This is a genomic window from Sphingomonas sp. ABOLH (genome assembly GCF_003951715.1).
Lineage (GTDB): Bacteria > Pseudomonadota > Alphaproteobacteria > Sphingomonadales > Sphingomonadaceae > Sphingomonas > Sphingomonas hankookensis_A.
In genome coordinates this window covers 1-113361 of sequence record NZ_QQWV01000001.1, presented here as the reverse complement: position 1 = coordinate 113361, position 113361 = coordinate 1, and the positions used below count along the sequence as shown (strand labels likewise).

Below are 113361 nucleotides of genomic sequence, written 5' to 3'. Positions count from 1 at the left end.
CAGCGTGCCCGACAGCGGCTTCCATTCGGTGATCGACAGGCCGGATTCGGTCAGCCGCGTGATCCCGCCGACGACGACCATCGCCACCACCAGTGCGGCGACCCACCACAGCCAGCGGGCGACAGCGCCGGGGCGGGCGCGCGAGGGAAGGGGAGGAGCGAGCATCGTAGGTGTCTAGCCGCTGCCGCAGGGCCAAGAAAGAGGGGCGTGGCGCTTTACCCCCGGTCGCGGGCCTGTACGATGGTGCGATGCGGGAGCAAGGTTCGTGACGATCGAGGCATTGATCGCCCGCTACGGGCTGGGCGCGCTGCTGCTCGGCGCCGGGATGGAGGGCGAGACCGTCGTGATCCTCGGCGGGATCATGGTGCAGCGGGGCACGCTGCCCTTTGCCGGCGCGATCCTCGCCGCCGCGATCGGATCGTTCATCGCCGATCAGCTGTTCTTCGCGGCGGGGCGTCGGTTCCGCGACCATCCCCGCGTGCGGCGATGGAGCGCCAAGCCCGCCTTTGCCCGCGCGCTGACAGCGTTCGAACGGCATCCGACGTTGTTCGTGTTCGCCTTTCGCTTTCTCTACGGACTGCGCACGGTCAGCCCGGTCGCGATCGGAACCACGCGCCTGCCGCTGGCGCGCTTCATGCTGCTCAACGGCTCGGCGGCGCTGCTATGGGCGACGATCTTCGTGTCGATCGGCTATTGGTTCGGGCACGGACTGAGCGAACTGATCGGCCGCTGGCTGCCATCGTGGCAGGTGCTGGCGGGCGGAGGTGTCGCCATCCCGCTGCTCGGCGGTCTGACCTGGTGGTGGCGACGGCGGGGTTAATCGCCCTTGCGGCCCAGCTTCTCCACCCGCGCGATCACTTCCTCGCATACCGCCGGGGACACGAACCTGGCGATCGACCCGCCATACATCGCGATTTCCTTGACCAGCCGCGACGCGATGGGTTGCAGCGAGACGTCGGCCATCAGGAAGACCGTTTCGATCCGGTCGTTCAGCTGCTGGTTCATGCCCGCCATCTGATATTCATATTCGAAGTCGGCGACGGCGCGCAGGCCCCGCACGATCACGCTCGCTCCCTGCCGTTCGGCAAAGGTCATGAGCAGCGCGTCGAACGCGACGACCCGGATATCGCCACTGACCCCGGCCACTTCGCGTTCGACCATCGCCAGCCGTTCGTCGAGCGTGAACATCGGTGACTTGGACGGATTGGTCGTGACGCCGATCACCAGCCGGTCGACCAGCTTCGCGCCCCGCCGGATGATGTCCATGTGCCCACGGGTGATCGGATCGAACGTGCCGGGATAGACGCCGATCCTCACCGGTCGCGCTCCAGAACATAGCGGGCGATGGCGCGCAGCAGATCGGCTTCGGGGCCGAAGTCGCGCAGATGCTCGATCGACTGGTCGACCAGCCGCCGCGCCTGTTCGCGCGCGCGGTCGAGTCCGAGCAGCGAGAGGAAGGTTTCCTTGCCCGCCTCGCCATCCTTGCGCAGCGCCTTGCCGACCGCCGCCTCGTCGCCTTCGACGTCGAGAATGTCGTCGGCGATCTGGAAGGCGAGGCCGATGTCGCGGGCATAGCCGCGCAGCGAGGTGCGCTGCGCATCGGTCACCCGCCCCAGGATCGCGCCAGCCTCGACCGAACAGGCGATCAATGCACCGGTCTTCATCGCCTGCAACCGGGTGACGGTGTTCAGGTCGAAGCTGGTGTCCTCCGCCTCCAGGTCCATGGCCTGTCCGCCTGCCATGCCCGACGGGCCGGAGGCGTGCGCCAGGTCGGCGATCAGTTCGATGCGGACATGCGGATCCGGATGGGTCAGCTCGTGTGACAGGATTTCGAAGGCGAGCGCGTGCAGACAATCGCCCGCCAGGATCGCGGTCGCTTCGTCATAGGCCTTGTGCACCGTCGGCTTGCCGCGGCGCATATCGTCATCGTCCATGGCGGGCAGGTCGTCATGGATCAGGCTGTAGACATGGATGCATTCGATCGCGAGCGAGGCGCGGGCGGCGCGGATACGCTCGACATTGAACAGGCGCGCGGTGGCGAACACCAGGAGCGGCCGCAGCCTTTTGCCTCCGCCGATCGCGGCATGGCGCATCGCGCGGTACAGGTTCGCGCGGGGATCGTCGGGAACGGGCAGCAGCGCATCGAACTGGCGATCCATCTCTGCCGAGATTTCGCGGAGGGCGGCGTTCAGCGACACCGGCGGCGCGACGGTCGCCATTATTGCGCGTCGAACGGCTGGGTGGAGGCACGCCCTTCGGCATCGACCCGGATCGCCTCGATCCGCGCCTGCGCCGCATCGAGCCGCGCGGCGCATTGTGCGCGCAGCAGGTCACCACGGGCATAGAGGTCGATCGCAGTCTGCAAATCTTCTTGCCCCGTTTCCAACCGGCTGACGATGGTTTCGAGCTCGCGCAGCGCGTCTTCGAAGGACAGGGTGGAAACATCGCGTTCGTCGGACATGGCGATGCTATGCGGCAGGGGGTGACAGGATTGCAACCGGGCATCGCGGACCGGTAATGAATTAGTCCGCTGTCGCTTCGTCCGCGACGCAACCCACTCGAATCTGCTCAGAGCATGCCGTTCAGCGACATTCGGGCGGCAGACAGAGCATCCTCGATCGTGCCGAACAACCTTGTCCTCGGCCGGGTGTCGATCGTCCAGTAGGGCTGCCATTCCGCGCCAGTCGGAAAGGGGATCACGTCCGGGTTTTCGCTATTGCCCCGATCGTGGGACAGGATGCGCTCTTCCACGATGACGAACGATGGTCCGGTCGATAGAAGATAGCCAGACGGCAGTGCCGTTCGTCGGACAGCATCTCACCGATACGATGGTGCATGGTCACCGTCAGCAGGTCGCCGTGGGACGAGCGGGTCGATCCGACAGATAGGCGCCGATTGCATCCCACGCCGGCTTTTTCGCGGCCACGCCGACCGTATGCAATGGGCTGCTCGACGGCAGCGCCAGTGTCTCGACCCCGCGCACCAGCGCCCGCCCGGCCTTGGCTGCCGTTCCGCCGTTGAACGCCACCAGACGCAGTTCCGGCAAGGTCGCGATAAGCGCCGCCACGTCGTTGGCGGTGGCGTCGCGAATCGCGGCGTCGCTGCTGCCCGGCCGGGTTGCACTCGCCACTACGTCCCACAGGCCGATGCCGGCCGCCCTGAGAGTTGCCAGCCGTTCGTCATAGGCGAGTGCGGGGAGGTCGACCCCGATCGCCGGCGACAACAACCGCCAGAACTGGTTCTGCGGATGCGCATAATAGTGCCCGGCGGCCAGCGACGCGTCGCCCGGCAGGCTGCCGAGGATCAGTACCCGTGTCGACATGTCGACGATAGGTGGAAATGACGCCTTGCGAATCACACCGCCTGCCCCGCCGCCCAGCCGCTCGACCACGCCCATTGGAAATTATAGCCGCCGAGCCAGCCGGTCACGTCGACCGCTTCACCGATGACGTGCAGCCCGGGCAGATGCTTCGCCGCCATCGTCTTCTGGTTGAGCCCGTCCGTCGCCACTCCGCCGACCGTGACCTCCGCCTTGGCGAAGCCCTCGGTGCCGTTCGGATGGAACTGCCACCCGGCGAGCCTCTGCTCGATCCGGGTCAGCGTCGCGTCGCGCTGGTTGCCGAGTTCGCCGGGACAGTCGAGCTTCGCCGCCAGCGCTTCGGCAAGCCGGTCGGGCAGCGCCGAGCCGAGCGCCGAGCGCAGGCCGATGCGGGGCCGCGCGCGCTTCAGTTCGGTCAGCCAGCCGCTCGACCGGTCGGGTACGAAGTCGATCGTCACCGGCTCGCGGTGCCGCCAATAGGACGATGCCTGCAGGATCGCCGGCCCTGACAGCCCGCGATGGGTGAACAGCGCCGCCTCGCGGAACTTCGCCTTGCCGGCGCTCGCGACGACCTCGGTCGCGACGCCCGACAATTCGCGGAACAGCGCGTCGTCGGGCGGCAGGGTCAGCGGCACCAATGCCGGGCGCGGCTCGACCAGCTTCAACCCGAACCGCTTGGCCAGGTCATAGGCGAAGCCGGTCGCGCCGAGCTTGGGGATCGACGGACCGCCGGTCGCGATCACCAGCGAGGGGGCGGTCAGGGTCCGTTCGCCATGGACGACGGTGAGCATCCCATCGGCATGTCCCACATCGCGGATCGGCTGGCCCAGCGCGATCTCCGCGCCATCGGCCTCGGCCAGCAGCATCGCCACGATCTGCCGCGCAGATCCGTCGCAGAACAGCTGCCCCAGCGTCTTTTCATGCCACGCAATGCCATGGCGCTCGACCAGCGCGACAAAGTCCTGCGCGGCGTAGCGACCCAGCGCCGAGCGCGCGAATTTCGGGTTGGCCGAGACATAGCGGTCCCAGCTCGCGCCGACATTGGTGAAGTTGCACCGCCCACCGCCCGAAATGACGATCTTGCGCCCTGGCTCCGGGGCATGGTCGAGCACGGCCACGCGTCGCCCACGCTGCGCGGCGATGCCGGCGCAGAACAGCCCCGCGCCGCCGGCGCCCAATATGATGACGTCATGATGGGTCATGCGCCGCCCTTCGCATGGCGAACGGGCGGCGCAAAGGGGTTAGCCGCGCACGACCAGCTTCACCAGTTGTCCCGGTACCAGCTGGGCGTCGTCCTCCAGCCCGTTGAGCGTCAGGAACCGATTCCGCTGGAAATCGGGATAGGCCATCTGCCGGCTGAGCGAATCGATCGTGTCGCCCGCCCGGACCGTGGCGATGCGGATGCGCTTGCCGACGATCGCGTTCGCTTCGGCCTGGGTCAGCGTGCCGAAGCTGTCGAGCAGCGATTCGAACGGACCGATTCCGCGGCCGGCGGGGGTGACGATCTGGAAATAATAGGTGGCCGAAGGGTAGCGATAGGCGACGATAGTCAGGTCGACCGCCTGGTTGTTGGCATTGGCGCGCACCGTCGCGATCGCCGCATCGGTGCCGTTGATCCGCGTGGTCTGCGGCTCGGCCGCGGTCCGCGCGCCGAGCGACGCCAGCCGCTGCCGCACGAAGCTGGCCGGGTCATCCGCCGGCCCCATCCGGAATTCGGCCTGGCCGCCCTGTCCGGCGATCGTCACCGCATCGGTCCCGTTCTGCAGCGCATAGCCGCTGGGCGCGGTGAAGCGGATGCGCAGGGCCGGGTGGCGGAAGGTCGTGCCGTCGATCACCCCCTGCGCCGGATCGTCGTCATAGCGCAGGCCGTCGAGCATCCGCAGATAGGTGGTGTCCTGCCCCGGCTGGGTCGCGGCGCCACCTGCCTGCTGCGCCAGCGCGCGGGCGCGGCGGACGCGCTCGGCTCCGTTGGGATGGGTGCTCATCCACGTCGGCACGGCATTGCCGCCGCGTCCGCTGGTCTGCGCCGCCAGTGCCTGCGCTTCGTTCAGCTGGACCAGCGCATCGGCCATGCCCGAGGGTGCATAGCCGGCGGCGGTGGCATAGCGCACGCCGAACTGGTCCGCCTGATACTCTTGGTTGCGACTGTACGACAGGGTGTAGAGCTGCGATCCGACCCCGGCGATCCGGCTGACCAGATCGCTGCCGGTCACCGCGCCCAGCAACGTCGCGCCCAGATTGCCTAGCGTCGAGCGCGTGTTGCGCGAATTGCTGTGCCGCGCGGCGACATGGCCGACTTCATGGCCCATCACCGCCGCCAGCTCCGCCTCGCTGTTCATCAGCGCCAGCAGCTGCCGCGTGATGTAGACATAGCCGCCGGGGATGGCGAAGGCGTTTTCGACCGGCGAATTGAGCAGGGTGACGGTGAAGTCGCCGCTGGCATTGGACAGGCCGGACTGCACCGCCACCTTCTTACCGACCCGCTCGACATAGGCGGCCTGCGGCCCCGAATATCTGCCGCCATATTGCGCCAGCAGCTGCGGATTGGCCTGCGCGCCCTGCGCCCGGTCGCTCTGCGAGATCGAGCGCGTCTGCGCCATCACCGGAGCGGAAACGGTCGCGGCGGTCAGCATCGCGGCGGTCAGGAAACGTATCGTCATCATCTGGTCCCCGTTTGTCGTCGTCTCGAATACGTTGCGATACGACAACGGTTCCGTCGCTCAGCTGAACAACTCGCCCTGCGCGCCGGCGGGCGGGCGGAACAGGTCGCAGCGCAGTCGGGGATGACCGCCGGTCAGCCCGTGGCGGCGGCACGCGATGGCGAAGCGGGTGGCGAGCAGCTGCCCCCAAACGCCTTGCCCGCGCATCCGCGAATGGAACGCCGGATCATTGTCGCGCCCGCCGCGCAGCGACTGGACGATCGCCATCACCTTGCCCGCCCGGTCGGGAAAATGCGTTTCCAGCCATGCTCGGAACAGCGGCGCGACTTCGTGCGGCAGGCGGACCGGCAGGAAATAGGCGCCCTTTGCCCCTGCTTGCGCGGCACGCTCGATCAGATGCTCGACCTCATGATCGGTGATCGCGGGAATGACCGGAGAGATCGACACGAACACCGGCACTCCCGCCGCCGCCAGAGCAGCGACCGCCGACAACCGCTTCTCGGGATGCGGCGCGCGCGGTTCCAGCGTGCGGGCAATCTTCGGGTCGAGCGACGTCACCGACAGGGTGACGCTCACCAGCCCCTTGGCCGCCATCGGCACCAGCAGGTCGATATCGCGTACCACCCGGTCGGATTTGGTCGTGATGGTCAGCGGATGGTTCGTTTCCGCCAGCACGGCAATGCACGCGCGGGTAATTCCCCAGTCGCGCTCGATCGGTTGATAAGGGTCGGTATTGGTGCCCATCGCGATCGGCTTCACGACATAGCCGCGCTTGGCCAGCGCGGCCCGGAGCAGCGTCGCCCCATCGGGCTTGGCGAACAGCTTCGTTTCGAAATCCAGCCCCGGCGACAGGTCGTGATAGGCATGGGTCGGCCGCGCGAAACAATAGATGCAGCCATGTTCGCAGCCACGATAGGGGTTGATGCTCCGGTCGAATGGAATGTCGGGCGATGCGTTGCGCGACAGGATCGTACGCGGCCGTTCGATCGCCACGCTGGTGCGCAGCGTCGGCTCCGCGCCGTCGACCGTCTCCCGCCAGTCCAGCCAGTCGCCGTCGGCCTCCTGCGCGGGCAGGGCGATGCGGCTGCTCGTGACGTTGGTCGTCGCTCCTCTGGCCGGACGATTCCGCATTGCCCGACGCTATCGAATCGTTCAGAACGAAGCAAGAACATGCAGGAGGTTCTCATGGCGCGGTTGAACTATCTGGAACTGCCGGTCGCGGCGACGGAACCGGCGAAGACGTTCTACGCCACGGTGATGGGGTGGACGTTCACCGACTATGGTCCGGACTATGCCGCAACGACCAGCGGCGATACCGACATGGGACTGGACGCCGACACGATGTTGACCACGCTGCTGCCGGTGATTCAGGTCGACGATCTCGAAGCGACGCTGTCGGCGGTCGAGGCGGGCGGCGGGGTGATCGTCCAGCCGATCTTCGCCTTTCCCGGCGGGCGCCGGTTCCATTTCCGTGATCCGGACGGCCATGTGCTGGCGGCGATGGTCGCCGAATAGGCTTGTCGGTCACACGCGCCGGGCGATAGGCTCCCGCTGGAAATCCGGGGGGTTTGTCGATGATCGGAATGATGATGGGGGTGGCGGCGGCGATCGCCGCGCCCGATGCGGCGCTGCTCGACCTGCGGCAACCGGGCAATGTCGTCACCGCGTTGCAGGCGGCGGGCTACAAGGCCGAAATGAAGATCAACAAGGACGGCGAACCCTATGTCCTGAGCGCGACCAACGGGGAATCCTTCTCCGTCGAATTCTATGGATGTGACGGGTTGAAGGACTGCAAATCGTTCCAGCTCACCTCATGGTACAAGAAGGAACCGCTCTACACGCCCGCGTTGACCAACGAATGGAATGCCCGGAATCGCTTCCTCAAGATCGCGGTCGATTCGGACGGCGACCTGCGCGAATTTCTGGATGCGACGGCGGTGGGCGGGATGACCCAGGCGCAGTTCACCGATCTGGTCGAATGGTATTCCGCCATGGACGGGCAATTGGCGCAGTTCCTGAGCACGAAGCGCGACGCGGCCGGAGCGAAACCGGCGAAGTGACCGGCGGCGTCACCGCTCCAGCAGGCGCGGCATCAGCTCGACGAAGTTGCAGGGGCGGTGGCGAATATCGAGCTGTTCCTTGAGGATGCCGTCCCACCCGTCCTTCACCGCGCCGGTCGATCCGGGCAGCGCGAAGATGTAGGTGCCGCGCGCGACGCAGGCGGTGGCGCGCGACTGGATGGTGGAGGTGCCGATCTTGGCATAGCTTTGCCAGCGGAACAGTTCACCGAAGCCGGGGATCAGCTTGGTCGCCACCCGCTCGACCGCTTCGGGCGTCACATCGCGGCCGGTTACGCCGGTGCCGCCGGTCGTGATGACGCAATCGATGCTGTCGTCATCGATCCAGCCGTGCAGCCGGGCGACGATCGTGTCGATGTCGTCGCGTACGATCGCCCGGTCGGCGAGGATATGGCCGGCGTCTTCAAGTCGGCCGACCAGCGTGTCGCCGGAGCGATCCTCGGCCAACCCGCGCGTGTCCGATACCGTCAGTACCGCGATCCGCACCGGCACGAACGGCCGGCTCTCGTCAATTGGCATCGGCCACCCGCGTCCGCCCATTGGCGCTGACCCGCACCGCCGCAGCGCCGGGCAGTCCGGGGAATTTCGGCCACATGCCCTGCGCCAGCGCGGCCCGGCTGGCCGACGCCTTGCCCGCCTGTTTTTCGTACATCCAGTAATTACGCAGCACGGTCATCACATAGCCACGCGTTTCCCAATACGGGATCGATTCGATGTAGAGCAGCGGATCGCCGCCGTCCTTCAGCTGCACGTTCCATGCCTCGACCGGGGTTGGCCCCGCATTATACGCGGCGATGACCTTGGGCAGCAGCCCGCCGGTGAACGGCCGGTCGCGCAGCTGTTCCAGATAGCTTTGTCCGACCGCCATATTGACCTGCGGCTTCGACAGCGCCGATTTTTCGAGGTTCAGGCCGTGCGCGCGGGCATAATCGGTGAGCGCACCTGGCCGGATCTGCATCAGGCCGGTCGCCCCCGCCGGACTGACGACTGCAGCATCGAAGCGCGATTCCTGCAGCGTGTGGGCGAACACCAACGCCTTGTCGACGCGCCAGCCACCCTCGGGCGTCCAGTCGGGGGCAGGATAGCGTGCCTCGGCCAGCGGACGCGCGCCCTGCGGCCCGTTGTGCGACAACCACAGCTGGGTCGCGGGCAGGTTCAGCGATCCGCACAGCCGGGTCAGCGCGGCATAGTCCCCGGCGCCGCCGATCCGCGCCTGATGGCGCAGCAGCTTGTCGGCCAACGCCCCTTCGCCGATTTCGGTAAGCGCGGCGGCGACCTTCACGTTCGATCGCCGCTCCAACGCGCGCCAGTCCTCGGTCGCCGGCGCCCGGCCAGTGCCGTCGGCACCCTCGATTAGTCCCAGCGCCTGCCGGGCGAGCAGCCCATAATAGGTTTCGCCATATTGCGCGGCGGTCTGGAGCCGCGCCTGTACGAGGTCGGGCCGCCCACAGGCGATGTCGGCGCGCGTCGCCCAGTACAGCCCGGCCGAGCGCAATTCGGTATCACCGGCCCGCTGCGCGACGCTGGCGAACGCCGCCTGCGCCGCGGCGCAATCCTGCTGCCGCCACGCCGCCAGCCCCTGCGTCCAGTCGGCCTGCGCGGTCCATTCGCCTTCGCCCTGCTGCGCGACCGCGGCGAGGCGGCGGGCATTGGCGTCGTCGCCGGCCACGAAATAGATCCATGCGACCCGGCCACGCATCTCGGTCAGCGCCTCGGGCGTCAGGTCGCCGGCGCGGGTCGTGATCAGCGCTTCGGCCGCGGCGCCGTCATCGGCCTTCACATAGGGCTTCATCGCGTCGAGCAGCTGCGCGGCGGCGGCATCGCTGCGCGCGGCCTTGGCACGGACGCGGACCGGGGCGGCATCGAACCACACCAGCCGCTGCGGTGTCGGCAGTTCGGGCAGCGCGGACGCCCCGCGCAGTTTGGCGAGGCGGGCGAGGTCGGGCGCCTGTGGCAGATCGGGCGCTTCGTTCAGCACCGCCAGCAACTGCGGCAGTTCGACCTTGGGCGATCCCTTGGCGGTATAGAGTTCGGCGCGGGCGACGGCATGGAGCGGTCCCGGCTTCATCGCGTCGAGCCTGAGCTGCGCATCGGCCCAGCGGCCGCCACGGATCGCGGCGAAGACCTGGGTATAGGCGTCGCGATCCTCGGGCGACAATTGCGGGGGCACGCGGGCTTCGGCGACGGAAACGGCGGTACTGCGGCTGGGCGATTCGTCGGCAAGCGCGGCGGTGGGAAGGGCGGGCAGCATCAGCGCCGCGAACACGAGTGGGTTGAGCTTCACGCGGTCGGTTCCCTGATAAGCAACTGCAGGTGCCGCCATGTTTCCGCCTTGGCCAGCGGCCGCTCCAACAGGAAGCGTGGGTGGAACGTGGCGATCGTGGGACAGGCTAGGCCGTCATGGTTAAGGGTGCGTAAACCACCGCGCTGGCCATCGGGGCCGAGCAGCGCGCGGCACGGTTCGGCGCCGAACAGCAGCAAGCGCTGCGGCGCGACGAGGGTGACGAGGCGGCGGGCAAGCTCTTCCAGCGTGCCCAGCGCATCCGCGGGCATCCGTCCGGTCAGCGGCCGGGCATGGGCGATGCCGGCGATGACGACCTGCTCGCGCACCTCGCCGATCGCGGCCAGCATCCGGTCGAGCAGGACGCCGACCGGACCGGTCATCCATCCGGCTTCGTCCGAATCATCCGGCTCGGGCAGGTCGGTCAGGATCATCAGCGACGGATTTTTTTGTGCCTGCACCGGCACCGGCTGGGCATTCCACGACGCCTCCGGCACCGCATCGCCCATCCGCCACGCCATGAACGCGTCGAGCGTATCGGGCGGCAGGTCCGCGGCGGGCGCAGACGTTACGGCAAGCGGGCGAGCCGGCGGGGCAGGGGTGGCGAACCAGTCGCGCAGCTCGTCCTCAACCAGCGTGTCGACACCGGCGTCGGCCCACCATTCGAGCGCGCTCGCCGCCGCGTCTTGCCACTGAATATGCTGTTCCGCCCCCATGGCGCCTTTAAGGCACTGGGTTGACCTCCCCGTCAATCTGCCCAAATCGTTGGCAAGGACAGGGCGTTGCCCTCACGCGACGACATGGGGGGCGGCTGGCCCCAAGAGGATGATGCAATGAGCGAACGGGAATCGATGCCCTATGACGTCGTGATCGTCGGCGCGGGGCCTGCCGGCCTGTCCGCGGCGATCCGGCTGAAGCAGATGGCGGCCGACAGCGGCGAGGAACTGGCCGTGTGCGTGCTGGAAAAGGGGTCGGAGGTCGGCGCCCATATCCTGTCGGGCGCGGTGTTCGATCCGCGCGCGATGGACGAATTGCTGCCCGAATGGCGGACGATGGGCTGTCCGATGGCCGAAGTGCCGGTGACCGAAAACCACCACTGGCTGCTGTCGGAGACCGGCAGCAGCGAGGTATCGCACCGCATCCTGCCGCCCTTCATGCAGAACAAGGGCACCTATACCGGGTCGCTGGGCAATATGTGCCGCTGGCTGGCCGAACAGGCCGAAGGGCTGGGCGTCGAAATCTTCCCCGGTTTCGCGGCGGCGGAAATCCTCTACCATGACGACGGTTCGGTGAAGGGCGTCGCGACCGGTGACATGGGTGTCGCCCGCGACGGTACGCGTAAGCCCGACTGGCAGCCCGGCCTCGAACTCCACGCCAAATACACCTTCTTCGCAGAGGGCGTGCGGGGCCATCTGTCGAAGCAGATCATCCGCACCTTCGACCTCACCCGCGACAGCCAGCCGCAGGTCTATGGCCTCGGCATCAAGGAATTGTGGGACATTCCCGCCGAGAACCACGTTCCCGGTCGCGTGATCCATACCCAGGGCTGGCCGCTCAGCGAGACGCGCGGGTCGAACGGCGGCGGGTTCCTGTATCATCAGGCGAACGGGCAGGTGGCGCTGGGCTTCGTCACCTGGCTCAACTATTCGAACCCCTATCTCTCGCCCTTCCACGAGATGCAGCGGTGGAAGACGCATCCGGCGATCGCCGCGATCCTGAAGGGCGGCAAGCGCGTGTCGTACGGCGCACGCGCGATCAACGATGGCGGATGGCAGTCGGTGCCCAAGCTGACCTTCCCCGGCGGGGTGCTGGTCGGCTGTTCGGCAGGGTTCCTGAACGTGCCGCGGATCAAGGGCATCCATACCGCGATGAAGTCGGGCATGATGGCCGCCGAAGCTGCCTTCGCGGCGGTGCGCGACGGGCGGGCCGGTGACGAACTCACCGCCTACACCGCTGCCTATGAATCGAGCTGGGTGTATGAGGAGCTGCGTACCGTCCGCAACGTCGTGCCGCTGGTCAAGAAATATGGCGATTTCGTCGGGTCGGGCATCGCCAACGCGACGATGTGGGCCGAACATTGGGGGCTGCGCATGCCCTTCACGCTCGGCCATCATCCCGATCACGAAAGCCTGTGGCGCAAGGATCAGGTGAAGCCGATCGCCTATCCCAAGCCCGATGGCGTGTTGAGCTTCGACCGGCTGTCGTCGGTGTTCCTGTCGAACACCAATCATGAAGAGGATCAGCCGGTCCATCTGACGCTCAAGGACCCCGATATCCCGGTCACCTACGACCTGCCGCTCTATGACGAACCCGCGCAACGTTATTGCCCGGCGGGCGTATATGAGATTGTGGGGGCGGAAACGGACAATCCGAAGTTCGTGATCAACGCGCAGAACTGCGTCCACTGCAAGACGTGCGACATCAAGGACCCGACGCAGAACATCAACTGGGTCGTGCCGGAAGGCGGCGGAGGACCGAATTATCCGAACATGTAGTCTGGGGATGATCGTGGCGGCGCTCGTGGTGACACCGGCGTCGGCGGTGCCCACCGTGCCTGTCACCTCGCTGACTGCTTATGTGAAGGCCCGAGCCGCCGATGCGGAGGGCCATGTTACCGTTGCCGCACAGGGCTATGCGATGGCGCTCGCCGCGCAGCCCTCCGATCCGGTCATCGCGGTGCGGGCGTTGGGACAGGCGCTGGCGGCGGGCGACCTGCCGCTGGCCCGGCGGGCGGGGGCCGTGCTGCGTGATGCCGACGTCGCGCCGCCCGACCTCGATATCCTTGCCTTCAGCGACGCGGTCGTCGCTCGCGATGCGAAGGGCCAGCGTGCCGCGCTCGACCGGCTGGCCGAATCGCCGCTCGGCTTTCTGGCTCCGCTGCTCGCCAGCTGGGTCGATCTGCCCCCGCCGGTCGTCACCACCGATCTCGGCGCGATCCCGCGCCGCTACGCCGCCGAAAACGCCGCGCTGCGCCTGCTGGCGACTGGGCAGACGGTGCAGGGGATCGCCGCCACCCGCGCCCTGTTGTCGACGACCGGTGGCGACGCCGATTTTCGCCTGAACGCCGCGCAACTCCTTGCCCGCAGCGACCGCGAGGCGGCACGTGCCCTGCTGGCGGGCAATGACCCGGTGCTTGCCCGCGCTGCCGAGACGCTGGGGCGCGGGAGCAAGGGCGACGCCCGTTTCGGCGTATCGCGCCTGTTCGCCCGCATGGCCGGCGACCTGTCGGCGGAAGGGACCGAGGCGCTGGCAATCATGCTCAGCCGCTCGGCGCTGCTGCTCGACCCCGATTATTCCCGCGCCCGCATCGCGCTCGCCGACGCACTCGCCCGCGACGATGCCGTGGCGGAGGCACGCACGACCCTGGCGTCGATCCCGGCGGGCGATCCCTTTGCCAGCACCGCCAATGCGCTGGGTATCGTGATCCTCCAGCGGGCGGGCGACCTGTCCGGTGCGCTGGCGCTGGCGCGGGAACAGGCGGTGCGACGGGATGCCTCGACTGCCAGCCTGCGCCGCTACGGCGACCTGCTGCTCGAATCGAACCAGCCGGCGGAAGCGGCGCGGATCTATGCCCGCGTGCTGGCACAGGCCGGACCGGACGCGGACTGGACGCTGTACCTGCAACGCGGCGCCGCGCTCGACCGATCGGGCGACTGGGCTGGCGCGCTGCCCATGCTCCGCCGCGCGGTGGACCTCGCGCCGCAGGAGCCGGCCGCGCTCAACTATCTCGGCTATGCGCAGGTCGATCGCGGCGAGAATGTCGCGGAGGCGACGCGGATGCTGGAGCGTGCTCATGCGCTCGCGCCCAAGGACCCGGCCATCGCCGATTCGCTCGGCTGGGCGCGGTTTCGCGCCGGCAACCTCGCCGCCGCGCTGCCGCTGATCGAGGGTGCGGTGCGGCAGGCGCCCGACGATGTCGAGATCAACGAACATCTCGGCGACCTCTATTGGGCCGCCGGCCGCCGGGTCGAGGCACGCTATGCGTGGCGGGCGGCCGCGGTGTCCGCCAGCGGTGCCGACGCTGGCCGGCTGGCGACGAAGCTTGCGAACGGGCCGGCTTCGTCGCATCGCTGAATGCGATGATCGTCGAACCCGCACCCGCCAAGCTGAACCTCGCCTTGCACGTCCGCGCCCGGCGGGACGATGGCTATCACGAACTGGAGACGCTGTTCGTGTTCGTCCGCGACGGCGACAGCGTCCGCCTGATCCCGGCGGAGCGTGACGGTTTCGCGATCATCGGCCCGTTCGCCAGCGGGTTGAGCGGGGAGGGCGATAATCTCGTCACCCGCGCCCGCGATGCCTTTCGCGGCACGTTCGGCGCGGGCGCCCCGCTGTCGATCGTCCTCGACAAGCATCTGCCGGTGGCATCGGGCATCGGTGGCGGATCGGCCGACGCCGCCGCGACGCTGCGCGGCATGGCCCAGCTTGCCGGCGTGTCCCCGGACGATCCGGCGCTGATGGCCATCGCCGCCGACCTCGGATCGGACGTCCCCGCCTGTCTCGCCGGACGGACCATGATCGGGCGCGGGCGTGGCGAACAGCTGACGCCGATCAAGGTGCCGCCGCTGCCGGTATTGCTCGTCAATCCGGGCGTAGCGGTATCGACCGCAGCCGTTTTTGCAGGCTGGGACCGGATCGATCGCGGCCCCCTGCCGGACGGAGACGCGCTGACCATCGCGCTGGCCGGACGCAACGATCTCGAACCGCCCGCCCGCGCGCTGGCCCCGGCGATCGATACGGTCCTCGATATGCTGGGCGACGCGCCGGATGTTCGGCTGGCGCGCATGTCGGGATCGGGGGCGACCTGCTTCGCGCTGTTCGACCGGGAGGAGGATTGCGCGACTGCCGCCGCCACCATCCGCGCCGCGCAGCCCGGCTGGTGGTGTCTCGAAACGGCACTCACGTGACAGGGGATCGTCCTGCTGCGGCACAGTCGGCGGGTGTCGCCGCAGGAGCGGCCGACTGGCGCGATGCTTGCGATATCTCGCCTGCGGATCAATCGCCAGGAGCGGATCGTCCGTGGGCGGTCTCTTCGGACGCCGCCCACTTTCCCCCGATGATCGACTGCACATCCGACGGCGCGGTCGCGACGCTGTGGATCGCGCGGGGCAGCGCGCGCAACGCCTTGCCGATCGCAGCATGGCAGGCGCTAGCCGAACGCGTAGCCGATCTGGCGGATAGCGATGCGCGGGTCGTCCTGATCGCCTCGCGCGAACCGGGCATCTTCTCCGCCGGTGCCGACATTGCCGAGTTCGCCGAACTGCGCGCGAACCCCGCGCGCCGCAAAGTCTTCCGCGAAAGCCTGACGGCGGCGGTCGAAGGCGTCGCGCGCCTGCCGATGCCGGTCATCGCGGCGGTCGACGGCGGTTGCTTCGGTGCAGCGGTCGCGCTGGCGCTGGCATGCGACCTGATCGTAGCGGGAGATGGCGCGCGCTTCGCCGTACCGCCGGCGCGGCTGGGCATCCTCTACCCGCCAGCTGATGTGGCGCGCCTCGTCGCAGCGGTCGGGCGGGGGCAGGCGGCGCGCCTGCTCTACACCGGCGACGCGATCGACGCCGACGAAGCCCGCGCCCTCGGTCTGGCGCATCACCGCGCCGCTGACGCACTATCCGCCGCACGGGCGCTCGCCGCCCGCATCGCCGCCAACGCCCCGGCTGCCAACCGCGGCCTCAAGCTCGCGCTCGACGGCGCTCCCGGCGGAGAAACCCGGTTCGATGCGGCTTTCGACAGCGTCGAACTGGGCGAAGGGCTGGCCGCCTTTCGCGATCGCCGACCGCCGGAGTTCTGAATGACCGCTGCCGACATCCTGCCCGGAACTGATGCCGACCTGCTGTTGCTATGCGACCACGCCTCGGCCTGGGTGCCCGACGACATCGCCATTCCGCCGCACCTGTTGTCGCTCCATGTCGGCGTCGATATCGGCGCCGGTCCGCTCACCCGGGCCCTGTCCGCCCGCCTGAATACTCCAGCGATCCTCGGCACCGTATCGCGGCTGGTGATCGACCTGCATCGGCAGAGCGATCATCCCGGCCTGATCCCCGCAGTCTCCGACGGTCACGCGATCCCAGCCAATATTGGGGCGGACCGCGCCGATCGCATCGCCCGCTTCCACGCGCCTTATCACCGCGCAATTCGCGACCAGGTCCGCCGCGACCGCCCGCGCCTGATCGTCGCGATCCACAGCTTCACGCCGCAACTGGAAACCGGCGGCGGACCGCGCCCATGGGAAGCCGGCATCCTCTACGGCCGCGACGATCGCGCCGCCCGCATCGCCGTCGACTTCCTGCGCGCCCAAGGCATTCCGACCGGCGACCAGCAACCCTATTCCGGCCGCATCCTGAACGCCACGCTCGACCGCCATGCCGAAGGGCAGGGCATCCCGTCGCTGTCGGTCGAGGTCCGCAACGACCTCATCGCCGATCCCGCCGGTGTAGCGCAGTGGTGCGCCATCCTGGCCGACATGATCGCTGCGGTGCGCAACGGACTTGCGCTGAAGCGCGCCTCCGCGCAATAGGCTGTCGCCATGACCCAGCCTTTCGACAAATCGCGGCTGCCCAGCCGCCACGTCTCCGTCGGCCCCGAACGCGCGCCGCATCGCAGCTATTATTACGCGATGGGGATCGCCGAAGAGGATATCGCCAAGCCGTTCGTCGCGCTCGCCTCGGCCGGCAACGACAGCGCGCCGTGCAACACGACGCTCGATTTTCAGGCCGACGCCGCACGCGAAGGCGTGGTGGCGGGCGGCGGCATGCCTCGCCGCTTCAACACCATTACCGTGACCGACGGCATCGCCATGGGCCATCAGGGGATGAAATCCTCGCTGGTCAGCCGCGAAGTCATCGCCGATTCGGTCGAACTGTCCGTGCGCGGCCATTGCTATGACGCGCTGGTCGGCTTTGCCGGCTGCGACAAATCGCTGCCCGGCATGATGATGGCGATGCTGCGCCTGAACGTGCCGTCGATCTTCGTCTATGGCGGATCGATCCTGCCCGGCCGGTTCGAGGATCGCGACGTCACCGTCGTCGACGTGTTCGAAGCGGTCGGCCGCTACGCCGCCGGCACCTGCCCGCTGCACGACCTGACCGCCTTGGAAAAGGTCGCCTGTCCGGGCCATGGCGCCTGCGGGGGCCAGTTCACCGCCAACACCATGGCGTGCGTCGGCGAAGCCATCGGCCTGTCGCTGCCCAATTCGAACATGGTGCCCGCTCCTTATCGCAGCCGGGAGGAGATCGCGATCGCGGCCGGCAAGGAGGTGATGGAGCTGGTCCGCCTTAACCTGCGTCCGCGCGATATTGCGACGCGTGCCGCCTTCATCAATGCCGCGCGCGTCGTGGCGGCGACCGGCGGCTCGACCAACGCCGCACTCCACCTGCCGGCGATGGCGTCGGAAGCCGGGATCGACTTCGACCTGTTCGACGTCGCGGAGGCTTTCAAATCAACGCCTTACGTCGCAGACCTCAAGCCCGGCGGTAAGTATGTCGCCAAGGACATGTACGAAGCCGGCGGCGTCTACATGCTGATGAAGACGATGCTGGCGAACGATCTGCTCGACGGCAGCTGCATGACCGTCACCGGCAAGACGCTGGGCGAGAATATCGACGAAGTGACGTGGAACCCCGACCAGAAGGTCATCTACGACGTCAAGACGCCGATCACCCCGACCGGCGGCGTCGTCGGCCTACGCGGGACGCTCGCCCCCGATGGCGCGATCGTCAAAGTTGCCGGCATGAAGCGCCTGCAGTTCACCGGCACCGCCCGCGTGTTCGATTGCGAGGAGGACGCCTTCGCCGCGGTCGAGGCACGGAACATCACCGAAGGTTCGGTCGTCGTCATCCGCTATGAAGGGCCGAAGGGCGGCCCAGGCATGCGCGAGATGCTGTCGACCACCGCCGCGCTCTACGGCCTCGGCATGGGCGAAAGCGTCGCGCTGATCACCGATGGGCGCTTCTCGGGCGCTACGCGCGGCTTCTGCATCGGCCATGTCGGTCCCGAAGCGGCCGAAGGCGGCCCGATCGCGCTGGTCGAGGATGGCGACATCATCACCATCGACGCCGATGCCGGCACCATCGATCTCGACGTCGCGCCCGATGTGCTGGCCGATCGTCGCGCCCGGTGGCAGCCGCGCGTCAACGACTATCAGTCGGGCGCGCTGTGGCGCTACTCGACCACGGTCGGCCCAGCCTATCAGGGCGCGGTGACCCATCCGGGTGCCAAGGCCGAGCGGCACGTCTACGCCGATATCTGAGGGTTGAGCGTATCCCCGCCTATGCGGGGATACGGTTTGCAGTTGCCTGTGGTATCGCTCCGGGATGACCGGATTCGACCGCCGCCCCGTCCTTCTTGCCCTCCTGATTTTGGCCGGATGCGATCCGAAGCCCGACCCGGCGGTCCTCGCCAATATCGAGGCGGAGCAGCGCGCCGCTGCCGATGACGCCGGCCGGATCGAATGTGCCGCCGACCCTGCGGCACCGCTGGCGGCGGACTGCACCATCGAACGGACCGCCGATCGGGACGGCACGCTGCTGACCCTGCGCCAGCCCGACGGCGGCTTCCACCGGCTGCGCATTGCCGGTGACGGACGCGGCGTGGTCGCGGCGGACGGGTCCGAGGCGGCGAAGGTCACGGTCGTCGGTGACAACCGGATCGAAGTTGCCATCGGCAGCGCCCGCTATCGCCTGCCCGCGACGGTCGGGCCGGTCGCCCGATGAGCCTGTTTCCGACGGACGCGCCGATCCTGCGAAGCGCCGACATGCGCGCGGCGGAGGATGCCGCCTTCGCGTCCGGCATCGCCCAGGACGCCTTGATGGACCGCGCAGGGCTGGCCGTGGTGCGCGAAGTACGCCGACTGGCGCTGGGACGTTCTGTTCTGGTGCTCGCGGGCGGCGGTAACAATGGCGGTGATGCCTTTGTTTGTGCACGCTATTTGCGGCAATGGGGTATCGATGTCGCGGTCGCTGCCTTGCCCGGTCACACGGAAGGCGCCGCGGCCCGGATGCGTGCCGCATGGGGTGATGCCATCACGGATTTGACCGAGGCAACGCCGCGTCCGGTTGTCGTGGACGGGCTGTTCGGCATCGGTCTGTCGCGCCCCCTGGCTCCCGACCTCGCCGGACAGCTGGCACGGCTGACTCGCGACACCTTCGTCATCGCGATCGATCTGCCGAGCGGGATCGATGCCGATGCGGGCCAGTCGTTCGACGGCGCGGCTCATGCCGATTGCACCATCGCGTTGGGCGCACTGAAGCCGGCGCACGTCACTGGCCCGGATGCCGCACGCATGGGCCACGTCCTGCTCGCCGATCTCGGTATCACGCTTCCCGACGCAGCGCGCACCATCGCCCGACCGGTCATCGCTCCGCCGGCGCGGGATGCCCATAAATACAGTCGGGGACTGGTGACGGTGCTGGCCGGGGCCATGCCGGGCGCGGCGCGGCTGGCGGCCCATGCCGCGCTGACGGCGGGGGCGGGTTATGTCATCCTTGCCGGCGACGATGCAGGGATCGGCGGGCCGGATGCACTGGTCCGCCGGCCGCTGGACGATCCGCACAGCCTGCTGGCCGACGAACGACTGGCCGCGGTGCTGGTCGGCCCCGGGCTGGGGCGGGGCGATGCTGCCGGTCGGCTGATCGACGCAGCGCTCGCCTGCGTCGCGCCGCTGGTCATCGATGGCGATGCCATCTCGCTGCTGGGCGAAGCAGGCGTCGAGCGCATCGCCACCCGATCCGCACCGACCTTCCTGACCCCGCATGGCGGCGAGTTCGACCGCATGTTCGGCAACGGTAACGGCAACAAGATCGACCGGACGGCCCAAGCTGCGCTACAGGCGCGCGCCACCATCGTCCACAAAGGCCCCGATACCGTGATCGCTTCCCCCGACGGCACCGTCACCGTCTCTCCGCATGCGCTGTCCTGGCTGTCGACTGCCGGCACAGGCGACGTGCTTGCCGGCATCCTCGCCGCGCGGCTGCGGTCCGGCGGCGATCGGGCGGCGGCGGAGGCGGTGTGGCTGCACAGTCGCGCCGCGCGGCTCGCCGGTCCGGCGTTCGTAGCGGACACGCTGGTCGACCATCTCGGACAGGCGATCGCCGAATGTCGCTGATCGATGACGATGTGATCGTCCGCGTCGCCGCGCGGGGCGAAGGCGTGACCGGCGACGGCGTTCACGTCCCGCTCGCCGCGCCGGGCGACCGGCTGTTGCCCGACGGCTCGCTGCAATTCGGCCCGCATCATGCCGAACCGCCCTGCCGCCACTTTCCGGCGTGCGGCGGGTGCCAGCTTCAGCACCTCGACCTGGCGAGCGAGGCCGATTTCGTCGCCGACCGCGTGCGCGGGGCGCTGGCATCGCAATCGCTCGACGCCCCCGTCCGGCCGGCGATCCTGTCGGCACCGCAAACCCGCCGCCGCGCGACGCTCCATGCCGACCGGCGCGGCAAGCAGGTGACGCTCGGCTTCACCGAAAGTGGCAGTCACCGCATCGTTGATCTGCGCGAATGCCATGTCCTGCTGCCCGAACTCTTCGCCGCCGTAGCCCCGCTGCGCTGGCTGCTGGCGACCGCGCTCAAGGACCGGTCGCGCGCCGATGTTCATCTCGCGCGGGTGGATCAGGGCGTCGACGTCCTCATCATCGGCCAGATTGCCGAAGGGCTGGCCGCCGCCGAAGCGCTGACCGCCTTTGCACAGGACCAGCGGCTCGCCCGGCTGTCGATCGACGACGGCATGGGTGCGGAGGCGCGGTGGGAGCCGGAACCGGTCACGGTGACGCTGGGCGGCGTGCCGGTGCCGTTCCCGCCGGGCAGTTTCCTGCAGGCGACCGGCGATGGCGAGGCCGCGCTGATCGCGGCGGTCGACGAAGCGGTTGCCGGCGCGGCCATCGTCGCCGACCTGTTCGCCGGGCTAGGCACCTTCACCCTGTCGCGTGGTGTCAACATCCGCACCTATGCGGGGGAGGCGGGAAGGGAGGCTATCATGGCGCTGAAGCTCGCCGCCGCCCGCGCGGGCCGCCCGGTCGTCGCCGACCATCGCGACCTGTTCCGCCGCCCGCTGACCGCCACCGAACTCGACCGGTTCGACGCGGTGATCCTCGACCCGCCGCGCGCCGGCGCCCGCGAACAGGCGGCGGCACTGGCCGATAGCAAGGCGCCGGTCATCGCCTATGTTTCGTGCAATCCCAGCAGCTTCGCGCGTGATGCTAAGACGTTGGTACAAGCCGGCTACCGCATCGACTGGGTCCAGCCGGTCGGGCAGTTCCGCTGGTCGACCCATGTCGAACTGGTCGCGCGACTGGTCCGCTGACTTTCCTACACGCCACCGATCTGCCATTCAGGGTCGGCGGCGGGGCAGGGCAAGACCGGGCATGGCACGAAAAGCGCACGAGTGTGAACTTAGTGAACTTTGACGCTCAGCCGGGGTACTCAGCCCCCACGAAATACAGCCCGTCCGGCGGCGCGTTCAGCCACAGCGCCGACCGGTCGCGCGCCGCGAGGATATCGGCCAGATCGTCCGGCGTCCGCTTGCCTTGACCCACCATGGCAAGGCAGCCGACCATCGAGCGGACCTGATGATGCAGGAATGACCGCGCGGCGGCATGGATGCGGATCCGGTCGCCATCGCGCTCCACCGCCAACCGGTCGAGCGTCCGCAGCGGACTGTCCGCCTGGCAATGCGCCGAGCGAAAGGTGGTGAAGTCGTGCCGCCCGACCAGCCACGCCGCACCTTCCGCCATCGCCTCGGCATCCAGCGGCTGCGGCACCCGCCATGCCAGCCCCAGCTCATGGGTCAGTGGCGCGCGACGGCACGTGATGCGATAGACATAGGCCCGCCCCAGACAGGAAAAGCGTGCATGCCAGTCGTCCGGCACGACTTTGCAGTCGAGGATCGCCACCGGATCTGGCCGCAGCCGGGCGTTCAGCGCCTCCATCAACCGGAACGGGTCGATCGCCTTCGCAACGTCGACATGCGCCCGCATCCCCGTCGCATGGACCCCGGCATCGGTACGCCCGGCGGCATGGACCGCCGCCTGCTCGCCGGTCACCTCGAACAGCGCGCGCTCGATCGATCCTTGCACGCTCGCCCCTTCGGACTGGCGCTGCCAGCCGACGAACGGCCGTCCGTCATATTCGACCGTCAAGGCGAACCGGGTCATGCGACGCGCGTGCCCTTCGGAATCGCAAAGCCGCGCAGCATGTCCTCCGCCGACGTCACGCCACGCCCGGCGCGCTGCACCAGTACCGGCACCAACACGCCGTCCGCACAGGCGATCTCCAGTCCGTCGCCGATCACGGTTCCCGGTTCGCCGCCGCCATCCGGCACGACCCGCGCCGCCAGTATCTTGATCCGCTCGCCCTGCACTTCGAGGAACGCGCCGGGCGCCGGGTTGAACGCGCGCACCTGCCGCTCGGCATCGACTGCGCTGCCGTCGAAGCGCAGCCGCGCCTCGGCCTTGTCGATCTTGGCGGCATGGGTCACGCCCTCGCTTGCCTGTTCGACCGGCGGATAGGCGTCGGGGTCGGCGAGCACCTCCAGCATCAGCCGCGCGCCCATCGCGCTCAGCTCGATCGCCAGTTCGCCCGCCGTCTTGCCCGCGACCGGCGTCCGTCCTTCCAGCCGCACCGGCCCGGTATCCATCCCCGCCGCCATCTGCATGATGTCGACGCCGGTTTCGGCATCCCCCGCCAGGATCGCGCGCTGGATCGGCGCCGCCCCCCGCCAGCGCGGCAGCAGCGATCCATGGACGTTCAGACACCCGAGACGCGGCGCATCCAGCACCGCACGCGGCAACAGCAACCCATAGGCAGCGACCACCGCGACATCGGCATTCAGCGCGGCGAACTCGGCCTGCACCGCCGGATCGCGCAACGACTCCGGCACCCGCACCGCGATCCCCAGCGATTCGGCCAGTTTGTGAACCGGGGAGGGGGTCAGCGCCTTGCCCCGCCCCGCACGACGCGGCGGCTGGCTGTACGAAGCGACGACGTCATGCCCCGCATCGACCAGCGCCTGTAGGATTGGCACCGCAAATTCGGGCGTGCCCATGAAGATGATCCGCATGACGCCTCTCGACACCGTGGCGTCCGTCCGCGCAACCCCCTATCTTGGGCCCGATGGCCTCTCCCGAAATCGACGCGCTGACGCAGGCGCTCTCCCGCCTCCCCGGTTTGGGGCCCCGTTCGGCGCGCCGCGCGGTGCTGCATCTGGTCAAGAAGCGCGAGACGGCGCTCGACCCGCTGCTGATCGCGCTCGACCGGGTGGCGCGCAATCTGGCGACCTGTTCGACCTGCGGCAATGTCGATACGACCGACCCGTGCGGCATCTGCACCGACCCGCGCCGCGACGACCGGTCGCTGTGCGTGGTGGAGGAGGTCGCCGACCTTTGGGCGCTCGACCGCGCGCGACTGTTCCCCGGCCGCTTTCATGTGCTGGGCGGTCGGCTGTCGGCACTGGAAGGCGTCCGTCCCGACGATCTCGCCATCGATTCGCTGGTCGGCCGCGTCGCGGCGGGCGGGATCGACGAAGTCGTCCTCGCGATGAACGCCACGCTGGAGGGGCAGACCACTGCCCATTACATCGCCGAGCGGATCGAGAAATATCCGGTCCGCCTGACCCAGCTCGCCCATGGCCTGCCGGTCGGCGGCGAACTCGACTATCTCGACGAAGGCACGCTGGCACAGGCGCTCCGCGCACGACGCCCGGTCGCTTGACCGGCGAAAATATGCTACCTAGCTAGCCGCTATGGCCATTCTCCCGATCATCGAGATCCCCGATCCCCGCCTCCGGCTCGTGTCCGAACCCGTCGAGGGTGTGACCGACGAGGTGAAAACCCTCATCGCCGACATGTTCGACACGATGTATGACGCGCCGGGCATCGGCCTTGCCGCGATCCAGGTCGCCGTGCCGAAGCGCGTGCTGGTCATCGACCTGCAGGACGAGGAAGACGAAGAGGGCAAGCCGGTCAAGGCACCGCACGCCTTCGTCAATCCGGTGATCGAGGAAGTATCGGAAGAGCTGTCGACCTATCAGGAAGGCTGCCTGTCGATCCCCGAACAATATGCCGATGTCGTCCGTCCCGCGCGCTGCCGCGTGACGTGGCTGGACGAAAAGGGGGACGCCCATGACCAATGGCTCGACGGGTTGATGGCGACCTGTCTCCAGCATGAAATGGACCATTTGAACGGGGTACTGTTCATCGACCATCTCTCGCGGCTGAAGCGCGACATGGTCATCAAGAAGCTGAACAAGGCGCGCAAGGCGGCGTAAGCGACGAACCGAACCCCGTTCGCCTTGTCGGGCGGGCGGGGCGGGGGTAGGTTCCGGGTCCGTTCCTCCCGGAGTATCGCATGGACCCGCTTGTCATCGTCATCGTCGCTGCCGTCCTGCTCGCGGGGCTGGCGATCGGCTGGCTGATGGGCAGCCGGCAGGTGCAGTCGCTGCGCGAGGAGCGCGACAAGCGCGAGGACGATTTCAAGCAGGCGATCGCCGACCTCGCTTTGGCCTCCGAACGCGCAAAGGAAGTACCGGCGCTGCGCGAGGAACTGGCGGAAATCCGCGCCGACCGCGATGCGCTGCTGCTCGACCATGCTGCGCTCAAGGCGAATGCCGCAGCGTTCGAGGAACGGCTGACCGAGTTCAAGGACGCGCGCGAGGCGATGGCCGCGCAGTTCCGCGAAACCGCGCATGTCATGCTGGAAGGCGCGCAGAAGCAGTTCCTGCAACGCGCCAACGAACGCTTCGCCCAGGCGGGCGACACCAACGAGATGAAGCTGAAGGCGCTGCTGGCCCCGGTCGAGGCGACGCTGAAACGCTATGAAGCCAGCATCACCAAGGTGGAGGGCGAGCGGCAGGAAGCCTATGGGACGCTCACGGGCCTGATGGACGCGATGCGCATCGGCCAGGAATCGGTGAAGAGCGAGGCGGCCAAGCTGGTCAACGCGCTGCGCTCCGCGCCCAAGGCACGCGGCCGTTGGGGCGAACAGCAGCTGCGCAACGTGCTCGAAACCTGCGGCCTTGCCGAGCATACCGATTTCCAGATGGAGGTGTCGGTCGACCATGGCGACGGTCGCCTGCGCCCCGACGCGATCGTCAAGGTGCCCGGCGGCAAGAGCCTCGTGATCGATGCCAAGGTGTCGCTCAACGCCTATCAGGACGCGCATGGCTCGGTGGACGAGGTCGAGCGCGCCGGCTTCATGACCGCGCACGTCGCGTCGATGAAGAACCATGTGAATGCGCTGGGGGCCAAGAGCTACCAGTCGCAGTTCGAGGATACGCCCGATTATGTCGTCATGTTCGTGCCGGGCGAACATTTCCTTGCCGCCGCGCTCGAACATGATCCGGCGCTGTGGGACTATGCGTTCGACCGCCGGGTGCTGATCGCGACCCCGACCAACCTGATCGCCATCGCCCGTACCGTCGCGGCAGTGTGGCGGCAGGAAAAGCTGGCCGGCGAAGCGCGCCAGATCGGCCAGCTGGGTCGCGAACTCCACGCCCGCCTCGCCAAGATGGGCGAGCATGTCGCCAAGCTCGGCAAGAATCTCGAAGGCGCGAACACCGCCTATAACGCGTTCGTCGGCAGCCTCGAATCGCAGGTGATGACCTCGGCCAAGCGGTTCGAGACGCTGAATATCGATACCGGCGGCAAGAGCATCGAGCCGCTGCCGGTCGTAGAGCAATCGCCGCGTCCGCTGACCAAGCTGGCGGTGGCTATCGCAGCGGCGGAGGAGAGTGCCGAGCTGGCTGTAGAGGAATGAGATTTCTTCCTGCCGTTACCCCGGCTCAAGGCCGGGGTGACGATGACGCTGCGGGCAGCGGGTCATCTCGACCGTCTTACGCCCCCAAAACCAGTCCTATCGTCACCGCCACGATCCGCGCGGCCATCGCCGCACACAATCGATGCGGATCGTCGCGCGCCGGCACATATTCCGCCAGGACCAGCCCCGCGATCTCGCCCCTCTCGGCAAGTGCCGTCAGCAGCAGCACGACCTCCTCATAGCGTAACCCGCCCGGCGTCGGCATCGCCACCGCCGGAAACGCCGCCGGATCGATCCCGTCGCAGTCGATCGACACCAGATACCGCCCGCCCGCCGGCACCTGCGCGATCGCCGCGTCGATCCCGCCCCGGATCAGGTCATAGGCGGTAACGATCCGGCTGCCCCAGCCACGTGCATCCTCGATCTGCCACGCGCCACCGCTGCCCAGCCCGCGGACCCCGACCTGCACCATGCCCGTGACATGCGGCATCTCCGCCAGCCGCCGCATCGGCGATCCATAGCCGAGCGGCTCGCCCCGGATATCGTCGCCCCAATCGACATGCGCGTCGATCTGCACAACGGTCAGCGGCCCATGATCGGCGAAGGCGCTAGCGAACGGGATCGGCACCGAATCATCGCCGCCCAGCAGGATCGGCACCGCACCGGCGTTCAGCACAGTCCGGGTCGTCGCCTCGATCCGCTCGCGATTGCCGGCAGGATCCTGCGGCCGCGTATCGACATCGCCGACATCCACCAGCCCCCGCGCGTCATTCGGATCGGGGAAGGGCGTGAAGCCGAGGTCAAAGTCGATCTGCGACAATTGCCGGGCAAACCCCAGCGACGCCGCGCGGATCGCCGCCGGTGCCTCGGCCGAATGGCTCGGCTCGCCGTTGTCATAGGGCGTCGCCTCGCTCGCGCCGAACAGCACGATGCTCGGCTGGTCCAGCGCATCGATATCGGCGGCCGGCAGGGCGGCGAAGGTCGGGCGGGTCATCCCCGCTCAATCCTCCGGCCGCCCAAAGGTTCAGGGCCGATGCTGCCCCAGCACCGTGTAGGCCATCACCGCCGTCGCCACCGCCGCGTTCAGGCTGTCGGCCTTGCCCAGCATCGGGATCTTCACCAGCAGGTCGCATTCGGTGGCCATATGCTCGGGCATCCCCTGCGCCTCGTTGCCGGTCAGCAGGAAGGTCGGATCGGGATAGGTCGGCGCGCGATAGTCATGCTCGGTATCGAGGCTAAGACCGACCAATGTCCCCGGCCCACTGCGCAGCCAGTCCTTGAACGTCGCCCAATCGGCCCGCGCGACCGCGACGGTGAAGATCGCCCCCATACTCGCGCGCACCGCCTCGACCGAAAACGGGTCGACGCACTCGTCGATCAGGATCAGTCCGCCCGCGCCCGTCGCATCGGCGGTGCGCAGGATCGTCCCCAGATTGCCCGGATCGCGCAGGCGTTCGGCCACCAGCCATAGCGACGCATTGCGCCGGTCGATCTGCGCCAGCTCGGTGGAGAATTCGTCATAGACGCCGACGACCGAGCCCGGATTGTCCTTGCCCGACAGTTTCGACAGGATGTCGACCGTGGTCGAAATCGCGATGCCGCCCGCCGCCTCGGTCTCCTCGATCAGCGTTTCCAGCAGCGGATGCTGCTCGCCGCTCGCGAAATACAGCTCGGCCGGCAGCCACCCCGCCTCGCGCGCTTCGGTCAGGATGCGCAGGCCTTCGGCCAGGAAGCGGCGCTGGTCGCGGCGGTGGCGCTTTTCCCGCAGGTTGCGGGCGGCCTTCACCATCGGGTTCGAATAGGCGGTAATTTCGCGTGGCATGGCCTCCGCCTAGCGCTCCTCGCGCTCCGCGTCGATGGAGTCGAGGATGCGCGTGCCCGCCATAAATACCGCGATCGGGCAGACCGCGAACAACAGTTTCCCGCCGATCCCGGGATATTGCGCCATGTAATGAAAGCCGCGCTCAACCGCGCCAACGCCCAAGCCGTAGATGACGAGAAAGGCCTCGAACTTCGACTTGATCGTGAACAGGTTTTTCAGCCGGGTCAGCATGGTTCGAAAATACGCAAAATGCGTACCATTGGCGGTTTTCCGCCACTCCCGCCGCCCGACTGATGGTTAATTGTCAATTAACCCGACAAGGTCGAGCGATTCCAGTAGCGCGCGGTGCGCCGCCTCGATCGCTTCGATCAGCGCGGGATCGCCGATATCGGCAGGTGCGATCCGTTCCGGCCAATGCGCCTCGACCACCGCCGCGATCCGGTCGAGCTTCGCGTCATCCACCAGGAACCGGGGATCGACCGTCGCCGGATCGGCCACGACCCGCAGCCGCAGGCAGGCCGGGCCGCCGCCATTGGCCATCGATTCGCGGACATCGACAACCTCCAGCCGGCGGATCGGTCCGTTGCCGGCGACCATTTCCTGCAACCACGTCCACACCCGTTCATTGTCGCGCGCTTCGCTCGGCAGGATCAGCACCATGCCGCCGCCATCGGGCAGGGTCACCAACTGCGCATTGAACAGGTAGGAGGTGATCGCGTCGGCAAGGCTGACCCGGTCGGCCGGAACCTCGATGATCTCGACCGATGGCATTGCCGCACGCAGGTCGGCGAAGAAGCGATCGCGGTCCTCGAACGCCTGTTCATGCGCGAACAGCACCCGCTCGTTCGCCACCGCGACGACGTCGTTATGGAATGCGCCCGCCGCGATCGCCGCGTCGGACTGCCGCGCCAACAGCGTCCGTGCCGGATCGAGGCCGTGGGCGCGCGCAATCGCTTCCGACGCCTCGCGATGCTGACGCGCGGGAAAGGGGCCGCCGCTCACGCCATAGACGAACACCTCGACTCCCTGTGCACCATGGGTTTCGCACAACCGCATATGGTTCGCCGCGCCCTCGTCGCCGAACGGGGCGGGCACCGGACCGTGCACGGCAAAGGCCGGATCGGCAAAGGCGATCCGCAACTGGGCCAACGTCTGCGGCCATTCATGGCTGCGATGCGGCATCGTCACCAGATTGGCGACGGTCAGGTGGCAGCGCCCGTCACCGCAATCGTTGGCCGGCGAAACCGTCGCCGCATTGGCCGCCCACATTGCCGACGCCGACAGCGCCTGTGCCCGGAGATGCGGCGGGGCACCGGCATAGTCCGTCGCGAGTTTCGCCAGCCAGCCATGGTCCGGGCGCGGATGCGGTAACAAAATGCCCTGCGTCAGCCCGAGCGCAAGGTTCGCGCGCATCTTGGCGATCCCCTGCAACGCCGCCGCGCGCGGCCGCGACGTCTCGCCCGCATTGCGCGTCGCCGCCAGATTGCCATGGCTCAGCCCGGCATAATTGTGGCTGGGACCGATGATCCCGTCGAAATTGATCTCGCGCACGCTCATCGCGCCACCTGCGATACCGTGTCGCCGACCGCGACGTTCAGCGCGCGGGCGGCTTCGGCATCGATCACGATCCCGTCGTCGCGCACCGTCGCATCGCCCATGCACGCGCGGAAATCGGAAAGGCGCCCGGTCGACAGCAGCGACGGGGTGCCGCCTTCGCCGATCGCCACCACCTGCCGCTCGCGCCGGTCGCGGATCGTCGCGATCTGGTCGGTCCGCGCGGTCATGGTCGGCCCGCCATCGAAGATGTCGACATAATTCTCATAGGCAAAGCCTTCATTCTCCAGCATCCGCATCGCCGCGCGACCGGTCGGATGGGGCAGGCCGATGACCCCGCGCGCCGCTTCGGGCAGCATCGCGATATAGACCGGGTGGCGCGGCATCAGGTCGGCGATGAACTGGTTGCCATGGATCGCATTGAACTGGTCGGCGTCCTGGAACGTCATGCCGAAGAAGCGCCCGGCAACCCCGTCCCAGAAGGGCGATCCGCCCGCTTCGTCGATGATCCCGCGCAGCTCCGCCAGCACCCGGTCGGCAAAGCGCCCGCGATGCCGCGCGATGAACAGATAGCGCGACCGGGCGAGCAGCAGCCCCAGCCCGCCGGCCCGCTCGCCCGGATGCAGGAACAGCCCGCCGACCTCGCTCGACCCTTCCAGATCGTTGACGAGGTTCAGGATGTCCGCGCGGAAGGTGCGGCCCAGCGCCTCGCTATGCTTGGTCAGCGTCGCGACGCGGTACGAATAGAAGGGCCAGCGCTGCCCGACCTTGGTGAACACTTGGCAGGTGCCGCGCACCTCGCCGGTGTCGATATTCTCCAGCACCAGCACGAACACCTCGTCGCGCGGGGCGTCCTCTTCATGGCTGAACGCGACGGCGCTGCGTTCCAGTCGGGTCATCAGAGCATTGCGGTCGGGGGGCAGGTTGGTGAAGCCGCCGCCGGTCAGCTTCGCCATTTCGTAGAGATATTTCAGGTCGCTTTCGCGCGCCGCACGGATTCGAAACGTCACAATCCCCCCTGTGCCACTATTCGGGCTATCGCCAGCGCCGACAGGCGGGCGCGTTCGGCCAGGCTGTCGACGATCATAAATTCCTCTGCCGAATGGATCGCGCCGCCGCGCACGCCCATCGTGTCGATCACCGGCACCCCGGCGGCGGCAATGTTGTTGCCATCGCATACCCCGCCGGTGTCGCGCCACGCGATCGGGATCGACAGGTCGGCGCCGGCCGCCTGCACCAGCGCGAACAGCTTCGCCGCACCCGCATCGATCGGCTTGGGCGGGCGGTTGAAGCTGCCGTGCACCGCGATCGTCACGTCGTGCTGCGCGGCGACCATCGCCACCGCCGCGTCGATCTGCGACCGGGCGCGTTCGATCTCGTCCAACCCGTGCGGCCGGAAATTGACGCGGAGCACGGCATGGTCGGGAACGACATTGTTCGGCCCGCCGCCATCGATCTTTGCCGGATTGACGGCCAATCGCGGCCCACGCACCGCGTTCAACCGGAGCGCGATGTCGGCGGCGGCGACGATGGCGTTGCGCCCGTCCTCCGGATTGCGCCCGGCATGCGCGCTGCGCCCGGTGACGACAATCGAGAAATTGCCGGTTCCCCCGCGCGCGCCGGCCAGCGTGCCGTCGGGCAGGGCGGGTTCATAGGTGAAGGCCGCGACCTTGCCCTTCGCCACCCGCTCGATCAGCCGCGCGGAGGAAAACGACCCGGTTTCCTCGTCCGAATTGATCATCACGTCATAGCCGAACCGGTCGCCGATCCCGGCGGCTTCGACGGCCTTCAGCGCCGCCAGCATCACCGACAGCCCGCCCTTCATGTCCGCCGCGCCCGGCCCGTTCAGGGTGTTCGGGTCGGTATAGCGCATCGCCTGAAAGGCGTGGGTTTCACCGTACACCGTGTCCATGTGGCCGGTGAACAGCATCCGCACCGGCGCCTCGGGCCGCACGCTGACCAGAAGATGTCGGCCATGCTCGATTGCGCGGACGGTGCCATCGGCATCGACCGTCTCCACGGGATCGGGGTCGACCAGCGTGATTGCGCCGGGCAGCGCGGCAAAACCGTCCGCCAGCATCGCCCCGACGGTGTTCAACCCCGGAACGTTGCGCGTCCCGCTGTTCACGGCAACCCATCGTTCGACCTGGCGCAGCATCTCCGCCTGATCGATCGCCTCGATCGACCGGCGTTCGTCCATCGTCATCCTGTCCATCGGGACGTTGTAGAGTGATATCGTATCAAACGGAACCGCTTGTGGTGGTCCATCAGTCAAGCCGCACCACGTCACCCCGGGCTTGACCCGGGGGCCCGCTTCTTCTTCCTTCGTCCGCGAGGAAAAGCCGTCACTCGGATCAAGTCCGGGTGACGAAAACGGTAGATCCGAGCCAGACCCTAGAACGCGTACACCAGCGACGCCCGCCCGGTCGTATCCGTATTCACCCGCCCGACCGGTGGCCGGCTTTCGAACTGGATATTGTACGACAGCCGCGCCGACAGCGGTCCCAGCAGCTTGGCGTCGACCGCGGTCAGGCTGGTGACCGTGCTGTTGGCGTCCTGCAAATAGGCCGATGTATCCTGCCTGAGCGTCAGCGCTGGCGTCATCCGCCAGTCGAAATCGACCGACCCGCGCGCGGCAAGGTTCCGTTCGGCCAGGCCGGTGGTGAACGAAGTATAACGAAACGCCGGACCCAGTTCGAGGTCGAGCGTCACCGGCCCCTTGGCGACGACGGTATAGCCCGCCCCGCTCGATGCCGAATAACGGTCGTAATAGCCGAAGAACTTGTCCGATTCATATTGTGCGGCGCCATAGATATAGAGCCGGTCGTCGACCTTGTAGTTGGGTTCGAACGCCGCGAGATAATGTTCGCGCGTCGGGATGCTGTTGTTTTCCTGATAATCCGCCTGCAATTTCAGCTTGTGGCGCCAGCGATAGCCCTCGCGCGACAGGTCGAGCACGGCGGTGACGCCCAGGCTGTCCGAATTGCCGCTGTTGATCCACCCGCCGACCTCGGCCCGGCCCTTCACCAGCGCGCCGAACGACGCGGTGCGCAGTCGCTTTTCGGTCTTCTCGGTCCGCTCGAACGTGTAATGCGACGCCAGTTCGGCGATCTTCTGCGAATGTTTCGGCGCGGCCTTGCGGGCATAGCGCACGATCGTCGCGACGTCGTTGTCATTGCCCGACGCCATCGCCTCTTCCAGCATCGTGCGGATTTCGATCGGCAGGTCCGGCTCGGGCGGGGGTTCCGCGAAATACAGGCCCAGGGGCAGGAGGAGCGCGGGGTTCGGCATCACCGCCCGCTATAGCCGATCGAATGCATATCGCCTGAACGATTCATCGCGGTACCGGGTCGGTTCACCGATGCAGATGCTCCGCGAACCCCGCCAGTACCTGTTCGTACAGCGCCTTCTTGAACGGCACGATCATCGTCGGCAGATCGGCCGGATCGGCCCAGCGCCACGCGCGGAATTCCGGTTCAGGCGTGCGGATGTCGATATCGTCGTCCGCCCCCTCGAACGCGAACAGGAACCAGCGCTGCCGCTGCCCGCGCCATTTCCCCTTCCAAATCTTGCCGATCATGTCGTCGGGCAGGTCGTAGAACAGCTCTTCCGGCCCTTCCGCGATCAGCCGCACCTTGTCCGCCCCGATGCCGGTTTCCTCGCGCAGCTCGCGGATCGCGGCGTCAATCGGCGCCTCGCCATCGTCGATCCCGCCCTGCGGCATCTGCCACGCCTCCAGCGTCGAATCGAGCCGCTGGCCGACGAACACCTGTCCGTCGCGGTTCAACAGCATGACGCCGGCACAGGGGCGATAGGGGAGGGCGGTCTTGTCCATCGCCGCTTCCTATCGCGGGCCAATGGCTTTTGCGAGGCGCATCGGCATCTTATCTCCGCAAAGTGATCCCCGTCATCCACCATCCCAATTATGTCGCCGAAAGCCCGCCGGGCAGCCGCTATCGCTGGGGCAAGAACGGCCTCGTCCGCGACCTCCTGCTCGAAATGGGGTCGGCAATCGACTGGCACGGCTGCGATCCGATGCCCCGCGCGTGGATCGAAGCGGTCCATGACGACGTCTATGTCGCCGAAGTGATCGAGGCGCGCGTACCTCCGCACAAGGAACGCCGCATCGGCTTCGCCGTCACCCCGCCCATGGCATTGCGCGCGCAGGCGGTACCCGGCGGCACCTATGCCGCCGCCCGCGTCGCGATGGAACGGGGCTATGCCGCCAACACCGCCGGGGGCAGCCACCATGCGCTGGCCGATACCGGCGCCGGCTATTGCGTGTTCAACGACCTCGCCATCGCCGCACACCGGCTGGTCGAGGAAGGCACGTGCGAGCGGGTGCTGGTGGTCGATGTCGACGTTCACCAGGGCGACGGCACCGCCTCGCTGCTCGCCGGACGCCCGAACCTCGCCACCTATTCGATCCATGCCGACAAGAATTTTCCGGCACGAAAGGCGGTGTCGACGCTCGACGTGCCGTTGGCCGACGGAGTCGGTGACGACGAATATCTGACGACGCTGGAGGCGACGCTCGTGCCGCTGATCGACAGTTTTGCGCCGTCGCTGATCCTCTATCAGGCCGGGGTCGACCCCTTCGCCGACGACCGCCTCGGCCGTTTGTCCCTGACGCAGAATGGCCTCGACGAGCGCGACCGCTGGGTCGGCCAGCTGGCCCGTACCCGTGGCCTGCCGATCGCCAGTGCGCTGGGCGGCGGCTATGGCGACCTGCTGGAGGTATCGCGCCGCCATGTCGCGTCGATCGTCGCGCTGGCACAGGGAACCGGGATTGTCGCGTAGGCGTAACGTCACGCGATGAGCGATCCCGTCCTACTCTGGCTCCGCCAGGACCTCCGCCTGCGCGACCAGCCCGCGCTTCTCGCCGCGATCGACGATGGGGCGGTGATCCCGGTCTATATCCTCGACGACACCTCGCCTGGCGACTGGGCGATCGGCGGCGCGCAGCGCTGGTGGCTGCATCACAGCCTCGTCGCGTTCGACGACTCGCTGCGGGCAAAGGACTCGCGCCTGATCCTGCGCCGGGGCGAAGCGGTCGCCGAACTGCGCAAGCTGATGAAGGGAACCGGCGCGACCCGCATCCATGCCGTGCGCCATTACGAACCCTGGTGGGTAAAGGCGCAGGAGGCACTCGGCGATACGCTCTCCCTGCACGATGGCAATCACCTACGCCCGCCCGAAAGTGTCCGCACCGGATCGGGAGGGATGTTCAAAATCTATTCGTCCTTTTGGAAGGCGCTGAACCAGATGCTGCCGCCCGAGGACCCGGTGCCGATGCCGCGCACGATTCCGTCGCCGTCCCAATGGCCGAAATCCGACAAGCTCGCCGACTGGAAGCTGCTCCCGACCAAGCCCGACTGGGCGACCGCGTTCGGCACATCGTGGCAACCGGGCGAGGATGGCGCGCACAAGGCGCTGAAATCCTTCGCCGCCCGCCTCGACGATTACGACACCGCCCGCAACCTGCCCTCGGTCGACGGCAGTTCGAACCTGTCGCCGCATCTCCACCATGGCGAACTCTCCCCGCGGCAAATCTGGGCGGCGCTGGACGGGCAGGGCGACAGCCTGACGACCTATCGCAAGGAACTGGCATGGCGCGATTTCGCCAGCGGCGTCATCCTGTCGATGCCCGACTATGCCGACGCCAATGGCCGCCCGCGCTACGACAAATTGAAATGGCGGAGCGACGCGGCGGCGAAGCGCGATCTGAAGGCGTGGCAGCAGGGCCGCACCGGCTATCCGATCGTCGATGCCGGCATGCGCCAGCTGTGGCAGATCGGCTGGATGCACAATCGCGTGCGGATGATCGCCGCATCGTTCCTCATCAAGCATCTGCTGATCGACTGGCGCGAGGGCGAACGCTGGTATTGGGACTGCCTGGTCGACGCCGATCTCGGCAACAATGCGGTCAACTGGCAATGGGTCGCCGGCACCGGCGTCGATTCGAACATGTTCGGGCGGATCATGGCCCCACTCACCCAGTCGGAAAAATTCGACGCCGCCGACTATATCCGCCGCTGGGTGCCCGAACTGGCGAAACTGCCGGACGAGGCGATCCACGATCCCGATGCGGCGGGGTGTCGGCCGAAGGCGTATCCGGAAAAGATCATCGAGCACCGGGAGGCGCGCGAAAGGGCGCTGGCGGCGGCGCGGGGAATTTGACCGGCCACCACCGTATCCCCGCGCAGGCGGGGATCCAGAGCCAGCATCGCAACGGCAGCTCGGCTCGCCCTGGACCCCCGCCTGCGCGGGGGTGCGGCACGTCCGTGTAAGCTACCCGCACAACCCCCGCCCGGCCGGATCGCGCAGCGCCGCCGCTTCCGACCCGCTCTCGCTCAACCGGTCGAACTGCAACCCCGACAGCGACGCCCGCCCCCGGCACGCCGCCTCGCACCCCGCCGGCAGCGATCCGGGAAACCGCACGCCATCGCCATAAAACGCGGCATCGAACGCGCAGCCCTTGCCGAAATCGACCCGCATCCGCTCGCCGTCCCGCGAATAGGTCCCGTGCGCGCTGCATCCGATCCCTTCGCCATAATCGACGAACGTTCCGATCCGACCGGTCGTGATGCACAGCCGGTCGCCCTCGCGCGCATACAGCCCGACCGGCTGCGCGGTGGCCGGATCGCGCACCACACCCCGCGCGATCGCCGCCTGCTCCAGCGTCGCTCCTTCCGGCTCGGACGAAGGCGTCGCTTCCTGCGAACAGCCCGCCAGCACCAGCAGGGCCGCCGCCAGCAACCTCATGCCACCGGCACCAGCCGATCGCCCTCGATCCGGCGAAAGAAACAGCTGTCCGCGCCCGTATGACACGCCGGCCCGGTGGGGATGCAGCGAACCCACAAGGCGTCCTGATCGCAATCGATCCGCAGCTCGACGACGCGCAGCACGTTGCCCGACGTCTCGCCCTTCTTCCAGATCGCCTGCCGGCTCCGCGACCAGAAGGTCGCCTCGCCCGTTTCGATCGTCAGCCGCAACGCATCCGCGTTCATATGCGCCACCATTAACGGCGCGCCGCTATCGGCATCGACGCACACCGCGGTCAGCAGCCCGTCGGCGTCGTATTTGGGGTTCAGGGTCAGGCCGGTATCGCGCGGAATCATCCGCAACCCCTATCGCCGATCATGGTTCCGCCGCAATCGACGATCAAAGGGCGACAAATCGATTCAGCCTACCTATATGGCGGCCGTGTGACACGCTTATCCCCGGAAGGGCCTATGTTCACCACCCAACCTTTCGACGACGACAAGCTGCGCGAAGAGTGCGGCATCTTCGGTGTATCCGGCGCGGACGGCGCTGCGGCGCTCGTGGCCCTCGGCCTCCACGCGCTCCAGCATCGCGGGCAGGAAGCGGCCGGCATCTGCAGCTGGGATGGGGCGATGTTCCATACCCAGCGGGCGCAGGGCCATGTCGCGGGCAATTTCGACCGGCCTGAGGTGATCGAATCGCTTCCCGGCGCCACCGCCTGCGGCCATGTCCGCTATTCGACCACCGGTGAGACGTCGAACCGCAACATCCAGCCGCTCTATGCCGAACTGGCGTCGGGCGGGTTCGCAGTGGCGCATAACGGCAATCTTTCCAACGCCATGCGGCTGCGCAAGGATCTGGTCCGCACCGGATCGATCTTTCAGTCGACCAGCGACACCGAAGTCATCATCCACCTCGTCGCGACGTCCAACTACCGGACGCTGCTCGACCGGTTCATCGATGCATTGAAGCAGGTCGAAGGCGCCTATTCGCTGATCTGCATGACGCCAGAGGGCATGATCGCCTGCCGCGATCCGCTGGGCATCCGTCCGCTGGTGATGGGCAAGCTGGGCGACGCGTATATCTTCGCCTCCGAAACCGTCGCGCTCGACGTCGTCGGTGCCGAGTTCGTCCGCGAAGTCGAACCGGGCGAACTGGTCATCGTGTCGAACGGCGAGCTCCGCTCGATCCGCCCGTTCGCGCCGCTGTCCCCGCGTCCCTGCATCTTCGAATGGGTTTATTTCTCACGCCCCGATTCGATCAGCGAAGACCGCTCGGTCTATTCGGTGCGCAAGGCGATCGGTGCCGAACTGGCGCAGGAAAACCCGGTCGAAGCCGATCTGGTCATCCCGGTGCCCGATTCGGGCGTGCCCGCAGCGATCGGCTATGCGCAGGCGTCGGGCATTCCGTTCGAACTGGGCATCATCCGCTCGCACTATGTCGGCCGCACCTTCATCCAGCCCGGCGACAAGGTCCGTCATCTGGGCGTCAAGCTGAAGCACAATGCCAACCGCAAGCTGATCGAGGGCAAGCGCATCGTGCTGGTCGACGATTCGATCGTGCGCGGCACCACCAGCCTTAAGATCGTGCAGATGATGCGCGATGCCGGTGCGGCGGAGGTCCATATGCGCATCGCTTCGCCGCCGACGCGCCATTCGTGCTTCTACGGCGTCGACACCCCCGAACGGGCGAAGCTGCTCGCGGCCAAGCTCGATCTGGGCGGCATGACCGACTATATCCAGGCCGACAGCCTCGCCTTCATCTCGATCGACGGTCTCTATCGTGCGCTCGGCGAAGCCAACCGCACCTCGGTCCGTCCGAAATATTGCGATGCCTGCTTTACCGGCGATTATCCGACGCCGCTGACCGATCAGGACGAAACCAGCTCGGTCGATCAGCTGGCGGTGCTGGCCGAACGCGTCGGATGAGCGACCGGTTGAAGGGGCAGCTGGCGCTCGTCACCGGCGCCAGCCGCGGGATCGGTGCCGCCACCGCCATCGCGCTCGCGGCGCAGGGTGCGCACATCATCCTCACCGCGCGCACGACCGGCGGGCTGGAGGAGGTCGAGGACGCGATCTATGCCGCGGGTGGCTCGGCCACCATCGCGCCGATCGACCTCTACGACCTGACCGCCATCCCGCAGCTGGTGTCGGCGATCGCCGACCGCTGGCGCGCGCTCGACATGCTGGTGCTCAACGCCGGCGCGCTCGGTACGCTGGGGCCGGTGCCGTCGTTCGACCTGAAGGAATTCGACAAGGTGATGGCGCTGAACGTCACCGCCAACGCCGCACTGATCGCCGCCTTCTCGCCGATGCTGCGTCTGGCACGGGCAGGGCGGGTGGTCGGCGTCACCTCCTCGGTCGGTGCCGCCCCGCGCGCCTATTGGGGCATGTACGGCGCGTCGAAGGCCGCGTTCGACAACATCATCGCCAGCTATGGGCTGGAGATGGCGAACATCTCGCCGGTCCGCACCGCCATCGTCGATCCCGGCGCCACCCGGACGAAGATGCGCGAGCGGGCCTATCCCGGTGAAGACCCGCAATCGGTCAAGCCGCCCGAACGGGTTGCCGACGCGATCGTGCGGCTGATGACGGAAGGCTTCGACAGCGGCACCCGCATCCGCGTCGATTGACCGCGGTTCGCCGTCGCTGAAATCATACGTCACCCCAGCGCAGGCTGGGGTCTTCCGGTAACAGCACACAGCAGGAGCCGCAGGAGACCCCAGCCTGCGCTGGGGTGACGTCGTGGTGCACCGCCCACTACGGCACCGTTCGACCAAGGTTCCGAACCCCAGCAAAAACAAATAGTTGGATTCCGTCGGGCCCCGATCCGCGCTCGCTCGTTGTCCGGCGGCTGCGCGTGCAGCTGCCGTTCGAGGAGCCTTCACATGGCCGTAAAATTCGCCGGAACGATGAACGCGATCAATCGCGGACTGGACGAGACCAAGCCCGCCAAGGGCGCGACGATGATCGAGGATTGGGAAGCCGCGCTGGCCGACACCGACGTGCCGGGCGCCAAGGGCATCCTGCGCGACCTCGCATCGCTGCGCAAACAGCTGGAAAAGGATAACCCCGACAGCGACCGCATCCACGACCTGCTCCACCGCCTTGGCGCCGCCACCACGAAGATCGCCGAGAAATCGGACAAGCAGCAGGACAAGCTGCGCGCGCTGGGCGAAGCCTTGAGCGAAGCGGGCGAGGAAACGCCGGACGAGGAAGAAGACACCGAAGCCGCCGCCGCTCCCAAGCGCGCGCGGAAGAAGGGGTAAGGGGCAAGGCGGTGGGCTGTCCGCCGCCTGCTTTCGGCTTTCCTACAGCCACCCGATCCGCCAAAATCGTCACCCCAGGCTCGACCCGGGGTCCCGCTTCTCCTCCACCGATCGTGAGAAAGCGGGACCCCGGATCAAGTCCGGGGTGACGTCATGCGCGGGGAGATAATGGAGCGCCACAAAACCGTGGCGAGTGTGAACTTAGTGAACTTTGGCCGCCCTCAAGGCTCGATCGTCGGGGTCCAGGGCCCCTCGCGAAACCATTTCGTGATGATGTACTTGGTGCCCTCGACCACCGCCATGCCCTCATGCAGCGTGGCGAGGTTCGGGCTTCCATCGGCGTTCATGTTGTTCCACGCGACCAGCATCCCCGGCCGCGGATTGAACCGGACGCCGGCCTGCGGGAACCATGTCGCGCCGCCCTGTTCGACCTCGTTCAGATAGACCATCGCCGTCCAGGTCCGCTGCCCGCCCTGTACCGCCATCGAAGCCCAGTACGGCTCATTCTCGTTGAAATAGTCGTTATGCGCCCGGAACTGCTGGCCCGGCGCGTATCGCTGGCCCTGCATCGTCTCGCCATGCTCCGGCGGGATGCCGAGCAGGTGCGCGATCTTCTCGTCGATCGGCTGAAGCAGCGGGTGCCACCGGTCGAGGTCGCAGCTGTCGCTGGTGCGGAAATTGGGATCGTTGGTCGCGGTCAGCAGCGTCGATTTGCGACGACCCGCATCGATCGTCGCCATCAGCATGTCGCACTCGTCCTCCGACAGGAAGTCGGTGAGCGCGAAGACGACCGCCGCATCGGTCTTGGCCCGGCGGATACCTGGCACGGCCGAAAGCGTCGCCTCGACCGAGCGGCCCCATTCCGCCCGGACAGGGGAGGGGCCACCGGGCGCTTTACGGACAGGCGTATTCATGGCCGGCGTTCAACCAGATAGCGGCGCTAGTGTCGAGGGGGCGGGCGCCGCTATCGTCACGCCGGCGAAGGCCGGAATCCATTGTGTGGGGAGGCTTCGGCTCCATCGAACCGGTCCGCGACCCGCTCAATGCTTGTGCGTCTCCATCAACTCGATGAGCACCCCGCCCATGTCGCGCGGATGGACGAACACGATCGGCGTCCCATGCGCTCCGATCCGTGGCTTCCCCAAGACCCGCGCGCCCTTCGCGGTCAGCTCGGCGACGGCGGCATCGATATCCGCCACCTCGAAGCACAGATGATGCTGCCCCCCCGCCGGGTTCTTTGCCAAAAACCCGGCGATCGGAGAGGCATCGTCATACGGCTCGATCAGCTCGATCTGCATATTGGGCGCATCGATGAAGCACACCTTCACCCCCTGCGCGGGCAGGTCGAACGGCTCCCCGATCGCCTCGGCGCCCAGCAGGTCGCGATACATCGCAATCGACACGGCGATGGACGGCGTTGCGACACCGACATGGTTCAACCGACCGAGGGTCACAACCAATCCTCCCCTGCACGGGGAGGGGGACCATCCGCAGGATGGTGGAGGGGGGCGTCCTGCTCCACCACGGATGCATTGCGGGGCTCGCCCCCTCCACCAGCTTCGGTGGTCCCCCTCCCCGTGCCGGGGAGGAGCTCATAGCGGAATATTGTCATGCTTCTTCCACGGGTTCTCGAGCTTCTTGTTCCGCAGCTTGCGCAGCCCCAGCGCCACCCGGCGTCGGGTCGAATGCGGCAGGATCACCTCGTCGATGAACCCCTTGCTCGCCGCGACGAACGGGTTGGCGAAGCGCGCCTCATATTCGGCCGTCCGCGCCGCGACCTCGGCCGGGTCCTTCGACCGGAAGATGATCTCCACCGCGCCCTTCGCACCCATCACCGCGATCTCGGCGGTCGGCCACGCATAGTTCAGGTCACCACGCAGATGCTTCGACGCCATCACATCATAGGCCCCGCCATAGGCCTTGCGGGTGATCACCGTGATCTTGGGCACCGTCGCCTCGGCATAGGCGAACAGCAGCTTCGCGCCATGCTTGATGATCCCCGAATGCTCTTGGCCGACCCCGGGCAGGAACCCAGGCACGTCGACGAAGGTCACGATCGGGATCTCGAACGCGTCGCAGAAGCGCACGAACCGCGCCGCCTTCTTCGACGAATTGATGTCGAGGCACCCGGCCAGCACCATCGGCTGGTTGGCGACCACGCCGACCGTGCGCCCTTCGATCCGGCCGAAGCCGATGATGATGTTGCCGGCATGGGCGGGCTGCAGTTCGAAGAACTCGCCATCGTCCAGCGTCCGCACGATCAGCTCGTGCATGTCATAGGGCTGGTTGGCGCTCGGCGGGATCAGCGTGTCGAGGCTGGGTTCGATCCGGTCCCACGGATCGTCGCTCGGCCGTTCCGGTACGCCGCTGCGGTTGTTCACCGGCAGGAAATCGACGAAGTCGCGCGCCGCCAGCAACGCCTCGATATCATTCTCGAACGCGCAGTCGGCGACCGACGACTTGGTCGTGTGGGTGATCGCGCCGCCCAGCTCTTCCTGCGTCACCACCTCGTTCGTCACCGTCTTGACCACATCCGGCCCGGTCACGAACATGTAGCTCGAATCCTTCACCATGAAGATGAAGTCGGTCATGGCGGGCGAATAGACCGCGCCGCCCGCGCACGGCCCCATGATGAGCGACAGCTGCGGCACCACGCCCGACGCCAGCACGTTGCGCTGGAACACCTCGGCATAGCCGCCGAGCGACGCGACGCCCTCCTGAATCCGCGCGCCGCCCGAATCGTTCAGTCCGATGACCGGCGCGCCGACCTTCATCGCCATGTCCATGATCTTGCAGATCTTCTGCGCATGGCGCTCCGACAGCGACCCGCCGAACACGGTGAAGTCCTGGCTGAAGACATAGACCAGCCGGCCGTTGACCGTGCCCGATCCCGTCACCACGCCGTCGCCGGGAATGACCTGGTCCGGCATCCCGAAATCGACGCAGTTATGTTCGACATACATGTCGAGTTCCTCGAATGATCCTTCGTCGAGGAACACGTCCAGCCGTTCGCGCGCCGTCAGCTTGCCCTTGGCGTGCTGCGCCGCGACCCGCTTCTCGCCGCCACCGGCCCGGGCGGCCGCGCGGCGCTTCTCCAGCGCTTCGAGTGCTTCGAGCATCGTCTCTCCTTGGCCCGTTGGTCGGGCGTTTCCGCCCTTGTGCCAGCAGGAGGGGGAGAAGCGCAATATTCTTGCGTCACCCGAAGCGATAGCCGGACACGACCCAGCCCATCACCACATCGCGATAGTCGCGGACCGCCGGACCATCGCCACCCGCACCCAGCGCTACCATCAGCGGCAGCAGATGCTCGGCCTCTGGATGGGCAAAGCGGGCATGGGGGAGGTGCTCCCATGCCGCGACCCGCTCCGCCCGCATCGCCGGGTCGGGCTCAGTCACCGCGGCGGTCAGCGCGGCGTCCCATTCGTCGGCGATCGGCGTGACCGACGCCCCACGCGCGCGCAGGTTATGGAAGCTCATGCCCGACCCGATGATCAGCACGCCTTCATCCCTGAGCGGCGCCAGCGCCCGCCCCATCGCGATATGCGCGGCCGGGTCGAGCGAGCGGTCGAGCGATATCTGGACCAGCGGAATATCGGCCTCCGGCACCGCGACCATCATCGGAATGAACACGCCATGGTCCCAGCCGCGCGTCGCTTCCTCCGCCGTTGCAAAGCCGGCACCCTGCAATAGCGCCGCCGCCCGTCGCGCCACGTCCGGCGCACCCGCCGCGTCCCAGCGCAGGTGATAGGTGTGTTCGGGAAAGCCGTAATAATCATAGAGCAGCGACGGCGCCTCGCCGACATGCACGGTTGGCCGATGCGCCTCCCAATGCCCCGAAATCATCAGGATCGCACGCGGCCGTTCAGGCAGCGACGCGATCAGCCCGGCCAGATAGTCCTGCATCGGTCGCCACATCGGATCGGGTGCCTGACCCGGGTTCAGGAAGAAGCAGGGACCACCGCCATGCGGCACGAACAGGGTAGGGAGTGTCATACCCTCACAGGTCGCGCTGCGCCCGCCCGGACTCAAGGCCGCGCACGGAAACGACGCGTTTCGACTTGGCGTCGTGGCATGCAAGTCCCTACAAGGTCGCCCGCATGAGCCGCTTCACCGTCAACAACCTGCCGCAGGAATATCGGCTCGACCCCGAAACACCGCTGCTCTGGGCGCTGCGCGACGTATCGAACCTGACCGGCACCAAATATGGCTGCGGCACCGGCCATTGCGGCGCCTGCACGGTCGATGTCGACGGGCGCGCGGTAAAGTCGTGCCAGGTGACCATCGGCAGCCTGGAAGGGACGTTCGTCACCACGATCGAAGGGCTGGCGCGCGATCGCAGCCACCCGGTGCAGGCGGCGTTCCTCGCGGCGCAGGTCGTGCAATGCGGCTTCTGTATCCCGGGCTTCGTCATGGCGACCGTCGCATTGCTGCGCCAGAACCGCGACCCGAGCGAAGCGGAGATCGCCGCCGCGCTCAACCATCTGTGCCGCTGCGGCATCTATCCCCGCCTGATCGATGCGGTGCGACAGGCCGCGGCCGCGGCGCGTGGCGATGCGACGCTGGCCCCGCCGCCGCGCCCCGGCATCGACCGGGCAGAGGCCGCGCGCGAAACGCCCGCGCTGACCCCGCCAACCAAGTAGCGCCTATTCTTTCAATTGGCTGTCATCGCCATTCAGCAACAGTTGATCGCGCCCGTAATAAACCGCATCCATCGTAGCCGGCGACTTCCGGCGGTGGAGGCAGAGAATGAAGAGCCGTTTCCTGTTGGCCCTGTTGAGCGTGTCGGCGCTGGTCCCGACGGCGGCCATGGCCCAGGCCGATCCGGAGTTTCGCGGACCGCGCGGCGGACGGGAGCGGATCGAACGCTCGCCCGGTGGCGAATCGCCCGGCGCGCGTGCCGAATTCCGCAACGATATCCGCGTCGAAGCACCGCAGCCGCGCCCCGAACGCCCGCGCATCGACGAACAGCGCACCGAACCGCAGCGCGGCTGGCAGGATCGCGGCGACCGCAGCGGCTTCGACCGGCCGCGCCCACCGCGCGACGGCAACGGGCAGATCGACCGCGAGCGGCTGCGCGGCGACTGGCAGCAGGGTAATCGCGGTGACCGCGGCGGGTGGCAGGGGCGGCAGGATGCGCCGCGTCCCGACCGCGACTTCCGAACCCCGCCGCGCGACGCGCAGGGGCAGATCGATCGCGAGGCGCTGCGCCGCGACTGGCCGCGCGCGGATGGCCGTGGCCAGTTCGACCGCGATCGCCGCGAGCAATGGCGCCGGGAACAATGGCGTCGCGAACAGCAGAATGGCGGCTGGGACCGCGATAACCGCGATTGGGGCCGCGACGGTCGCGACTGGGGTCGCAACGACTGGAACCGCGGCGACCGGGACTGGGATCGTGGCAATCGCTGGGAACGCGGCGGCCAGTGGGATCGTGGCTGGCGGCGCGACGACCGCTATGACTGGAACCGCTATCGCCAGCAGAACCGTGGTTTGTACCGCCTGCCGCGTTATTACGCGCCGTCGGGCTGGAGCTATGGCTATCGCCGCTTCGGCGTCGGCGTCCGGCTGAACTCGTTCCTGTTCGGGTCGAACTACTGGATCAACGATCCGTTCTATTATCGCCTGCCGGAGGTGTGGGGGCCGTATCGCTGGGTGCGCTATTATAACGACGCGCTGCTGGTGGACGTCCGTTCGGGCCAGGTGGTCGACGTCGAGTACGACATTTTCTGGTAAGCCTGCCGTTACGGCACGGGCGCGACGCGGCGGGGGCAACCCCGCCGCGCTTGCGTTAGGGCTGGCATTCGCCGCGTCCTTTTCGCAAACCGTATCAAAAGATACGGGAGAGCGATTCGATGGCAGGCGATATTCGGGTGCAGCGGAACGGCGACGTGCTGGGCATCACGCTCGACCGGCCCGACCGGCTGAACGCCGCGCCACCGGCAATGTTCGATGCGATTCGCGATGCGCTGGCGAACCTCGACGGTGCGCGCGCGGTCCTGTTGAGCGGGGCAGGGCGTGCCTTCTGTTCCGGCGCGGATGTGATGGCGGCGCTGGGTGGCGACGATGCGCCTGCCATGACCCATGCCGCGCTCACCAACCATTATAACCCCACGCTGCAGGCGATCGCCGAGCTCCCCGTACCGGTGGTCAGCGCGGTCCGCGGCGCGGCGGCGGGGATCGGGTGCAGCCTCGCGCTCGCCTCCGATTTCTGCGTCGCCGCCGACGATGCCTATTTCCTGCAGGCGTTCGTCAATATCGGCCTCGTCCCCGATGGTGGGGCCAGCTGGATGCTGCCGCGCCTGATCGGGCGTGCGCGGGCCGCCCGCATGATGATGCTCGGCGAACGGGTGCCTGCCGCCACCGCGCTCGACTGGGGCATGATCCACGCCGTCGTCGATGGCGGGAGCCTCGAGGACGAGGCGCTGGCGCTTGCCCGTCGGCTGGCGGCCGGACCGACCGTCGCGCTCGGCCTGATGCGCGCCAATCTCGCCTATGCCCTCGACCATGACTATCCCGCCGCCATGGCGCGTGAGGCGGAAGCCCAGCGCACCGCCCGCGCGACCAGCGACGCGGTCGAAGGTGGCACCGCCTTCCTTACCAAGCGTACTCCCCGTTTTACCGGAGCCTGACATGACCTGCCTCGACTTGCGCCCCCGTCCGGCGGTAGGACCCATGCGATGACCGGCCCGACCCTCGAAGACTGGCAGAAGCTCGCCGCGCGTGAGGTGAAGGATGCCGACCTGAACTGGACCACGCCGGAGGGGATCGTGGTCAAGCCGCTCTACACCGCCGCCGATGCGCCCGATCCCGGTCTGCCCGGCTTCGCGCCGTTCACGCGCGGGGTGAAGGCGTCGATGTATGCCGGGCGTCCCTGGACCATCCGCCAATATGCCGGTTTCTCGACCGCCGAGGAATCGAACGCCTTCTACCGCCGCAACCTCGCCGCCGGGCAGAAGGGGCTGTCGGTCGCCTTCGACCTCGCCACCCATCGTGGCTATGACAGCGACCACCCGCGCGTGGCGGGCGATGTGGGGAAGGCCGGGGTCGCGATCGACACGATCGACGACATGAAGATCCTGTTCGACGGCATCCCATTGGACACCATGTCGGTCAGCATGACGATGAACGGCGCGGTGCTGCCCTGCCTCGCCTTTTACATCGTCGCGGCGGAGGAACAGGGCGTCGGCCCGGACAAGCTGTCGGGCACGATCCAGAACGACATCCTCAAGGAGTTCATGGTCCGCAATACCTACATCTATCCGCCCGAGCCATCGATGCGGATCGTGTCGGACATCATCGCCTATACCGCCGAGCACATGCCACGGTTCAACAGCATCTCGATCAGCGGCTATCACATGCACGAAGCCGGGGCGACGGCGGTGCAGGAACTGGCGTTCACGCTGGCCGACGGCATGGCCTATGTCCGCGCGGCGCTGGCACGCGGGCTGGATATCGACGCGTTCGCCGGGCGGCTGTCCTTCTTCTTCGGCATCGGCATGAACTTCTTCATGGAGATCGCCAAGCTGCGCGCCGCGCGTACGCTGTGGAGCCGGATCATCGCCGATTTCGGCGGCAACGCCCGCAGCCAGATGCTGCGCACCCACTGCCAGACCAGTGGCGTCTCGCTGACCGAGCAGGACCCGTACAACAACGTCATCCGCACCACCGTGGAGGCGATGGCAGCTACCTTCGGCGGCACCCAGTCGCTCCACACCAACTCGCTCGACGAAGCGGTGGCACTTCCGACCGACTTCTCTGCCCGGATCGCGCGCAATACGCAGCTGATCCTTCAGGAAGAGACCGGCATGACCCATGTCGTCGATCCCTTGGGCGGCAGCTATTATGTCGAGGCGCTGACGAAGGAACTGGCCGACAAGGCATGGGCGCTGATCGAGGAGGTCGAGGCAGCGGGCGGCATGATCGACGCCGTGAACTCCGGCCTGCCCAAGGAACATATCGAACGCGCCGCCGCCGCCCGGCAGGCGCGAGTCGACCGCGCCGAGGACGTCATCGTCGGCGTCAACAAATACCGGCTGGCCGAGGAAGACCCGATCGACATCCTCTCGATCGACAATGCCAAGGTCCGCGCCGACCAGATCCGCCGGATCGAACGGGTGAAGGCAACACGCGACGAAGCCAAGACCCAGGCCGCGCTAACCGCGCTACAGGACGGCGCACGCGGCGACGGCAATCTGCTGGCGCTGTGTGTCGCCGCCGCCCGCGCCCGCGCGACTTTGGGCGAGATGTCGGCGGCGATGGAGGTCGCATTTGGTCGTCACGCCGTATCGGTCACGCCGGTCAAGGGCATTTACGGCCCGGCCCATGCCGATGACAGCGGCTGGCTGCGCGCCGGCGAGGGCGTCGCGGCGGTCGAGCGCCGCCTGGGCCGCAAACCCCGCATGCTGGTCGCGAAGATGGGGCAGGACGGTCACGATCGCGGTGCGAACGTCGTCGCCAGCGCCTTTGCCGATCTCGGCTTCGACATCGTGTCCGGCCCACTGTTCCAGACCCCGGAGGAAACTGCGCAGCTGGCGATCGCCGAGGGGGTCGATGTCGTCGGCGCGTCCAGCCTCGCCGCCGGGCACAATACGCTGATCCCCGAACTCATCGGACGCCTTGCCGATGCCGGGCGCAGCGATATCCGTGTCATCGCGGGCGGGGTCATCCCGCCACAGGATTATGCGCTGCTCCGCGACGCCGGGGTGGCGGCGATCTTCGGACCGGGCACCAACCTGGTCCATGCCGCGGCGGAGGTGCTGAAACTGCTCGGCCACAACCTCCCGCCGGTTGGAGAGACTGTCGAATGAATGTGATTGTGTCTGTACCTGCAAACGCCACCCATACCCCCGCGCAGGCGAGGGGGCAAAGCGGCGAGCGCGACGCCCTTGGTTCTGGGCCCCCGCCTGCGCGGGGGTGCGCCGAACAAGTTCGGCACAACTGGACCCGCGCCGAAATCGCCGACCTGTTCGACCTCCCCTTCGACGAACTGATGTTCCGCGCCCAGACCGTCCACCGCGCGCACCATGCGGTCGGGCAGGTACAGCTCTGCACATTGTTGTCGATCAAGACCGGCGGCTGCCCCGAGGATTGCGGCTATTGCTCGCAATCGGCCAGCGCCGACACGCAGCTGAAGGCCGAAAAGCTGATGGACGTCGACGCCGTCCTAGCCATCGCCGCCGAGGCGAAGGCGGCAGGATCGCAGCGCTTCTGCATGGGTGCGGCATGGCGCAACCCCAAGGACCGCGACATGGACAAGATCGTCGCGATGGTCGAGGGCGTGGCGGCGATGGGCATGGAGACCTGCATGACGCTCGGCATGCTGACCCCGGATCAGGCGCAGCGGCTGGGGCAGGCGGGCCTCGACTATTACAACCACAATATCGACACCTCGCCCGAAAACTACGCCAACGTCATCACCACCCGGACGTTCGACGACCGGCTCGACACGTTGGCGCATGTGCGGGAGGCGGGGATCAACGTCTGCTGCGGCGGCATCGTCGGCATGGGCGAAACCCGCGCCGATCGCGTCGGCTTCGTCCACGCACTCGCCACGCTGCCCCGCCATCCCGATAGCGTGCCGGTCAATGCGCTGGTGCCCGTCAAGGGCACGGTGCTCGGCAACATGCTCGCCGACACGCCGCTCGCGAAGCTCGACGACATCGAATTCGTCCGCACCGTCGCCGTCGCGCGCATCACCATGCCGATGAGCATGGTGCGCCTGTCCGCCGGCCGCGAAAGCATGTCGGACGCGACGCAGGCGCTGTGCTTCATGGCCGGGGCGAACTCGATCTTCACCGGCGACCGGTTGCTGACCACCGGCAATGCCGGCGACGATGCCGATGCTGCGCTGCTGGCGAAACTGGGCATGACGCCGATGGTCGCCGACGAGCCGATGCGCAAGGGCGGGTGCTGCTGACGCCGCACCGCCGGAATGGATGCTGACCCTGCCACAGCAGGGCGGACGGGAGAGTGACGTGTTCAAGAAGATTCTGGTCGCCAATCGCGGCGAAATCGCGTGCCGGGTGATGCGGACCGCCAAGCGGATGGGGATCGCGACCGTCGCGGTCTATTCCGATGCCGACGCGCGCGCGCCGCACGTCATGATGGCGGACGAGAGCGTGCGGCTGGGTCCGGCACCTGCCGCACAGAGCTATCTGGTCCCCGAACTGATCCTCGCTGCCGCCAAGGCAACCGGCGCCGACTGTATCCATCCCGGCTATGGCTTCCTGTCGGAACGCGAAAGCTTCGCGCGCGCCTGTGCCGATGCCGGCATCGCCTTTGTCGGCCCGCCGCCGAACGCCATCGCCGCGATGGGCGACAAGATCGAATCGAAGAAACTGGCGCAGGCGGCCGGCGTCAACGTCGTCCCCGGCTTTCTGGGCGAGATCGCCGACACCGAGGAAGCGGTGCGGATCGCCACCGACATCGGCTATCCGGTGATGATGAAGGCCTCGGCCGGCGGCGGCGGCAAGGGTATGCGCCTGGCGTGGAGCGAACAGGACGTCCGCGAGGGCTTCGACGCGACCAAGCGCGAGGGGCTGGCCAGCTTCGGCGATGACCGCGTCTTCATCGAAAAGTTCATCGAAAGCCCGCGACACATCGAAATCCAGGTGCTGGGCGACCAGCATGGCAACATCGTCTATCTCGGTGAGCGCGAATGCTCGATCCAGCGCCGCCACCAGAAGGTCGTCGAGGAGGCACCGTCGCCCTTCGTGACCCCCGCGATGCGTAAGGCGATGGGCGAACAGGCGGTCGCGCTTGCGCGGGCGGTAGGCTATTATTCGGCCGGTACGGTCGAACTGATCGTGTCAGGCGCCGATACGACCGGCGAGAGCTTCTACTTCCTCGAAATGAACACTCGCCTGCAGGTCGAGCATCCGGTGACCGAGGAAATTACCGGCCTTGACCTCGTCGAACAGATGCTGCGCGTCGCGGCCGGCGAGAAGCTGGCCTTCACCCAGGACGAGGTAAAGCTGACCGGCTGGGCGATCGAAAACCGCGTCTACGCCGAAGACCCCTATCGCGGCTTCCTGCCCAGCACAGGGCGGCTGACGCGCTACGTGCCGCCTGCCACCCGCGATCCGTATCAAAGCGTTACAGAAACGTACCGTCCGAGTACGCCCCCCGTCGAGCACCAAGCGCCCCGCACCCGCGTCGACGACGGCGTCGTCGAAGGGGGCGAGGTCAGCATGTTCTACGACCCGATGATCGCCAAGCTCGTCACCTGGGCACCGACCCGCGAAGCCGCGATCGATGCGCAGGTCGCCGCGCTCGACCGCTTCGAACTGGCCGGCGTCGGCAACAATATCGATTTCCTCTCCGCCATCATGCAGCACCCTCGCTTCCGCGAAGGCGCGCTGACGACCGGCTTCATCGCGGAGGAATATCCCGAGGGCTTCCACGGCGCGCCGGCCGATCCCGCCCTGCTGCGACAACTGGCGGCGGTCGCGGTGGTGATCGACCTCGAACAATCGCACCGCGTCCGTTCGATCGATGGCCAGCTCGGCACCCGTCCGGCCCCTTCGACCGAACGGATCGTTACCATCGGCGAGCATCGCTTCGACATCTGCGTCGACGGCTATGACGGCGGGCTGCTGGTCAATATCGATGGCGACATGCCGCTCGACGTCGTGATGCACTGGCGCCCCTCGCAGCGCGTCGTGGTCGCGCGGATCGACGACGCCGAACTGGCCGTCCGCGTCGCCCGCACCATCGGCGGGTGGAAGCTGACCGCCCGCGGCGCCACCCACCTTGTCCGAGTCCTGCCGCCGCATGTCGCCGACCTCACCCGGCACATGATCGAAAAGGTCCCGCCCGACCTGTCGCGCTTCCTGCTCTGCCCGATGCCCGGCCTGTTGACCCGCGTCGAGGTGGCCGAAGGGCAGAGGGTCGAGGCCGGACAGCCGCTGGCCGTGGTCGAGGCGATGAAGATGGAGAACATCCTGCGCGCCGAACGGCCTGGCACCGTCGCCCGCATCGCCCATGCCGCCGGCGACAGCCTGGCGGTCGATGCGGTCATCATGGAGTTCGAATAAGGGGGAACGTTTTCCCCGCTGGCGGCTTGTCGGTGCGTGATCGTTTCCCAAACGCAACCATGGTGGCAGGCCGCCTCCATCTACCAAATCTACCCCCGCTCCTTCGCCGATAGCGACGGGGACGGGATCGGTGACCTGAACGGGATCGCCGACCGGCTCGACTATCTGGTCGATCTCGGCATTGATGCAATCTGGATTTCGCCGATCTACCCATCGCCCATGGCCGATTTCGGCTATGACGTGGCCGACTATACCGGCATCGACCCGCGCTTCGGCACGCTTGCCGATTTCGACGCGCTACTGGCAAAGGCACATGCGGCGGGCATCCGCGTGCTGCTCGATTTCGTGCCGAACCATAGCTCCGACCGGCATCCCTGGTTCGTCGAAAGCCGCTCGATGCGCGATAATCCCAAACGCGACTGGTATATCTGGCGCGATCCGGCACCCGATGGCGGCCCGCCCAACAACTGGATCAGCGATTTCGGCGGGCCGGCATGGACCTTCGATCCCGCCACCGGCCAATATTATTCACGCGCCTTCCTGCCCGAACAGCCCGACCTGAACTGGCGCAATCCCGAGGTGCAGGCCGCGATGCTGGCGGCGATGCGTTTCTGGTTCGAACGCGGGGTCGACGGTTTCCGCATCGATGTGCAGTGGCACATGGTCAAGCATGCCGACTTCCCCGACAATCCGCCCAACCCGCATTTCCGCGAAGGCATGGGCGACATGCACCGCGTGCTCCAGCTCCATTCGACCGACCAGCCCGAGGTTCACGCCATCGGCACCGCCATGCGCGACCAAGCGGACGAATTCGGCGCGGTGCTGGTCGGCGAAATCTATCTGCCGATCCCGAAGCTGATGACCTATTACGGCACGACGGAAGCGCCCGGCGTCCACCTGCCGTTCAATTTTCAGCTGATCGAGGCGAAGTGGGACGCTGCCGAACTCGCCGCCCGCATCATCGAGTATGAAGCGGCGCTGCCCGCGGGCGGCTGGCCCAACTGGGTGCTCGGCAACCACGACCGTCCCCGCATCGCCACCCGCGTCGGCAGGCGCCAAGCGCGGGTCGCGGCGATGCTGCTGCTGACGCTGCGTGGTACGCCGACGCTGTACCAGGGCGACGAACTGGGCCTGACCGATGCGCAGGTACCGCCCGACAAGGTACAGGACCCCCGCGAGCTGCGCGAACCCGGCCTCGGTCTCGGCCGCGATCCGGTGCGTACCCCGCTGCCATGGGATGCGAAGGGCGGCTTTACCACCGGCGATCCGTGGCTGCCCATCGACCCCGCGCACCTGCCGCTCAACGTCGCCGCACAGGCGGAGGACCCGGTGTCGATGCTGACCTTCTACCGCCGCCTCCTCGCACTACGGCGCGCGACGCCCGAGCTGGCGACCGGACCGATCGACGATGTCCGCGCCGAAGGGGACGTGCTGACCTACCGCCGGGGCCCGTATCGCATCGCCCTCAACCTGTCCGACGCCCCGGCCGTCATCGCGATCGAACCCGGGCAGGTCATCCTGTCGACGCACCCCGCCGCCGATCCCACCCGCCTGCGTCCCGCCGAGGGGCTGATCCTGAAAGTCGACTGATGCGTATCGCGATGATTGCCCCGATCGCGTGGCGCACGCCGCCGCGCCACTATGGCCCGTGGGAGCTGGTCACCAGCCTGCTGACCGAGGCGCTGGTCGCGCGCGGGGTCGACGTGACCCTGTTCGCCACGCAGGACAGTATCACCGCCGCGACCCTCGCCGGGGTCGTGCCTGCACCCTATAGCGAAGACCGGTCGATCGACGCGAAGGTGTGGGAATTCGCGCACCTCGCCCATGTCTTCGAACGCGCCGGCGAATTCGACCTGATCCACAATCAGGCGGATTTTCCGGCCCATGCCTTTTCGGGGCTGGTCGACACCCCGATGGTGACGACGATCCACGGCTTTTCGTCCGACCGCATCCTGCCGATGTACGCCCCCTATCAGGACCGGGTGCACTATGTCGCGATCAGCGATGCCGACCGCCATCCCTCGTTGCGCTATGCCGCGACGATCCATCACGGTATCCCGCTCGACGACTTTCCGTTCGATGCACAGGGCAGCGACGACCTGCTGTTCTTCGGCCGGATGCATCCGGACAAGGGTGCAGCGGAAGCCATTGCCGCCGCGCACGCCGGCGACCGCCGCCTGCACATGGCCGGGATCGTGCAGGACGACCGCTACTGGCGCGAGGAGGTCGAGCCGCACATCGACGGTGACCGCGTGGTCTTCCACGGCGCTGTCGGCGGCAAGGCGCGGACCGACCTGCTGGGCGGCGCCCGCGCGCTGCTCCATCTGATCGGCTTCGACGAACCCTTCGGCCTTTCGGTGGTGGAGGCGATGGCCTGCGGCACGCCGGTCATCGCCTATAACCGCGGTTCGATGCCCGAACTGATCGAACACGGCGTCAACGGCTTCTTGGTCGACACCCTCGACCAGGCCATCGCCGCGATCGACCGCGTCGCGGAGATCGACCGCGCAAATTGCCGCAAAATCGTCGCCGAACGCTTTTCGGTCGAGGCGATGGCCGAACGCTATCATGCGTTATACACTTCGATCCTGTCGGTATGAAACCGGCCTAAGTCGTTGATCGTTCGATCCTTCATCCGTTGTGATGGAGGGATCGCATGCCGCGCGGCGACAAGAGCAGCTATACCGACAAGCAGAAACGCAAGGCCGAGCATATCGAGCAGGGCTATGAAGCGCGCGGCGTGCCGGAAAAGGAAGCGGAGGCCCGCGCCTGGGCGACCGTCAACAAGGATTCGGGCGGCGGTAACAAATCCGGCTCGGGCCGCGGCAAGCCCGACAGCCATGGCTCGGCGCGTCGCGGTGGCAAGGCGGCGGCGAAGCGCCCCGCCGCCGATCGCTCCGCTGCCGCAAGGAAGGGCTGGGAGACCCGCCGCAAGAACGGCACCGCATGACCGAGACACTGGCCCCCGCCTTGCCCGACGCGGTCGAGCAGGCCGCTGCTGATCTGCTCGAATCCGCCTGCGCCGCCGACGTAACCCTCGCCACGGCCGAAAGCTGCACCGGGGGAATGCTTGCCGCGCTGCTGACCGATGTAGAGGGTTCCTCGCACGCCTTCGACCGGGGGTTCGTCGTCTATAGCGAGGCCGCCAAATGCGAGTTGCTCGGCGTCGACCGCGGGATGCTCGACGATTGCGGCGCTGTCAGTCGCGACGTGGCCGAAGCGATGGCGCGCGGCGCGCTGCGTGGGTCGGATGCCGATATCGCGCTGGCGGTGACCGGCTTTGCGGGGGAGGGCGCGCCGGGCGATGAAGCGGGGTTGGTCCATTTCGCGTGCGCGCGACGCGACGGACCGGTCGCGACCGCCGAATGCCATTACGGCAATATCGGTCGCGGCGCGGTCAGGATCGCGCCACTGGGCGAGGCGCTCAAGATGATGCGCACCGCGATCGACCAGTCCGCGTCGCCCGACGATATTTAGGGAAATAGAACGCATACCCCATATCGTCACCCCGGACTTGATCCGGGGTCCCGCTGCTTCTCGACACCAAAGTGAAAGCAGGACCCTGGGTCAAGCCCGGAATGAGGAAACGGAAGGGGCATTAGTTCGCATCATGGCGCGAATCCCGCTTCCATGCGTTACGCCGTCATTGGCGGGTATCGCCAGGGGGGCTAGACTGATTCCATGGCAGATTCCGCAACCGAATCCACTGCTTCGCCGCCGCCGGTCGAGCGCGCCGGCGCGACCGGGACCGCTGCCACGCCGCCGTCCGATCCGGTCGATGCGGTGGTCGATGCCCCGACCGAGGAGTTGCGTCGCGACCGGTTGCTCGCCGCGCTGACGCTGATCGCCGGCGTCGGGCTGGTGCTCGCGCTGCCCTTCGCCTTGCAGGCGGGCGCGCGCTTCTTCCTGCCGCTGACCGCCGCGATCGTCATCGCCATCGCGCTGGTCCCGCTGCTCGAATGGCAGGAACGCCACCGCGTACCCGCGCCGCTGGCCGCCTTCTTCTGCGTCATGCTGTTCCTGATCGTCGCCAATGGCGCGCTGGCGTCGATCGTCGTGCCGGCCTGGGGCTGGGCGCAGATATTGCCCGACCGCATCGACCGCGTGCAGCAGAATGTCGCACCGCTGATCGACTTCTACGCCAGCCTCGAAAAATTCGTGAACGGCCTGATCGCGAACGTCGCGACCGCGCCGGCCAAGCAGACCGCGACCAGCGTCGCACCGCCGCAATCGTTGCTCGATCTGGTGACGACCTCCGCCCCGTCGGCGCTGTTGGAGATGTTCTTCGCGATCCTCGTGATCTATTTCTTCCTCGCCGGCTGGACCAATTTGCGTCGAGCCGCGATCACCGGGCGCAGCAGCTTTGGCGGTGCGATGGCGACCGCGCGCGTGATCCAGAATGTCGTCGACGACACCTCGGCCTATCTGGGGACGATCACGCTTATCAACCTGATGCTGGGCGTTATCGTCGCGCTGGCGCTATGGTATATCGGCATGCCGACACCGCTGATGTGGGGCGGCATCGTCGCGTTGCTGAACTATGTGCCCTATCTCGGGCCGATCTTCGCCGCGCTGCTGCTGGCGCTGGGCGGATTGATGACCTTCACCGATATCTGGTGGGCGCTGCTGCCCGCCGCGATCATGGTCGGAGCGCATCTGGTCGAGGCGAACGTCATCACCCCACTGGTCGTCGGCCACCGCCTGACGATCAATCCGCTGATGATCCTGATTACCCTCAGCTTCTGGGGCTGGGTCTGGGGCACGCCCGGCGCGCTGCTGGCCGTTCCGCTGCTGATCATCATCCAAACGGTGCTGAAAGGCGCGGGGAAGCCCGACATTGCCGGCTTCCTGTTCGAACACGGCACGCTGGTGCAGGACGTGCCGCCGCCGCAACGAAATGCAGGAAATGCCAATAGCGGCGTTGACAGCCCCGGCGCGGCTCCGTAAAGGCCGCCTCCTCGCTAGAGAGCGGGTGTAGCTCAGTTGGTTAGAGCGCCGGCCTGTCACGCCGGAGGTCGCGGGTTCGAGCCCCGTCACTCGCGCCATGGCGCATCATTTTGGATGCGGCCACAGCGCTTCAATATCCCCGATCGCGCTCGACGATGCCGATCATCGGCTCGCCCGCCAGATGGCGGCGCAGATTGGCGATCACCGCCTTCCCCGAACCTTCGCTATCGGTCGCCGCCGCCACATGCGGCGTGACCACGACGCGCGGATGCGTCCACAGTGGATCGCCCGCCGGCAGCGGCTCGACCGGCGTGACGTCGAGGATCGCGCGCGACAGCCGCCCGCTGTCGAGCGCCGCGATCAATGCCGGCGCATCGAGATGCCCGCCACGCCCCGCGCTGACGATCGCCGCGCCCGCCGGCATCTGCGCGAACAGATACGTACCTAGGAAGCCGCGCGTCTCATGGGTGAGGGGAAGCAGGCTCACCAGAATGTCGGTCTGCGCGGCAAAGGAACGCAGCCCGTCCGCGCCGTGGAAACAAGTGACCCCGGCCACCTCGCGCGGCGACCGGCTCCATCCCGATAGCGCGAAACCGAACGGTGCGAGTGCCGCCAGCGCGGCCTTGCCCATCTGCCCCAACCCGGCGATCCCGACACGACGCGCAGCCGCCGGAACCTGCGGCAGTTGCTGCCACAGCTCGTTCCGTTGCTGGTCGGCATAGGCATATAGATCGCGGTGGAGCGCCAGCACCGTCATCGCGGCATATTCCGCCATCGCAGCAGCAAGGTTCGGCTCGATCAGCCGAACGACGGTGACGTTCGCCGGAATCTGGCCGAGATCGAGCTGGTCGACGCCGGCCCCGATCGAGAACAGCACCTCAAGGTTCGGCAGCGTTTCGATCAATCCGGTCGGCAATGTCCATGCCGCGAGGAACCGCACATCGGCCGGATCGCCGATATCGGGCGACAGTCGTACCTCCAACTCGGGCAGGGCCTGCGCGAGCATCGATGCCCATACCCGTCCGCGCTCGGGTGCTGCGACATACAGGAACGTCGTCACCGGCACTTCCCGTGGTGATGGGCCTTGAAGGTTCCCGGCATGGCCTGCTTCCTCGCTGCACGAAATTTCCCTCCGTCTTAGCCTGACATTCCCGGCCATGTCATCGCGAGCGACGATCATCGCCGACAGAAATTATTGATATAACATCACGCGTAAAAGTCGGTATGCGGGCAACCATGATCGATTCGGAAGTATCGCGTGGCCACCGCAACCTTTGACGGCATCGCCCACCGCGCCGTCGCCACCATGCCGAGGGTAGCCGCGACGGCCCGGCTGCAGTCGATCGACGCGCTGCGCGGTTTCGTGATGGTCGTCATGCTGCTCGACCATGTGCGCGAGACCTTTTTCCTGCACATGCAGGTCGGCGATCCCGTCGATGCCCGCACCGTCCTGCCCGCGCTGTTCTTCACCCGGTTGTTGAGCACGATTTGCGCGCCGGTATTCGTGGCGCTGACCGGGTTGTCGGCGTGGCTCTATGGCCAGAAGCATTCGCGTGCCGAATTGTCCGGCTTCCTGTTGCGGCGGGGCGTGTTCCTGTTGCTTCTGGAAATCAGCTTCGTGTCGTTCGCGTGGTCGGCACGGTTCCCGCCACAGACGATCTGGCTGCAGGTGATCTGGGCGATCGGCGTCAGCATGATCTGCCTGGCCGGCGCGGTGCATCTGTCGCGCACGGTCGTCGTTGCGCTCGGCCTCGCCATCGTTTGCGGCCACAATCTGCTCGACGGGATCGTGCTGGCACCGGGGGATGCCTTCTACGTCCCCTGGGCGCTGCTGCACCAGCGCGCCGCGTTCGACCTTGCCGGTATCACCATCAAGACGACCTACCCGGTCCTGCCATGGATCGGCGTCATCCTGCTCGGCTATGGCATGGGGCCGTGGTTCGGTCGGGGTGCAGACCCGGTGGTGCGGCAACGCCGGCTGCTGCTGCTGGGGGTCGGCCTCGTCGCCGGGTTCGTCCTGCTGCGCATGCTCAACCTGTATGGCGACCGCCCCTGGGTGGATGCCGGCACGCTGCTGCGGACCGTGATCGGCTTTCTCGCGCTGACCAAATATCCGCCATCGCTGCTCTTCCTGATGTCGACGCTGGGCGTGGGGGCGTTGCTGCTCGTCCTGTTCGAGCGGGCCCGGTGGCCGCAAGTGATCGGACCGCTGGCGACGCTGGGTAGCGCGCCGATGTTCTATTATCTGCTGCACCTGTACGTTCTGCGCGTCGGATATCTGGTCGCGCTCGCGGTGTCGGGGCCGAACGACGGCGATCTGTTCGTGCTCGGCCATCTCGGCTGGATTTGGGCCTGCTATGCCGTGCTCGTCGTCGCGCTGTATTTCCCGACCCGCTGGTTTGCGGGCGTGAAGCAGCGCCGCCGGGACATTGCCTGGCTGAAATATCTCTGATCAGTCGGCGACGACGCCCACCACCCGCGCCGCCAGCGCCGTGATCCACGCCATGCCCGGGCCGATGATCGCATCGTTGAAGTCGTATCGCGGATGGTGGAGCGCGGCATTCTCCCCCTCGGTCCGTGCCTGCCCCAGCCAGACATAGGCACCCGGACAGGCCTGAAGCATGAAGGAAAAGTCCTCCGACGTGAACGCCGGATCGGGCGCCTCGGCATGGGACAGGCCGGCATCCGCCGCTGCCGCCAGTGCGATCGCGGCAGCACCCGGATCGTTGATCGTCGCCGGGTAATAACGGGTATAGGTCACCTCGACTCGCGTATCGCTGGCGATGCCGATCCCTTCCGCCATCGACCGGATCGCTGCCTCGACGATCTCCTGCGCTTGGGCGTCGAACGTGCGGACCGTCCCGACCAGCCGCACCTCCGCCGGGATGACGTTGTGAGTCAGCCCGCCGGCCATCTGCGTGACCGACAGCACGGCGGAGCGGGTCGGCGGCACCCGGCGCGCGACGATGGTGTTGAGCTGCGTCACCAGCTGCGCGGCCGCCAGCACCGCGTCGGGCGTGGTGTGCGGCTGCGCGGCATGGCCGCCCTTGCCGTGGATTGCGATCTCGAACTTGTCGGCCGCCGCCATGATCGGCCCGGGCCGCGTCTGCAACTCGCCCGCCGGCAGGTCGGGCCAGTTATGCAGCGCATAGACATAGTCGCACGGAAAACGCTCGAACAACCCGTCCTCGATCATCGCCCGCGCGCCGGCATGGCCTTCTTCGGCAGGCTGGAAGATGAAATGGATCGCGCCGTCGAACGGCGGCAGCGACGCCAGATGCCGCGCCGCGCCGATCAGGATCGCGGTATGGCCGTCATGGCCGCAGCCGTGAAAGACGCCCGCCGTCTTGCTGGCATAGGCCGGCGATCCCTCTTCGTGGAACGGCAGCGCGTCCATATCGGCGCGCAGCCCCAGAGCGGGACCCGGCCGCCCGTGCGTCAAGGTGCCGACGACACCCGTCCCGCCGATACCTGTCGTAACCCGCAGCCCGACGGCGGCCAGCTGTTCCGCAACCAGCGCGGCGGTCCGGTGCTCGGCAAAGGCCAGTTCGGGATGGGCATGAATATCGTGCCGGATCGCGGTCACGGCGTCGATGATGTCGGCAAAACGCTGATACATGGCATGTCCCCTGGCGGAGAGGCAGCATGTCCCGCGCCCGCCGCCATGGTCAACCCTGCCGCCCCCTCTCTGCAAGGCGGCAAGAAGTCTGTAACGGCGCACGCGGTAGGACCGATGGATGCCGAAGCTGGACGACGATATGCGGATGACGTGGGGCAGGGTGGCTTTGGCGTTGCTGGCGGTGGCACTTGCCACGCCGGCCGCGGCACAGGTCGCCGCGCCCAGCGTCGAACGCGCGCCCGGCAACGTCGAACTGCCGGAGGTCGAGGCGCGCGACCCGCTGGTTCTGCAACTGGCCTATACCGGCGATATCCTGTCGTCGGTGGCGGGCGGGCGGCGGCGCGGCACCCGCTGGATCAACAATGTCAGCGCCATCGCCAGCGCCGATCTCGACACGCTGGCCGGGCTGCCCCGTACCAACGCGCTGCTCCACGTCTTCTACAATGACGGCACCGGCTTCAGCAGCGATCTGGTCGGCGACGGGCAGATCGTGTCGAGCATCGAGGCCGGGGTCCCGCTGCTGCGCGTGCTGGAGGGCTGGGTCGAGCATCGCGGTCCCGACGATCGCTGGTCGTTCAAGGCCGGGCTGTATGACGTGAACAGCGAATTCGACACGCTCCAGACGTCGCTGCTGTTCGTCAACAGCGCATTCGGCATGGGAACCGAGCTTGGCGCCTCGGGGCGCAACGGCCCGTCGACCTTTCCCAGCACCAGCCTGGCCCTGCGCGGTCAGGTGAAGCTCGGCGACCGCGTCACCCTGCGCGCCGCCGCGGCGGACGGCGTACCGAACGATCCCGCCCGCCCGCGCCGCGACTGGATCGGCATTGCCGGCGGCGACGGCGCGCTGCTGATCGGGGAGGCGGATGTCGAACTGGGCGTGGTGCGCCTGTTCGGCGGCGGCTGGACCTATACCGCGCGCAGCGACGACCGGTTCGATGCGGCCACCGGTGCCGCCATCGTCCGGCAGGTGCGCAGCAACGGCGCCTATGTCCGCGGGGAGGCGCAACTGGCCGGCGACCGCACGCGCGGCATGCGCGGCTTCTTCCGGCTGGGCGTCGCTGGCGACCGCGCCAATCTCTTCGGTGGCTTCTCGTCGCTGGGATTTGTGTGGCGCGGGCTGCTTGCGTCGCGGCCACGCGACGACAGCGGTATCGCCATCGCCTATGCCGGGGGCAGCAGCGCCGGTCGCGCGATCGTGCGGGTCGAGGGCGGGACGCCGGCGCGCGGCGAGGCGGTGATCGAACTCAACCACCGCATCGCCGTCGCCGACTGGCTGGGGGTGCAGCCACATGTCCAATATGTCGTCGCGCCGGGACTGAACCCGACGTTCGGCAACGCGCTGGTCCTGGGGCTGCGGCTGACCGCCACGATCGCCGAATGACGCTTTTCGCATCGCCGGCAAAGAACCCACTTTACACCGGCGATTCGCTACCCTACACGCCGCCTCCTCGCTAGAGAGCGGGTGTAGCTCAGTTGGTTAGAGCGCCGGCCTGTCACGCCGGAGGTCGCGGGTTCGAGCCCCGTCACTCGCGCCATCCTTTACGGATGGCGCTACCGCCAGCGGCCTGTTTCCATCCACAACAGCATCCGCCGCATCGGCAGCACCCAGAGCCATGCGATGCCCGCCGCGACGTAAAACGCCAGTTGCAAGACCCAATGCCAGCAGCCGACCATCGGCGACAGCATCGCCACACCGATCGCCCAGAGTGTCAGCATGAGCAGGATCGCGAGCACGCCAGCCGGTTTGCGCCACGTCGGTTCGTTCACTTGGGCACTCCCGGCAGAAAGACGTCGGTTTCGGTAATGATCATGTGCAGCGGCACGTCCCATGGGTCGCGGGGCAGGGCATCGACCTGCTGCACCGACCACGCGATACCGATTCGCAGCGCATCGGGCCAGAGCGCGAACGCCCGGTCATAATGGCCCGCCCCCTGGCCCAGCCGGTTGCAGCGCGAATCGAATCCGACCAGCGGCGTCAGGACGATGTCGGGCACCACGCCATCGCCCGTCGCCTGCGGCTGGCGCAGGCCGTACGGACCGTCGGCCATGGTATCGGTTGATCCAAGATGGAAGGTGATCGGTGATTCCCGGTCGATAACCACCGGCCAGGCCAACACGCCGCCGGCCGCGACGACCGCCGCATCGAACAGCGCCGGATCGGCCTCGCCACCGACCGGCACATAGCTGGCGACGATGCCGCCGGGACACAGCGCCTCGATCAGCAACCGCGACGGGGCGGGGAGCGACGGACGGGTCGCGGCAAAGGCGCGCCGCCGCGCGCGCAATTCACGGCGCAGGCCGGCCTTATCGGTCATGGAAAGGGGGTGTGGCGGAACCACCATGGGCCGTTTGCCGCGTTATCCACTGACGCACGGTACGTCAGGTGGGGATCATGTACGTCAGACCAGGATCTGCGCAGGGACAACCCCCATGGATGAAGAAATAGCCTCAGGGATTATGCATGGCTCGCACCGGGCAGTCCCGCCACGTCCTATTTAGGCGCTGGGGTCCGTCCGCTCAAGGGCGGAGGCAACCGCCTCCAGCCGATCCGCGATCCGCTCCAGCATCTCGGACGTCCCGTCCGGTGCCGGCCCCGCCTCGCGCTCGGCCAGCTGGTCCGCCAGGATCAGCGCGATGTAGAGCAATGTCCGCTCCGACGATCCGCCCGCCGCGTGCTGCACCGCCGGCGCATGTCGCTCCAGCATCGCACCCAACGCGCGCAGCTTCGGCTCCTCGCCATCGCGGCATCCGACCTGATGGCTGCGGCCGGCAATCGTCAGCGTGATATGGCCCATCAGTCGGCGTCCGCTTCGCGCGCGATCACCGCATCGAGCGCGCCGATCGCATCGCCGATCCGCGTGCGCAACGCGGCATGCCGCGACTCGAGCGTCCGATTCGCCTTTACCTGCGTCTGTGCAGCGCGTTCGATCCGTTCCAGCGCCCGGTCGATCCGCGCGATGGTCGCGGCATGGGGGGTGTCGCTCATCGGGTTTATCGATCCTTGCTAAACATGTTAAACAAACCTTGGGTTTGGCGGTTGACTGATCGGCGTGACGGTTCCAAAGGCTCGCGCGACCCTATCGGCGCCCAACAGGAGTGCGCGTGACCATATCCCAGCTCGAACTCGCCAACGCCATCCGCGTTTTGTCGATGGACGCGGTGGAGGCCGCCAATTCGGGGCATCCCGGCATGCCGATGGGCATGGCCGATGTCGCCACCGTCCTCTGGTCGAAATTCCTGAAATTCGATCCCGCCGATCCGCATTGGGCGGACCGCGACCGGTTCGTCCTGTCGGCGGGCCATGGATCGATGCTGATCTATTCGCTCCTCCACCTGACCGGCTATGCCAAGCCCACCATTCAGGACATTGCGAACTTCCGCAAGCTCGGCAGCCCGTGCGCCGGCCATCCTGAGAATTTCGAACTGCCCGGCATCGAATGCACCACCGGTCCGCTGGGGCAGGGGCTGGCGATGGCGGTCGGCATGGCCACCGCAGAGCGGCATTTGAACACCGTGTTCGGCGACGATCTGGTCGATCACCGCACCTGGGTGATCGCCGGCGACGGCTGCCTGATGGAAGGCATCAATCACGAGGCGATCGGCCTTGCCGGTCACCTGAAGCTCGGCCGCCTGAACGTCCTGTGGGACGACAACCGCATCACGATCGACGGTTCGACCGACCTGTCGACCAGCGAGGACGTATCGGCCCGCTATGCCGCGACCGGCTGGCACGTCGTCGCCTGCGACGGCCACGACTTCGCCGACATCGAACGTGCGCTCGCCGAAGCCGCCGCCGACCCGCGCCCCTCGCTGGTCCGCTGCCGCACCGTCATCGGCAAGGGCGCCCCGAACAAGGGCGGCAGCCACAAGGTCCATGGCTCGCCGCTCGGTGCCGAGGAAATCCTCGCCACCCGCGCCGCCTTGCTGTGGGAGCATGAAGCCTTCCACCTGCCCGAAGCGCTGACCGACGCGTGGAAGGAAATCGGCGCACGGGGCCAGTCGCTCCACGCCGACTGGAACCAGCGCCTGTCCGATCATGCCGATCGCGCGGAATTCGAACGCCGCATGGCCAACAAGCTGCCCGACGGCTGGTCGCTGAAGAGCCATATCGACAGCCTGATCGCCGAGCCGAAGAAGATCGCGACCCGCGTCGCATCGTCGCTGGCGCTGGAAGCGATCAACGCCTCGCTGCCCGAAACGCTCGGCGGTTCGGCGGACCTCACGCCCTCGAACAATACCCAGACCAAGGCGCAGGTCGCGCTGACGGCGGAGGATTATTCCGGTCGCTACATCCATTACGGCATCCGCGAATTCGGCATGTCGGCGGCGATGAACGGCATGGCGCTGCACGGCGGCGTGCTGGCCTATGGCGGCACCTTCCTGGTGTTCGCCGACTATGCCCGGCCGGCCATCCGCCTGTCGGCACTGCAGAATGCCGGTGTCGTCTATGTCATGACTCACGACTCGATCGGTCTGGGCGAAGACGGCCCGACGCACCAGCCGATCGAGCATGTGATGAGCCTGCGCATCATCCCCGGCCTCGACGTCTATCGCCCCGCCGATGCGGTCGAGACGGCGGAATGCTGGGAACTGGCGGTACAGCGCCGCGACGGCCCCTCGCTGCTGGCTCTGTCGCGCCAGAACCTGCCGCAGCTTCGCACCGAAACCAGCGAGAACCGCAGCGCCAAGGGTGCGTACCGCCTCAAGGCCGCCGAAGCCGACCGCCGCGTCATCCTGATCGCGACCGGGTCGGAGGTCGAGATCGCTATCGGCGTCGCGCAGCAGCTCGAAGCCAAGGGCATCGGCGCCGATGTCGTGTCGATGCCGTGCTGGTCCCGCTTCGATGCGCAGGACGCCGCCTATCGCGAGGACGTGCTGCCGCATGCCCGCCCGGACGAAATCCTGCGCGTGTCGATCGAGGCGGGCACGACCATCGGCTGGGAACGCTACACCATGGTCGACGGCCTGCGCTTCGGCATCGACCGCTTCGGCGCATCGGCCCCGGCCGACAAGCTCTACGAACATTTCGGACTGACTGCCGATGCCATCACCGCAAAGGTGCTGGCGCGGCTCGGCAACTGAGGAGACGCGGATATGACGAAAGTAGCGATCAACGGGTTCGGACGCATCGGCCGTCTGGTGGCGCGCGCGATCCTCGAACGGCCCGACAGCGGGCTGGAACTGGTGACGATCAACGACCTCGCCGACGCCAAGTCGAACGCATGGCTGTTCAGCCGCGATTCGGTCCATGGCCGCTATCCGGGCGAAGTCGCCGCCGAAGGCGACGACCTGGTCATCGACGGCAAGCGCATCCGCGTCACTGCCGAGCGTGATCCGGCCAACCTGCCGCACAAGGAACTGGGCGTCGAGCTGGTCCTCGAATGCACCGGCTTCTTCACCGACCGCGACAGCTGCCAGAAGCATATCGATGCCGGTGCCAAGCGCGTGCTGATCTCGGCCCCGGGCAAGAATGTCGACCTGACCGTCGTGTACGGCGTCAACCACGACAAGCTCGAAGCCGGCCACACCATCGTGTCGAACGCTTCGTGCACCACCAACTGTCTGGCGCCGGTCGCCAAGGTGCTGAACGACGCCATCGGCATCGAACGCGGCCTGATGACCACGATCCACGCCTATACCAACGACCAGAAGATCCTCGACCAGATCCATCCGGACCTGCGCCGCGCCCGTGCCGCCGCCATGTCGATGATCCCGACCACCACCGGCGCCGCCCGCGCGGTCGGTGAAGTGCTGCCCGAACTCAAGGGCAAGCTCGACGGTTCGGCCGTCCGCGTGCCGGTGCCGGACGGCAGCCTCGTCGACCTGACCTTCACCCCGAAGCGGGACACGACCAAGGACGAAGTGAATTCGATCCTGAAGGCGGCGTCGGAATCGGGTCCGCTCAAGGGCGTGCTCTACTTCTCGGACGAGCCGCTGGTCTCGATCGACATCGTCCACACCCCCGCATCGTCGACCGTCGACAGCCTCGAGACCGCCGTGCTCGACGGCAAGCTGGTCCGCGTCGTGTCGTGGTACGACAATGAATGGGGCTTCTCGAACCGCATGGTCGACACCGCGACCGCCATGGCGAAGCTGGGCTGAGCCCGATGGCGGGCGGTGTTCTTAGGGGGATCGCCCGCCACGCCTTTTCGCGCGGGCCGATCGAACTGGTGCAGACGGTGCGCATCACCGTCGAAACCGGCATCGACGGCGACTTTCGCGGCGCGCTGAAGCCCGGGCGGAACAAGCGGCAGGTGTCGCTGATGGAAGTCGGCGACTGGGCGCAGGCGATGACGCTGATCGGCCACGACCTGCCATGGTGGGAACGCCGCGCGAATTTGCTGGTCGAGAATTTCGACCTGCCGCAGACGCTGGGCGTACGTGTCCGCGTCGGCGAGGTGCTGCTCGAAATCACCAAGGAATGCGATCCGTGCAGCCGCATGGAGACGATCGCAGAGGGCCTGCGCGCCGCGCTGACGCCCGACTGGCGCGGCGGCGCGCTGGCGCAGGTGATCGAGGGCGGCCGGATCAGCGTCGGCGATACGATACGAATTGAAACCAAGCCGCCCGTTTGTGCTGAGTAGGGACTGAGCTTGTCGAAGGCCCGTATCGAAGCATCCTTCGATACGCCATTTCGACTTCGCTCAATGGCTACTCAGGACGAACGGGTGGTCATCAGGAGCGAAGACATGAGCCGTAATTTCAAGACGCTCGACGACATGGGCGACCTCACCGGCAAGCGCGTGCTGGTCCGCGAGGACCTGAACGTGCCGATGGCCGACGGCGCCGTCACCGACGACACCCGCCTGCGCGCCACGATCGGCACCGTCACCGAACTGGCGGATCGCGGCGCGATCGTCCTGATCCTTGCCCATTTCGGCCGTCCCAAGGGGCAGCCGAACCCGACCATGTCGCTGGCCCCCGTCACCAAGCCGCTGTCGGACGTGCTGGGCCGCGAAGTCCGTTTCGTCGATTGGACCGGCGCTGCCGAAGCGGTGCGCATGATGCAGCCGGGCGACATCGCCGTGCTGGAAAACACCCGCTTCTTCGCCGGCGAAGAGAAGAACGATCCGCAACTCGTTGAAACCATGGCCGCGCTTGGCGACTATTATGTCAACGACGCCTTCTCGGCAGCGCACCGCGCCCATGCCTCGACCGAAGGCCTCGCGCACAAGCTCCCCGCGTTCGCCGGGCGGCAGATGGAGGCCGAACTCGACGCGCTCGACAAGGCGCTGGGCAACCCGCAGCACCCGGTCGCGGCGGTTGTCGGCGGCGCGAAGGTGTCGTCGAAGCTCGACGTGCTGAAGCATCTGGTCGGGCAGGTCGATCACCTCATCATCGGTGGCGGCATGGCCAACACCTTCCTCGCGGCGCGCGGTGTCGATGTCGGCAAGTCGCTGTGCGAACACGACCTGACCGGCACGGCGGACGAAATCTTTGAAGCCGCCGAAAAGGCCAACTGCACCATCTACCTGCCCTATGACGTGGTGGTGGCGAAGGAGTTCAAGCCGAACCCGGTAACCCGCACCGTCAACGTCCATGAAGTCGCCGCCGACGAAATGATCCTCGACGTCGGTCCTGCCGCAACCGAGGCGCTGGGCGACGTGCTCAAGAACTGCCGCACTTTGGTGTGGAACGGGCCGATGGGCGCGTTCGAAACCCCGCCGTTCGACGTCGCGACGGTTTCGCTGGCCAAGACGGCGGCGGCGCTGACCGCCGACGGTTCGCTGGTGTCGGTCGCGGGCGGCGGCGATACCGTTGCGGCGCTCAACCAGGCCGGGGTGAGCGACCAGTTCAGCTTCATCTCGACCGCCGGCGGTGCGTTCCTCGAATGGATGGAGGGCAAGGAACTGCCCGGCGTCGCCGCGCTGATCCGCTGAGCCAAATCCGCAACCCAGACCGTACCCCCGCGCAGGCGGGGGTCCAGAGCGCCGAACGCTACGCTGCGTAGCCTGGCCCTGGACCCCCGCCTGCGCGGGGGTACGGCGTTTAATACGGGCCAAACCAACAACCCGCTTGATCCCATCCCCAACCCCCGCTACCCGTTCAACACGTTAAACGAAGGGTAGGGCGTTGCTGGGAGTACGACTCGACACCGAACTGGAGGAGCGGCTCGCCAACGTCGCCCGGTCGCAGGGGCGTTCGAAAAGCGACATCGCCCGCGATGCCGTGCGCCGCTATGTCGAGCTGCACGACGAAGCCTTTCGCGCCGAAGCCCGCCGCCAGTCCGAACGCGCCGCTGCCCGCGACGACGGCGCCGACTGGGCCTTTTTCGACCGGGTGGAAGCGGAGGACGGCCGGTGGAGATAAGGCGCGGCATGATCGTCCTGGTCGAAGGGCCGGGCGACCTGGCGGTGAAGCGCCGTCCCTTCCTGGTCGTGCAATCCGACCTGTTCAACGAAGCGCACGCCTCGGTGACGCTTGTCCCGATGACCAGCCTCACCGGCGGCGAGACGCTGTTCCGCGTGCCGTTTCCCGCGTCCGACTCGACCGGCATCTCGGTCGAAAGCGAGGCGCAGGTCGACAAGATCAAGACGCTGCGCCGCAGCCGCGTGGTGCGCGTGCTGGGACAGGCGGACGCCACATCGATGGAGCAGGTGGACCAGGCGCTCCGGCGCTGGCTCGCGCTCTGACGCCATTTCAACACCCAAGGGGTCGATCATGAACAACGCCGACATGACTGCGAAGATTGCCGACGGACACGGGTTCATCGCCGCGCTCGACCAGAGCGGCGGTTCGACGCCCAAGGCGCTGAAGGGCTATGGCATCGACGAAGGTGCATGGAACACCGACGAGGAAATGTTCGGCCTGATCCACGACATGCGCGCGCGCATCATCCTCTCCCCCGCCTTCACCGGCGACAAGGTGATCGGCGCGATCCTGTTCGAACGCACCATGGACGGGCAGGCGGGCGGCAAGCCGGTGCCGCAGGCGCTGGCCGACAAGGGCGTCGTGCCCTTCCTCAAGATCGACAAAGGGCTGGAGGACGAAGCCAACGGCGTTCAGCTGATGAAGCCGATGCCCGGCCTCGACGACCTGCTCGCCCGCGCGGCGAAGCTCGGCATCTTCGGCACTAAGGAACGCTCGGTCATCAACCTCGCCAACCGCGAAGGGATCGCTGCCGTCGTGAAGCAGCAGTTCGAAGTCGCGCAGCAGGTCATCGCCGCCGGCCTGATGCCGATCATCGAACCGGAAGTGAACATCAAGAGCGCCGAGCGTGCCGAGGCCGACCAGATCCTGCTCGACGAAACGCTCACGGCGCTCGACGCGATGACCGGCAACGACAAGGTGATGCTGAAGCTGTCGCTGCCGGCCAAGCCCGGCCTGTTCCAGCCGCTGGTCGACCATCCGCGCGTGCTGCGCGTCGTGGCGCTGTCGGGCGGGTTCAGCCGGACCGAGGCCTGCGCCGAACTGGCGAAGAACCCCGGCATCATCGCCAGCTTCAGCCGCGCGCTGCTCTCCGACTTGCGCCAGCAGATGACCGACGCCGAGTTCGACAAGGCGCTGGGCAGCGCGATCGACGAAATCCACTGCGCCTCGACACAGAAGGCGCTGCTCGCGGCGTAACGCTTTCCTACAAGCTCCCAGCCATGGCAAAAGGGCATCGGCCGCTCCAGCGTCCGGTGCTCTTTGTCATCGTAGCCGCCCCTTCCCACGTCACCCCGGGCTTGACCCGGGGTCCCGCTTCTTCTTCTTCTTCTTCTTCTTGCCGCCCCGGCGAACAACCTACTTACTATTGATAGTTACTCGCAACGCTACGCGCAAAACGCGCGCGAGTGTGAACTTAGTGAACTTTGGCCCCCAAAACCCTTCCACCCGCCGCCGCGCTGGGGCAGGGAAGGCGCCATGACCCTGAACGAAGACCCGCTCGGCCCGCTGTCGCCCGATTTCGCGACCCAGTTCGTCCGCGACGTGCGCCGCCCGCCGTGCCAGCTTTACCTCATCTCTCCGCTCGATGTGACCGGCACCTTTCCCGACCGCCTGGCCCGCGCGCTCGATGCCGGGCCGGTCGCCGCGTTCCAGTTCCGGGTGAAGGATATCGACCAGCACGCCGCCGCGCGACTGGCCGAACCGCTTCAGAAGATTTGCGCCGACCGCGACGTCGCCTTGATCGTCAACGACAGCATCAGCCTGACCAAGCGGCTAGGCGCGGATGGCGTCCATCTGGGCCAGGACGATGGCGATGCCCGAGAAGCGCGCGACGTACTCGGCCCCAATGTCCAGATCGGCGTGACCGTCCATGACAGCCGCCATCTCGCCATGGAAGCGGGGGAGGCTGGCGCCGACTATGTAGCGTTCGGCGCCTTCTACCCGACGACAACCAAGCAGGTCGCGCATGTCGCCGATCCGGTGCTGCTGTCGTGGTGGTCGACCGTGTTCGAACTCCCCTGTGTCGCGATCGGCGGCATCACGCCGGCCAACGCCCCCGATCTCGTCCGCGCCGGGGCCGACTTCCTCGCCGTATCGGGCGCGGTCTGGAACGGCGACGAAGCGGCGGCGGTGCAGGCGTTCGCGGCGGTTCTCGGCACGTAAGGAAACCGCCGCCGGGTCCGGTCGTTATCCACCCTCAACGATGTTGGGGATGGTGTATGAAGCGACTGGCCTTGGCGGCGATCCTGGGGAGCGGCGTGGCGATGGCGCAGGCGCCTGCGCCCGCGCCGCAACTCCCGGCGGTCGACCGAAATATCCTGCACGCGCAGGTGCTGCTCGACCGGCACGGCTTCACGAGCGGCGTGATCGACGGCAGGGACAGCGCGCTGTTCAAACAGGCGCTACGTGGATTCCAGACCGCCCGAGGCCTGCCGGTCACTGGCAAGCTCGATGCCGCGACCACCCGTGCGCTGAACCCCAATATGCGCCCCGCGACGGTGACCCTGACCCTGTCCGAACGCGCGCTGGCCGGGCCGTACACCAACCCGATCCCCAAGGAATATGCCGATCAGGCGAAGCTGACGACGATCGGCTACCGCTCGCCGCTCGAAAAGCTGGCCGAGATGTTCCACACCACGCCCGCCACGCTGGTCGCGCTGAACAGCCGGGAAACGATGCTGCGCCCCGGCACCCGCGTCGTCTTTCCCAACGTCCTGCCCTCGTCGCGCAGCTATGCGGAGAGCTGGTCGGGCGACTATCGCCAGACGCTCGCCAATCTGAACGTCGACGCCAACCAGCCCCAGGCCGACCGCGTCGTGGTCGACAAGTCGGAAGGCTGGCTGCGCGCCTATAAGGGCGACAAGATCCTCGCCCAGTTTCCCGCGACGATGGGCTCGTCGCACGACCCGCTGCCGATCGGCGAATGGAAGATTCAGGGCGTCGCCGCCAATCCCGACTGGCAGTACAATCCGGCGATCCTGCGCCATGCCGACAAGTCGGACAGCAAGGAGATCGTGCCGCCCGGCCCCAACAATCCGGTCGGCGTCGTCTGGATCGATCTCTCGAAAGAGCATTACGGTATCCACGGCACGCCCGAGCCGGAGAATATCGGGAAGACCGAGAGCAATGGCTGCATCCGACTGACCAACTGGGACGCCGCCCGGCTGTCGCTGATGGTCAAGCCCGGCACGCCGGCGATCTTCCAGCCATAGCGGAGGGCAGGGGGTGAACCGGATCGGCTGGGCGTTTCTCGGCGTCTTCGTGCTGCTGGGTGGGCTGGCTGCGTTGCTGGTCGATTTCGGCGGATCGTCCGCCCCGCCGATTCGCGCCTTTGCCGATGCGCCGACCCGGCTGGCCGAACCGCCGTCGCCGGGGCGGCTGGTCCTGCCCGTATCGGGGGTCGGCTGGACGAGCATCCGCGACAGCTATGGCGAGGCGCGGGCCGGTGGCGAACGGCGGCATAGCGGGGTGGACATCATGGCCCCCGCCGGTACGCCGGTCGTCGCCGCGGCGCCCGGCACGGTCGAAAAGCTGTTCTACAGCAATGGCGGCGGCGGGGTGACCGCCTATGTCCGCTCGCCCGACCGCCGGCTGTCCTATTATTACGCCCACCTCGCTGCCTATGCCCCGACGCTGCGCGAAGGGGCGCCGGTCCGCGCGGGCGATCCGATCGGCGCGGTCGGCGACACCGGCAATGCCGGGACCGGCAATTTCCACCTGCATTTCGGCGTCGAGCGGGTGAACGCCGACGAACCATGGTACAAGGGCCGCGCGATCAATCCCTATCCGCTGCTTGCCCGCGGACGGGCGGAGCGGTAAGGGCGCAGCTTCGCTCTTTCCAACAGGTATGGTTCGTCATGAAGATCAGCGGCGTCGACATTCGCCCCGGCAACATCATCGAATATGAAGGCGGCATCTGGCGCGCGGTCAAGATCCAGCATACGCAGCCGGGCAAGGGCGGCGCCTATATGCAGGTCGAAATGAAGAACCTGCGCGACGGCCGCAAGAACAACGTCCGCTTCCGTTCGGCCGAGACGGTCGAGCGCATCCGCCTCGATACCAAGGACTTCCAGTTCCTGTATCCCGAAGGCGACATGCTGGTGTTCATGGACAAGGAAACCTACGACCAGGTATCGCTGCCGCGCGACCTGCTGGGCGATGCCGCCGCCTTCCTCCAGGACGGCATGGATGTCGTCATGGAACTCTATGAAGACGAAGCGATCAGCGTCCAGCTGCCCGACACGATCGAAGCGACGATCGTCGAGGCGGATGCGGTGGTGAAGGGCCAGACGGCATCGTCGTCCTACAAGCCCGCCGTGCTCGACAACGGCGTCCGCGTGATGGTCCCGCCGCATATCGCTTCGGGAACGCGCATCGTGGTCGACGTGTATGAGCAGACCTACGTCCGGCGGGCGGATTAAGCCGAGCGGCCGGACGAAATAGGGAAAGCTATTTCGCCAGGCTGCCGGCTCGGCCGGCGCGCGAAAGCGCGACCGACGACGCGGGCTTTGCCCGCGGCGCTGCCAGTAAAAGAACCAACAGGAACCAGAACAATGTCCGCCCAGTCCGGCCTCATCACCGTCCTCGAACGCGCCGTCCGCAAGACCGGCCCGCGCCTGCGCCGCGACTTCGGCGAGGTCCAGCATCTCCAGGTCAGCCGCAAGGGGCCGGCGGACTTCGTGTCGATGGCCGACAAGCGCGCCGAGGAAACGCTGGTCGAGGAACTGCGCAAGGCGCGTCCCGACTGGGGCATGCTCTTGGAGGAAGGCGGCGAGATCGCCGGCGATCCGACCAAGCCGCGCTGGATCGTCGATCCGCTGGACGGCACCACCAACTTCCTGCACGGCATCCCGCATTTCTCGATCTCGGTCGCGGTCGAGGAGCCGAACGGCGCCGGTGGCCGTCCCGAGATCACGACCGCGATGGTCTATAACCCGATCACCGACGAAGGCTTCTGGGCCGAAAAGGGTCGGGGTGCCTGGTTGCAGGGACAGCGGCTGCGTGTCTCGTCCCGGCGTGACCTGTCGGAAGCGCTGATCGCCACCGGCATCCCGTTCCTCGGCCATGGCAATTTCGCCGAATGGACCCGCATCTTCGGCGCGGTCGCGCCCGAGGTTGCTGGTATCCGCCGCTTCGGCTCGGCTGCGCTGGACCTCGCCTATGTCGCGGCAGGCCGGTTCGATGGCTTCTGGGAATCGGGGCTGAAGAAGTGGGATATCGCCGCTGGCATGCTGCTGGTGAAGGAAGCGGGCGGCTTCGTCACCGATTATCGCGGTGCGGACCGTGCCTATGAAAAGGGCGAGGTGCTGGCCAGCAACGAACAGATGCAGACCCGCCTGCACAAGCTGGTCGCGGGCGCGCTGCGCTGACCTGTCGGGTGGCGGCGCGGTGCCGCCACCCTTATCGCCTCAGAAGTCGATCGCCTTCTGAAATTCGCCGAGCAACGAGTCCCAGGTCGCGAGGTTCGCCTTGAACAGCGCGCCCGACAGGCCGCCATCGTCGAGGTCGACGTCCATCTCGATTCGCGGGTCCTTCTCGTCGTCGAGATAGCCGCGCGCGAAGCGATGCGTGGCGTTCCACTTGTTGATCGTGTCGAGCGTCACGCCCTTCTTCACGAACCCGGCGTGGAACTGCACCGTCTTGCACGCCTTGTTGTCGGTGCAGTTGTAGAAATAGACCGAAAAGTCGACACCGGCGGCGCCACTTTTGACCAGCGGATCGCCGCTATTGTCCTTGGTCAGTACCGCCCGGTAGCCCGCATCGCGCAGCGCGGCGACCACGGTTTCGGGCTTGGTCGCGTCGACATTCTGCGCCGCGGCCGGCTGCGCGACGATCGCGCCCGCGATGATGCCGAGTGTCGTCCAAATTCGCATCGATTCCCCCCTCGTCGACGACCGCAGCTTCCCCGCGCGGCCAGCGTCGCTGCGGCATAGCGCGGAAGGGCAGGGAATTGCGAGTGATTCTCACCCTGTTCCGCCCTTGATGGCCCGACGCCATCGTCCTAAAGCCGGCTCCATTCATACCGCAACCGCGAGAGACCCCCACCTTGGTCGACCTGTCGCAATATCTGCCGATCCTGATGTTCCTGGGCATTGCCCTGGCGCTGTCGACGGCCTTCGTCGTGTTGCCCATGGTGGCATCGCGTTTCACCGGCGCGCACAAGCCGACGCCGGAAAAGCTGACCGAGTATGAATGCGGCTTCCCCGCGTTCGAGGATTCGCGCAGCCAGTATGACGTCCGCTTCTATCTGGTCGCCATCCTGTTCATCCTCTTCGATCTCGAAGCCGCGTTCCTATATCCCTGGGCAGTCACGGTGTTCGACCTCGGCTGGACCGCGTGGATCTCGATGATGGTATTCATCGGCGAACTGGCACTCGGCCTCGTATATGCTTGGAAGATGGGAGCTCTCGAATGGGAGTAGAACTCACGACGCCGCCGCACGGCTTCGGCGCGGGTAACGCGGCCGGCGTGCCGGTGCAGGCGCCCGATGAGGGTTTCTTCAACGACCTGAACGGCGAACTGACCGACAAGGGCTTTCTGGTCACCTCGACCGAGGACCTGTTCCAGTGGGCGCGCACTGGTTCGCTGTGGTGGATGACCTTCGGCCTCGCCTGCTGCGCGGTGGAAATGATCCATGTGAACATGCCGCGCTACGACATGGAGCGCTTCGGTGCCGCGCCGCGCGCTTCCCCGCGTCAGTCGGACGTGATGATCGTCGCCGGCACGCTCTGCAACAAGATGGCCCCGGCGCTGCGTCGCGTGTACGATCAGATGTCGGAACCGAAATACGTCATCTCGATGGGCAGCTGCGCCAATGGCGGCGGCTATTACCATTATAGCTACAGCGTCGTGCGCGGTTGCGATCGCGTGGTGCCGGTCGACATTTATGTCCCGGGTTGCCCGCCGACTGCCGAAGCGCTGCTGTACGGCGTGATGCAGTTGCAGCGGAAGATCCGCCGTTCGGGGAGCATCGAACGGTGAGGGCGCCTGCACCCCGCTACGCCGCGAATGATGGCATCATCGACGCGGCGACCGCTGCGCTCGGCGACATGCTGCTCGACGCGCAGGACAAGGTCGGCGAGGTGTCGCTGACCGTCGATCGCGACCGTCTTGTCATCGCGATGGAAACGCTGCGCGACACGCCGGGCCTTAAATACGAGATGCTGGCCGAGATCGCCGGCGTGGACTATCCCGAGCGCCCCGAGCGGTTCGAGGTCGTCTATCACCTGCTGTCGATGACGCGGAACCACCGCATCCGTGTGCGCGTGAGCACGGACGAGGAAAGGCCGGTGCCGTCGGTGACAGGCATCTGGTACAATGCCGGCTGGCTCGAGCGCGAAGTGTACGACATGTACGGCGTACTGTTCACCGGCAATGCCGACCTGCGTCGCATCCTGACCGATTACGGTTTCCGTGGCCACCCGCTGCGCAAGGACTTCCCGCTGACCGGCTATGTCGAGATGCGCTATTCGGAAGAAGCCAAGCGCGTGGTCTATGAGCCGGTGAAGCTGGCGCAGGATTTCCGCACGTTCGACTTCATGAGCCCGTGGGAAGGTGCCGAATACGTCCTGCCGGGCGACGAAAAGGCGGCCGAGCCGAAGCCTGCCGTCGGCACGGCCCCAGGCGCACCGACGCCGGTCACCGCCGATCAGGTCAAGCGCGCCGACGACAACGTCAAGGCAGCCGAACCGCAGGTCGACAAGCCGAAGACGTCGGACAGCACGGCAGATACCGGCGCGGGCAAGCCGCATCCGGGCAACCAGCCTGAATCGAAGCCGGTCGATCCCGACGTGCCCTCGCCCGATGCGGGCAAGCCGCCGGTGGAGGACAAGTAATGGCCGATTACGACCATGAGATGGACGCCGCCAACCCCATGGCGGGCGATGTCGAGATCCAGAACTACACGATCAACTTCGGCCCGCAGCACCCTGCGGCGCACGGCGTGTTGCGTCTCGTCACCGAACTGGACGGGGAGATCATCGAGCGGATCGACCCGCATGTCGGCCTGCTCCATCGCGGCACCGAAAAGCTGATCGAGTACAAGACCTATCAGCAGGCGCTCCCCTACATGGACCGCCTCGATTACTGCTCGCCGCTGTGCATGGAGCACAGCTATGTGCTGGCGGTCGAAAAGCTGCTCGACATCGAAGTGCCGCTGCGCGCTCAGTATCTGCGGGTGTTCTTCGCGGAGCTGACCCGTATCTGCAATCACATGCTGAACCTCGGTTCGCACGTGATGGACGTCGGCGCGATGACGCCGAACCTGTGGATGTTCGAAGTCCGCGAAGACTGCATGGGCTTTTTCGAACGCATGTCCGGCGCGCGGATGCACCATAACTACCTGCGGCCGGGCGGCGTTCATCAGGACGTGCCGCTGAAGCTGCTGACCGATATCGCGGAATGGCTCGACACGCGCCTGCCGCAGCTGTTCGGCGACGCGATCAGCATGGTTTCGGAAAACCGCATCTTCAAGCAGCGCAACGTCGATATCGCGATCGTCAGCCGCGAGGATGCGGTGCGCTGGGGTTTCTCGGGTCCGATGATCCGTGGCGCGGGCATTCCGTGGGACATCCGCAAGGCGCAGCCCTATGACGCCTATGACCGGGTCGAGTTCGACGTGCCGGTCGGCACCCGTGGCGATTGCTACGACCGGTTCATGGTCCGCGTCGAGGAAGTGTGGCAGTCGGCTCGTATCATGAAGCAGTGCCTCGCGCAGATGCCCGAAGGCCCGATCGCCTCGTCGGACCGCAAGGTCGTGCCGCCCAAGCGCGGCGAGATGAAGCAGTCGATGGAAGCGCTGATCCATCACTTCAAGCTGTACACCGAGGGCTTCCACGTTCCCGCCGGCGAAGTGTATGTCGCGACCGAAAGCCCCAAGGGTGAATTCGGCATCTACATGGTGTCGGACGGCAGCAACAAGCCGTACCGCGTGAAGATCCGCCCGACCGCGTTCAGCCACCTCCAGGCGATGGACTTCATGGCGAAGGGCCATATGCTTGCCGACATCACCGCGATCCTGGGTGCGATGGACATCGTGTTCGGGGAGTGCGACCGGTGAGCCGTCTCGATACCGTGACGGCGATGATGGAACGCTATAACGCGCGCGACGCGGCGGGCTATGCCGCGTTCTTCGCCGACGACGGCTGCGAGGCGCAGTATCGCGGTGACGTCGTGCGCGACGGGCGTGCGGGCGTGGAAAGCGGCATGGCGGCAGTCTTCGCCGAATTTCCGCAGAACCATGCCGAAGTGCTGCAGTCGTTCGAACTGGGCGAGCGCGTCGTGCTGCACGAGCGCGTGCGCCGTTCGCCCGATGCCGAGCCGTTCGACGTGATGACCGTCTATTCGTTCAGCGGCGACAAGGTCAGCCGCGTGGAGTTCATTCGCTAATGGCCGACGCCCCCAACATCCCCGACGAAGCCGAGGTCCGCGCGCGCTGGGGCAATTTCGCCTGGACGCCGGCCAATGCGGAAAAGGCGCGTGAGATCGTCGCGCGCTATCCCGAAGGCCGTCAGCAGTCGTGCACCATCCCGTTCCTCGACCTCGCCCAGCGGCAGGTCGGTGCGGAAACGCATACCCAGGGCTGGCTGCCGGTGCCGGTGATCGAATTCATCGCCCGCGAACTCGGCATGGCCTATATGCGGGTGTACGAGGTCGCGACCTTCTACACGATGTTCAACCTCGCCCCGGTCGGCCGCTATCACGTGCAGGTATGCGGCACGACGCCGTGCATGCTGCGCGGGTCGGACGACGTGTTCGCCGCGTGCAAGAACCGTGGCCTGATGAAGGGCAAGACTACGCCCGACGGGCTGTTCACGCTGACCGAGGTCGAGTGCATGGGCAATTGCGCCTCGGCACCGATGGTCCAGATCAACGACGATAATTACGAAGATCTGGACTATGATCGCATGACCGCGATCCTCGAGGCGCTGGGCAAGGGCGAGACGCCGAAGCCCGGCACGCAGGAGCAGGGCCGCCACACCGTCGAACCGGCGGGCGCGCTCAGCAACCTGACGGCGATGGTCCACGAAAATCACGACTATCGCCCTGAATGGGGCAACGCTTCGTGAGGGCATTGGGCAGCCTGTTGATCGCGGTCCTGGTCGGGATCGTCGTGTTGTGGATCGCGCTCGAACTGTTCGTCGGCGCGCTGAAGCTGATCGGCGTGGCCATCGGCATCGCGGCGATGGTTGCCGTTTATTTCATCGCCGAAAAGGCGATCGGGAAGGGACGATAAGGATGCTGGCCGACAAGGATCGCATCTTCACCAACGTGTACGGGTTCCAGCCGTGGAACCTCGATGCAGCCGTGATGCGCGGCGACTGGGACAATACCAAGGCGCTGTTGCAGCTGGGGCCGGACACGATCATCGATCGGATCAAGGCATCGGGCCTGCGCGGGCGCGGCGGGGCAGGGTTCCCGACCGGCACCAAGTGGTCGTTCATGCCGAAGGCGCCGAAGCCCGACCGGCCGAACTTCCTGGTGATCAATGCCGACGAATCCGAGCCGGGTTCGTGCAAGGATCGCGAGATCATCCGCCACGATCCGCACAAGCTGATCGAAGGCGCGCTGGTCGCCGGTTTCGCGATGCGCGCGCGCGCCGCGTACATCTATATTCGCGGGGAATATATCCGCGAGGCGGAGACGCTGTTCGCCGCGATCGCCGAAGCATATGCCAAGGGGCTGCTGGGCAAGAATGCCTGCGGTTCGGGCTATGACTTTGACGTGTTCGCGCACCGCGGCGCCGGCGCCTATATCTGCGGCGAAGAGACCGCGATGCTCGAAAGCCTAGAGGGCAAGAAGGGTCAGCCGCGCCTGAAGCCGCCATTCCCGGCCGGTGCCGGCCTCTATGGCTGCCCGACGACGGTCAACAATGTCGAGTCGATCGCGGTCGTGCCAACCATCCTGCGTCGCAGCCCGGAATGGTTCGCCAGCTTCGGCGCGGAGAATAACCGTGGCACCAAGCTGTTCCAGATCAGCGGCCATGTGAACAAGCCATGCGTGGTCGAGGAAGCGATGAGCATCCCGTTCCGCGAGCTGATCGAAAAGCATTGCGGCGGCATCCGCGGTGGCTGGGACAATCTGCTGTGCGTCATCCCCGGCGGATCGTCGGTGCCGCTGGTAAAGGCCGAGCATATCATCGACGCGCCGATGGATTTCGACGGGCTGAAGGCGGTCGGATCGGGCCTCGGCACCGCGGCGGTCATCGTCATGGACAAGTCGACCGACGTCGTCCGCGCGATCAGCCGTCTGTCCTATTTCTACAAGCATGAAAGCTGCGGCCAGTGCACGCCGTGCCGCGAAGGCACCGGTTGGATGTGGCGTGTGATGGAGCGGCTGCGCACCGGCGATGCCGATCTGTCGGAAATCGACACGTTGCAGCAGGTGACCAAGCAGGTCGAAGGCCACACCATCTGCGCGCTGGGCGACGCGGCGGCATGGCCGATCCAGGGTCTCATCAAGAACTTCCGCCCCGAACTCGAACGGCGGATCAACGAAAAGCGCGGCGGTGGCGTGCATCCGATGCGGGAAGCTGCGGAATGATCGCGCTCTCGGTCATGGCGGCAGCGGTGCTGGCGGCGCAAGCCGACGGCCCATCCAGCTTCAAGGGATCGCGCAGGGACGCAGAACTCGCCATGACCGAGTTCGCGATGTGTGAGGTGCGTTCGCCGAAGGGGCGGGCGGCGGCGCTCGCCTATGGGCGCGAGGTGCCGGGTACGCCGTCGACCTATCGCGACCGGCTAGTCAAGTCGCTCTGTGCGCCCTCGGGCACGTCGATGTCTTTCAATCCTGAACTGTTCCGCATGACCATATATCCGGCGCTCTACGCGAAGGATTTCGGTAAGGCGGCGCCTGCGGTCAATGTCGCGCTGCTTCCAACCGACTACGCGGCCGAGTTCGACAGCACGCCCGATACGGCGACAGTGGAGGTTCGACGGTTGGGTGATTGCGTCGTGAAGCGCGATGTCGCCGCCGCGCGCGAGTTCGTGCTGAGCAAGCCCTATTCCAGGGCTGAGGACGCGGCGCTCGCGACGATTCGCCCGGCGCTTGCCGCGTGTCTGCCCGCAGGCCAGTCAGTTCGCCTGTCGCGCAGCGTCGCGCATGGCGCGATAGGCGAAGCGCTCTACAAATTAACGGCCGCATCCGCGGCGACGAAGGCCAGCTAATGCCCAAGGTAAAAGTAGACGGGATCGAGGTCGAGGTGCCGCAGGGTGCCACGGTCCTCCAGGCGTGCGAAGCGGCGGGCAAGGAAATCCCGCGCTTCTGCTATCACGAGCGGCTGTCGATCGCCGGCAATTGCCGGATGTGTCTGGTCGAGGTGAAGCCGGGACCGCCCAAGCCGCAGGCATCGTGCGCGCTGCCGGCCGCCGACAATCAGGAAATCCGTACCGACAGCGCGATGGTGAAGGCCGCGCGCGAAGGCGTGATGGAGTTTCTGCTGATCAATCACCCGCTCGACTGCCCGATCTGCGATCAGGGTGGCGAATGCGACCTGCAGGACCAGTCGGTCGCCTATGGTCGCGGCACGTCGCGCTATGACGAGAACAAGCGTGCCGTCACCGAGAAGTACATGGGTCCGATCGTCAAGACGGTCATGACCCGCTGCATCCAGTGCACGCGCTGCATCCGTTTTGCGGAAGAAGTTGCAGGCGTAGAGGAAATCGGCGCGATCTATCGCGGCGAGAACATGCAGATCACCTCGTACCTTGAACAGGCGGTGACGAGCGAGCTGTCGGGCAATGTCGTCGACCTGTGTCCGGTCGGTGCGCTGACGTCGAAGCCCTATGCGTTCGAAGCGCGTCCTTGGGAGCTGAAGAAGACGCTCGCCATCGACGTGATGGACGCGGTCGGCACCAACATCCGCCTCGACAGCCGGGGTCGGCAGGTGCTGCGCTGCGTACCGCGCATCAATGAAGATGTGAACGAGGAATGGGCGCACGACAAGACGCGCCACGCCGTCGACGGTCTGGTCCGTCGCCGCCTCGACAAGCCTTTCGTGCGCAAGGACGGCAAGCTGGTCGCTGCCGAATGGGACGAAGCGTTCGCGGCGATCGCGGCGGTGAACGCCGGTTCGTCGGTCGCGGCGATCGCAGGTGACCTGCTCGATTGCGAGACCATGTTCGCCGCCAAGGCGCTGGTGAACGCGCTCGGGTCGTCGCTGCTCGAAGGGCGGCAGACGGGCATGGCCTATGACGTCACCAATCTCGGCGCGGTCGCGTTCAACACGACCATCGCCGGGATCGAGGACGCCGATGCGATCCTGCTGGTCGGCAGCGACCTGCGCCACGAAGCGCCGCTGATCAACACCCGCGTCCGCAAGGCGATCAAGAAGGGCGCGCGCATTTTTGCGATTGGGCCGGAAACCGACCTGACCTATAAGGTCGAATGGCTGGGTGACGATCTCGGCCTACTGAACGGCCTGCCCGATCGTGCGGCCGAAGCGCTCGACGCGGCCAAGCGGCCGGCGGTGATCGTCGGTCCGGGTGCGCTGAAGGCCGGCCATGGCGCCGCATTGAAGCTGGCACGCGACGGCAACCTGGTCCGTACGCTGGAGGACGGGACGAGCTGGAACGGCTTCAACGTGGTCCATACTGCGGCTGCTCGCATGGGCGCGCTGATGCTGGGCTATGCGCAGGCAGGCGGCATCGCCGATATCGTCGCGGCGAACCCGAAGCTGGTGTTCTTCCTCGGCGCGGACGAGGTCGATTTCGGTCAGTTCGCCGGTGCCACCAAGGTTTATGTCGGCCATCATGGCGACAAGGGCGCGGCGGCGGCGGACATCGTCCTGCCGGGTGCTAGCTATGCCGAGAAGGTCGGGACCTACGTCAACCTTGAAGGGCGCGTGCAGCGCGGCGACCGTGCGGTGTTCCCGCCGGGCGATGCGCGAGAGGATTGGACGATCTTCCGTGCGCTGGGCGAAGTGCTTGGCGTGACGCTGCCGTTCGACGATTTCGCCGGTGTCCGCCGCGCAATGACGGCGGCGGTGCCGGAACTGGGCCAGGAAGGTCTGGTACGTTACGACTGGAACCCGCCGGCACTCGACGCTAAGGGCGAGGGCAAGGTGACCTATCCGGTCGCCGACTTCTACCTGACCAACGCGATCTGCCGGGCCAGCCCGACGATGCAGCGTTGTTCGGCCGAACTTGTCCATGGCCAGGATTTCGCGGAGGCCGCCGAGTGACCTCGTTCTTCGAAACTACCGTCGGTCTGCCCTATGGCTGGGCATGGACCGTCGCCACGCTGGTCGGCATCCTCGTGATCGCGCTGCCGCTGATGCTGGCGGTGGCGATGATCATTTATGTCGACCGCAAGGTCTGGGCGGCAATGGCGCTGCGCCGTGGTCCGAACGTCGTCGGTCCGCTGGGCCTGCTGCAGTCGTTCGCCGACGGTCTGAAGGTGTTCCTGCAAGAAACGATCGTGCCGTCGTCGGCCAATCGCGGCCTGTTCCTGCTGGCGCCGATCATCACCTTTACCGTCGCTCTGATCGTCTGGGCGGTCATTCCGTTCGACGTCGGCGTGGTGGTGGCGGACATCAATGTCGGCCTGCTCTACATCCTTGCGGCATCGTCGCTGGGTGTATACGGCGTCATCATCTCGGGCTGGGCGTCGAACTCCAAATACCCGTTCTATTCCGCGCTTCGTGCCGCCGCGCAGATGGTGTCGTACGAAGTCGCGATCGGGTTCGTGCTGATCTCGGTCGTGCTGTGGGCCGGGTCGTTCAACCTAACGACGATCGTGCTTGAACAGCGTGCCCATATCTTCGGCTTCATCAACGGCTTCGGCTTCAACCCGCTGCTGTTCCCGATGGCGGTGGTGTTCCTGATCTCGTCGCTCGCCGAAACCGCGCGTGCGCCGTTCGATCTGACCGAAGCGGAATCGGAACTGGTCGCGGGCTATCAGACCGAATATTCGTCGATGGCGTTCGCGCTGTTCTGGCTGGGCGAATATGCCAACGTCATTCTGATGTGCGCGCTCAATGCGTTGCTGTTCTGGGGCGGGTGGCTGCCGCCGCTTGAGATCGGCTTCCTCTACTGGGTGCCGGGTATCATCTGGTTCCTGGGCAAGACCTTCTTCTTCTTCTTCGTGTTCAGCTGGGTCAAGGCGACGGTGCCACGCTACCGTTATGACCAGCTGATGCGGCTGGGCTGGAAGATTTTCCTGCCACTGTCGCTGACCTTCGTCTTCCTCATCTCGGGCTGGCTCATGTTCCAGCGCGTGGGAGTGCCCGCATGAGTATCGCCCAGACCATCCGATCGTTCACCCTCTGGGAGTTCGTGAAGGCCCATGCGCTGACGCTGCGGTACTTCTTCAAGCCCAAGGCGACGATCAACTACCCGTATGAAAAGAACCCGCTGAGCCCGCGCTTCCGCGGCGAGCATGCGCTGCGCCGCTATCCCAATGGGGAAGAGCGCTGCATCGCTTGCAAGCTGTGCGAAGCGGTGTGTCCGGCGCTGGCGATCACGATCGAGGCCGAACCGCGCGAGGACGGCAGCCGCCGCACGACGCGCTACGACATCGATATGACCAAGTGCATCTATTGCGGCCTGTGCCAGGAAGCCTGCCCGGTCGATGCGATCGTCGAGGGTCCGAATTTCGAATTCGCCACCGAAACCCGCGAAGAGCTGATCTATCACAAGGACAAGCTGCTCGCGAACGGTGACCGCTGGGAACGCGCGATTGCCGCGAACCTTGCGAGCGACGCGCCCTACCGGTAATGGCGCGCATGTTCCGTACCGGCGGGGGCGAAACGGTTCGCTTCGCCGGCCATTCGATTAGCGTTTCGTCCCGCACATCCGCGCGGGGCGGGCAGGGGGAAGAGCAGCGCTCGTGATCCAGACACTCGCCTTCTATCTGTTCGCCACGATCGTGGTGGCATCGGCTGCGTTGACGATCACGTCGCGCAATCCGGTCCATTCGGTGCTGTGGCTGATCCTCGCCTTCTTCAACGCGGCCGGCCTGATGGTGCTGTGCGGCGCCGAATTCATCGCGATGCTGCTGGTCATCGTCTATGTCGGCGCGGTCGCGGTGCTGTTCCTGTTCGTGGTCATGATGCTCGACATCGACTTCACCGAACTGCGCGCCGGTTTCGTCCGCTATCTGCCTGCCGGTCTGGCCTTGGCGGTGCTGCTCGCGGTCGAACTGGTTGTCGGTGCCTATGCCTGGACCGCTGCCCGGATCGATCTGGCCAAGCGGATCGCGCCGACCGACGTTGCGATCCCGAATATTGAGGCGATCGGGCAGCTGCTCTATTCGCGCTACCTGTATGTCTTCGAAGGTGTCGGGCTGGTGCTGCTGGTCGCGATGATCGGTGCGATCGTGCTGACGCAGCGTAAGCGTGCGGATGCCAAGGCGCAGAACATCAACCGCCAGATCAACCGTCGCGCCAAGGATGCGATCCGTAACGTCAATCAGCCCATCGGGCAGGGGGTCGAGCTGTGATCGGTCTTACCCATTATCTGGTCGTTGCGGCGATCCTGTTCACGCTGGGTGTGCTCGGCATCTTCCTCAATCGGAAGAACCTGATCGTCATCCTGATGTCGATCGAACTGATCCTGCTGGCGGTGAACATCAATTTCGTGGCCTTCTCGGCGCAGCTAGGTGACCTGGTGGGTCAGATCTTCGCGATGTTTGTCCTCGCGGTCGCCGCCGGCGAAAGCGCGATCGGGCTGGCCATCATGGTCATCTATTTCCGTGGTCGCGGTTCCATCGCGGTCGACGACGTCAACCGGATGAAGGGGTGATGCCGGTGGCTTTTCGGGTTTCGGGGGTGCTTTCGTGAGCGCCATCCATATCGTCGTGTTCCTGCCACTGCTGGCGTCGATCGTCGCGGGGCTGTCGAACCGCGCGTTCGGCATCGCGGTGCCGAAGATCATCACCACCGCCGGCCTGCTCGTCGCGGCAGCGCTGTCGTGGTCGATCTTCATTCCGTTCCTGACCGGTGCAGCGCAGGCGAATGTGGCGCCGGTGTCGACCTGGATCCTTTCGGGCGGCATGGACATCGCCTGGGAATTGCGGGTCGATGCGCTGACCGCGGTCATGCTGGTCGTCATCACCAGCGTATCGGCGCTCGTCCACCTCTATAGCTGGGGCTATATGAGCGAGGACCCGGACCAGCCGCGTTTTTTCGCCTATCTGTCGCTGTTCACCTTCGCGATGCTGATGCTCGTGACCGCGAACAATCTGGTGCAGATGTTCTTCGGTTGGGAAGGCGTCGGTCTGGCGTCGTACCTGCTGATCGGTTTCTGGTTCCGCAAGCCGTCGGCCAATGCCGCCGCGATCAAGGCGTTCGTGGTCAACCGCGTGGGCGACCTTGGCTTCATGCTCGGCATCTTCGGCACCTATCTGGTGTTCGGCACCATCTCGATCCCGGCGATCCTCGAAGCCGCGCCGTCGATGGCCGGCTCGACCATCGGCTTCCTGTGGTTCCGTGCCGACACGATGACGGTGCTGTGCCTGCTGCTGTTCGTCGGCGCGATGGGCAAGTCGGCGCAGCTTGGCCTCCACACTTGGTTGCCGGACGCGATGGAAGGCCCGACCCCGGTGTCGGCGCTGATTCACGCCGCGACGATGGTCACCGCCGGCGTCTTCATGGTGTGCCGCTTGTCGCCGATGTTCGAAACCTCGCCGACTGCGTTGGCTGTGGTCACGGCTGTCGGTGCGGCTACGTGCCTGTTCGCGGCGACGATCGGCCTCGTGCAGACCGATATCAAACGGGTTATCGCCTATTCGACCTGTTCGCAGCTGGGCTATATGTTCTTTGCGGCCGGTGTCGGCGCATACGGCGCGGCGATGTTCCACCTGTTCACCCACGCCTTCTTCAAAGCGCTGCTGTTCCTTGGTGCCGGTTCGGTCATCCATGCGATGCACCATGAACAGGACATGCGCTTCTATGGCGGCCTGCGGAAGCACATTCCGCTGACCTTCTGGGCAATGATGGCGGGTACGCTGGCGATCACCGGGGTCGGAATCTACGGCGTGGGTGGCTTTGCCGGCTATCATTCGAAGGATGCGATCCTCGAAGCGGCTTGGGCGTCGGGCCCGAACGGCTATGGCGCGTTCTATGTCGGGACGTTCGCCGCGCTGCTGACCAGCTTCTATTCGTGGCGGCTGATGTTCCTGACCTTCTTCGGCGCGCCGCGCTGGGCCGGGTCAGAGCATATTCAGCATGCGGTGCATGATGCGCATGGTCACAGCGATCATCACGAGACGCATGGTCACGGGCATGACGATGGCAGCCACCCGGCGCCGCCCGCGGCCGAGGATTCAGGCCATGCCCCGTCGACGCACGACGCGCATGCGAGCGACGTCGTCGAAGGCACTGCCGGCTATCACCCGCATGAGAGCCCGATCGTCATGCTGATCCCGCTGATCGTGCTGACGGTCGGCGCGGTCGCCGCCGGCTACGTCTTCCATCATTGGTTCATCGAGCCGGAGGCGGGCGAGACGTTCTGGAAGGGCAGCCTGTTCTTCAACGAACATCTGATGCACGCGATGCACGAGGTGCCGCTGCTGGTGAAGCTGGCCGCGACGATCGTGATGCTGATCGGCCTAGTGAGCGCGCTCTACGTCTATATCATCCGGCCGGGTACGGCGGCGGCGATCGCGGATACCTTCCGCGTGCTGCACCGCTTCCTGCTTCGGAAATGGTATTTCGACGAGCTGTATCACCTGCTCTTCGTTCGCCCGGCCTTCGCGCTCGGTCGCTTCTTCTGGAAGCGTGGTGACGAACAGACGATCAACCGCTTCGGTCCGGACGGATCGGCTACGCTGGTCGGACTGTCGAGCCGCGTCGCGGTCAAAATGCAGACCGGCTATCTCTACACCTATGCCTTCGTCATGCTGATCGGCCTGACGGCGGCGGTTACCTGGGCGATCGCGTCGTGATGCGCGGTTTCAAGCAAATGGTTCGGGGGAATAACTCGTGAACGGCTTCCCGATCCTGTCGGTGATGCTGCTGGTACCGGCGGTCGCAGCGATGGTGTGCCTGTTCGTATCGGCGAATGGGGCGCGCTGGACGGCGCTGATCGCCACGCTGGTCAATCTTGCGCTGGGCGTTCTGCTCTGGGCGAACTACGATATCGGCGGCGCGCAGTGGCAGTTCGTCGAGGCGCCGGCGATGGGCGATTTCGGCGTGTTCCGCTACGCGCTCGGCATCGACGGCTTCGCGCTGATGCTCATCATGCTCAGCGTGTTCCTGATGCCGATCTGCATCGGGGCATCGTGGAAGTCGGTGACCAACCGAGTGCCCGAATATATGGCGCTGTTCCTGACCGTCGAAGTGCTGATGATCGGCACCTTCGCGGCACAGGACCTGCTGCTGTTCTACGTCTTCTTCGAAGCCGGTCTGATCCCGATGTACCTCATCATCGGCATCTGGGGCGGGGCGAACCGCATCTATGCGTCGTACAAGTTCTTCCTGTACACGCTGCTCGGCTCGCTGCTCATGCTGATCGCGATGATCTACATGATCCAGACGGCAGGGACGTCGGATATCCCGACGCTGATGGCCTATGACTTCCCGGCACATGTCCAGACATGGCTGTGGCTGGCGTTCTTTGCCTCGTTCGCGGTCAAGATGCCGATGTGGCCGGTCCATACCTGGTTGCCCGACGCGCACGTGCAGGCGCCGACCGCGGGTTCGGTGATCCTGGCGGGCGTGCTGCTGAAGCTCGGCGGCTATGGCTTCCTGCGCTTCTCCATCCCCATGTTCCCGGAGGCATCGGGTCAGCTGACCTGGCTGATCCTGACGCTGTCGGCGGTGGCGGTTGTCTACACCTCGCTCGTCGCGCTGGTGCAGTCGGACATGAAGAAGCTGATCGCCTATTCGTCGGTTGCACACATGGCGATCGTGACGATCGGCCTGTTCGCCTTCAACCAGCAGGGCATCGAAGGCGCGATGATCGTGATGCTCAGCCACGGGCTGGTGTCGGGCGCGCTCTTCCTGTGCGTCGGCATCATCTATGACCGGCTGCATACCCGCGAGATCGCTCGGTACGGCGGTCTGGCGATCAACATGCCGCGCTATGCTGTGTTCTTCCTGCTGTTCACCATGGCGTCGATCGGTCTGCCGGGCACGTCGGGTTTCGTCGGCGAGTTCCTGAGCCTTGCCGGCACCTATCAGGTGTCGACCTGGGCGGCGCTGATCTGCACCACCGGCATCATCCTCGGTGCGGCCTATTCGCTATATCTATATCGGCGGATCGCGCTGGGCGATCTGGTGCATGACGATGTGAAGGCGATGCCGGACGTATCGATGCGCGAACTGGCGCTGCTGGCGCCGATCGCCGCGGTGGTGCTCTGGATGGGTGTCTATCCGGAGAGCTTCATGGCGCCGATGCGCAAGGATGTCGGCCTTCTGGTCGCCCGGATCGAGCGCGCGACGCCGCCATCGGATTCACGGCCGACCCCGGGTAATCCGGCGGCAGCAGCGGCGAAGGCCGCGGAACATGGAACGGGCGCGGCAGCGGCGCACGGGGAAACGCACTGATGAGCTACGCCGAACAACTTTCGATGACGCTGCCCGAACTGGTGCTGGCGGTCGGGGCGATCGTCCTGATGCTGGTATCGGCTTGGGGCAAGCAGGCGGCGGCGCGCGGCGTCAGTATCGCGGCGGTCTTCGTGCTGGCCGGCGCGGGCGTTGCGCTGATCGGCAACGGATCGTCGGGCGGGACGGCGTTCGGCGGCATGTATCGTGCCGACGCGTTCGCCGCCTTTGCCAAGGTGCTGATCTATATCGCATCGGCGGTGGCGATCATCATTGCGCCGCGCTTTTTCGAACGGACCAGCGGCGACGACCTGAAGCCCGAATATCCGGTGCTGATCCTGTTGTCGGCCTGCGGCATGGGCATGATGGTGTCGGCGTCCGACCTGTTGCTGCTCTATGTCGGTCTCGAGTTGCAGAGCCTTGCGGCGTACGTCCTCGCCAGCTTCATGCGGCGCGACACGCGTTCGGCCGAAGCGGGCCTGAAATATTTCGTGCTGGGTGCGCTGGCGTCGGGCATCCTGCTGTACGGCATCAGCCTGGTCTATGGCTTTGCCGGCACTACCCTGTTCGACGATATTGCGATTGCCTATGCCGGCCCGCGCAACATGGGCTTGCTGTTCGGGCTGGTGTTCGTGTTCGCCGGGCTTGCGTTCAAGCTCGCCGCCGTGCCGTTCCACATGTGGACGCCGGACGTTTATGAAGGCGCGCCGACGCCGGTGACCGCCTTCTTCGCCTCGGCGCCGAAGGTTGCGGCGATGGCCATGGCGCTACGCGTGGCGGTCGAGGCGATGGGCCCGGCGGTCCTCGAATGGCGCCAGATCGTGATCTTTGCGGCGCTCGCTTCGATCATTCTCGGTGCGGTCGGTGCGATCGGGCAGAGGAACATCAAGCGGCTGCTCGCTTATTCTTCGATCAACAATGTCGGCTTCGCGCTTATCGGCCTCGCCGCCGGATCGGCGCAGGGTGTCGCGGGCGTGCTGTTCTACCTCGCCGTCTATATCGTGATGACGCTGGGGTCGTTCCTGATCGTCCTGCAGATGCGCGACGAGAACGGCCAGCCGGTCGAGACGGTTGCCAGCCTGGCAGGCCTGTCGCGGACGCGGCCGGCACTGGCGTTCGCGCTGATGATCTTTATGTTCTCGCTCGCCGGCATCCCGCCGCTGTTCGGTTTCTGGGCGAAGTACGCGGTGTTCGAAGCCGCGGTGCAGGCAGGCCTGTTGTCGCTGGCGGTGATCGGTATCGCCGCATCGACCATCGGTGCCTTCTATTACCTGCGCGTCGTCAAGACGATGTATTTTGACGAACCGGCCCCGGCCTTCGGACGTGAGCCGGCGCTGGTCGAAGGTGGCCTGACCCTGGCGGCGGCGATCGTGATTTCGCCGGTCAGCCTGTTCCTGATCGCGCCCTTGTCGGCATGGTCGCTGGCCGCGGCGCGGGCGCTGTTCTGACGGTTCGCGTTATCGGCGAGACGGGGTCGACCAACGCCGACCTCCTTGCCGCATCGCAGGCCGGTGCCGCGGAAGGCATTTGGTTGCGGGCGGAACGCCAGAATGCCGGGCGGGGACGGGTCGGGCGTCCCTGGTCGGATGGTGCGGGCAATTTGTTTGCCAGCACGATCGTGCGGCTGGCGCCCGGCGATCCGCCGGCACCAACGCTGACGCTCGTTGCGGCGATTGCGCTGGCGGAGGCGGTGGCAGCGGTCGCGCCCGGGCTGGCAACGATCAAATGGCCGAACGACTTGTTGATCGGCGGCGCGAAGTTGTCAGGTATTCTGCTGGAACGCGGCGACGGTAACGCCGTCGTGATCGGATTCGGGGTTAATCTGGCGAGCCACCCGCATCTGACCGATCGCCCGACGACGAGCTTGTTGGAGCATGGCGTAGCCGCCGACCCCGCGATGTTGCTCGACCTGTTGCGCGATCGTTTTGCAGTTTGGCTGGACCTGTGGCGCGGTCATGCGATGACCATGATCCGCGACGCGTGGGAAGCATCCGCCCATCCCCGCGGCACTCCGCTCCGGGTCCGTCTGCCGGACGGTGGCGAGCGGCAGGGACGGTTCGATGGGCTGGATTCCGATGGCGCGCTTCGCCTGTTGGATGGCGATGGCGTGGTAATCCTGGTCCACGCGGGTGACGTCTTTGCTTGAACGAGGCTGCCTGGCCCTGCGGCGTCAGCTTCGACGGCAGAGCTTGTCGTCGGTCGGCGGACCCTCTACCGCGGGACGAAGCGTGCCGTGCGGGCATGGCGGGGAAATTCGATGCTGCTAGCGATCGACGCCGGCAATACCAATATCGTGTTTGCGCTGGTCGATGGCGATGCGATCGTCGCACGCTGGCGCATCGCGACCGATCCCCGCCGTACGGCCGATGAATATGCGGTATGGCTCAGCCAGTTGCTGGCGCTCGACGGCCGCGACCGTTCGGTCGTGACCGGCGTCATCATCGGCACTGTCGTCCCGCGCGCACTCCACAATCTCGAAGTGCTGGCGATCAAATATTTCGGGGTCGAGGCAGCGGTGGCAGGACGCGGCGCGGCGGCATACGGCATCGCGCTCGACGTCGAGGAACCGCATGCGGTCGGCGCGGATCGTGCGTTGAACGCAATCGCGGCGCACGCGGCGCATCCCGGTGACCTGATCGTCGTGGATTTCGGCACGGCGGCTACGTTCGATGTCGTCGATTATTCGGGCGCCTATAAGGGCGGCATCATCGCGCCGGGAATCAACCTATCGCTCGACGCGCTGGTGACGGCGGCGGCGAAACTGCCGCGCATCGCGATCGAGGCACCGGTGTCGACAAGCGTCATCGGCCGCAACACCGCCGATCAGATGCATATCGGCATCTATTGGGGCTATATCGCGATGATCGAGGGGCTGGTCGCGCGGATGAAGGCGGAAATCGGCCGCCCGGTCCGCGTGATCGCCACGGGCGGTCTGGCGATCCTTTTCGAGAAACATACGCAGGTGTTCGACCATGTCGAACAGGACCTGACCATCACGGGACTGGCGATGCTGTGGCGCCGCACCCATATCACTACAGCACCATAACGAAGCAAACCGAACCCGCGAATGGGCGCGGGCATTGAAAGAAATTGAGTGACACCAAAGAAAGAACTGCTCTTCGTCGCGCTCGGCGGATCGGGCGAAATCGGCATGAACGTCAACCTGTACGGCACCGCCGGCAAGTGGCTGATGATCGATTGCGGCGTGACCTTTGCCGACCCGGCCTATCCGGGCATCGACGTGATGCTGCCCGACCTCCAGTTCATCGAGGAACGCGGCGACCAGTTGCTCGGCATCGTCATCACCCACGGGCATGAGGACCATATCGGCGCGCTGCCCTATCTAGCCGCCGATCTGGGCGTGCCGATCTATGCGACGCCGTTCACCGCCGGGCTGATCCGGGGCAAGCTGGACGAAGAAGGCATTGCCGACCGGGTGAAGCTGAAGATCGTGCACCTGGGCGGCAACGTGAACGTCGGGCCGTTCGGCGTGAAGTTCGTGCCGATGGCGCATTCGATCCCCGAATCGACCTCGCTGGTCATTTCCACGCCGCATGGGAATGTTTTTCATTCGGGTGATTGGAAGCTGGATGCGCAACCGATGGTCGCGACCCCCGCGACGCCGGAAGAGCTTACCGCGATCGGGGACGAGGGCATTCTCGCGCTCGTTTGCGATTCGACCAACGTCTTCAATACCGAAGCGTCAGGTTCGGAAGCGGACGTCCGAAAGGGGTTGTTCAAGCAGATCTCGTCGGCGCAGGGGCGGCGGGTGATGGTCACCAGCTTCGCGTCGAACGCGGCGCGATTGCACACGCTGGGCGAAGTGGCGCGCGATACCAACCGCAAGGTCTGCGTGGCGGGCCGTTCGCTCGACCGAATCCTGAAGGTCGCGAAGGCCACCGGTTATCTGAAGGATTTCCCGCAGACGGTCGATTTTGACACCGCGATGCGGCTGCCGCGCGATCAGGTGCTGATCATCGCAACCGGTGGACAGGGCGAGCAGCGTGCCGCGCTGGCACGCATTGCGAACCGCGAACATCAGCTGAGCCTCGAAGCCGGCGACCGGGTCATCTTCTCGTCGAAGCAGATTCCGGGCAACGAAGTCGCGATCGGCCGAATCCAGAACCAGCTGGCCGCGGCCGGGATCGAGATGATCACCGACCGGCAGGCGCATGTGCACGTGTCGGGCCATCCGGGCCGACCGGAACTGGCCAAGCTCTATGGCTGGCTGCGGCCCAAGGTGCTGATGCCGGTGCATGGCGAAATGCGGCACCTGATGGAACATGCCCGGTTCGGCCTGTCGCAAGGGATCAAGCAGACGCTGGTCCAGACCAATGGCGACATCGTGCGCCTGGCCCCGGGCAATCCGGTCAAGGTCGGCAACGCGGTCGTCGGGCGTCTGGCGCTGGATGGCGACGTCATCCTGCCCGCCGACGGCACGACGATCAACGAACGGCGCAAGCTGGCGGCCTATGGCCACATGTCGGTGGCGGTGGCGGTCGACCGGCGCGGGCAATTGATCGGCGAACCGCAGATCCGCGTGCAGGGCGTGCCGGTCGAGGAAGATCGCGAACCCTTTCTCGAGGAAGCGGTCGATGCCGCGGTGGAGGCTGTCGCGTCGAAGGGGCGCGAGCGGTCCAAGCTGCCCGAGGCGATCCGTCTGGCGGTTCGCCGCGTCGCGACGCGCTGGACGGGCAAGAAGCCGGTCGTCGACGTCCTCATCATCCCGGCCTGACCGACATGGCATGGCAGTCGGCGCTGGCGATCTACCTGCTCTTCTGGGTGTTCGCCATGTTCCTGGTCCTGCCGTTCGGGGTTCGCACGACGCATGAAGCGGGCGAACCCCCGGTGCCGGGACAGGCCGACAGCGCGCCGGCGGGGTTCAGTTTCGGGCGGATGGCGTGGCGGACGACCATCGTCGCGACCGTGCTGTTCGCGATCTTCTATCTGAACTTCGTGTTCGGATGGGTGACGGCGGATATGCTGGATTTCTATCGCTGAGGGCGGCTTTTGAGCGTAGCGTGTCATCCGCGCTCGTTTGTATGAACCCTTCAGCCGTTTGCTTCGGGCGCAGGTTCGAGCTTGTCGAGAACCGTAGTCGAGAAGGGGTTGCCCCAAACTACGGCGTTCTCGACAAACGCTTCTCGACAGGCTCGAAGCTGCTCGAACTGAACGGTGGTGATTGGTGATGAGCCTGAGCCTCAGCTCCGCAACCGCTCGATCGCCTGCGCCAGCACCACGTAGAGCTTGCCCATATCCGACGACAGCAAGGTCACACCCATCGGCGATCCGTCGCGAAGGGTCAGGATGTGGCGCAGCATCGCTTCGAAATCATGGATGTAGCGGTTCACCTGATCGCGGAAGCCGTCGTCCTGATCGTACAGCGACGCGATCTCACGCGCCTGCGCGCTGTCGATCAGGCGGACCGCGCGGCGGGTGAAGACCCCTCGGTCACCCTTGAGGTAGGCGGCCCATGCCGTGTCCGACACATCGGTCGACAGCGAACGGGCAATGTCGATCGCGGCGGAGTTCATCGCTTCGATCAGCAACGACACCCGGCGCGAGAATTGATCGCTGTCCGCCGCTTCGCGCTCGGCACGGGCAGCGGCGATGCGTTCGTCCAACTGCTTGCTGGTATCCGCGATGTCGAGCATCTGCCGCGACAGCCGTTCGGACGCCTCGATCGCCGAAGCAACCGCATGGTTCGCGATGGTCGAAAGCTCGGCCACCTGCGCGGTCACGGCATTGTCGACGGCATTCGCGAGCGCGCGGGCGCCCTGTGTCTCCAGATCGCGGGCGGCGTCAGGCAAGACCTTGGCCAGCGTATCGCGCGCCTGTTGACTGGCCGCTTCGGCGGTGTCGCGGATGCGCAGCATCGCCTCCGACAGGCGGGGCGCGGCGTCCTCTGCAAAGCGGACGGTCGTCGCGATGGTATCGTCAACGATGGTGCGGACGCCCTCGATCCGCTCCGCGCCCCGGTCGAGCGTGTCGAGCAGCGACTGCTGCACGGTCGACAGCGTGTCGCGCTGCATCGCCACCACGCCGGCAATCGCCTCGATGGCGTCATGGGTGCTCTCGGCGGCGGTGACGAGGGCCAGCAATTCAGGCTTCGACCCGGCAACCACTGCGCGGCTGTCGGCGATCCGGGCGTCGAGCCGGTCGAGCGCCCCCGGCAGGGTCTCGTCCATTTCGCGCGCGGCGGCGTCGAGTGCGGTCAGCACCTCTTCCGCCGTGGCGATCACCCGGCGGGCGGTGTCGTCGCCATTGGCCAGCGCTTCCGCCAACGCATCGGCGACCTGGGTCAGCGCGCCGACCGATCCGGCAACCGCCTGCGCACGTTCGACGCCGGTCGTGCGCAGCACGTCGAACCGTTCGTCGACACCCGACAGGCCGTCATTGAGCAGAGTGAGCAATGCCTCGCTGTCCCGGCGGCGATCGTCCAGCTGGGCGGCAAGGCTGCGGATCGAACCGTCGATCTGGGCGACGCGGGTGGCGAGTTGCTCGGCGCCTTCGCGGCCGGCGCGTTCGATCGCCGAACCGTTCGCCTCGATCATCGCGATGGTCGCGTCGCCCTGCGCGGTGATCGCCTTGCGCGATTCGTCGATGGCGGCGGCAGCACGGTCGAGCACCGCATCGATCGCGCCGGACATGGTGGCGATGACGCTTTCCAGACGGGCACCGGCGCTTTCGCTGGTCGCCTCCATCCGGTTCATGTGCGCGGCAAGGCGTTGGGCAGCGCCCCCGGCAAGCTCGTCCGCTTCGCGCGACTGCTGGGCCACGTTCGCGAGCTGCGCGTCGAGCGCGGCGACCCGTTCGCTGGCGGTCAGGCCGGTCGCGTCGAGCAGCGCGGCCAGTTCCGCCGTTTCCGAATGCGCCCGCGGCAGGGTGGCGAGGACGGTGGCCAGACGCTGTTCGGTGGTCTGGCTCATGCGGTCGAGTGTCGCGGTCGTTTCGCCGATCGCCGCGATCTGTTCGCGCATATCGGCGCTGATGCCGCGCAGCCGGCCGGTGGCGGCATCGCCCAGCATCATCAGTGACGCACTCTGCTCGACCACCTCCGCGCGCGATTCGGCGAGGGTTCGGCGGACCGATTCCAGCACCTGTTCGAGTGCAAAGGCTTCGGCGCGCATCGACTGCGCGGTCGCGGCGAAGCGACGGGCTTCGCTGCGGCTGTTGCGGCGTAGCAGCAGCCAGCCGATACCGACCAGCATCGGCGGCACGCATAGCGCAGCGATGAACGACGCCATGCCGATCGGCCCGAGCGCGGGGAGGGAGGGGGCGCTCCATGCCAGCATGCCGCCGATCCATGCGACCACGACCAGTCCGGCAATCGAAGGGCCGATCCAGTTGCGTCGGATCGGTTCGGCATCCGGAAACGCCTCTGCCAGCCAATGTTGAGTGTCGTCGGTCACGGCATGCGGTGCCGTGAACCCGTCGTCGGCGTCGTGGCGATGCTGTTGCAGCCCGTTGTTCGAACCCCCGTTCATGGCCTGCGTCTAACACGATCGAGGGGGCAGCGACAGCCGGGTAAGAATCCATTAACCCCGTTCGCACTATGACGATTCCATGGCTTATGATCCCGGTGCGATCGATGCGACGCTGGCGGCGGCGGTAGGCGACGAGCCGCTGCTGATCGCCGAGCTGCGCGGAGCGTTCATCGACAGCGCGCGGCGGGTGCTGGCCACGATGGAAAGCGCGACCGGCGAGCAATGGGCGGGGGCGGCGTTCCGGCTGAAAGGGCTTGCCGCCAGCTTCGGCGCGGTGCGGCTGATGACGCTGGCGGCCGAGGCTGCGCTCGCGCCGGTTGGCGATCCGACGACGTTGCGTCGCCTCCACCGGGCGATCGACCGCTTCTGATCAGCGACGGCGCGATAGCTCGCGCATCGCTGCCTCCAGTCCGTCGATCGTCAGCGGATACATTCGTCCGGCAAACAGGTCGCGGATCAGCTGAGTGGATTGGGTCCAGCCCCAATGCGCTTCGGGTGCCGGGTTAATCCATGCCGCCGACCGCCAATGCGCGGTCAGGCGTTGCAGCCATACGGCGCCCGCTTCATCATTATGGTGTTCGACCGACCCGCCGGGATGGACGATCTCATAGGGGCTCATCGCCGCATCACCCACCACGACCAGTCGATAGTCGGGGCCATAGGTCCGCAGCAGCTCGGAGGTCGATTGGCGTTCGGCAAAGCGCCGCCGATTGTCGCGCCACACCCCTTCATAGATACAATTGTGAAAATAGAAGAATTCGAGATGCCGAAACTCGGCGGTGGCGGCGGAGAATAACTCCTCGACCTGCTCGATGAACGGGTCCATCGACCCGCCGACATCGAGGAACAGCAGCAGCTTCACCGCATTGCGCCGCGCCGGACGCATCGCGACGTCGAGCCAGCCGCGCCGTGCAGTGTCGGCAATGGTTGTATCGAGGTCTAGTTCGTCGGCGTTCCCCTCCCGCGCGAAGCGACGCAGGCGGCGCAGAGCGACCTTCAGGTTGCGGGTGCCCAGCTCACGGTCGTTGTCGAGGTTGCGAAACTCGCGCCGTTCCCAGACCTTTACCGCCCGGCGATGCCGGCTCTCGCCACCGATGCGAATGCCTTCGGGGTTATAGCCGCCATGGCCGAACGGGCTGGTCCCGCCGGTGCCGATCCATTTCGATCCGCCATGATGTGCCTCGTCCTGCTCGGCAAGGCGCTGACGGAGTGTCTCCATCAGCTGATCCCAATCGCCGATCGCCGCGATCTTAGCCATCTGTTCGTGTGATAGATATTGCTCCGCCACCGCCCGCAACCAGTCCGCCGGGATCGCGACCGGGTCGACTCCAGAGGGCGAGGTGATGCCGCCGAACACTTCGCCAAAGGCACGGTCGAACCGGTCGACCATCGCCTCGTCCTTCACGAACGTCGCGCGGGCGAGGTGGTAGAAGGCGTCGATCGTCGGTTCGATGACGCCGCGATCGATCGCTTCGATCAGGACGAGCTGTTCGCGGATACCGACCGACATGCCGGTGCGCCGCAGCGCTTCGACGAAGGAATGGAACATCGCGGCAGGTTACCGCATCGCCCCGTACAACCGCCAGTGCGTACCCGAAAGCCCGGCGGGGTCGCCGCGCGCGATCTCGCGATAGGTGCGGCCGCACCAGAATGGCCGGTCGGGGAAGCGCGTGTCGCCATCGCGTTCGACGAGATGAAAGCGGGCGGGCGGGCAGGCGGTTTCGGCGACGGTCAGGGAATAGCGTTGCGAGCGAGCGGCGGCGATCAGGATTGCGCTGGACCGGCTATAGTCGACCGATACGATGGCCCCGCCCGGCGCGACGCGTGCCAGGGTCGCGACCGCCCGGCCGGGGTCGCCGCGCAGGTTGCGGATTATTGCCCTGTCGGCGACTGCTGCGGTGAGGAGGAAGGTGAGCGAGATAGCTGCGGCAATCCACCGCTTTACAGGATGATTCCATGCCATCGGCAGGATGATGACGGTCAGCAACAGCAGGGGCGGGACGACGACGGCATAATAGCGCGCAGCACCGCTATTCGGCAGCGCGAGGAGCGCGACCGCCAAGGGCAGTGCGCAGGCGATCAGCGCAAGCGTCGCCAGCCGGTCGCTCGTGCCGCGCGCCAGATAGAGGAGCGGCACGGCCAGGATTGTGGCGCCGAACATGCCGGCAAGCAGCTGGCGCATCGCATCGGACCATTTGAGCCAGTCGTGCGGCTCGCGATTGCCGATATGGAACCCGCCGCCTCCAGCCGCGGCAGCCCACGCGCCGGCAACCAGCAGGACAGCGACCGCCGCCGCCGGAGCGAACAGGGCGATGGTGTCGGGCAATCCTTTGCGCCAGCCTGCATTGCGGCATCGTTCCACCGTGACCCATAATGTCAGGATCACAAGCGCAAACATCATCGTCGCCTGGGCAAGGCAGCCGAGCAGGGCGGCAATCGTCAAGGCGCTCGACGGCTTCGGCCGTGTGGGATCGGCCAACCAGCCATCTATGATGGCGATGGCGGAAACGCAGGCGAGTAGCATCGGGGCATAGCCGCGCGCCTCCGCGCCATAGGTCAGCAGGAAGTGCGCGACGGCGAACGCGACGGCCGCGCAGATTGCCGGTGCTGGCCCGCGTCGCGCAGCGATCGCTGCGGCAACGACGATGGTCGCGGAGCTGCTGACTATGGAAAGGGCGCGCTGGAGGATCGGTGGTGCTGCCGGACCGACCAGTTGGAGCCACAGCGTATTCAGATGGTGGTTGTTGTCGTGATTGATCTGGAACAGCACGCCCGCCGGCGTCGCCACTTCCTGCGCGAAGACTGCCGACCATGCTTCGTCTAGCCAAAGCCCGCCCCGCGCCGCAAAACAGCGCAGGACCAGTCCCGCCAGCGCGATCCCGACGATCCAGAGCCAATGTTCCCGCCGCATGCCCATCCCCCCGGGCGCGGGTCTAGCCGAGCGAGTATCCAGTCGTCACGCCCTCAGCGGGCATAGGCGTCGATCAGCGACCCGACATAGTCGGGCGCCGCGCTGCTCAGTTCGGTGGCGGGACGGGGGCCGTAGATGAAGCCGTGCGTCGGATAGACCGAACTGCCCAGTCCTTGCGAATCACGATACCAGACCTTCACCTGCGTCCAGTCGCCCTTCGGCGAAACGTCGAACACCGTCACGTCCTGTTCTACGCCGCCGCGCACCCCGTTGATCCGCGACCAGTTGGCATGCGTCACCATTGCCACGCGCGGTTCGACGACCCGACTGATGACGAGGACATGGCCGAGCGGGAGGCGGGACGTCCTGGCAAAGGTCAGGACCGCGCCGACCTTCGGCGTGTGGCCACGCGGATAGCGTCCATTGGCCTGATCCCACCATGTCCAGGCATCGCCGTAGATTTCCACACCCGACGCGGCCCGCGCGAAGGGAACGCATTGCCCGACATAATCGAGCAGTGAACGTGCCCCGAGCGGGAAACTGGCGGCACCGGCAAAGACGAGGAGCAACAGGCCCCGGACAAGCGAACCGAACATGGCGCCATAGTGCGACCGCGATGGTGACCGATCGGTTGGCGATCGTGGTTAACGAAATCTTCCGACCACGCATCGTCGCGTCATGGCAACGGCCTGGCCGATGTCAGCCGCCCGTGCGCCGGTGCAGGAAGGCGAGCCGTTCGAACAGCATCACATCCGCCTCGTTCTTCAGCAGCGCACCGTGCAGCGGCGGGATCGCCTTGCTCGGATCATGCGACGCCAGCACGTCCAGCGGCATGTCGTCGTGTAGCAGCAGTTTCAGCCAGTCGATCAGTTCGCTGGTCGACGGCTTCTTCTTCAACCCCGGCGTCTCGCGCACCGCAAAGAACAGATCGAGCGCGCGGTTGACCAGCACGCGCTGGATACCCGGGAAATGCACGTCGAGGATCGACTGCATCGTCGCCCGGTCGGGAAAGCGGATATAGTGGAAGAAGCAACGGCGCAGGAAGGCGTCGGGCAGTTCCTTCTCGTTGTTCGATGTGATGACGACGATCGGCCGCTCGCGCGCCGTCACCCGCTCGCCGGTTTCATAGACGTCGAACGCCATGCGATCGAGTTCGTGGAGCAGGTCGTTCGGGAATTCGATATCGGCCTTGTCGACTTCATCAATCAGCAGCACCGGCAGTGTCGGGCTGACGAACGCGTCCCACAGCTTTCCCCGCCGGATGTAGTTGCCGATGTCGTGGACGCGCGGGTCGCCGAGCTGCCCGTCGCGCAGCCGCGCCACGGCGTCATATTCGTACAGGCCCTGCTGCGCGCGGGTGGTCGATTTGACGTTCCATTCGATCAGTGGCGCATCGATCGCCCGCGCGATCTCCTGCGCCAGCACGGTCTTGCCCGTGCCCGGCTCGCCCTTGACCAGCAGCGGACGGCGCAGCGTCACTGCCGCATTGACCGCGACCTTCAGGTCGTCGGTCGCGACATATCCTTCGGTTCCTTCGAAGCGCATCGGTGGTGTCGTCATGGCCGCGACGATAGGCGGCGAAGCGAACGGGCGCTAGCCGCGGCTTTCCGCCCGGGCGAGCAGCAGGTCCCACAGCCCGCGATGCTGGGCCAGCAATTGCTGCAGGCCGAAGGTCATGGCGCGCTCGATCGGCGCCGCGTCCGTTACCTGATCGATCACGCGCAGCGTCTGCGCGGGCGACGGCAGCGTGAGCGGGATTGTCTCCAGCCCCAGCCGGATCGCCGCGGCGTCCAGCGGCCGGCGGATCACCGGCCAGTCGAGCGTCACCGCGATGGCCGCCCCCAGCGCGCAGCCGGGCCGCCCCGATCGCGCCAGCAGGTCGATCGCATGGCGCTGCGCCGCCAGTGCCGCTTCCGCAGCAGCCTGTCCCGGCGTGCCCGGCGGCGGGCCTGCTGCGGCCGATACGCGGATCAGATAGGCGCGTTCCTCGGCAAATGCGGCAGCCGCCTGTTCCAGCCATGGCGCGGCAGCCGGGTGGACGTCGGCGCGCGCCGCATGATCGACCACGCCCGGATGGCGGCCGTGAAGCGAGCAGAGCTGGTGCAGCGCGTCGGCGATATCGCGCAACAGCGCATCGTTTCGCGACAGGCGGTCGGGCGCGACATGCCCGGCGCTGCCATCGGCGAGAACGATCCGCGCCAGCCGTTCCGCGGTATCGCATCCATCCCTGTTCGCAATTGCCACTATCAACCGCCGGCTCCCATGATGTCGATGGAGCCGGTATGCCGACAATAGATAACCCAAGCGCGTAGGAACACGGTTGCCGCTATTTTAACCGCGATGACGCGCGGATTAACGGGATCGAAACTGTCCCGAAACGAAGCGCCCCGGCACTTTGGTAAGGGCCGGGGCGGTCGATTACTGGTCGAGGAAGGAACGCATCTTGCGACTGCGGCTCGGATGCTTGAGTTTCCGCAGCGCCTTCGCCTCGATCTGACGAATGCGTTCGCGGGTCACGCTGAACTGCTGGCCGACTTCCTCCAGCGTGTGGTCGGTGTTCATGCCGATGCCGAACCGCATGCGCAGCACGCGTTCCTCACGCGGGGTCAGGCTGGCAAGGACGCGGGTGACCGTTTCCTTCAGGTTCGCCTGGATCGCGGCATCGACCGGGATGATCGCGTTCTTGTCCTCGATGAAGTCGCCCAGATGCGAATCCTCCTCGTCGCCGATCGGCGTTTCGAGGGAGATCGGCTCCTTGGCGATCTTCATCACCTTGCGAACCTTTTCGAGCGGCATAGAGAGGCGCTCGGCCATCTCCTCCGGCGTCGGCTCACGGCCCTGTTCGTGCAGGAACTGGCGGCTGGTGCGCACCAGCTTGTTGATCGTCTCGATCATGTGGACCGGGATGCGGATCGTCCGCGCCTGATCCGCGATCGAGCGGGTGATCGCCTGCCGGATCCACCAGGTCGCGTAAGTGCTGAACTTGTAGCCACGGCGATATTCGAACTTATCGACCGCTTTCATCAGCCCGATATTCCCCTCCTGGATCAGGTCAAGGAATTGCAGCCCGCGATTGGTGTATTTCTTGGCGATGGAGATGACGAGGCGCAGGTTCGCCTCGACCATTTCCTTCTTGGCGATCCGCGCCTCGCGCTCGCCCTTCTGCACCATGTTCACGATGCGGCGGAATTCGCTTAGCGCCATGCCGGTCTGCTGCGCAATTTCGGCGATTTCGGTGCGGATGCGGTCGACGGCGGCGCCTTCGTTGTCGGCGAACGCCTTCCACTTCTTGTCGATCGTTGCGACCGAGGTCAGCCACTGTTCGTCGAGCTCGTGATCGACATAGCTGTCGAGGAACGCCTTGCGCGGTACCTTGTGACGCTCGGCGAGACGCAGCATCTGCCCGCCCAGCGCCGTCAGGCGACGGTTATAGGCATAGAGCTGATCGACCAGATATTCGATCTTCGCCTGATGGAACTGCACGCTTTCGACCTCGGCGGTCAGTTCCTCGCGCAGCTTCTGGTACTTGCGCTCCTCAGCCGCGTTCAGCCCGTCGCCGGCTGCCATCGCATCCAGACGCTGCGACTGCATCTTCGAGAATTTCTTGAAGATGGCGGTGATGTTGGCGAACTTTTCCAAAGCCTGGGGCTTCAGCTGTTCTTCCATCTGCGCGAGGCTGAGGGTGTTGTCCTCGTCATCATCATCGCTCGGACGCGGGGCGCGGCGTTCGCCGTCCTCGTCCTCGTCGGCCGATGCTTCCTCGGGCTCTTCCTCTTCCTTGAAGCTGGGGCCGGCGTTCTTCGACGAGATTTCGCCATTGTCGTCGGCGTCTTCGTCGTCGGACAGCGATTCCGGTGCCGGGTCCTTCGACAGCATCGCGTCGAGATCGAGGATCTCGCGCAGCTGCATCGTGCCTTCGTTCAAGGCGGTCGACCAGCCGATGATCGCGTTGAAGGTGATCGGCGATTCGCACAGGCCGAAGATCATCGTGTCGCGACCGGCCTCGATCCGCTTGGCGATGGCGATTTCGCCCTCGCGGCTCAGCAGTTCGACCGCGCCCATTTCGCGCAGGTACATGCGCACCGGATCGTCGGTCCGGTCGACGGTTTCCTTCTTCTTGACCGGTTCGAACGCGGCGGCGGAATCGTCCTGATCGGCGGACGAGTCGTCGTCGCCGTCCTCGTCCTGCTTGGCGCGTTCCTCGCCTTCGCCGTCCTCGCCCGCGTCTTCATTCTCGACGACGTTGACGCCCATGTCGTTCAGCGCCGACATGATGTCCTCGATCTGCTCCGAGGTCATCTGATCCTGCGGCAGCATTTCGTTCAGCTGGTCGACGGTGATGTAGCCGCGCTTCTTGGCGCGGGCGACCAGCTTCTTGATCGACCCTTCGTTGAGGTCGATCAGCGGCGCGTCGCCGGTATCGATCGTGTCGTCGCCGCCACCATTCGCCTTGGCCATCAATAACCCTCAAGAAATTTTACGCAGCGCGTCGTTCGCGCGATTTTACCCGTCGTCTTTGTCCGAGCCAGCGCGATTTGCAAGCAATCAGCGTGCAATCCGGCGTGCGACGGGTGGATTTCGGGCGATTCTATGCGCCGGATATGGGAGGGAGGCGAAGGGGGATCAAGCCGCCTCGTCCAGTTCCTCCATCCAGTCACGAATCCGGGCCTGCACCGCCGCATGGTCGGACCGCGCCTGCTGATATTCGGCGAAGGTCCGCTCGGTCGTGTCCTGACGACAGCGTTCGGCGGCAGCATTTTCCGCACGGCGGCACGCCTGTTCGTCGACCAGGATCTGGATCACCCGCAACAGGTCGGTTTCGGCGACCTCAGGAGCGGTCCCGCGCAGCCAGAAGCTGAAGGCGAGATCGGTTTCCTTGTTCCGTCGCGCCATGTCGACCAGCTGCCGGTCGGCGGCGATCGTGTCGGTCAGCAGGCTTTCGGTCAGGTCGTTGCGATAGATCGCCAAGTCGATCAAGTGATTGCGCCAGCGCTGCAATTGCCCGTTCAAGATCGGCAGCTGCGCGACGAGTTCGCAATGCCGCTTTAGCACGTCGACATGCTGCATCAGGCCCATCAGGATGGCACGCTGGAACGCGAAGACCAGATCAACCTTCCGCACGTCGGCCGCCGCCGCCATGTCGTTCGCGACGATGCGCAGGCGACGGTCCTTCGCCCCGAACAGCGCGAAGAACTGATCCTTGAAGGTCCGGAAATATTCGCGGCGAATGCCTTCATGGGTGATCGTCCCCGCCAGGCGCGCCAGTTCATGCTCGAACGCGGCGCGCTCGTCGGGGCCGGCGCCGGGCGGCAACGTCGCCAGCTCCAGCCGCCACAGGAAATCGGATAGCGATTCGCGGCGGGCGAGCAGGTCCTCGAACGCCTGCGGTCCCTCGGCACGAACCAGATCGTCGGGGTCCATGCCGTCGGGAATGGTGACGATCGAAATGCTCTTGCCTGGTTGCAGCAGCGGCAGCGCGCGTTCGGCCGCGCGCCGCGCCGCCTTGATCCCGGCCGCGTCGCCGTCGAAGCACAGGATCGGACAGTCGGCCATCCGCCACAGCCGTTCGAGCTGATGCTCGGTCAGCGCGGTGCCTAGCGGGGCTACGACTTCATCGAAACCAGCCTGGGCCAGCGCGATGACGTCCATATAGCCTTCGACCGCGATCACCCGCTTCGCCTTGCGCGCGGCGGCCTGGGCACGGTCGATATTGTAGAGCGTCCGCCCCTTGTCGAAGAGCGGGGTTTCGGGCGAGTTCAGATATTTCGGCTCGCCGTCGCCGAGGATACGCCCGCCGAACGCGATCGTCCGGCCACGCGCGTCGCGGATCGGGATCATCAGCCGGCCGCGGAACCGGTCGTACGGCTCCTTGCCCTCGACCGATATCAGCATGCCCGATTCGACCAGCATCGGGTCGCCGTAGGACGCCAGCGCGGCCTTCAATCGGCCACGGGCATCGGGGGCGAACCCCATGCCGAACGCACGGGCGGTTTCCGGCTTGATCCCGCGCTTGGCGAGAGCGTCGCGGGCGATGCCGCCTTCGTCGCCCAGCCGGTCCGCGAACCAGCCCTGCGCATCGGACATCAACTCGTGCAGCCCCTTGGCGCGTTCCGCCTGCCGCGCCGAGCGCGCATCCTGCGCCGGCATCTCCATGCCGGCGGCGGCGGCCAGTTCCTTCACCGCGTCGATGAAGGGCAGGCCGCGTTGGTCGGTCATCCAGCGGATCGCATCGCCGTGCGCGCCGCAGCCAAAGCAATGGTAGAAGCCCTTGTCGTCATTGACCCAGAAGCTCGGCGTCTTCTCGGTATGGAACGGGCAGCACGCCTTGAACTCGTTGCCCGAGCGCTGGAGCTTCACCGACTTGCCGACCAGCGCCGACAGGGTCGTGCGGGTGCGCAACTCGTCAAGGAACTGGGGGGATAGGGTCATGGCTTCCTGTGGCTCGCGTGCCCGCTATCGGCTGTTCAGCTTAGCGCCGCTTTGACCGCCGCGCTAGCCTTGCTCATGTCAAGTTCGCTGCCGTGGCGCGACTTCAGTTCGGCCATCACGCGGCCCATGTCCTTCATGCCGCTGGCGCCCAGATCGACCTTGATCGCCTCGATCGCCGCCGCCGTCTGCGCCTCGTCCATCGGGGCGGGCAGGAAGCGTTCGATGACGGTGACTTCGCGCGCTTCGCTGGCGGCGAGTTCGGGACGGTTGCCCTTCTCGTACATCTCGATCGATTCGCGGCGCTGCTTCACCATTTTCTGCAGCACTTCGACCACCAGCGCGTCGTCGCTCTCAGGCGCCTTGCCGGTGCGTGCCTCGATATCGCGGTTCTTGATCGCCGACTGGATCAGGCGGATCGTGGCGGTCGTCTCCTTATCGCCGCCCTTCATGGCGGTGACGAGGGCGTCCTTGATGGTATCGCGAATCATGGCGGTTCCGATGTCGTTCGTTTGGATAAGCGAATACCCATAGCCGCAATCGATGCGCGATCACAGGATTGACGCGACGCGGGGTTGGGACTAGCCGCCACCGCTTAGCGACATCATCAGACAAACCCGAGGAGTGCCCGCCCATCATGGCCGACGCCAAGCCATTCGCCATGCCCGAAGGAGCTACCGGGGTTCTTGTCCTTGCCAATGGCGACGTGCTGTGGGGCCGTGGCTTCGGCGCGGAAGGCGCTGCGGTCGGTGAGGTGTGCTTCCACACTGCGATGACCGGCTATCAGGAGATCATGACCGATCCGTCCTTTGCCGGGCAGATCATCACTTTCACCTTCCCGCACATCGGTAACGTCGGCACCAATGTCGACGACGTCGAGGCGAACGACCCGCACGCGCTGGGCATGATCGTTCGCGAGGACGTGACGGCGCCGTCGAATTTCCGTTCGAATGAACACCTTGATGCCTGGATGGCGCGGCACAACCGGATCGGTCTTGCGGGCATCGATACGCGGGCGCTGACCCGGCGGATCCGGGAGGGCGGGGCGCCGAACGGGGTGATCGCGCATTCGGCGAGCGGCGAGTTCGATATTCCGGCGCTACTGGCGCAGGCACAGGCATGGCCTGGGCTGGAGGGCATGGACCTTGCCAAGACCGTGTCGTGCGAGACGCATTATGGCTGGGCCGGCGGGGCTTGGCATCTGGGCAAGGGCTATGACGACAGCACGCACGCGGAAGGTCGCGAAGGTGTCGCGAAACGCGATTCGCGCCCGCATGTCGTTGCGATCGATTATGGCAGCAAACGCAATATCTTCCGCAACCTTGTTCACGCGGGTGCTGAAGTAACCGTGCTACCCGCCACCGCGACCTATGAAGAGGTCATGGCGGCGAACCCGGACGGCATCTTCCTGTCGAACGGTCCGGGGGATCCCGCGGCAACCGGCGAATATGCGGTGCCGGTGATCCGGAAGCTGCTGGATACCGGCAAGCCGTTGTTCGGCATCTGTCTGGGGCACCAACTCCTTGGACTCGCTGTGGGTGCAAAGACCACCAAGATGCATCAGGGGCATCGCGGCGCGAACCATCCGGTCAAGCGGCTGTCGGACGGTGCGGTCGAGATCACGAGCATGAACCACGGCTTCGCGGTCGAACGCGACAGCCTGCCGGACGGCGTGGTGGAGACGCATGTATCGCTGTTCGATGGTTCGAATGCCGGCATCGAAGTTGACGGCGGTCGTGCGTTTAGCGTGCAGTACCATCCCGAAGCGTCGCCCGGTCCGCAGGACAGCTTCTATCTGTTCGAGCGGTTCGTGGGGATGATGAAGAATTAGGCGAGACCCGACGGAATGCGCTTTCGCATCAAACCGGAATGTATCGACGCTGCACTTGCGGACTTCCGCGATGCTGGTGTCGAGCCGGACCGGATCGAAGCGCGGCCGGAAGAAGGCGAAGTCGCCGTCGAGTTTCACCGTTTGACTTACGATGACGCGGCCAAGCTGGTTCGCGCATTCAACCCTGAATATTCCGCGATCATTGGTGTGATCGGCGGGCCGCCGTTCGAGGACTAACTATGCCAAAACGCACCGACATTTCGTCCATCCTCGTCATCGGCGCGGGGCCGATCGTCATCGGCCAGGCTTGCGAGTTCGATTATTCGGGCGTGCAGGCGATCAAGGCGTTGAAGGAGGAGGGCTATCGCATCGTCCTCGTCAACTCCAACCCCGCGACGATCATGACCGATCCGGAACTGGCCGACGCGACCTATGTCGAGCCGATCACCCCGGCGGTCGTGGCCAAGATCATCGAGAAGGAGCGCCCCGATGCGGTGCTGCCGACGATGGGCGGGCAGACGGCGCTGAACACCGCGCTGGCGCTGGCCAATGACGGCACGCTGGAAAAGTTCGGCGTGCAGATGATCGGCGCCGATGCGGAGGCGATCGACAAGGCCGAGGACCGTCAGAAGTTCAAGGTCGCGATGGAGAAGATCGGCCTCGAATCCGCGCGCAGCCATATCGCGCATAGCGAGGCGGAGGCGCTGGCCGGGTTGGAGCATGTCGGGCTGCCGGCGATCATCCGCCCGTCTTTCACGCTGGGCGGGACCGGCGGCGGCGTCGCCTATAACCGCGACGAGTTTCTGAAGATCGTCCGCGAAGGGCTGGACGCGTCGCCGACCACCGAGGTGCTGATCGAGGAATCGCTGCTAGGGTGGAAGGAATATGAGATGGAGGTGGTCCGCGACCGTGCGGACAATGCCATCATCGTATGTTCGATCGAGAATGTCGATCCGATGGGCGTGCACACCGGAGATTCGATCACGGTCGCCCCGGCGCTGACACTGACCGACAAGGAATACCAGATCATGCGCAACGCATCGATCGCGGTTCTCCGGGAAATCGGTGTGGAAACAGGGGGTTCGAACGTACAGTTCGCGGTCAATCCGAAGGACGGCCGCCTGATCGTCATCGAGATGAACCCGCGCGTGTCGCGGTCGTCGGCGCTGGCGTCGAAGGCCACGGGCTTTCCGATCGCGAAGGTCGCGGCGAAGCTGGCGGTCGGCTATACGCTCGACGAGATCACCAACGACATCACTGGTGCTACGCCGGCGTCGTTCGAACCGACGATCGATTATGTCGTCACCAAGATTCCGCGCTTCGCCTTCGAGAAGTTCAAGGGGTCGCAGGCGGTGCTGTCGACGGCGATGAAGTCGGTCGGCGAGGTCATGGCCATCGGCCGCAACATCCATGAATCGATGCAGAAGGCGCTGCGCGGCCTCGAGACCGGGCTGTCGGGCTTCAACCAGGTCGACCGGCTGGTCGGCGCGCCGCGTGCGGAGATCGAGGCGGCTTTGGCCGTCGCCACGCCCGACCGGCTGCTGGTCGCGGCGCAGGCGCTGCGCGAAGGCTTCACCGTCGCCGAAGTGCACGCCATCGCCAAATACGACCCGTGGTTCCTCGAACGCATGGCGGAAATCGTCGCGGCCGAAAGCGAAGTTTGCACCAACGGCCTGCCGCAGGACGCGGCGGGGATGCGTCGCCTGAAGGCAATGGGCTTTTCGGACAAGCGTCTGGCATGGCTGGCGCTGCAATCGGCCAATCTGCGCGGCATGGAACGCGGTATCCAGCGCGGGTCCGGCCTGATCCACGAGGTCGTCAAGATGATGACCGGCGGCGTGACCGAGGACGAGGTGCGTCAACATCGGCACAAGCTGGGCGTGCGGCCGGTATTCAAGCGGATCGACACCTGCGCCGCCGAGTTCGAGGCGAAGACGCCGTATATGTACTCGACCTACGAAGCGCCGACCTTCGGCGAGCCGGAGGACGAGAGCCAGCCGTCGGATCGCAAGAAGATCGTCATCCTGGGCGGCGGGCCGAACCGGATCGGGCAGGGGATCGAGTTCGATTATTGCTGCTGCCATGCGTGCTTCGCGCTGAGCGATGCCGGGTTCGAGACCATCATGGTCAACTGCAACCCGGAAACGGTATCGACCGATTACGACACGTCGGACCGGTTGTATTTCGAACCGCTGACCGCCGAGGACGTGCTGGAAATCCTGCATGTCGAGGCGTCGAAGGGTGAGCTGGTCGGGGTGATCGTGCAGTTCGGCGGGCAGACGCCGCTGAACCTCGCCCGCGCGCTGGAAGCGGCCGGTATCCCGATCCTGGGCACCACGCCGGATTCAATCGACCTGGCCGAGGATCGCGAGCGGTTCGCCGATCTGGTCACGTCGCTGGGCCTACTCCAGCCGGCCAACGGCCTGGCACGCAGCCGCGACGAGGCGGCGGTGATCGCCGAGCGGATCGGCTATCCGGTGCTGATGCGGCCGAGCTATGTGCTGGGCGGACGCGCGATGGAGATCGTCGACTCGCTCCAGCAGCTCGACGACTATATCCAAACGGCGGTGCAGGTGTCGGGGGACTCCCCCGTTTTGATCGACCAGTATCTGCGCGACGCGATCGAAGTCGATGTCGATGCGATCGCCGATGGCGACGATGTCGTGGTCGCCGGCGTGCTGCAGCATATCGAGGAAGCGGGCGTCCATTCGGGCGACAGCGCGTGTTCGATGCCGCCCTATTCGCTGGGCGCCGACGTCATCGCCGAGATCGAGCGGCAGACGGTGGCGCTGGCCAAGGCGTTGAGCGTGAAGGGGCTGATGAACATCCAGTTCGCGGTCAAGGACGGCAAGGTCTATCTGATCGAGGTCAATCCGCGCGCCAGCCGCACGGTGCCGTTCGTCGCCAAGGCGATCGGCACGCCGGTCGCCAAAATCGCGGCGCGGGTGATGGCGGGCGAGAAGCTGGCCACCCTGCCGACTATCGATCGGGACATCGATCACGTCGCGGTCAAGGAAGCGGTATTCCCGTGGGGCCGCTTCCCCGGCGTCGATCCGGTGTTGTCGCCGGAAATGAAGTCGACCGGCGAAGTCATGGGGATCGACAGCGATTTCGCCACGGCTTTCGCCAAGGCACAGATGGGCGCGAACATCGTCCTGCCCAAGAGCGGCACGGTGTTCGTGTCGGTGAAATCAAGCGACAAGCCGGTGATCCTGCCGGGCGTGCAGTTACTGGTCGAGCTGGGCTTCAGGATCGTCGCGACCAGCGGAACCGCCGATTATCTTGCCGAGAACGGCGTGCCGGTCGAGCGTGTAAACAAGGTGGCGCAGGGTCGTCCGCATATCGTCGACAAGATCTTCGACGGCGATATCGCGATGATCTTCAACACCACCGAAGGGTGGCAGTCGCTGAAGGACTCCGAATCGATCCGCGCGTCGGCTCAGTCGCAGAAGGTGCCCTATTTCACCACGGCGCCGGCGAGCGTCGCTGTGGCGCAAGCCATTCAGGCGCTGGGTGCCCGGTCCCTTGAAGTGCGGCCGTTGCAGTCCTATTATTCGCAATCGCACAACTGATCCCCATCAGCGGAATGTTGCGCGCGGACGGGCAGGGAGGCCCGTCCGTGTGGCGGGGGTAATGACAAAAGGGACGCGCGCGCGATGGCGACGGTCGAAAAGATGCCGATGTTGCAGGAGGGCTATGATCGCCTGACGGCGCACCTCAAGCAGCTGAAGGTGGAACGGCCGCAGATCATCGACGCGATCGAGGAAGCGCGCGCCCATGGCGACCTGTCGGAAAATGCCGAATATCATGCGGCGAAGGAACGGCAGGGTCAGATCGAGGCGTCGATCGCCGATATCGAGGACAAGCTGTCCCGCGCGCAGGTGATCGATCCGAAGGACCTGTCGGGCGACAAGGTCGTGTTCGGCGCGACCGTGACGCTGCTCGACGAGGACGACAAGGCGATCACCTATCAGATCGTCGGCCAGACCGAGGCGGACGCCAAGTCGGGTCGCATCTCGTACAATTCGCCGATGGGCCGCGCGCTGATCGGGCGCAAGGTCGACGACGATGTCGAGGTGACGGTGCCGTCGGGCGACCGTTATTATCAGATTTCGAAGATCGAGTTCATCTAAGCCGCCATGTTCGAACGGCGTCCGTCACCGGCGATCCTGACGATCGGCGGGCTGATTGCGATCGTCAGCGGGTGGCTGATCCTTACCGGTGGCGTGTGGAGCGCGTCGATCGCGGCGGGCTTCGTACCGTTGCGGATGACGAGCGACCCGGCGTCGATCGAGGGGTTCGCCTCGTTCTTTCCGGTGTGGCTGACGCCGATCACCGCGGCGTTCATCCATGACGGGTGGCTGCATCTGGCGTTCAACCTGCTGAGCCTGGCGATCGTGGGTACGCCGACGCAGCGCGCGGTGGGGTTGCGTGGCGTCCTGGTACTGCTGCTGGTCGGGGCCTATGCGTCGATCGCGGCACAGTGGCTGGCCGGGCCGACATCACCCGCGCCGATGATCGGGGCGAGCGGCGCGATCTCCGCATTGATCGGGGCCTATGCGCTGCTGTTCGGCGGGGGGAAGGCCAAGCCGATCGGACCGATCCCGGCGCATGTGGTCCATGCGATCTGGCTGGGCGTCTTCTGGACCGCGCTGAACCTGTTCATCGGCTGGTCGAGCGCGGGCAGCGAGATGCCGATCGCCGGCGCGGCGCATGTCGGCGGGTTTATTGCCGGGATGGTGCTGTTGCGGCCGTTGTTGGTGTGGCGCTGGGGCGGGCGTCGCGGAGAGGGTTAGGCTTCGCCCTTCACCCTACTGCCAATCCCGTTTGCTTCGAGCGTAGGTTCGAGCCTGTCGAGAACCAAAGTCGAGAAGGGGGTGCTTCAAACGACCGGGTTCTCGACGGACGCTTCTCGACTTCGCTCGAAGCTGCTCGAACTGAACGGGTAGGGTAGCGAGACCCCTTACGCCGCCGGCAGTTCCGGCTCGAGCAGGCGGTGAAGGTGGACCACCACATATTTCATCTCGGCATCGTCGACGGTCCGCTGTGCCGCGGCGCGCCATGCCTTTTCGGCGCTGGCATAGTCGCCAAAGATGCCGACGACGTCGATCGCCTTCAGGTCGGCGAAGTCGAGCGTGCGCGGATCGGAGACGCGGCCGCCGAAGACGAGGTGGAGTTTGCTCATGGTCGTTCCCGCAGTGCAAAAAAGGATACGCCCCGTCGCATAGCGAACGGGGCGCACCCTTCAACCCATAAGTTGCGGACCGCGATGCGGATCAGCCCTTGATGGCGCTTTTCCCGCTGTCGGTCGCGGCCTGTACCACGTTCGAGAAGACCGAACGCAGCTGTTCCTTCGCGCCGTCCTTGCTGGGCAGCGCGGCGGCGAGCTGTTCCTTGCCCACGTCGCGGGCGGTCGTCGCGGCGGCGGTGGCGGCGGCCGACAGCTTCTTGCCGAGCGGGGCGAGCGCCTTGGTCTCCTGTGCGGTGCGCGGCAGCAGCGCGCCGACGACGGCGCCGAGCGCCAGGCCGCCCGCGAGGACGGCGAGCGGGTTCGCCTCGATCGTATCGGCCGCGCGCTGGCTCGCGTCATGGGCGACTTCGGAGGCGCGCTTGGCGGCGTCGTGCGCGGCGTCGCTGGTGGCGTGGGCGGCGGTCGCGGCCTTGTCCTTGATCGTGTCGATCGTGCCGGTGGTGGTCGCGGTCGGGGCGGTCTTGAGTTCGCTCATGATACTATTCCTTTGTCGGGGCGGTCGGGGGCAGGGGCGGCGG

At 66.4% G+C, this 113361-nt stretch carries 118 protein-coding genes and 2 tRNA genes (1 of these 120 only partly in view); 74 read left to right on the top strand and 46 right to left on the bottom strand.

Annotated features, from left to right (window positions below):
• Positions 1-165, bottom strand: the 5' portion of a protein-coding gene (locus CA237_RS00595; protein WP_066687098.1) for a COX15/CtaA family protein. It extends 864 nt beyond the left edge of the window; 165 of the gene's 1029 nt are visible here — the first part of the coding sequence; the start codon lies at positions 163-165; its stop codon lies off the left edge, out of view.
• A gap of 100 nt (positions 166-265) precedes the next feature.
• Between CA237_RS00595 and CA237_RS00590 the strand changes: the two genes are divergently transcribed.
• A complete protein-coding gene (locus CA237_RS00590; RefSeq protein WP_066687099.1) occupies positions 266-820 on the top strand; it encodes a DedA family protein in 555 nt (184 codons plus the stop codon).
• Here CA237_RS00590 and coaD read toward each other — a convergent pair.
• From coaD to CA237_RS00550, 8 genes are all read right to left on the bottom strand, one after another.
• On the bottom strand, positions 817-1317 hold the full coding sequence (gene coaD, locus CA237_RS00585; RefSeq protein WP_084401189.1) for a pantetheine-phosphate adenylyltransferase: 501 nt from the start codon (positions 1315-1317) through the stop codon (positions 817-819). The genes CA237_RS00590 and coaD overlap by 4 nt on opposite strands.
• Positions 1314-2219 (bottom strand): farnesyl diphosphate synthase, encoded by a 906-nt coding sequence (locus tag CA237_RS00580; protein ID WP_066687100.1) that lies wholly within the window; start codon positions 2217-2219, stop codon positions 1314-1316. Before CA237_RS00580 ends, coaD begins: the two co-directional genes overlap by 4 nt.
• On the bottom strand, positions 2219-2461 hold the full coding sequence (locus tag CA237_RS00575) for an exodeoxyribonuclease VII small subunit (RefSeq protein WP_055819867.1): 243 nt from the start codon (positions 2459-2461) through the stop codon (positions 2219-2221). Before CA237_RS00575 ends, CA237_RS00580 begins: the two co-directional genes overlap by 1 nt.
• 107 nt (positions 2462-2568) lie before the next feature.
• Complete coding sequence (locus CA237_RS00570; protein ID WP_066687101.1) at positions 2569-2751, bottom strand: hypothetical protein; 183 nt, start codon at positions 2749-2751, stop codon at positions 2569-2571.
• Between the two features lie 94 nt (positions 2752-2845).
• Entirely contained in the window at positions 2846-3397 is a 552-nt protein-coding gene (locus CA237_RS00565) for a DNA-deoxyinosine glycosylase (RefSeq protein ID WP_066687113.1), read from the bottom strand.
• Entirely contained in the window at positions 3355-4521 is a 1167-nt protein-coding gene (locus CA237_RS00560) for an NAD(P)/FAD-dependent oxidoreductase (protein WP_126012302.1), read from the bottom strand. The genes CA237_RS00565 and CA237_RS00560 overlap by 43 nt, the downstream gene beginning before the upstream one ends.
• Before the next feature lie 39 nt (positions 4522-4560).
• A complete protein-coding gene (locus CA237_RS00555) occupies positions 4561-5979 on the bottom strand; it encodes a M48 family metalloprotease (protein WP_084401246.1) in 1419 nt (472 codons plus the stop codon).
• A gap of 60 nt (positions 5980-6039) precedes the next feature.
• Positions 6040-7110: a PA0069 family radical SAM protein gene (locus tag CA237_RS00550; protein ID WP_066687118.1), complete on the bottom strand. Its 1071-nt coding sequence runs from the start codon at positions 7108-7110 to the stop codon at positions 6040-6042.
• A 54-nt stretch (positions 7111-7164) separates the two neighbouring features.
• On the opposite strand from CA237_RS00550, the gene CA237_RS00545 reads away from it, so the two are divergent.
• Complete coding sequence (locus CA237_RS00545; protein WP_066687120.1) at positions 7165-7494, top strand: VOC family protein; 330 nt, start codon at positions 7165-7167, stop codon at positions 7492-7494.
• A gap of 59 nt (positions 7495-7553) precedes the next feature.
• Complete coding sequence (locus CA237_RS00540) at positions 7554-8039, top strand: YbjN domain-containing protein (RefSeq protein ID WP_066687123.1); 486 nt, start codon at positions 7554-7556, stop codon at positions 8037-8039.
• Between the two features lie 9 nt (positions 8040-8048).
• Here CA237_RS00540 and moaB read toward each other — a convergent pair whose 3' ends face one another.
• From moaB to CA237_RS00525, 3 genes are read right to left on the bottom strand one after another with little or no spacing between them, the layout of a single operon-like run.
• Positions 8049-8576 (bottom strand): molybdenum cofactor biosynthesis protein B, encoded by a 528-nt coding sequence (gene moaB, locus CA237_RS00535; RefSeq protein ID WP_126012296.1) that lies wholly within the window; start codon positions 8574-8576, stop codon positions 8049-8051.
• Positions 8566-10380 carry a lytic transglycosylase domain-containing protein gene (locus CA237_RS00530; protein ID WP_084401191.1) on the bottom strand — a complete coding sequence of 605 codons (1815 nt, stop codon included), beginning with the start codon at positions 10378-10380 and terminating at the stop codon, positions 8566-8568. The genes moaB and CA237_RS00530 overlap by 11 nt, the downstream gene beginning before the upstream one ends.
• Positions 10338-11054 carry a uracil-DNA glycosylase family protein gene (locus CA237_RS00525; protein ID WP_066687128.1) on the bottom strand — a complete coding sequence of 239 codons (717 nt, stop codon included), beginning with the start codon at positions 11052-11054 and terminating at the stop codon, positions 10338-10340. Before CA237_RS00525 ends, CA237_RS00530 begins: the two co-directional genes overlap by 43 nt.
• Before the next feature lie 117 nt (positions 11055-11171).
• On the opposite strand from CA237_RS00525, the gene CA237_RS00520 reads away from it, so the two are divergent.
• From CA237_RS00520 to CA237_RS00480, 9 genes are all read left to right on the top strand, one after another.
• Positions 11172-12833, top strand: coding sequence for an electron transfer flavoprotein-ubiquinone oxidoreductase (locus CA237_RS00520; protein ID WP_066687131.1), 1662 nt, complete (start codon positions 11172-11174; stop codon positions 12831-12833).
• Positions 12834-12840: 7 nt separating this feature from the next.
• Positions 12841-14412: a tetratricopeptide repeat protein gene (locus CA237_RS00515; protein ID WP_126012293.1), complete on the top strand. Its 1572-nt coding sequence runs from the start codon at positions 12841-12843 to the stop codon at positions 14410-14412.
• A gap of 5 nt (positions 14413-14417) precedes the next feature.
• Positions 14418-15245, top strand: a complete 828-nt coding sequence (locus tag CA237_RS00510) for a 4-(cytidine 5'-diphospho)-2-C-methyl-D-erythritol kinase (protein ID WP_126012290.1) — start codon at positions 14418-14420, stop codon at positions 15243-15245.
• Between the two features lie 149 nt (positions 15246-15394).
• Entirely contained in the window at positions 15395-16126 is a 732-nt protein-coding gene (locus CA237_RS00505; protein WP_126012287.1) for an enoyl-CoA hydratase/isomerase family protein, read from the top strand.
• Positions 16127-16852, top strand: a complete 726-nt coding sequence (locus CA237_RS00500) for an N-formylglutamate amidohydrolase (protein ID WP_126012284.1) — start codon at positions 16127-16129, stop codon at positions 16850-16852.
• Between the two features lie 9 nt (positions 16853-16861).
• The gene (gene ilvD / locus CA237_RS00495) at positions 16862-18583 is read left to right on the top strand and encodes a dihydroxy-acid dehydratase (RefSeq protein WP_066687137.1); all 1722 of its coding nucleotides are present in this window, start codon (positions 16862-16864) and stop codon (positions 18581-18583) included.
• A gap of 64 nt (positions 18584-18647) precedes the next feature.
• A complete protein-coding gene (locus CA237_RS00490) occupies positions 18648-19046 on the top strand; it encodes a hypothetical protein (RefSeq protein WP_066687139.1) in 399 nt (132 codons plus the stop codon).
• Positions 19043-20437 carry an NAD(P)H-hydrate dehydratase gene (locus CA237_RS00485; protein ID WP_126012281.1) on the top strand — a complete coding sequence of 465 codons (1395 nt, stop codon included), beginning with the start codon at positions 19043-19045 and terminating at the stop codon, positions 20435-20437. Before CA237_RS00490 ends, CA237_RS00485 begins: the two co-directional genes overlap by 4 nt.
• Positions 20428-21630 carry a class I SAM-dependent RNA methyltransferase gene (locus CA237_RS00480; RefSeq protein WP_066687141.1) on the top strand — a complete coding sequence of 401 codons (1203 nt, stop codon included), beginning with the start codon at positions 20428-20430 and terminating at the stop codon, positions 21628-21630. Before CA237_RS00485 ends, CA237_RS00480 begins: the two co-directional genes overlap by 10 nt.
• Positions 21631-21736: 106 nt before the next feature.
• Here the strand turns inward: CA237_RS00480 and truA are convergent, their stop codons facing one another.
• Together truA and fmt are read right to left on the bottom strand one after the other, a co-directional pair.
• Positions 21737-22480 carry a tRNA pseudouridine(38-40) synthase TruA gene (gene truA, locus CA237_RS00475; protein WP_126012278.1) on the bottom strand — a complete coding sequence of 248 codons (744 nt, stop codon included), beginning with the start codon at positions 22478-22480 and terminating at the stop codon, positions 21737-21739.
• A complete protein-coding gene (fmt, locus tag CA237_RS00470) occupies positions 22477-23385 on the bottom strand; it encodes a methionyl-tRNA formyltransferase (protein WP_126012275.1) in 909 nt (302 codons plus the stop codon). The genes truA and fmt overlap by 4 nt, the downstream gene beginning before the upstream one ends.
• Before the next feature lie 53 nt (positions 23386-23438).
• Here fmt and recR point away from each other — a divergent pair, with 53 nt between their 5' ends.
• From recR to rmuC, 3 genes are all read left to right on the top strand, one after another.
• Positions 23439-24035: a recombination mediator RecR gene (recR, locus tag CA237_RS00465; protein WP_126012273.1), complete on the top strand. Its 597-nt coding sequence runs from the start codon at positions 23439-23441 to the stop codon at positions 24033-24035.
• 31 nt (positions 24036-24066) lie between these two features.
• The gene (gene def, locus CA237_RS00460) at positions 24067-24591 is read left to right on the top strand and encodes a peptide deformylase (protein ID WP_126012270.1); all 525 of its coding nucleotides are present in this window, start codon (positions 24067-24069) and stop codon (positions 24589-24591) included.
• Positions 24592-24671: 80 nt separating this feature from the next.
• Complete coding sequence (gene rmuC, locus CA237_RS00455; RefSeq protein ID WP_126012267.1) at positions 24672-26078, top strand: DNA recombination protein RmuC; 1407 nt, start codon at positions 24672-24674, stop codon at positions 26076-26078.
• A gap of 76 nt (positions 26079-26154) precedes the next feature.
• On the opposite strand, the gene CA237_RS00450 is transcribed toward rmuC, so the two are convergent.
• The 8 genes from CA237_RS00450 to CA237_RS00415 all read right to left on the bottom strand — a co-directional run bounded on the left by CA237_RS00450 (position 26155) and on the right by CA237_RS00415 (position 33289).
• Complete coding sequence (locus CA237_RS00450; RefSeq protein WP_126012264.1) at positions 26155-27072, bottom strand: arginase family protein; 918 nt, start codon at positions 27070-27072, stop codon at positions 26155-26157.
• A gap of 30 nt (positions 27073-27102) precedes the next feature.
• Complete coding sequence (locus CA237_RS00445) at positions 27103-27900, bottom strand: RNA methyltransferase (protein ID WP_126012261.1); 798 nt, start codon at positions 27898-27900, stop codon at positions 27103-27105.
• A gap of 9 nt (positions 27901-27909) precedes the next feature.
• Complete coding sequence (locus CA237_RS00440; RefSeq protein WP_066687157.1) at positions 27910-28131, bottom strand: hypothetical protein; 222 nt, start codon at positions 28129-28131, stop codon at positions 27910-27912.
• A 66-nt stretch (positions 28132-28197) separates the two neighbouring features.
• Positions 28198-29457 (bottom strand): N-succinylarginine dihydrolase, encoded by a 1260-nt coding sequence (locus tag CA237_RS00435; protein WP_066687160.1) that lies wholly within the window; start codon positions 29455-29457, stop codon positions 28198-28200.
• The gene (locus tag CA237_RS00430; protein ID WP_066687163.1) at positions 29454-30464 is read right to left on the bottom strand and encodes an arginine N-succinyltransferase; all 1011 of its coding nucleotides are present in this window, start codon (positions 30462-30464) and stop codon (positions 29454-29456) included. Before CA237_RS00430 ends, CA237_RS00435 begins: the two co-directional genes overlap by 4 nt.
• Complete coding sequence (locus CA237_RS00425) at positions 30461-31669, bottom strand: hydrolase (RefSeq protein ID WP_066687166.1); 1209 nt, start codon at positions 31667-31669, stop codon at positions 30461-30463. Before CA237_RS00425 ends, CA237_RS00430 begins: the two co-directional genes overlap by 4 nt.
• A gap of 179 nt (positions 31670-31848) precedes the next feature.
• Positions 31849-32745 carry a DUF481 domain-containing protein gene (locus CA237_RS00420; protein WP_066687176.1) on the bottom strand — a complete coding sequence of 299 codons (897 nt, stop codon included), beginning with the start codon at positions 32743-32745 and terminating at the stop codon, positions 31849-31851.
• Between the two features lie 64 nt (positions 32746-32809).
• Positions 32810-33289 (bottom strand): RNA pyrophosphohydrolase, encoded by a 480-nt coding sequence (locus CA237_RS00415; RefSeq protein WP_066687179.1) that lies wholly within the window; start codon positions 33287-33289, stop codon positions 32810-32812.
• A gap of 62 nt (positions 33290-33351) precedes the next feature.
• Between CA237_RS00415 and CA237_RS19945 the strand changes: the two genes are divergently transcribed.
• Both CA237_RS19945 and CA237_RS19940 read left to right on the top strand, forming a co-directional pair.
• Positions 33352-34254 (top strand): histone deacetylase, encoded by a 903-nt coding sequence (locus tag CA237_RS19945; protein WP_241215396.1) that lies wholly within the window; start codon positions 33352-33354, stop codon positions 34252-34254.
• Positions 34255-34269: 15 nt separating this feature from the next.
• Entirely contained in the window at positions 34270-35634 is a 1365-nt protein-coding gene (locus CA237_RS19940; RefSeq protein ID WP_066687185.1) for a deoxyribodipyrimidine photo-lyase, read from the top strand.
• A 111-nt stretch (positions 35635-35745) separates the two neighbouring features.
• On the opposite strand, the gene CA237_RS00405 is transcribed toward CA237_RS19940, so the two are convergent.
• Positions 35746-36219, bottom strand: a complete 474-nt coding sequence (locus CA237_RS00405) for a hypothetical protein (protein WP_084401198.1) — start codon at positions 36217-36219, stop codon at positions 35746-35748.
• A complete protein-coding gene (gene hisI, locus CA237_RS00400; RefSeq protein ID WP_066687189.1) occupies positions 36216-36575 on the bottom strand; it encodes a phosphoribosyl-AMP cyclohydrolase in 360 nt (119 codons plus the stop codon). The genes CA237_RS00405 and hisI overlap by 4 nt, the downstream gene beginning before the upstream one ends.
• Before the next feature lie 114 nt (positions 36576-36689).
• Here hisI and purF point away from each other — a divergent pair, with 114 nt between their 5' ends.
• The 3 genes from purF to CA237_RS00385 all read left to right on the top strand — a co-directional run bounded on the left by purF (position 36690) and on the right by CA237_RS00385 (position 39487).
• Entirely contained in the window at positions 36690-38147 is a 1458-nt protein-coding gene (purF, locus tag CA237_RS00395) for an amidophosphoribosyltransferase (protein ID WP_066687191.1), read from the top strand.
• Complete coding sequence (locus CA237_RS00390) at positions 38144-38851, top strand: SDR family NAD(P)-dependent oxidoreductase (protein ID WP_126012258.1); 708 nt, start codon at positions 38144-38146, stop codon at positions 38849-38851. The genes purF and CA237_RS00390 overlap by 4 nt, the downstream gene beginning before the upstream one ends.
• Before the next feature lie 255 nt (positions 38852-39106).
• On the top strand, positions 39107-39487 hold the full coding sequence (locus CA237_RS00385) for a hypothetical protein (RefSeq protein WP_198158468.1): 381 nt from the start codon (positions 39107-39109) through the stop codon (positions 39485-39487).
• Between the two features lie 221 nt (positions 39488-39708).
• Here the strand turns inward: CA237_RS00385 and CA237_RS00380 are convergent, their stop codons facing one another.
• From CA237_RS00380 to CA237_RS00365, 4 genes are all read right to left on the bottom strand, one after another.
• Positions 39709-40401 (bottom strand): 2OG-Fe(II) oxygenase, encoded by a 693-nt coding sequence (locus CA237_RS00380; protein WP_066687195.1) that lies wholly within the window; start codon positions 40399-40401, stop codon positions 39709-39711.
• Between the two features lie 126 nt (positions 40402-40527).
• Positions 40528-40941 carry a methylmalonyl-CoA epimerase gene (mce, locus tag CA237_RS00375; RefSeq protein ID WP_066687197.1) on the bottom strand — a complete coding sequence of 138 codons (414 nt, stop codon included), beginning with the start codon at positions 40939-40941 and terminating at the stop codon, positions 40528-40530.
• Positions 40942-41079: 138 nt separating this feature from the next.
• Positions 41080-42606: an acyl-CoA carboxylase subunit beta gene (locus CA237_RS00370; protein WP_066687199.1), complete on the bottom strand. Its 1527-nt coding sequence runs from the start codon at positions 42604-42606 to the stop codon at positions 41080-41082.
• A gap of 76 nt (positions 42607-42682) precedes the next feature.
• Positions 42683-43480 carry a class III extradiol ring-cleavage dioxygenase gene (locus tag CA237_RS00365; protein WP_066687202.1) on the bottom strand — a complete coding sequence of 266 codons (798 nt, stop codon included), beginning with the start codon at positions 43478-43480 and terminating at the stop codon, positions 42683-42685.
• A 104-nt stretch (positions 43481-43584) separates the two neighbouring features.
• Between CA237_RS00365 and CA237_RS00360 the strand changes: the two genes are divergently transcribed.
• The 12 genes from CA237_RS00360 (at position 43585) to CA237_RS00305 (ending at position 56564) form a co-directional block, all read left to right on the top strand.
• A complete protein-coding gene (locus CA237_RS00360) occupies positions 43585-44127 on the top strand; it encodes a (2Fe-2S)-binding protein (RefSeq protein ID WP_066687204.1) in 543 nt (180 codons plus the stop codon).
• 106 nt (positions 44128-44233) lie between these two features.
• Positions 44234-45217, top strand: a complete 984-nt coding sequence (locus CA237_RS00355; RefSeq protein ID WP_066687207.1) for an RcnB family protein — start codon at positions 44234-44236, stop codon at positions 45215-45217.
• A gap of 119 nt (positions 45218-45336) precedes the next feature.
• Positions 45337-46113 carry an enoyl-CoA hydratase-related protein gene (locus CA237_RS00350; RefSeq protein ID WP_066687210.1) on the top strand — a complete coding sequence of 259 codons (777 nt, stop codon included), beginning with the start codon at positions 45337-45339 and terminating at the stop codon, positions 46111-46113.
• Between the two features lie 48 nt (positions 46114-46161).
• Positions 46162-48291, top strand: a complete 2130-nt coding sequence (gene scpA / locus CA237_RS00345; protein WP_066687212.1) for a methylmalonyl-CoA mutase — start codon at positions 46162-46164, stop codon at positions 48289-48291.
• An 8-nt stretch (positions 48292-48299) separates the two neighbouring features.
• Entirely contained in the window at positions 48300-49400 is a 1101-nt protein-coding gene (bioB, locus tag CA237_RS00340) for a biotin synthase BioB (RefSeq protein ID WP_272815280.1), read from the top strand.
• Positions 49401-49458: 58 nt separating this feature from the next.
• The gene (locus CA237_RS00335) at positions 49459-51519 is read left to right on the top strand and encodes an acetyl/propionyl/methylcrotonyl-CoA carboxylase subunit alpha (RefSeq protein ID WP_126012252.1); all 2061 of its coding nucleotides are present in this window, start codon (positions 49459-49461) and stop codon (positions 51517-51519) included.
• A 36-nt stretch (positions 51520-51555) separates the two neighbouring features.
• A complete protein-coding gene (locus tag CA237_RS00330; protein WP_241215395.1) occupies positions 51556-53109 on the top strand; it encodes an alpha-amylase family glycosyl hydrolase in 1554 nt (517 codons plus the stop codon).
• Positions 53109-54119 (top strand): glycosyltransferase family 4 protein, encoded by a 1011-nt coding sequence (locus tag CA237_RS00325; protein ID WP_126012249.1) that lies wholly within the window; start codon positions 53109-53111, stop codon positions 54117-54119. The genes CA237_RS00330 and CA237_RS00325 overlap by 1 nt, the downstream gene beginning before the upstream one ends.
• 56 nt (positions 54120-54175) lie before the next feature.
• Positions 54176-54469, top strand: a complete 294-nt coding sequence (locus CA237_RS00320) for a plasmid stabilization protein (RefSeq protein ID WP_126012246.1) — start codon at positions 54176-54178, stop codon at positions 54467-54469.
• Positions 54466-54996: a CinA family protein gene (locus CA237_RS00315; protein WP_126012243.1), complete on the top strand. Its 531-nt coding sequence runs from the start codon at positions 54466-54468 to the stop codon at positions 54994-54996. The genes CA237_RS00320 and CA237_RS00315 overlap by 4 nt, the downstream gene beginning before the upstream one ends.
• Before the next feature lie 204 nt (positions 54997-55200).
• Complete coding sequence (locus tag CA237_RS00310; protein WP_084401201.1) at positions 55201-56466, top strand: AI-2E family transporter; 1266 nt, start codon at positions 55201-55203, stop codon at positions 56464-56466.
• A 21-nt stretch (positions 56467-56487) separates the two neighbouring features.
• A tRNA-Asp gene (locus CA237_RS00305) sits at positions 56488-56564 on the top strand.
• Positions 56565-56596: 32 nt separating this feature from the next.
• Here the strand turns inward: CA237_RS00305 and CA237_RS00300 are convergent.
• Complete coding sequence (locus CA237_RS00300; RefSeq protein WP_241215394.1) at positions 56597-57526, bottom strand: glyoxylate/hydroxypyruvate reductase A; 930 nt, start codon at positions 57524-57526, stop codon at positions 56597-56599.
• A 198-nt stretch (positions 57527-57724) separates the two neighbouring features.
• On the opposite strand from CA237_RS00300, the gene CA237_RS00295 reads away from it, so the two are divergent.
• A complete protein-coding gene (locus CA237_RS00295; RefSeq protein ID WP_346773491.1) occupies positions 57725-58918 on the top strand; it encodes a heparan-alpha-glucosaminide N-acetyltransferase domain-containing protein in 1194 nt (397 codons plus the stop codon).
• Here the strand turns inward: CA237_RS00295 and CA237_RS00290 are convergent, their stop codons facing one another.
• Positions 58919-60085 carry an amidohydrolase gene (locus CA237_RS00290; protein WP_066687234.1) on the bottom strand — a complete coding sequence of 389 codons (1167 nt, stop codon included), beginning with the start codon at positions 60083-60085 and terminating at the stop codon, positions 58919-58921. It abuts the gene before it with no gap.
• Between the two features lie 118 nt (positions 60086-60203).
• Between CA237_RS00290 and CA237_RS00285 the strand changes: the two genes are divergently transcribed.
• Together CA237_RS00285 and CA237_RS00280 are read left to right on the top strand one after the other, a co-directional pair.
• Entirely contained in the window at positions 60204-61466 is a 1263-nt protein-coding gene (locus CA237_RS00285; protein WP_066687236.1) for a carbohydrate porin, read from the top strand.
• Positions 61467-61543: 77 nt separating this feature from the next.
• A tRNA-Asp gene (locus CA237_RS00280) sits at positions 61544-61620 on the top strand.
• 16 nt (positions 61621-61636) lie between these two features.
• Here the strand turns inward: CA237_RS00280 and CA237_RS19935 are convergent.
• The 4 genes from CA237_RS19935 to CA237_RS00260 all read right to left on the bottom strand — a co-directional run bounded on the left by CA237_RS19935 (position 61637) and on the right by CA237_RS00260 (position 63071).
• Positions 61637-61852 (bottom strand): DUF2842 domain-containing protein, encoded by a 216-nt coding sequence (locus tag CA237_RS19935; protein ID WP_277600130.1) that lies wholly within the window; start codon positions 61850-61852, stop codon positions 61637-61639.
• Positions 61849-62400 carry a 5-formyltetrahydrofolate cyclo-ligase gene (locus CA237_RS00270; RefSeq protein WP_066687240.1) on the bottom strand — a complete coding sequence of 184 codons (552 nt, stop codon included), beginning with the start codon at positions 62398-62400 and terminating at the stop codon, positions 61849-61851. The genes CA237_RS19935 and CA237_RS00270 overlap by 4 nt, the downstream gene beginning before the upstream one ends.
• Before the next feature lie 180 nt (positions 62401-62580).
• A complete protein-coding gene (locus tag CA237_RS00265) occupies positions 62581-62880 on the bottom strand; it encodes a cell division protein ZapA (protein ID WP_066687248.1) in 300 nt (99 codons plus the stop codon).
• Positions 62880-63071 (bottom strand): hypothetical protein, encoded by a 192-nt coding sequence (locus tag CA237_RS00260; protein ID WP_066687250.1) that lies wholly within the window; start codon positions 63069-63071, stop codon positions 62880-62882. Before CA237_RS00260 ends, CA237_RS00265 begins: the two co-directional genes overlap by 1 nt.
• Before the next feature lie 116 nt (positions 63072-63187).
• On the opposite strand from CA237_RS00260, the gene tkt reads away from it, so the two are divergent.
• From tkt to CA237_RS00200, 12 genes are all read left to right on the top strand, one after another.
• Positions 63188-65167 (top strand): transketolase, encoded by a 1980-nt coding sequence (gene tkt / locus CA237_RS00255; protein ID WP_066688069.1) that lies wholly within the window; start codon positions 63188-63190, stop codon positions 65165-65167.
• A 12-nt stretch (positions 65168-65179) separates the two neighbouring features.
• A complete protein-coding gene (gap, locus tag CA237_RS00250; protein ID WP_066687252.1) occupies positions 65180-66187 on the top strand; it encodes a type I glyceraldehyde-3-phosphate dehydrogenase in 1008 nt (335 codons plus the stop codon).
• On the top strand, positions 66130-66669 hold the full coding sequence (locus CA237_RS00245; RefSeq protein ID WP_346773490.1) for an MOSC domain-containing protein: 540 nt from the start codon (positions 66130-66132) through the stop codon (positions 66667-66669). The genes gap and CA237_RS00245 overlap by 58 nt, the downstream gene beginning before the upstream one ends.
• 105 nt (positions 66670-66774) lie before the next feature.
• Complete coding sequence (locus CA237_RS00240; protein WP_126012237.1) at positions 66775-67965, top strand: phosphoglycerate kinase; 1191 nt, start codon at positions 66775-66777, stop codon at positions 67963-67965.
• A 193-nt stretch (positions 67966-68158) separates the two neighbouring features.
• Complete coding sequence (locus CA237_RS00235; RefSeq protein ID WP_055755878.1) at positions 68159-68395, top strand: ribbon-helix-helix protein, CopG family; 237 nt, start codon at positions 68159-68161, stop codon at positions 68393-68395.
• Positions 68396-68403: 8 nt separating this feature from the next.
• Positions 68404-68718 carry a type II toxin-antitoxin system PemK/MazF family toxin gene (locus CA237_RS00230; RefSeq protein ID WP_066687273.1) on the top strand — a complete coding sequence of 105 codons (315 nt, stop codon included), beginning with the start codon at positions 68404-68406 and terminating at the stop codon, positions 68716-68718.
• 28 nt (positions 68719-68746) lie between these two features.
• Positions 68747-69652, top strand: coding sequence for a fructose bisphosphate aldolase (locus CA237_RS00225; RefSeq protein ID WP_126012234.1), 906 nt, complete (start codon positions 68747-68749; stop codon positions 69650-69652).
• A gap of 279 nt (positions 69653-69931) precedes the next feature.
• A complete protein-coding gene (gene thiE / locus CA237_RS00220) occupies positions 69932-70618 on the top strand; it encodes a thiamine phosphate synthase (protein WP_066687278.1) in 687 nt (228 codons plus the stop codon).
• A gap of 56 nt (positions 70619-70674) precedes the next feature.
• The gene (locus CA237_RS00215; protein ID WP_066687280.1) at positions 70675-71667 is read left to right on the top strand and encodes a L,D-transpeptidase family protein; all 993 of its coding nucleotides are present in this window, start codon (positions 70675-70677) and stop codon (positions 71665-71667) included.
• A 13-nt stretch (positions 71668-71680) separates the two neighbouring features.
• Complete coding sequence (locus CA237_RS00210) at positions 71681-72274, top strand: M23 family metallopeptidase (RefSeq protein WP_066687282.1); 594 nt, start codon at positions 71681-71683, stop codon at positions 72272-72274.
• A gap of 38 nt (positions 72275-72312) precedes the next feature.
• The gene (efp, locus tag CA237_RS00205; RefSeq protein WP_066687286.1) at positions 72313-72876 is read left to right on the top strand and encodes an elongation factor P; all 564 of its coding nucleotides are present in this window, start codon (positions 72313-72315) and stop codon (positions 72874-72876) included.
• A 132-nt stretch (positions 72877-73008) separates the two neighbouring features.
• On the top strand, positions 73009-73824 hold the full coding sequence (locus tag CA237_RS00200) for an inositol monophosphatase family protein (RefSeq protein WP_066687289.1): 816 nt from the start codon (positions 73009-73011) through the stop codon (positions 73822-73824).
• 39 nt (positions 73825-73863) lie between these two features.
• On the opposite strand, the gene CA237_RS00195 is transcribed toward CA237_RS00200, so the two are convergent.
• Entirely contained in the window at positions 73864-74328 is a 465-nt protein-coding gene (locus CA237_RS00195) for a YbjN domain-containing protein (RefSeq protein ID WP_126012231.1), read from the bottom strand.
• A 173-nt stretch (positions 74329-74501) separates the two neighbouring features.
• Between CA237_RS00195 and ndhC the strand changes: the two genes are divergently transcribed.
• From ndhC to CA237_RS00090, 21 genes are all read left to right on the top strand, one after another.
• Positions 74502-74876 carry an NADH-quinone oxidoreductase subunit A gene (ndhC, locus tag CA237_RS00190; protein ID WP_055755895.1) on the top strand — a complete coding sequence of 125 codons (375 nt, stop codon included), beginning with the start codon at positions 74502-74504 and terminating at the stop codon, positions 74874-74876.
• Positions 74867-75436 (top strand): NADH-quinone oxidoreductase subunit B, encoded by a 570-nt coding sequence (locus CA237_RS00185; protein ID WP_066687293.1) that lies wholly within the window; start codon positions 74867-74869, stop codon positions 75434-75436. The genes ndhC and CA237_RS00185 overlap by 10 nt, the downstream gene beginning before the upstream one ends.
• On the top strand, positions 75433-76290 hold the full coding sequence (locus CA237_RS00180; RefSeq protein ID WP_066687295.1) for an NADH-quinone oxidoreductase subunit C: 858 nt from the start codon (positions 75433-75435) through the stop codon (positions 76288-76290). The genes CA237_RS00185 and CA237_RS00180 overlap by 4 nt, the downstream gene beginning before the upstream one ends.
• Complete coding sequence (locus CA237_RS00175; protein ID WP_066687298.1) at positions 76290-77513, top strand: NADH-quinone oxidoreductase subunit D; 1224 nt, start codon at positions 76290-76292, stop codon at positions 77511-77513. Before CA237_RS00180 ends, CA237_RS00175 begins: the two co-directional genes overlap by 1 nt.
• Positions 77514-77536: 23 nt before the next feature.
• Positions 77537-77842 carry a nuclear transport factor 2 family protein gene (locus CA237_RS00170; protein WP_066688071.1) on the top strand — a complete coding sequence of 102 codons (306 nt, stop codon included), beginning with the start codon at positions 77537-77539 and terminating at the stop codon, positions 77840-77842.
• Entirely contained in the window at positions 77842-78522 is a 681-nt protein-coding gene (locus tag CA237_RS00165) for an NAD(P)H-dependent oxidoreductase subunit E (protein ID WP_126012228.1), read from the top strand. Before CA237_RS00170 ends, CA237_RS00165 begins: the two co-directional genes overlap by 1 nt.
• Positions 78519-78689 (top strand): hypothetical protein, encoded by a 171-nt coding sequence (locus CA237_RS00160; RefSeq protein WP_157092657.1) that lies wholly within the window; start codon positions 78519-78521, stop codon positions 78687-78689. The genes CA237_RS00165 and CA237_RS00160 overlap by 4 nt, the downstream gene beginning before the upstream one ends.
• A gap of 2 nt (positions 78690-78691) precedes the next feature.
• Positions 78692-79996, top strand: coding sequence for an NADH-quinone oxidoreductase subunit NuoF (gene nuoF / locus CA237_RS00155; protein ID WP_066687302.1), 1305 nt, complete (start codon positions 78692-78694; stop codon positions 79994-79996).
• The gene (locus CA237_RS00150) at positions 79993-80619 is read left to right on the top strand and encodes a hypothetical protein (RefSeq protein ID WP_066687304.1); all 627 of its coding nucleotides are present in this window, start codon (positions 79993-79995) and stop codon (positions 80617-80619) included. The genes nuoF and CA237_RS00150 overlap by 4 nt, the downstream gene beginning before the upstream one ends.
• A complete protein-coding gene (nuoG, locus tag CA237_RS00145; protein WP_066687307.1) occupies positions 80619-82634 on the top strand; it encodes an NADH-quinone oxidoreductase subunit NuoG in 2016 nt (671 codons plus the stop codon). The genes CA237_RS00150 and nuoG overlap by 1 nt, the downstream gene beginning before the upstream one ends.
• Complete coding sequence (nuoH, locus tag CA237_RS00140) at positions 82631-83686, top strand: NADH-quinone oxidoreductase subunit NuoH (RefSeq protein ID WP_066687310.1); 1056 nt, start codon at positions 82631-82633, stop codon at positions 83684-83686. Before nuoG ends, nuoH begins: the two co-directional genes overlap by 4 nt.
• Positions 83683-84168, top strand: coding sequence for an NADH-quinone oxidoreductase subunit NuoI (nuoI, locus tag CA237_RS00135; RefSeq protein ID WP_055755909.1), 486 nt, complete (start codon positions 83683-83685; stop codon positions 84166-84168). The genes nuoH and nuoI overlap by 4 nt, the downstream gene beginning before the upstream one ends.
• A gap of 112 nt (positions 84169-84280) precedes the next feature.
• Entirely contained in the window at positions 84281-84892 is a 612-nt protein-coding gene (locus CA237_RS00130; RefSeq protein WP_066687312.1) for an NADH-quinone oxidoreductase subunit J, read from the top strand.
• A complete protein-coding gene (gene nuoK / locus CA237_RS00125) occupies positions 84889-85194 on the top strand; it encodes an NADH-quinone oxidoreductase subunit NuoK (protein ID WP_055755914.1) in 306 nt (101 codons plus the stop codon). The genes CA237_RS00130 and nuoK overlap by 4 nt, the downstream gene beginning before the upstream one ends.
• Before the next feature lie 34 nt (positions 85195-85228).
• Positions 85229-87337: an NADH-quinone oxidoreductase subunit L gene (gene nuoL, locus CA237_RS00120; protein ID WP_066687314.1), complete on the top strand. Its 2109-nt coding sequence runs from the start codon at positions 85229-85231 to the stop codon at positions 87335-87337.
• Between the two features lie 37 nt (positions 87338-87374).
• Positions 87375-88940 (top strand): NADH-quinone oxidoreductase subunit M, encoded by a 1566-nt coding sequence (locus CA237_RS00115; protein ID WP_066687316.1) that lies wholly within the window; start codon positions 87375-87377, stop codon positions 88938-88940.
• A complete protein-coding gene (nuoN, locus tag CA237_RS00110; protein WP_066687318.1) occupies positions 88940-90385 on the top strand; it encodes an NADH-quinone oxidoreductase subunit NuoN in 1446 nt (481 codons plus the stop codon). Before CA237_RS00115 ends, nuoN begins: the two co-directional genes overlap by 1 nt.
• A complete protein-coding gene (locus CA237_RS00105; protein ID WP_126012222.1) occupies positions 90352-91083 on the top strand; it encodes a biotin--[acetyl-CoA-carboxylase] ligase in 732 nt (243 codons plus the stop codon). Before nuoN ends, CA237_RS00105 begins: the two co-directional genes overlap by 34 nt.
• A gap of 111 nt (positions 91084-91194) precedes the next feature.
• Positions 91195-91983 carry a type III pantothenate kinase gene (locus tag CA237_RS00100; RefSeq protein ID WP_066687324.1) on the top strand — a complete coding sequence of 263 codons (789 nt, stop codon included), beginning with the start codon at positions 91195-91197 and terminating at the stop codon, positions 91981-91983.
• A 48-nt stretch (positions 91984-92031) separates the two neighbouring features.
• Positions 92032-93672 (top strand): ribonuclease J, encoded by a 1641-nt coding sequence (locus CA237_RS00095; protein ID WP_066687327.1) that lies wholly within the window; start codon positions 92032-92034, stop codon positions 93670-93672.
• 5 nt (positions 93673-93677) lie between these two features.
• Complete coding sequence (locus CA237_RS00090; protein ID WP_066687336.1) at positions 93678-93938, top strand: DUF1467 family protein; 261 nt, start codon at positions 93678-93680, stop codon at positions 93936-93938.
• Between the two features lie 200 nt (positions 93939-94138).
• Here CA237_RS00090 and CA237_RS00085 read toward each other — a convergent pair whose 3' ends face one another.
• On the bottom strand, positions 94139-96424 hold the full coding sequence (locus CA237_RS00085; protein ID WP_066687340.1) for a hypothetical protein: 2286 nt from the start codon (positions 96422-96424) through the stop codon (positions 94139-94141).
• Between the two features lie 79 nt (positions 96425-96503).
• On the opposite strand from CA237_RS00085, the gene CA237_RS00080 reads away from it, so the two are divergent.
• Positions 96504-96794 carry an Hpt domain-containing protein gene (locus tag CA237_RS00080; RefSeq protein ID WP_066687343.1) on the top strand — a complete coding sequence of 97 codons (291 nt, stop codon included), beginning with the start codon at positions 96504-96506 and terminating at the stop codon, positions 96792-96794.
• On the opposite strand, the gene CA237_RS00075 is transcribed toward CA237_RS00080, so the two are convergent.
• From CA237_RS00075 to CA237_RS00040, 8 genes are all read right to left on the bottom strand, one after another.
• Positions 96795-97973 carry a VWA domain-containing protein gene (locus CA237_RS00075; RefSeq protein ID WP_126012219.1) on the bottom strand — a complete coding sequence of 393 codons (1179 nt, stop codon included), beginning with the start codon at positions 97971-97973 and terminating at the stop codon, positions 96795-96797.
• Positions 97974-97982: 9 nt separating this feature from the next.
• Positions 97983-99335: a hypothetical protein gene (locus tag CA237_RS00070; protein ID WP_126012215.1), complete on the bottom strand. Its 1353-nt coding sequence runs from the start codon at positions 99333-99335 to the stop codon at positions 97983-97985.
• A gap of 53 nt (positions 99336-99388) precedes the next feature.
• Positions 99389-99931, bottom strand: coding sequence for a CHAP domain-containing protein (locus tag CA237_RS00065; RefSeq protein ID WP_066687352.1), 543 nt, complete (start codon positions 99929-99931; stop codon positions 99389-99391).
• A gap of 103 nt (positions 99932-100034) precedes the next feature.
• Complete coding sequence (locus tag CA237_RS00060) at positions 100035-100880, bottom strand: MoxR family ATPase (protein ID WP_066687355.1); 846 nt, start codon at positions 100878-100880, stop codon at positions 100035-100037.
• A 48-nt stretch (positions 100881-100928) separates the two neighbouring features.
• Complete coding sequence (locus CA237_RS00055; protein WP_232307825.1) at positions 100929-101579, bottom strand: hypothetical protein; 651 nt, start codon at positions 101577-101579, stop codon at positions 100929-100931.
• A gap of 174 nt (positions 101580-101753) precedes the next feature.
• The gene (gene rpoD / locus CA237_RS00050) at positions 101754-103793 is read right to left on the bottom strand and encodes an RNA polymerase sigma factor RpoD (RefSeq protein WP_066687359.1); all 2040 of its coding nucleotides are present in this window, start codon (positions 103791-103793) and stop codon (positions 101754-101756) included.
• A gap of 165 nt (positions 103794-103958) precedes the next feature.
• The gene (dnaG, locus tag CA237_RS00045; RefSeq protein ID WP_066687361.1) at positions 103959-105764 is read right to left on the bottom strand and encodes a DNA primase; all 1806 of its coding nucleotides are present in this window, start codon (positions 105762-105764) and stop codon (positions 103959-103961) included.
• A gap of 35 nt (positions 105765-105799) precedes the next feature.
• Positions 105800-106252 carry a GatB/YqeY domain-containing protein gene (locus CA237_RS00040; RefSeq protein ID WP_066687363.1) on the bottom strand — a complete coding sequence of 151 codons (453 nt, stop codon included), beginning with the start codon at positions 106250-106252 and terminating at the stop codon, positions 105800-105802.
• A gap of 146 nt (positions 106253-106398) precedes the next feature.
• Between CA237_RS00040 and carA the strand changes: the two genes are divergently transcribed.
• The 5 genes from carA (at position 106399) to CA237_RS00015 (ending at position 112388) form a co-directional block, all read left to right on the top strand.
• Positions 106399-107592, top strand: a complete 1194-nt coding sequence (carA, locus tag CA237_RS00035; RefSeq protein ID WP_066687365.1) for a glutamine-hydrolyzing carbamoyl-phosphate synthase small subunit — start codon at positions 106399-106401, stop codon at positions 107590-107592.
• A 15-nt stretch (positions 107593-107607) separates the two neighbouring features.
• A complete protein-coding gene (locus CA237_RS00030) occupies positions 107608-107829 on the top strand; it encodes a hypothetical protein (protein ID WP_066687367.1) in 222 nt (73 codons plus the stop codon).
• A 2-nt stretch (positions 107830-107831) separates the two neighbouring features.
• Complete coding sequence (gene carB / locus CA237_RS00025; protein WP_126012212.1) at positions 107832-111164, top strand: carbamoyl-phosphate synthase large subunit; 3333 nt, start codon at positions 107832-107834, stop codon at positions 111162-111164.
• 84 nt (positions 111165-111248) lie between these two features.
• The gene (gene greA / locus CA237_RS00020) at positions 111249-111725 is read left to right on the top strand and encodes a transcription elongation factor GreA (protein ID WP_066687369.1); all 477 of its coding nucleotides are present in this window, start codon (positions 111249-111251) and stop codon (positions 111723-111725) included.
• Positions 111726-111731: 6 nt separating this feature from the next.
• Positions 111732-112388: a rhomboid family intramembrane serine protease gene (locus CA237_RS00015; RefSeq protein ID WP_066687370.1), complete on the top strand. Its 657-nt coding sequence runs from the start codon at positions 111732-111734 to the stop codon at positions 112386-112388.
• Positions 112389-112555: 167 nt separating this feature from the next.
• Here the strand turns inward: CA237_RS00015 and CA237_RS00010 are convergent, their stop codons facing one another.
• Both CA237_RS00010 and CA237_RS00005 read right to left on the bottom strand, forming a co-directional pair.
• Entirely contained in the window at positions 112556-112777 is a 222-nt protein-coding gene (locus CA237_RS00010) for a DUF4170 domain-containing protein (protein ID WP_066687371.1), read from the bottom strand.
• A gap of 91 nt (positions 112778-112868) precedes the next feature.
• A complete protein-coding gene (locus CA237_RS00005) occupies positions 112869-113318 on the bottom strand; it encodes a hypothetical protein (protein ID WP_066687373.1) in 450 nt (149 codons plus the stop codon).
• Positions 113319-113361: the final 43 nt, after the last annotated feature.

Coding starts and splice junctions, on each gene's coding strand:
- CA237_RS00500 (WP_126012284.1), top strand. CDS start 16,127: ATGACCGCTGCCGACATCCTGCCCGGAACTGATGCCGACCTGCTGTTG.
- CA237_RS00015 (WP_066687370.1), top strand. CDS start 111,732: ATGTTCGAACGGCGTCCGTCACCGGCGATCCTGACGATCGGCGGGCTG.
- CA237_RS00385 (WP_198158468.1), top strand. CDS start 39,107: ATGGCCGTAAAATTCGCCGGAACGATGAACGCGATCAATCGCGGACTG.
- rmuC (WP_126012267.1), top strand. CDS start 24,672: ATGGACCCGCTTGTCATCGTCATCGTCGCTGCCGTCCTGCTCGCGGGG.
- CA237_RS00240 (WP_126012237.1), top strand. CDS start 66,775: ATGAGCCGTAATTTCAAGACGCTCGACGACATGGGCGACCTCACCGGC.
- hisI (WP_066687189.1), bottom strand. CDS start 36,575: ATGATTCCGCGCGATACCGGCCTGACCCTGAACCCCAAATACGACGCC.
- CA237_RS00085 (WP_066687340.1), bottom strand. CDS start 96,424: ATGAACGGGGGTTCGAACAACGGGCTGCAACAGCATCGCCACGACGCC.
- CA237_RS00440 (WP_066687157.1), bottom strand. CDS start 28,131: ATGCTGACCCGGCTGAAAAACCTGTTCACGATCAAGTCGAAGTTCGAG.
- CA237_RS00075 (WP_126012219.1), bottom strand. CDS start 97,973: ATGTTCCATTCCTTCGTCGAAGCGCTGCGGCGCACCGGCATGTCGGTC.
- CA237_RS00290 (WP_066687234.1), bottom strand. CDS start 60,085: ATGTATCAGCGTTTTGCCGACATCATCGACGCCGTGACCGCGATCCGG.
- CA237_RS00065 (WP_066687352.1), bottom strand. CDS start 99,931: ATGTTCGGTTCGCTTGTCCGGGGCCTGTTGCTCCTCGTCTTTGCCGGT.
- carB (WP_126012212.1), top strand. CDS start 107,832: ATGCCAAAACGCACCGACATTTCGTCCATCCTCGTCATCGGCGCGGGG.
- CA237_RS00580 (WP_066687100.1), bottom strand. CDS start 2,219: ATGGCGACCGTCGCGCCGCCGGTGTCGCTGAACGCCGCCCTCCGCGAA.
- CA237_RS00010 (WP_066687371.1), bottom strand. CDS start 112,777: ATGAGCAAACTCCACCTCGTCTTCGGCGGCCGCGTCTCCGATCCGCGC.
- thiE (WP_066687278.1), top strand. CDS start 69,932: ATGACCCTGAACGAAGACCCGCTCGGCCCGCTGTCGCCCGATTTCGCG.
- efp (WP_066687286.1), top strand. CDS start 72,313: ATGAAGATCAGCGGCGTCGACATTCGCCCCGGCAACATCATCGAATAT.
- CA237_RS00285 (WP_066687236.1), top strand. CDS start 60,204: ATGCCGAAGCTGGACGACGATATGCGGATGACGTGGGGCAGGGTGGCT.
- CA237_RS00270 (WP_066687240.1), bottom strand. CDS start 62,400: ATGACCGATAAGGCCGGCCTGCGCCGTGAATTGCGCGCGCGGCGGCGC.
- purF (WP_066687191.1), top strand. CDS start 36,690: ATGTTCACCACCCAACCTTTCGACGACGACAAGCTGCGCGAAGAGTGC.
- nuoI (WP_055755909.1), top strand. CDS start 83,683: ATGAGTATCGCCCAGACCATCCGATCGTTCACCCTCTGGGAGTTCGTG.
- CA237_RS00505 (WP_126012287.1), top strand. CDS start 15,395: ATGATCGACTGCACATCCGACGGCGCGGTCGCGACGCTGTGGATCGCG.
- nuoN (WP_066687318.1), top strand. CDS start 88,940: ATGAGCTACGCCGAACAACTTTCGATGACGCTGCCCGAACTGGTGCTG.
- CA237_RS00260 (WP_066687250.1), bottom strand. CDS start 63,071: ATGAGCGACACCCCCCATGCCGCGACCATCGCGCGGATCGACCGGGCG.
- CA237_RS00425 (WP_066687166.1), bottom strand. CDS start 31,669: ATGGACAGGATGACGATGGACGAACGCCGGTCGATCGAGGCGATCGAT.
- fmt (WP_126012275.1), bottom strand. CDS start 23,385: ATGCGGATCATCTTCATGGGCACGCCCGAATTTGCGGTGCCAATCCTA.
- CA237_RS00445 (WP_126012261.1), bottom strand. CDS start 27,900: ATGCCACGCGAAATTACCGCCTATTCGAACCCGATGGTGAAGGCCGCC.
- CA237_RS00420 (WP_066687176.1), bottom strand. CDS start 32,745: ATGCCGAACCCCGCGCTCCTCCTGCCCCTGGGCCTGTATTTCGCGGAA.
- CA237_RS00575 (WP_055819867.1), bottom strand. CDS start 2,461: ATGTCCGACGAACGCGATGTTTCCACCCTGTCCTTCGAAGACGCGCTG.
- CA237_RS00510 (WP_126012290.1), top strand. CDS start 14,418: ATGATCGTCGAACCCGCACCCGCCAAGCTGAACCTCGCCTTGCACGTC.
- recR (WP_126012273.1), top strand. CDS start 23,439: ATGGCCTCTCCCGAAATCGACGCGCTGACGCAGGCGCTCTCCCGCCTC.
- CA237_RS00485 (WP_126012281.1), top strand. CDS start 19,043: ATGAGCCTGTTTCCGACGGACGCGCCGATCCTGCGAAGCGCCGACATG.
- CA237_RS00415 (WP_066687179.1), bottom strand. CDS start 33,289: ATGGACAAGACCGCCCTCCCCTATCGCCCCTGTGCCGGCGTCATGCTG.
- CA237_RS00245 (WP_346773490.1), top strand. CDS start 66,130: ATGGGGCTTCTCGAACCGCATGGTCGACACCGCGACCGCCATGGCGAA.
- CA237_RS00515 (WP_126012293.1), top strand. CDS start 12,841: ATGATCGTGGCGGCGCTCGTGGTGACACCGGCGTCGGCGGTGCCCACC.
- scpA (WP_066687212.1), top strand. CDS start 46,162: ATGACCGGCCCGACCCTCGAAGACTGGCAGAAGCTCGCCGCGCGTGAG.
- CA237_RS00480 (WP_066687141.1), top strand. CDS start 20,428: ATGTCGCTGATCGATGACGATGTGATCGTCCGCGTCGCCGCGCGGGGC.
- gap (WP_066687252.1), top strand. CDS start 65,180: ATGACGAAAGTAGCGATCAACGGGTTCGGACGCATCGGCCGTCTGGTG.
- CA237_RS00060 (WP_066687355.1), bottom strand. CDS start 100,880: ATGCGCTTCGAAGGAACCGAAGGATATGTCGCGACCGACGACCTGAAG.
- truA (WP_126012278.1), bottom strand. CDS start 22,480: ATGACCCGGTTCGCCTTGACGGTCGAATATGACGGACGGCCGTTCGTC.
- CA237_RS00215 (WP_066687280.1), top strand. CDS start 70,675: ATGAAGCGACTGGCCTTGGCGGCGATCCTGGGGAGCGGCGTGGCGATG.
- CA237_RS00105 (WP_126012222.1), top strand. CDS start 90,352: ATGGTCGCTGGCCGCGGCGCGGGCGCTGTTCTGACGGTTCGCGTTATC.
- CA237_RS00365 (WP_066687202.1), bottom strand. CDS start 43,480: ATGACACTCCCTACCCTGTTCGTGCCGCATGGCGGTGGTCCCTGCTTC.
- CA237_RS00030 (WP_066687367.1), top strand. CDS start 107,608: ATGCGCTTTCGCATCAAACCGGAATGTATCGACGCTGCACTTGCGGAC.
- CA237_RS00325 (WP_126012249.1), top strand. CDS start 53,109: ATGCGTATCGCGATGATTGCCCCGATCGCGTGGCGCACGCCGCCGCGC.
- CA237_RS00150 (WP_066687304.1), top strand. CDS start 79,993: ATGATCGCGCTCTCGGTCATGGCGGCAGCGGTGCTGGCGGCGCAAGCC.
- CA237_RS00265 (WP_066687248.1), bottom strand. CDS start 62,880: ATGGGCCATATCACGCTGACGATTGCCGGCCGCAGCCATCAGGTCGGA.
- CA237_RS00530 (WP_084401191.1), bottom strand. CDS start 10,380: ATGGCGGCACCTGCAGTTGCTTATCAGGGAACCGACCGCGTGAAGCTC.
- CA237_RS00185 (WP_066687293.1), top strand. CDS start 74,867: ATGGGAGTAGAACTCACGACGCCGCCGCACGGCTTCGGCGCGGGTAAC.
- CA237_RS00100 (WP_066687324.1), top strand. CDS start 91,195: ATGCTGCTAGCGATCGACGCCGGCAATACCAATATCGTGTTTGCGCTG.
- CA237_RS00545 (WP_066687120.1), top strand. CDS start 7,165: ATGGCGCGGTTGAACTATCTGGAACTGCCGGTCGCGGCGACGGAACCG.
- CA237_RS00310 (WP_084401201.1), top strand. CDS start 55,201: ATGGCAGATTCCGCAACCGAATCCACTGCTTCGCCGCCGCCGGTCGAG.
- CA237_RS00435 (WP_066687160.1), bottom strand. CDS start 29,457: ATGAGCGTGCGCGAGATCAATTTCGACGGGATCATCGGTCCCAGCCAC.
- def (WP_126012270.1), top strand. CDS start 24,067: ATGGCCATTCTCCCGATCATCGAGATCCCCGATCCCCGCCTCCGGCTC.
- CA237_RS00200 (WP_066687289.1), top strand. CDS start 73,009: ATGTCCGCCCAGTCCGGCCTCATCACCGTCCTCGAACGCGCCGTCCGC.
- carA (WP_066687365.1), top strand. CDS start 106,399: ATGGCCGACGCCAAGCCATTCGCCATGCCCGAAGGAGCTACCGGGGTT.
- nuoF (WP_066687302.1), top strand. CDS start 78,692: ATGCTGGCCGACAAGGATCGCATCTTCACCAACGTGTACGGGTTCCAG.
- CA237_RS00175 (WP_066687298.1), top strand. CDS start 76,290: ATGGCCGATTACGACCATGAGATGGACGCCGCCAACCCCATGGCGGGC.
- CA237_RS00355 (WP_066687207.1), top strand. CDS start 44,234: ATGAAGAGCCGTTTCCTGTTGGCCCTGTTGAGCGTGTCGGCGCTGGTC.
- CA237_RS00370 (WP_066687199.1), bottom strand. CDS start 42,606: ATGCTCGAAGCACTCGAAGCGCTGGAGAAGCGCCGCGCGGCCGCCCGG.
- ilvD (WP_066687137.1), top strand. CDS start 16,862: ATGACCCAGCCTTTCGACAAATCGCGGCTGCCCAGCCGCCACGTCTCC.
- greA (WP_066687369.1), top strand. CDS start 111,249: ATGGCGACGGTCGAAAAGATGCCGATGTTGCAGGAGGGCTATGATCGC.
- CA237_RS00450 (WP_126012264.1), bottom strand. CDS start 27,072: ATGACCCGCCCGACCTTCGCCGCCCTGCCGGCCGCCGATATCGATGCG.
- CA237_RS00165 (WP_126012228.1), top strand. CDS start 77,842: ATGGCCGACGCCCCCAACATCCCCGACGAAGCCGAGGTCCGCGCGCGC.
- CA237_RS00230 (WP_066687273.1), top strand. CDS start 68,404: ATGATCGTCCTGGTCGAAGGGCCGGGCGACCTGGCGGTGAAGCGCCGT.
- CA237_RS00090 (WP_066687336.1), top strand. CDS start 93,678: ATGGCATGGCAGTCGGCGCTGGCGATCTACCTGCTCTTCTGGGTGTTC.
- dnaG (WP_066687361.1), bottom strand. CDS start 105,764: ATGACCCTATCCCCCCAGTTCCTTGACGAGTTGCGCACCCGCACGACC.
- CA237_RS00360 (WP_066687204.1), top strand. CDS start 43,585: ATGAGCCGCTTCACCGTCAACAACCTGCCGCAGGAATATCGGCTCGAC.
- CA237_RS00005 (WP_066687373.1), bottom strand. CDS start 113,318: ATGAGCGAACTCAAGACCGCCCCGACCGCGACCACCACCGGCACGATC.
- nuoG (WP_066687307.1), top strand. CDS start 80,619: ATGCCCAAGGTAAAAGTAGACGGGATCGAGGTCGAGGTGCCGCAGGGT.
- CA237_RS00525 (WP_066687128.1), bottom strand. CDS start 11,054: ATGGGGGCGGAACAGCATATTCAGTGGCAAGACGCGGCGGCGAGCGCG.
- CA237_RS00350 (WP_066687210.1), top strand. CDS start 45,337: ATGGCAGGCGATATTCGGGTGCAGCGGAACGGCGACGTGCTGGGCATC.
- CA237_RS19940 (WP_066687185.1), top strand. CDS start 34,270: ATGAGCGATCCCGTCCTACTCTGGCTCCGCCAGGACCTCCGCCTGCGC.
- CA237_RS00380 (WP_066687195.1), bottom strand. CDS start 40,401: ATGAATACGCCTGTCCGTAAAGCGCCCGGTGGCCCCTCCCCTGTCCGG.
- CA237_RS00195 (WP_126012231.1), bottom strand. CDS start 74,328: ATGCGAATTTGGACGACACTCGGCATCATCGCGGGCGCGATCGTCGCG.
- CA237_RS00225 (WP_126012234.1), top strand. CDS start 68,747: ATGAACAACGCCGACATGACTGCGAAGATTGCCGACGGACACGGGTTC.
- rpoD (WP_066687359.1), bottom strand. CDS start 103,793: ATGGCCAAGGCGAATGGTGGCGGCGACGACACGATCGATACCGGCGAC.
- CA237_RS00540 (WP_066687123.1), top strand. CDS start 7,554: ATGATCGGAATGATGATGGGGGTGGCGGCGGCGATCGCCGCGCCCGAT.
- CA237_RS00315 (WP_126012243.1), top strand. CDS start 54,466: ATGACCGAGACACTGGCCCCCGCCTTGCCCGACGCGGTCGAGCAGGCC.
- CA237_RS00320 (WP_126012246.1), top strand. CDS start 54,176: ATGCCGCGCGGCGACAAGAGCAGCTATACCGACAAGCAGAAACGCAAG.
- CA237_RS00080 (WP_066687343.1), top strand. CDS start 96,504: ATGGCTTATGATCCCGGTGCGATCGATGCGACGCTGGCGGCGGCGGTA.
- CA237_RS00490 (WP_066687139.1), top strand. CDS start 18,648: ATGACCGGATTCGACCGCCGCCCCGTCCTTCTTGCCCTCCTGATTTTG.
- CA237_RS00520 (WP_066687131.1), top strand. CDS start 11,172: ATGAGCGAACGGGAATCGATGCCCTATGACGTCGTGATCGTCGGCGCG.
- CA237_RS00560 (WP_126012302.1), bottom strand. CDS start 4,521: ATGACCCATCATGACGTCATCATATTGGGCGCCGGCGGCGCGGGGCTG.
- CA237_RS00070 (WP_126012215.1), bottom strand. CDS start 99,335: ATGCGGCGGGAACATTGGCTCTGGATCGTCGGGATCGCGCTGGCGGGA.
- CA237_RS00565 (WP_066687113.1), bottom strand. CDS start 3,397: ATGGGCGTGGTCGAGCGGCTGGGCGGCGGGGCAGGCGGTGTGATTCGC.
- CA237_RS00555 (WP_084401246.1), bottom strand. CDS start 5,979: ATGACGATACGTTTCCTGACCGCCGCGATGCTGACCGCCGCGACCGTT.
- CA237_RS00550 (WP_066687118.1), bottom strand. CDS start 7,110: ATGCGGAATCGTCCGGCCAGAGGAGCGACGACCAACGTCACGAGCAGC.
- CA237_RS00170 (WP_066688071.1), top strand. CDS start 77,537: ATGATGGAACGCTATAACGCGCGCGACGCGGCGGGCTATGCCGCGTTC.
- CA237_RS00390 (WP_126012258.1), top strand. CDS start 38,144: ATGAGCGACCGGTTGAAGGGGCAGCTGGCGCTCGTCACCGGCGCCAGC.
- CA237_RS00040 (WP_066687363.1), bottom strand. CDS start 106,252: ATGATTCGCGATACCATCAAGGACGCCCTCGTCACCGCCATGAAGGGC.
- CA237_RS00405 (WP_084401198.1), bottom strand. CDS start 36,219: ATGAGGTTGCTGGCGGCGGCCCTGCTGGTGCTGGCGGGCTGTTCGCAG.
- moaB (WP_126012296.1), bottom strand. CDS start 8,576: ATGCCAATTGACGAGAGCCGGCCGTTCGTGCCGGTGCGGATCGCGGTA.